General features: G+C 63.5%; 91 protein-coding genes, 1 tRNA gene and 3 pseudogenes. 47 read left to right on the top strand and 48 right to left on the bottom strand.

Annotation, left to right across the window (positions count from 1 at the left end):
* Nucleotides 1-146 precede the first annotated feature (146 nt).
* On the top strand, nucleotides 147-1,634 hold the full coding sequence (locus tag FE851_RS15835; protein ID WP_145203938.1) for a lipopolysaccharide biosynthesis protein: 1,488 nt from the start codon (nucleotides 147-149) through the stop codon (nucleotides 1,632-1,634).
* A gap of 118 nt (nucleotides 1,635-1,752) precedes the next feature.
* On the opposite strand, the gene FE851_RS15830 is transcribed toward FE851_RS15835, so the two are convergent.
* Nucleotides 1,753-2,181, bottom strand: a complete 429-nt coding sequence (locus tag FE851_RS15830; protein WP_145203934.1) for a CBS domain-containing protein — start codon at nucleotides 2,179-2,181, stop codon at nucleotides 1,753-1,755.
* Nucleotides 2,182-2,252: 71 nt separating this feature from the next.
* Here FE851_RS15830 and FE851_RS15825 point away from each other — a divergent pair, with 71 nt between their 5' ends.
* Entirely contained in the window at nucleotides 2,253-2,564 is a 312-nt protein-coding gene (locus FE851_RS15825) for a hypothetical protein (RefSeq protein WP_019053483.1), read from the top strand.
* Nucleotides 2,545-2,922 (top strand): acyl-CoA thioesterase, encoded by a 378-nt coding sequence (locus FE851_RS15820; protein WP_017182993.1) that lies wholly within the window; start codon nucleotides 2,545-2,547, stop codon nucleotides 2,920-2,922. Before FE851_RS15825 ends, FE851_RS15820 begins: the two co-directional genes overlap by 20 nt.
* A 4-nt stretch (nucleotides 2,923-2,926) precedes the next feature.
* Here the strand turns inward: FE851_RS15820 and FE851_RS15815 are convergent, their stop codons facing one another.
* From FE851_RS15815 to hisS, 6 genes are all read right to left on the bottom strand, one after another.
* Nucleotides 2,927-4,435, bottom strand: coding sequence for a DUF4139 domain-containing protein (locus tag FE851_RS15815; protein ID WP_145204512.1), 1,509 nt, complete (start codon nucleotides 4,433-4,435; stop codon nucleotides 2,927-2,929).
* A 95-nt stretch (nucleotides 4,436-4,530) separates the two neighbouring features.
* Nucleotides 4,531-5,931: a DUF4139 domain-containing protein gene (locus tag FE851_RS15810; RefSeq protein WP_145203931.1), complete on the bottom strand. Its 1,401-nt coding sequence runs from the start codon at nucleotides 5,929-5,931 to the stop codon at nucleotides 4,531-4,533.
* A gap of 129 nt (nucleotides 5,932-6,060) precedes the next feature.
* A complete protein-coding gene (locus tag FE851_RS15805) occupies nucleotides 6,061-6,999 on the bottom strand; it encodes a DUF4167 domain-containing protein (protein WP_145203928.1) in 939 nt (312 codons plus the stop codon).
* 291 nt (nucleotides 7,000-7,290) lie between these two features.
* Complete coding sequence (gene prmC / locus FE851_RS15800) at nucleotides 7,291-8,133, bottom strand: peptide chain release factor N(5)-glutamine methyltransferase (RefSeq protein WP_145203924.1); 843 nt, start codon at nucleotides 8,131-8,133, stop codon at nucleotides 7,291-7,293.
* A 23-nt stretch (nucleotides 8,134-8,156) separates the two neighbouring features.
* Nucleotides 8,157-9,248 carry a peptide chain release factor 1 gene (gene prfA / locus FE851_RS15795; protein WP_145203921.1) on the bottom strand — a complete coding sequence of 364 codons (1,092 nt, stop codon included), beginning with the start codon at nucleotides 9,246-9,248 and terminating at the stop codon, nucleotides 8,157-8,159.
* Between the two features lie 133 nt (nucleotides 9,249-9,381).
* Nucleotides 9,382-10,704, bottom strand: coding sequence for a histidine--tRNA ligase (gene hisS, locus FE851_RS15790; protein ID WP_261370963.1), 1,323 nt, complete (start codon nucleotides 10,702-10,704; stop codon nucleotides 9,382-9,384).
* A 138-nt stretch (nucleotides 10,705-10,842) separates the two neighbouring features.
* Here hisS and FE851_RS15785 point away from each other — a divergent pair, with 138 nt between their 5' ends.
* The 3 genes from FE851_RS15785 (at nucleotide 10,843) to ggt (ending at nucleotide 15,289) form a co-directional block, all read left to right on the top strand.
* Entirely contained in the window at nucleotides 10,843-12,774 is a 1,932-nt protein-coding gene (locus FE851_RS15785) for a M61 family metallopeptidase (RefSeq protein WP_145203918.1), read from the top strand.
* Nucleotides 12,775-12,809: 35 nt separating this feature from the next.
* Nucleotides 12,810-13,349, top strand: coding sequence for an inorganic diphosphatase (gene ppa, locus FE851_RS15780; protein ID WP_017182985.1), 540 nt, complete (start codon nucleotides 12,810-12,812; stop codon nucleotides 13,347-13,349).
* A gap of 239 nt (nucleotides 13,350-13,588) precedes the next feature.
* On the top strand, nucleotides 13,589-15,289 hold the full coding sequence (gene ggt / locus FE851_RS15775; protein WP_145203915.1) for a gamma-glutamyltransferase: 1,701 nt from the start codon (nucleotides 13,589-13,591) through the stop codon (nucleotides 15,287-15,289).
* An 86-nt stretch (nucleotides 15,290-15,375) separates the two neighbouring features.
* Here the strand turns inward: ggt and FE851_RS15770 are convergent, their stop codons facing one another.
* The 10 genes from FE851_RS15770 to FE851_RS26205 form a co-directional block, all read right to left on the bottom strand.
* Nucleotides 15,376-15,867 (bottom strand): hypothetical protein, encoded by a 492-nt coding sequence (locus tag FE851_RS15770; RefSeq protein WP_145203912.1) that lies wholly within the window; start codon nucleotides 15,865-15,867, stop codon nucleotides 15,376-15,378.
* 54 nt (nucleotides 15,868-15,921) lie between these two features.
* On the bottom strand, nucleotides 15,922-16,338 hold the full coding sequence (locus tag FE851_RS15765) for a SufE family protein (protein ID WP_145203909.1): 417 nt from the start codon (nucleotides 16,336-16,338) through the stop codon (nucleotides 15,922-15,924).
* Nucleotides 16,339-16,485: 147 nt separating this feature from the next.
* Nucleotides 16,486-16,719: a hypothetical protein gene (locus FE851_RS15760; RefSeq protein WP_017182981.1), complete on the bottom strand. Its 234-nt coding sequence runs from the start codon at nucleotides 16,717-16,719 to the stop codon at nucleotides 16,486-16,488.
* 28 nt (nucleotides 16,720-16,747) lie between these two features.
* Complete coding sequence (locus FE851_RS15755) at nucleotides 16,748-16,999, bottom strand: hypothetical protein (protein ID WP_017182980.1); 252 nt, start codon at nucleotides 16,997-16,999, stop codon at nucleotides 16,748-16,750.
* 26 nt (nucleotides 17,000-17,025) lie between these two features.
* On the bottom strand, nucleotides 17,026-17,337 hold the full coding sequence (locus tag FE851_RS15750; RefSeq protein WP_017182979.1) for a hypothetical protein: 312 nt from the start codon (nucleotides 17,335-17,337) through the stop codon (nucleotides 17,026-17,028).
* A 24-nt stretch (nucleotides 17,338-17,361) separates the two neighbouring features.
* Nucleotides 17,362-17,652 carry a hypothetical protein gene (locus tag FE851_RS15745; protein WP_017182978.1) on the bottom strand — a complete coding sequence of 97 codons (291 nt, stop codon included), beginning with the start codon at nucleotides 17,650-17,652 and terminating at the stop codon, nucleotides 17,362-17,364.
* A 35-nt stretch (nucleotides 17,653-17,687) separates the two neighbouring features.
* Nucleotides 17,688-18,068, bottom strand: a complete 381-nt coding sequence (pspC, locus tag FE851_RS15740; protein WP_006953513.1) for an envelope stress response membrane protein PspC — start codon at nucleotides 18,066-18,068, stop codon at nucleotides 17,688-17,690.
* 1 nt (nucleotide 18,069) lies between these two features.
* Nucleotides 18,070-18,351 carry an envelope stress response membrane protein PspB gene (gene pspB, locus FE851_RS15735; RefSeq protein WP_017182976.1) on the bottom strand — a complete coding sequence of 94 codons (282 nt, stop codon included), beginning with the start codon at nucleotides 18,349-18,351 and terminating at the stop codon, nucleotides 18,070-18,072.
* Between the two features lie 4 nt (nucleotides 18,352-18,355).
* Nucleotides 18,356-19,024, bottom strand: coding sequence for a phage shock protein PspA (pspA, locus tag FE851_RS15730; protein WP_017182975.1), 669 nt, complete (start codon nucleotides 19,022-19,024; stop codon nucleotides 18,356-18,358).
* Nucleotides 19,025-19,065: 41 nt separating this feature from the next.
* On the bottom strand, nucleotides 19,066-19,239 hold the full coding sequence (locus FE851_RS26205) for a hypothetical protein (RefSeq protein WP_017182974.1): 174 nt from the start codon (nucleotides 19,237-19,239) through the stop codon (nucleotides 19,066-19,068).
* Between the two features lie 185 nt (nucleotides 19,240-19,424).
* On the opposite strand from FE851_RS26205, the gene pspF reads away from it, so the two are divergent.
* On the top strand, nucleotides 19,425-20,444 hold the full coding sequence (gene pspF, locus FE851_RS15725) for a phage shock protein operon transcriptional activator (RefSeq protein WP_145203906.1): 1,020 nt from the start codon (nucleotides 19,425-19,427) through the stop codon (nucleotides 20,442-20,444).
* 180 nt (nucleotides 20,445-20,624) lie between these two features.
* Here pspF and FE851_RS15720 read toward each other — a convergent pair whose 3' ends face one another.
* Both FE851_RS15720 and FE851_RS15715 read right to left on the bottom strand, forming a co-directional pair.
* Nucleotides 20,625-21,440, bottom strand: coding sequence for a 3-hydroxyacyl-CoA dehydrogenase NAD-binding domain-containing protein (locus FE851_RS15720; RefSeq protein WP_145203903.1), 816 nt, complete (start codon nucleotides 21,438-21,440; stop codon nucleotides 20,625-20,627).
* Entirely contained in the window at nucleotides 21,441-21,767 is a 327-nt protein-coding gene (locus tag FE851_RS15715) for a 3-hydroxyacyl-CoA dehydrogenase NAD-binding domain-containing protein (protein ID WP_409994492.1), read from the bottom strand.
* A gap of 88 nt (nucleotides 21,768-21,855) precedes the next feature.
* Here FE851_RS15715 and FE851_RS15710 point away from each other — a divergent pair, with 88 nt between their 5' ends.
* The 6 genes from FE851_RS15710 (at nucleotide 21,856) to pal (ending at nucleotide 26,547) form a co-directional block, all read left to right on the top strand.
* Nucleotides 21,856-22,326, top strand: a complete 471-nt coding sequence (locus FE851_RS15710) for a YbgC/FadM family acyl-CoA thioesterase (RefSeq protein WP_130754623.1) — start codon at nucleotides 21,856-21,858, stop codon at nucleotides 22,324-22,326.
* Complete coding sequence (gene tolQ, locus FE851_RS15705) at nucleotides 22,323-23,030, top strand: protein TolQ (RefSeq protein ID WP_017182969.1); 708 nt, start codon at nucleotides 22,323-22,325, stop codon at nucleotides 23,028-23,030. Before FE851_RS15710 ends, tolQ begins: the two co-directional genes overlap by 4 nt.
* A 118-nt stretch (nucleotides 23,031-23,148) precedes the next feature.
* Nucleotides 23,149-23,607 carry a protein TolR gene (tolR, locus tag FE851_RS15700; RefSeq protein ID WP_145203900.1) on the top strand — a complete coding sequence of 153 codons (459 nt, stop codon included), beginning with the start codon at nucleotides 23,149-23,151 and terminating at the stop codon, nucleotides 23,605-23,607.
* A 6-nt stretch (nucleotides 23,608-23,613) separates the two neighbouring features.
* A complete protein-coding gene (locus FE851_RS15695) occupies nucleotides 23,614-24,588 on the top strand; it encodes a cell envelope biogenesis protein TolA (RefSeq protein WP_145203897.1) in 975 nt (324 codons plus the stop codon).
* Nucleotides 24,585-25,919, top strand: coding sequence for a Tol-Pal system beta propeller repeat protein TolB (gene tolB, locus FE851_RS15690; RefSeq protein WP_145203894.1), 1,335 nt, complete (start codon nucleotides 24,585-24,587; stop codon nucleotides 25,917-25,919). The genes FE851_RS15695 and tolB overlap by 4 nt, the downstream gene beginning before the upstream one ends.
* A gap of 118 nt (nucleotides 25,920-26,037) precedes the next feature.
* The gene (pal, locus tag FE851_RS15685; protein ID WP_026002361.1) at nucleotides 26,038-26,547 is read left to right on the top strand and encodes a peptidoglycan-associated lipoprotein Pal; all 510 of its coding nucleotides are present in this window, start codon (nucleotides 26,038-26,040) and stop codon (nucleotides 26,545-26,547) included.
* A gap of 111 nt (nucleotides 26,548-26,658) precedes the next feature.
* Here pal and FE851_RS15680 read toward each other — a convergent pair whose 3' ends face one another.
* The 3 genes from FE851_RS15680 to FE851_RS15670 form a co-directional block, all read right to left on the bottom strand.
* Nucleotides 26,659-27,153, bottom strand: a complete 495-nt coding sequence (locus FE851_RS15680; protein WP_145203891.1) for a MarR family winged helix-turn-helix transcriptional regulator — start codon at nucleotides 27,151-27,153, stop codon at nucleotides 26,659-26,661.
* Between the two features lie 100 nt (nucleotides 27,154-27,253).
* Entirely contained in the window at nucleotides 27,254-27,556 is a 303-nt protein-coding gene (locus tag FE851_RS15675; RefSeq protein ID WP_026002359.1) for a hypothetical protein, read from the bottom strand.
* 111 nt (nucleotides 27,557-27,667) lie between these two features.
* Entirely contained in the window at nucleotides 27,668-30,550 is a 2,883-nt protein-coding gene (locus tag FE851_RS15670) for a M16 family metallopeptidase (protein ID WP_145203888.1), read from the bottom strand.
* Nucleotides 30,551-30,881: 331 nt separating this feature from the next.
* Between FE851_RS15670 and clpB the strand changes: the two are divergent.
* Nucleotides 30,882-33,236 (top strand): annotated as a pseudogene (clpB, locus tag FE851_RS15665) (ATP-dependent chaperone ClpB); the annotation flags it as partial.
* Between the two features lie 105 nt (nucleotides 33,237-33,341).
* Nucleotides 33,342-33,638: pseudogene (locus FE851_RS15660) on the top strand (ATP-dependent chaperone ClpB); the annotation flags it as partial.
* Between the two features lie 38 nt (nucleotides 33,639-33,676).
* Here FE851_RS15660 and FE851_RS15655 read toward each other — a convergent pair.
* Together FE851_RS15655 and FE851_RS15650 are read right to left on the bottom strand one after the other, a co-directional pair.
* Entirely contained in the window at nucleotides 33,677-33,928 is a 252-nt protein-coding gene (locus FE851_RS15655; RefSeq protein WP_017182960.1) for a hypothetical protein, read from the bottom strand.
* Nucleotides 33,929-34,003: 75 nt separating this feature from the next.
* Nucleotides 34,004-35,311, bottom strand: a complete 1,308-nt coding sequence (locus FE851_RS15650) for an aspartyl/asparaginyl beta-hydroxylase domain-containing protein (protein ID WP_409994505.1) — start codon at nucleotides 35,309-35,311, stop codon at nucleotides 34,004-34,006.
* A gap of 84 nt (nucleotides 35,312-35,395) precedes the next feature.
* Between FE851_RS15650 and FE851_RS15645 the strand changes: the two genes are divergently transcribed.
* Nucleotides 35,396-36,430 carry a hypothetical protein gene (locus FE851_RS15645; RefSeq protein ID WP_145203885.1) on the top strand — a complete coding sequence of 345 codons (1,035 nt, stop codon included), beginning with the start codon at nucleotides 35,396-35,398 and terminating at the stop codon, nucleotides 36,428-36,430.
* An 81-nt stretch (nucleotides 36,431-36,511) separates the two neighbouring features.
* Here the strand turns inward: FE851_RS15645 and FE851_RS15640 are convergent, their stop codons facing one another.
* The gene (locus FE851_RS15640; protein ID WP_145203882.1) at nucleotides 36,512-39,607 is read right to left on the bottom strand and encodes a TonB-dependent receptor domain-containing protein; all 3,096 of its coding nucleotides are present in this window, start codon (nucleotides 39,605-39,607) and stop codon (nucleotides 36,512-36,514) included.
* A gap of 395 nt (nucleotides 39,608-40,002) precedes the next feature.
* Between FE851_RS15640 and FE851_RS15635 the strand changes: the two genes are divergently transcribed.
* Complete coding sequence (locus tag FE851_RS15635; protein WP_145203879.1) at nucleotides 40,003-40,545, top strand: hypothetical protein; 543 nt, start codon at nucleotides 40,003-40,005, stop codon at nucleotides 40,543-40,545.
* 5 nt (nucleotides 40,546-40,550) lie between these two features.
* Here FE851_RS15635 and FE851_RS15630 read toward each other — a convergent pair whose 3' ends face one another.
* Genes FE851_RS15630 through xseA form a run of 3 tightly spaced genes read right to left on the bottom strand, consistent with a single transcriptional unit; the run spans nucleotide 40,551 to nucleotide 43,113 of the window.
* Nucleotides 40,551-41,390 (bottom strand): M23 family metallopeptidase, encoded by an 840-nt coding sequence (locus tag FE851_RS15630; protein WP_145203876.1) that lies wholly within the window; start codon nucleotides 41,388-41,390, stop codon nucleotides 40,551-40,553.
* Nucleotides 41,387-41,599 (bottom strand): DUF2093 domain-containing protein, encoded by a 213-nt coding sequence (locus FE851_RS15625; RefSeq protein WP_145203873.1) that lies wholly within the window; start codon nucleotides 41,597-41,599, stop codon nucleotides 41,387-41,389. Before FE851_RS15625 ends, FE851_RS15630 begins: the two co-directional genes overlap by 4 nt.
* A 20-nt stretch (nucleotides 41,600-41,619) precedes the next feature.
* Nucleotides 41,620-43,113 carry an exodeoxyribonuclease VII large subunit gene (xseA, locus tag FE851_RS15620; RefSeq protein ID WP_145204506.1) on the bottom strand — a complete coding sequence of 498 codons (1,494 nt, stop codon included), beginning with the start codon at nucleotides 43,111-43,113 and terminating at the stop codon, nucleotides 41,620-41,622.
* 7 nt (nucleotides 43,114-43,120) lie between these two features.
* Here xseA and purD point away from each other — a divergent pair.
* A pseudogene (gene purD / locus FE851_RS27320) lies at nucleotides 43,121-44,510 on the top strand (phosphoribosylamine--glycine ligase).
* Between the two features lie 65 nt (nucleotides 44,511-44,575).
* Entirely contained in the window at nucleotides 44,576-45,115 is a 540-nt protein-coding gene (locus FE851_RS15605; protein WP_145203870.1) for a hypothetical protein, read from the top strand.
* A gap of 33 nt (nucleotides 45,116-45,148) precedes the next feature.
* Here FE851_RS15605 and FE851_RS15600 read toward each other — a convergent pair whose 3' ends face one another.
* From FE851_RS15600 to mutY, 5 genes are all read right to left on the bottom strand, one after another.
* A complete protein-coding gene (locus FE851_RS15600; protein WP_409994491.1) occupies nucleotides 45,149-46,060 on the bottom strand; it encodes an acyltransferase family protein in 912 nt (303 codons plus the stop codon).
* Nucleotides 46,061-46,388: 328 nt separating this feature from the next.
* Nucleotides 46,389-47,183 (bottom strand): 3'(2'),5'-bisphosphate nucleotidase CysQ, encoded by a 795-nt coding sequence (locus FE851_RS15595; protein WP_017182949.1) that lies wholly within the window; start codon nucleotides 47,181-47,183, stop codon nucleotides 46,389-46,391.
* On the bottom strand, nucleotides 47,170-48,516 hold the full coding sequence (locus FE851_RS15590) for a TldD/PmbA family protein (RefSeq protein ID WP_145203864.1): 1,347 nt from the start codon (nucleotides 48,514-48,516) through the stop codon (nucleotides 47,170-47,172). The genes FE851_RS15595 and FE851_RS15590 overlap by 14 nt, the downstream gene beginning before the upstream one ends.
* Before the next feature lie 42 nt (nucleotides 48,517-48,558).
* The gene (gene nudC / locus FE851_RS15585) at nucleotides 48,559-49,476 is read right to left on the bottom strand and encodes an NAD(+) diphosphatase (protein WP_186378839.1); all 918 of its coding nucleotides are present in this window, start codon (nucleotides 49,474-49,476) and stop codon (nucleotides 48,559-48,561) included.
* Nucleotides 49,463-50,545 carry an A/G-specific adenine glycosylase gene (mutY, locus tag FE851_RS15580; RefSeq protein ID WP_145203858.1) on the bottom strand — a complete coding sequence of 361 codons (1,083 nt, stop codon included), beginning with the start codon at nucleotides 50,543-50,545 and terminating at the stop codon, nucleotides 49,463-49,465. The genes nudC and mutY overlap by 14 nt, the downstream gene beginning before the upstream one ends.
* A 26-nt stretch (nucleotides 50,546-50,571) precedes the next feature.
* On the opposite strand from mutY, the gene FE851_RS15575 reads away from it, so the two are divergent.
* The 6 genes from FE851_RS15575 to FE851_RS15550 all read left to right on the top strand — a co-directional run bounded on the left by FE851_RS15575 (nucleotide 50,572) and on the right by FE851_RS15550 (nucleotide 56,785).
* A complete protein-coding gene (locus FE851_RS15575; RefSeq protein ID WP_026002354.1) occupies nucleotides 50,572-51,114 on the top strand; it encodes a DUF721 domain-containing protein in 543 nt (180 codons plus the stop codon).
* 45 nt (nucleotides 51,115-51,159) lie between these two features.
* On the top strand, nucleotides 51,160-51,825 hold the full coding sequence (locus tag FE851_RS15570; protein WP_017182944.1) for a thioredoxin domain-containing protein: 666 nt from the start codon (nucleotides 51,160-51,162) through the stop codon (nucleotides 51,823-51,825).
* A gap of 45 nt (nucleotides 51,826-51,870) precedes the next feature.
* The gene (locus FE851_RS15565; protein ID WP_186378838.1) at nucleotides 51,871-52,605 is read left to right on the top strand and encodes a thioredoxin domain-containing protein; all 735 of its coding nucleotides are present in this window, start codon (nucleotides 51,871-51,873) and stop codon (nucleotides 52,603-52,605) included.
* Between the two features lie 116 nt (nucleotides 52,606-52,721).
* Entirely contained in the window at nucleotides 52,722-56,165 is a 3,444-nt protein-coding gene (smc, locus tag FE851_RS15560) for a chromosome segregation protein SMC (protein ID WP_145203852.1), read from the top strand.
* A 109-nt stretch (nucleotides 56,166-56,274) separates the two neighbouring features.
* Nucleotides 56,275-56,547: a BrnT family toxin gene (locus FE851_RS15555; RefSeq protein ID WP_017182941.1), complete on the top strand. Its 273-nt coding sequence runs from the start codon at nucleotides 56,275-56,277 to the stop codon at nucleotides 56,545-56,547.
* The gene (locus tag FE851_RS15550; protein WP_017182940.1) at nucleotides 56,528-56,785 is read left to right on the top strand and encodes a BrnA antitoxin family protein; all 258 of its coding nucleotides are present in this window, start codon (nucleotides 56,528-56,530) and stop codon (nucleotides 56,783-56,785) included. Before FE851_RS15555 ends, FE851_RS15550 begins: the two co-directional genes overlap by 20 nt.
* Here FE851_RS15550 and FE851_RS15545 read toward each other — a convergent pair.
* Nucleotides 56,782-58,257, bottom strand: a complete 1,476-nt coding sequence (locus FE851_RS15545) for a phospholipase D-like domain-containing protein (RefSeq protein WP_107125910.1) — start codon at nucleotides 58,255-58,257, stop codon at nucleotides 56,782-56,784. The genes FE851_RS15550 and FE851_RS15545 overlap by 4 nt on opposite strands.
* Entirely contained in the window at nucleotides 58,254-59,156 is a 903-nt protein-coding gene (gene ubiA, locus FE851_RS15540) for a 4-hydroxybenzoate octaprenyltransferase (protein WP_145203849.1), read from the bottom strand. The genes FE851_RS15545 and ubiA overlap by 4 nt, the downstream gene beginning before the upstream one ends.
* 96 nt (nucleotides 59,157-59,252) lie before the next feature.
* Between ubiA and FE851_RS15535 the strand changes: the two genes are divergently transcribed.
* Together FE851_RS15535 and FE851_RS15530 are read left to right on the top strand one after the other, a co-directional pair.
* Nucleotides 59,253-59,999, top strand: a complete 747-nt coding sequence (locus tag FE851_RS15535) for a 16S rRNA (uracil(1498)-N(3))-methyltransferase (protein WP_107125912.1) — start codon at nucleotides 59,253-59,255, stop codon at nucleotides 59,997-59,999.
* Between the two features lie 100 nt (nucleotides 60,000-60,099).
* Entirely contained in the window at nucleotides 60,100-61,473 is a 1,374-nt protein-coding gene (locus FE851_RS15530) for a glutamate--cysteine ligase (protein ID WP_145203846.1), read from the top strand.
* An 18-nt stretch (nucleotides 61,474-61,491) separates the two neighbouring features.
* Here FE851_RS15530 and FE851_RS15525 read toward each other — a convergent pair whose 3' ends face one another.
* The gene (locus FE851_RS15525; RefSeq protein ID WP_145203843.1) at nucleotides 61,492-62,793 is read right to left on the bottom strand and encodes a methyltransferase family protein; all 1,302 of its coding nucleotides are present in this window, start codon (nucleotides 62,791-62,793) and stop codon (nucleotides 61,492-61,494) included.
* Between the two features lie 150 nt (nucleotides 62,794-62,943).
* Between FE851_RS15525 and FE851_RS15520 the strand changes: the two genes are divergently transcribed.
* Nucleotides 62,944-63,264, top strand: coding sequence for a hypothetical protein (locus FE851_RS15520; RefSeq protein WP_130754573.1), 321 nt, complete (start codon nucleotides 62,944-62,946; stop codon nucleotides 63,262-63,264).
* Nucleotides 63,265-63,285: 21 nt separating this feature from the next.
* On the opposite strand, the gene FE851_RS15515 is transcribed toward FE851_RS15520, so the two are convergent.
* Together FE851_RS15515 and FE851_RS15510 are read right to left on the bottom strand one after the other, a co-directional pair.
* Nucleotides 63,286-63,921, bottom strand: a complete 636-nt coding sequence (locus FE851_RS15515) for a DUF1345 domain-containing protein (RefSeq protein WP_145203840.1) — start codon at nucleotides 63,919-63,921, stop codon at nucleotides 63,286-63,288.
* A gap of 7 nt (nucleotides 63,922-63,928) precedes the next feature.
* Nucleotides 63,929-64,504, bottom strand: a complete 576-nt coding sequence (locus tag FE851_RS15510; RefSeq protein WP_026002350.1) for a peptidase S14 — start codon at nucleotides 64,502-64,504, stop codon at nucleotides 63,929-63,931.
* A gap of 127 nt (nucleotides 64,505-64,631) precedes the next feature.
* Between FE851_RS15510 and ruvA the strand changes: the two genes are divergently transcribed.
* The 4 genes from ruvA to bla all read left to right on the top strand — a co-directional run bounded on the left by ruvA (nucleotide 64,632) and on the right by bla (nucleotide 69,029).
* Nucleotides 64,632-65,240, top strand: a complete 609-nt coding sequence (ruvA, locus tag FE851_RS15505; protein ID WP_145203837.1) for a Holliday junction branch migration protein RuvA — start codon at nucleotides 64,632-64,634, stop codon at nucleotides 65,238-65,240.
* Complete coding sequence (ruvB, locus tag FE851_RS15500; RefSeq protein ID WP_019053438.1) at nucleotides 65,237-66,256, top strand: Holliday junction branch migration DNA helicase RuvB; 1,020 nt, start codon at nucleotides 65,237-65,239, stop codon at nucleotides 66,254-66,256. Before ruvA ends, ruvB begins: the two co-directional genes overlap by 4 nt.
* Before the next feature lie 126 nt (nucleotides 66,257-66,382).
* On the top strand, nucleotides 66,383-68,125 hold the full coding sequence (locus tag FE851_RS15495) for an AMP-dependent synthetase/ligase (RefSeq protein ID WP_145204503.1): 1,743 nt from the start codon (nucleotides 66,383-66,385) through the stop codon (nucleotides 68,123-68,125).
* Nucleotides 68,126-68,129: 4 nt separating this feature from the next.
* On the top strand, nucleotides 68,130-69,029 hold the full coding sequence (bla, locus tag FE851_RS15490) for a subclass B3 metallo-beta-lactamase (RefSeq protein ID WP_261370960.1): 900 nt from the start codon (nucleotides 68,130-68,132) through the stop codon (nucleotides 69,027-69,029).
* Between the two features lie 10 nt (nucleotides 69,030-69,039).
* On the opposite strand, the gene FE851_RS15485 is transcribed toward bla, so the two are convergent.
* From FE851_RS15485 to FE851_RS15475, 3 genes are read right to left on the bottom strand one after another with little or no spacing between them, the layout of a single operon-like run.
* On the bottom strand, nucleotides 69,040-69,441 hold the full coding sequence (locus FE851_RS15485; protein WP_026002348.1) for a hypothetical protein: 402 nt from the start codon (nucleotides 69,439-69,441) through the stop codon (nucleotides 69,040-69,042).
* A gap of 53 nt (nucleotides 69,442-69,494) precedes the next feature.
* Complete coding sequence (gene gloB / locus FE851_RS15480; RefSeq protein WP_145203834.1) at nucleotides 69,495-70,217, bottom strand: hydroxyacylglutathione hydrolase; 723 nt, start codon at nucleotides 70,215-70,217, stop codon at nucleotides 69,495-69,497.
* Nucleotides 70,218-70,222: 5 nt separating this feature from the next.
* Nucleotides 70,223-70,657, bottom strand: coding sequence for a VOC family protein (locus FE851_RS15475; RefSeq protein ID WP_019053434.1), 435 nt, complete (start codon nucleotides 70,655-70,657; stop codon nucleotides 70,223-70,225).
* Nucleotides 70,658-70,759: 102 nt separating this feature from the next.
* Here FE851_RS15475 and FE851_RS15470 point away from each other — a divergent pair, with 102 nt between their 5' ends.
* Nucleotides 70,760-71,467, top strand: coding sequence for an SIMPL domain-containing protein (locus tag FE851_RS15470; RefSeq protein WP_107125924.1), 708 nt, complete (start codon nucleotides 70,760-70,762; stop codon nucleotides 71,465-71,467).
* 41 nt (nucleotides 71,468-71,508) lie between these two features.
* Here FE851_RS15470 and FE851_RS15465 read toward each other — a convergent pair whose 3' ends face one another.
* A complete protein-coding gene (locus tag FE851_RS15465) occupies nucleotides 71,509-72,390 on the bottom strand; it encodes a tetratricopeptide repeat protein (RefSeq protein ID WP_145203831.1) in 882 nt (293 codons plus the stop codon).
* The gene (locus tag FE851_RS15460; RefSeq protein ID WP_145203828.1) at nucleotides 72,390-73,145 is read right to left on the bottom strand and encodes an alpha/beta fold hydrolase; all 756 of its coding nucleotides are present in this window, start codon (nucleotides 73,143-73,145) and stop codon (nucleotides 72,390-72,392) included. The genes FE851_RS15465 and FE851_RS15460 overlap by 1 nt, the downstream gene beginning before the upstream one ends.
* Before the next feature lie 130 nt (nucleotides 73,146-73,275).
* On the opposite strand from FE851_RS15460, the gene FE851_RS15455 reads away from it, so the two are divergent.
* From FE851_RS15455 to tnpC, 5 genes are all read left to right on the top strand, one after another.
* A tRNA-Leu gene (locus FE851_RS15455) sits at nucleotides 73,276-73,362 on the top strand.
* Nucleotides 73,363-73,523: 161 nt separating this feature from the next.
* The gene (locus tag FE851_RS15450) at nucleotides 73,524-74,711 is read left to right on the top strand and encodes a tyrosine-type recombinase/integrase (RefSeq protein WP_145203824.1); all 1,188 of its coding nucleotides are present in this window, start codon (nucleotides 73,524-73,526) and stop codon (nucleotides 74,709-74,711) included.
* A 234-nt stretch (nucleotides 74,712-74,945) separates the two neighbouring features.
* The gene (tnpA, locus tag FE851_RS15445; protein WP_145203821.1) at nucleotides 74,946-75,392 is read left to right on the top strand and encodes an IS66-like element accessory protein TnpA; all 447 of its coding nucleotides are present in this window, start codon (nucleotides 74,946-74,948) and stop codon (nucleotides 75,390-75,392) included.
* On the top strand, nucleotides 75,389-75,694 hold the full coding sequence (gene tnpB / locus FE851_RS15440) for an IS66 family insertion sequence element accessory protein TnpB (protein WP_145203818.1): 306 nt from the start codon (nucleotides 75,389-75,391) through the stop codon (nucleotides 75,692-75,694). The genes tnpA and tnpB overlap by 4 nt, the downstream gene beginning before the upstream one ends.
* Before the next feature lie 113 nt (nucleotides 75,695-75,807).
* Nucleotides 75,808-77,421: an IS66 family transposase gene (tnpC, locus tag FE851_RS15435; RefSeq protein WP_145203815.1), complete on the top strand. Its 1,614-nt coding sequence runs from the start codon at nucleotides 75,808-75,810 to the stop codon at nucleotides 77,419-77,421.
* Here the strand turns inward: tnpC and FE851_RS15430 are convergent.
* Nucleotides 77,410-78,156 carry a DUF3658 domain-containing protein gene (locus FE851_RS15430; RefSeq protein ID WP_145203812.1) on the bottom strand — a complete coding sequence of 249 codons (747 nt, stop codon included), beginning with the start codon at nucleotides 78,154-78,156 and terminating at the stop codon, nucleotides 77,410-77,412. The two genes, tnpC and FE851_RS15430, sit on opposite strands and share 12 nt — an antisense overlap.
* A gap of 106 nt (nucleotides 78,157-78,262) precedes the next feature.
* Nucleotides 78,263-79,462, bottom strand: a complete 1,200-nt coding sequence (locus FE851_RS15425; RefSeq protein ID WP_145203809.1) for an IS256 family transposase — start codon at nucleotides 79,460-79,462, stop codon at nucleotides 78,263-78,265.
* A gap of 443 nt (nucleotides 79,463-79,905) precedes the next feature.
* Here FE851_RS15425 and FE851_RS15420 point away from each other — a divergent pair, with 443 nt between their 5' ends.
* Nucleotides 79,906-80,742 (top strand): DNA-processing protein DprA, encoded by an 837-nt coding sequence (locus FE851_RS15420; RefSeq protein ID WP_261370959.1) that lies wholly within the window; start codon nucleotides 79,906-79,908, stop codon nucleotides 80,740-80,742.
* Nucleotides 80,711-81,385 carry a phosphoribosyltransferase gene (locus FE851_RS15415; protein WP_145203803.1) on the top strand — a complete coding sequence of 225 codons (675 nt, stop codon included), beginning with the start codon at nucleotides 80,711-80,713 and terminating at the stop codon, nucleotides 81,383-81,385. Before FE851_RS15420 ends, FE851_RS15415 begins: the two co-directional genes overlap by 32 nt.
* A gap of 145 nt (nucleotides 81,386-81,530) precedes the next feature.
* On the opposite strand, the gene FE851_RS15410 is transcribed toward FE851_RS15415, so the two are convergent.
* Together FE851_RS15410 and FE851_RS15405 are read right to left on the bottom strand one after the other, a co-directional pair.
* Nucleotides 81,531-81,731, bottom strand: coding sequence for a DUF5818 domain-containing protein (locus FE851_RS15410; protein ID WP_145203800.1), 201 nt, complete (start codon nucleotides 81,729-81,731; stop codon nucleotides 81,531-81,533).
* A gap of 59 nt (nucleotides 81,732-81,790) precedes the next feature.
* Complete coding sequence (locus FE851_RS15405; RefSeq protein WP_145203797.1) at nucleotides 81,791-82,687, bottom strand: HNH endonuclease; 897 nt, start codon at nucleotides 82,685-82,687, stop codon at nucleotides 81,791-81,793.
* Nucleotides 82,688-83,124: 437 nt separating this feature from the next.
* Between FE851_RS15405 and FE851_RS15400 the strand changes: the two genes are divergently transcribed.
* The 4 genes from FE851_RS15400 (at nucleotide 83,125) to FE851_RS15385 (ending at nucleotide 87,470) form a co-directional block, all read left to right on the top strand.
* Entirely contained in the window at nucleotides 83,125-84,927 is a 1,803-nt protein-coding gene (locus FE851_RS15400) for a ParB/RepB/Spo0J family partition protein (protein WP_145203794.1), read from the top strand.
* A 420-nt stretch (nucleotides 84,928-85,347) separates the two neighbouring features.
* Nucleotides 85,348-86,274 carry an ArdC family protein gene (locus FE851_RS15395; RefSeq protein WP_145203791.1) on the top strand — a complete coding sequence of 309 codons (927 nt, stop codon included), beginning with the start codon at nucleotides 85,348-85,350 and terminating at the stop codon, nucleotides 86,272-86,274.
* Nucleotides 86,258-86,461 (top strand): sigma factor-like helix-turn-helix DNA-binding protein, encoded by a 204-nt coding sequence (locus FE851_RS15390; protein WP_186378837.1) that lies wholly within the window; start codon nucleotides 86,258-86,260, stop codon nucleotides 86,459-86,461. The genes FE851_RS15395 and FE851_RS15390 overlap by 17 nt, the downstream gene beginning before the upstream one ends.
* Before the next feature lie 70 nt (nucleotides 86,462-86,531).
* Nucleotides 86,532-87,470: a HEPN domain-containing protein gene (locus FE851_RS15385; protein WP_145203786.1), complete on the top strand. Its 939-nt coding sequence runs from the start codon at nucleotides 86,532-86,534 to the stop codon at nucleotides 87,468-87,470.
* On the opposite strand, the gene FE851_RS15380 is transcribed toward FE851_RS15385, so the two are convergent.
* On the bottom strand, nucleotides 87,448-87,843 hold the full coding sequence (locus tag FE851_RS15380) for a polyketide cyclase (protein ID WP_145203783.1): 396 nt from the start codon (nucleotides 87,841-87,843) through the stop codon (nucleotides 87,448-87,450). The genes FE851_RS15385 and FE851_RS15380 overlap by 23 nt on opposite strands.
* 799 nt (nucleotides 87,844-88,642) lie before the next feature.
* On the opposite strand from FE851_RS15380, the gene FE851_RS15375 reads away from it, so the two are divergent.
* From FE851_RS15375 to FE851_RS15365, 3 genes are all read left to right on the top strand, one after another.
* Entirely contained in the window at nucleotides 88,643-88,840 is a 198-nt protein-coding gene (locus tag FE851_RS15375) for a hypothetical protein (RefSeq protein ID WP_145203780.1), read from the top strand.
* 120 nt (nucleotides 88,841-88,960) lie between these two features.
* Nucleotides 88,961-89,212, top strand: coding sequence for a helix-turn-helix domain-containing protein (locus FE851_RS15370; RefSeq protein ID WP_145203777.1), 252 nt, complete (start codon nucleotides 88,961-88,963; stop codon nucleotides 89,210-89,212).
* Nucleotides 89,213-89,479: 267 nt separating this feature from the next.
* Nucleotides 89,480-90,243, top strand: a 764-nt coding sequence (locus FE851_RS15365; RefSeq protein ID WP_261370958.1) for a tyrosine-type recombinase/integrase, incomplete at its 3' end; no start/stop codon positions are given.

The following is a 90,243-nucleotide window of genomic DNA, read 5'->3' as shown; positions in this document are numbered from 1 at the left end:
TGCTGGCAGCGCCCCGTCCGGTGAAAAGCCCTCTAGGCCCGACCTGCCGACCCGTCAAATGCTTTTTGCAATTTTATTTCAGAAATTTTTGGCGTTTGGAGGCTAGACGGGGCGGACGGCCATCATGGCCATGGGTGATCGAGACTATGAGTTTGCAGGATGCCGACGCGAACGATGCGGGGTTTGGCGCACGCATAAGAAGCGCGATTTTCTGGCGTTCGGGAAGCCAGATCGTGTCGCAGATGATGAGCTGGGTGGTGACGCTGGCGGTCATCCGCCTGCTCGATCCGAGCGATTACGGCCTGTTCGCGATGACCCAGGTGATCTTGAATTTCGCCACCTTCCTCAACGGCTATGGGCTGGTCAGCGCACTGGTGCAGTCGGACAAGCTGGATTCGCACCGCCTGCGGCAAGCCTTCACCATCATGCTGCTGCTCAATGGCAGCCTGGCCTTGCTCCAGCTGGGAATCGCCCCGATCGCGTCGGATTATTACGACCAGCCGATGGTCGCCGACCTGCTGCGGGTGCAGGCTTTGCTCTACCTCTCCACCCCCTTCATCTCGATTCCCGAAGCGATCATGGGACGGGCGCTCGATTTCAAGCGGCCTGCCCTGGTCAACCTGATCGCCGCCATCGCCTCCGCCGCCGTGGCGCTGGTCGGCGCGCTGTCGGGCTGGGGCGTATGGACATTGGTGTTCGCGCCGATCGCGGGCTTCTGGGTCAAGGGGCTGGGCTATGTGCTGGCGACCGGGTTCCGGCCGATTCCCACATTCGATTTTCGCGGCACTGGCGCGATGGTCGCCTATGGCGCTTCGCTGCTGGGCGGCCAGCTTTTCTGGATCATCCAGAGCCAGGCGGATATTTTCATCGGCGGGCGCGTGCTGGAGCCGCACCAGCTGGGCCTTTATGCCGAAGCGCTGTTCCTGACCCAGATTTTCGTCAGCAAATTCATCCCGCCGCTCAACGACGTCGCCTTTCCCGCCTATGCGCGGATGCAGAAAGACCCATCGCGTGTCGCCTGGTCCTTTTGCAAGGCGGTGCGGCTGCTGCTGCTCATATCCTGCCCGGTCTATCTGGGCATGGCCGTGACCGCAGAGCCTTTGGTCGAAACATTGTTCGGGGCGAAATGGCTGGAGATGGCCCCCTTCGTCGCGGTGCTGGCGCTGGCCATGCCGTTCATGACGTTGCAGGTGATGTTCGCGCCGGTCAGCAATGCGCTGGGCCGCCCCGGGACGACCGCGCGAATCGCGGGCGTCGGCGCGGTGCTGATGCCGGTCGCCTTCCTCATCGGCATCTCTTTCGGCGCGATCGGCCTTGCCTGGGCGTGGCTCGGCGCGTTTCCGATCCTGACGATCGTGACGGCGCGGCTGGCCGGGGCGCCGATGGGCCTGCGCCTGATCGATCTGGTGCGGGCCGCCGCGCCGGGGCTGGGCTGCGCGATCCTGATGGCGGGCGTCGTGCTGGCGGTCGATCGCATCCTGCCGCCGCTAGCTGCGCCGGTGCGGCTTGCCGTGCTGGTGCCGACGGGGGGCATAGCCTTCCTCGCCGCGTTGATGCTGTGCGCGCGGGGCACGTTGATGGAACTGGTCGCGCTGGTGATTCGCCGCGCGCCGCCGGTTCAGGCGCCCGCCTGAAAGACGGGCTCGACAGGCGCAAGAGCGCGTGTCGANTGATTCGCCGCGCGCCGCCGGTTCAGGCGCCCGCCTGAAAGACGGGCTCGACAGGCGCAAGAGCGCGTGTCGAGCCCGTCTTTCAAGCGGTCTGGATATAGTCGCGCAGCGCAGCCGCTTCCGCCTCGATCCGGTCGATGCGGAACTTGACGAGATCGCCGATCGAAATCAGCCCGATCAATTCGCCGCCGACGATGACCGGCAGGTGGCGGATGCGCCGCTTGGTCATCAGCGACAGCCCCGCCATGACCGGCGTGTCGTCGTCAATGGTGATGGCAGGGGCAGTCATCACTTCCGCAACGGGACGCTCCAGCGCCGCTGCGCCTTCGGTCGCGACGCGATAGACCAGGTCGCGCTCGGAAAATATCCCGACCACCTGCCCGTCATCCACCACCGGCACGCAACCGATCCGCTGTTCCGCCAGCAGCGTCACGACGGACAGCACGCTGTCGGTCGATCGCACCTGGATGACGTCACGCCCCTTGCCCTCCAATATCGCCGCGATGGTCATGACCGCTCTCCTTTCCTGGACATTATGTCTCAATGCTTGATGATCACATTTTCGTGAGCCAAAGAAAAGAGATGACACGCAAACAAGCCCTCGACGATCCACAAATTGCCGCAGCCGCATGGACGCGGTTTCGCCGCATCATGCTGTGGATGGCTGCGGGGGGCGCGGCCTGCGTGGCGGCTTCGCTCATCTTCCTGCGGCTATGGGCCGGGCCGATGCCGATCCACATGATCATCGCCACGATTTTGGGCGTATGGTTGACCTTCATGCTGGGAACCGGCCTGATGGCGCTGGTTTTCCTGTCCAGCGGCACCGGGCATGATGAACAGGTAATCGACCGGATCAAGGATGAGGTGCCAGAGCATGACCAAGACGCGCGGTGATGTCGTGTTGCGCGTGATGCCGCGGCTGGCGGACATCAACGCCAATGGCCATATTTTCGGCGGCTGGGTACTCAGCCAGATGGACATTGCGGGCGGCATCATCGCCCATCGGATCGCGCAGGGCGCGGTTGCGACCGTGGCGATCGAAAGCATGAAGTTCATCACCCCCATATTGCTGGGGGATGTCGTGTCGGTCTACGCCCATGAGGAGCGGCGGGGCCGCACGTCGGTCGCCATCCGCATCGACGTGGTGGCGGTTCGCGGACCGCAGGAGGAGCAAGTGGATCTGACCAGCGGGCTGTTCACCTTCGTCGCGCTGGACGAAAATCACCGGCCCCGGCCCCTGCCCGACGCCTGAAAGCTCAGCGCGGCAAACGCCGCGTATAGGTAAGGTCGACCTTGCCATTGGCGGGGACTGTGACTCGCCAGATCCATGCATTGCCGCGCCGCTCCATGTCCTTCGGGCGGGGCTCTATGTCGTGCGGGATGGTGACTTCGGCGGTCACGTCGAACGGCCGGGCGTTGCTGAGCGCGATCGTCCAGTCCGGGCGCTCGCGCGTCGACCCCGTCGGCCGCACCGCGATGCGGACGTCCGCACTTTCAGCGAGGTCATAGTCGATCCGTTCCCCTTCCGCCTTGTCGCCAATGTCCGCCTCTCCGGCCAGCAGGCGCATATCGTCCACCCGCTCGAAAACCGCGACGCGCCCTGACGGCATGGGCAGGCCAAGGCCATCATCCTTGCGATTGTGTAGCCGCAACCGCAGCGTCATCGGCCGGGATTCGCCCGCGCCCGATGCCCCGCTGACCGTCGCTGCGTAAAGACGCTCGACCTTGACGCCGGGCTGGCGCAGCAGCGCGACCTGCTTCTGGCTGCTGGCCGCGACCGTCACGGACACGGGCACGCGGTAGAATTTCAGATCGCCCAGATCCTCCTGTTCCGCCACGACAGGCGCGGGCGGCGGCGGAGCGGCAACAGCCATCGGCGAAAAGACCGCTCCGGTCGCGCGCTGCCCCGTCACCACGATCTCCTGCGCGCCGCCCGCCATCATTGCCGGGGGCATCTCGACCGGAAACAGGTTCCAGCGCGGATGGGTGCTGGTAATGTCCATCGGCCAGCAGGTCAGGCGCAGCGGGCCGCCGGTGGGCCGTGGCTGATCCCCGCGTGGCTGGCGATGGGGCTGTCCGGCAATGACGTTGAGCTGGGCGTCGGCAAAGCCGGTGACGCCGCCATTGGCGACCGTCAGCCACGCCATCAGGTCCAGCCTGCTGCCATCCCCCTGCATGTCGGCGACATAGGAAGCGGACCAGTCGAACCCTTCGGCCAGATAGGTGAGTTGCAACGTCGCGCGGGTCGCCCGGTCGCTGGTCGCAATCACCGACAGCGTCGGACGCGGCGACAGATCCTTGGGTGCCTGTGGGTAGAGCATCCTTTCGGGCAGGCCGCTGCACCCCAGCGCTTCATAGCCCTGCTCTGTGTGGACGATCACACCGCCGGTCGGCCCGGCGCTCAGTATCGCGTCCTGCTCGGTCACCTTGCCGGTGGCGCGGTCGGTGCGGCGCAGCGTGACGCGGCGCTTGAGATAGGCGTCGACCAACCCTGCGGGCGACAGCAGCCGCGCATCGCGATTCTTCTCCCGCACGCCGCGCGGCATGCCGGTCAGGATGGCGGTTTCGGGCATCAGCCCTTCGGCCACCCCTTCGAACCGGACCACCGATTCGCCCTGCGGCAGATCGACCGTGCGGGTTTCGGTGACCAGTGCATAGCCGCCCGGCCAGTTACGATCGATCGCGCCAGCCGCGCGGTCCGGCGCGCGATATACGGTGACCGATACCGCATCGATCCGGGTGGAAATGACGGTATCGGCCTGCACCGATGGAGCAATGACACAAAGAGACAGCGTCAAAAGCCAACCCGCGAAGGCGGGAACAGGCGCCCAATATCGCAAAAGCCGCACTACGACCCGCTTCAGTAGCGCGATTCGAACGTGACGGTCAGGTCGACCGACCCGTTGGCCGGGACCGGCACGCTCCATTCCATCCGGTCGGCCGACACGCGCCGCCCTTCGACGCTCTGCGCGGTGACGCGGGTGTCGCCCCACAGCCCGTCCTGCGCCAGATCGATCGTGATCGCTTCGGGCCGGGCGTTGGTCAGCGTATAGCGCATCCGTGTTTCCCAGCGCGATCCGCCCTTGTTCATGCGCTGTTCGACCGTTGGCCGGACCTTGCCGTCGAACGCCTCGCCCGTGCGCAGCGCCATCGACGATCCCATCGGCGTATGGTCGATGCTGTTTTCACCGATGAATTGCGGATCGCCGCGCGCGTCGCGCATATAGACGCGAATCGTGCCCGCGGGCAGTTGATCGCCAAGCCCGCCCTGTTTGGATGTCGAGAATTTCAGCACGCTCGACGCACTCAGCGGTTCGGCTGAACTGCCGAGCCAGGGGTTGAGATATTCATAGGTCGCCCGCGCGGGCGCGCCCTTTACGTCCAGAAAACTCACCTGTTTCTGCTGTGCGTTGGCAATCGTCGTGCGGCGCTCCAGCGGATAGAGATAATAGTCGCCCAGCCGTTCGCGCGGGCCGCTTTCTGTTCCCGCCTGGTCGATCGCGCCGCTGCCCGATTGCCACCAGTTGCGGCGACCGCCCCCATTGGCGGGATTGCCGGCGACCAGAATAGTCCGCGCATTGTTGAAGGTCGTGCCGGTATTGTTGGTCAGCGTGACCCAGCCCTGCATGTCCATCGCGCCCTTGGCGGCGTCGAACAGCGCGACATAATCGGCGGTCCAGCCCATATTGGGGGTCAGGTAGGACAAGCGGGTCGGTACCGTGCCGCCGCGCGCCGCATCGACCGTGACCGACAGGGTCGGCTTGGCGCGCAAATTGGGCGGCACCCGATCGAATATCACCCGCACCGGCAGGCCATCGTCGCGCAGAACCTCGATCCGCGCCCCGATCTGGAGCACGATGCCGCCATTGGCCGCGAGTATCTTGGCCCGCTCGCGCGTTTCCGCGCCGGTCGCGGGATTGGTCCGCACCAGCGTCACTTCCTGCCCGACGGCCTTGTCCATCAGCTTGTCGGGCGACAGCAGATCATAGTCGAAATTCTGTTCGACGATCGCGATGCCCGGCCCCGACAGGGTGACGGTTTCAGGCCGGATGCGCGCCGACACATCGGGAAATTCGATGCGATTGCGCCCCTGCGTCATCGCCAGTTGCCGGTCATCCTGCACCAGCGACTGGCCGCCATTATAGATGGTGACCGCAACATCGCCCTGGGCCGAAGCCCCGGTCGGATCGGCGGCGTCCTGCGCCAGCGCGGCAATGGGGAGGGCACATAAAAGCGGCACGAACAGGCGAAGGGCAGTCATGGGGCCAGGTCTCTCCCAACAATGTCGTCGCCTTGTGCCGCAAGCGGCCCGCCTTGGGAAGCGGGCATGAAAAAGGGGACGGCGCGCCTGGCGTCGTCCCCTTTTTCATGCCGGATGCGGCGAAGCGGCTTATTCGGCCGCCTGCGTCGTCGTGGCGCGGGGGCGGCGGGTGCGCTTCTTGGGCGCCTCCTCGCTGGCTTCGCTGTCATTGTCGGCCCGCGCGATCGAGGGCGGCAGGATCGCCATGTCCAGACCCTCGGTCGCTTCGGCGGCTGCCGGTTCGACGACCTTGCGCGGACGGCCACGGCGCGGACGGGGCGCCTCTTCGCTCTGCGGCGCGGGTGCCTGCTGGACGGGCGCAGCCTCTACGACCGGCGCTGCGACAGGCGCAGGCGCGGGCTGTTCGACCTGCGGCTGCGCTTCGGCAAAGACGGGACGGTCGCGACGCGGACGGTCACGGCGCGGGCCACGATCTTCACGTCCACGATCCTCGCGCCCACGATCCTCACGACTATCGCGTGATTCGTCCTGACGGCGATTCTGGTCGCGCTGCGGACGATCGCCCTGATCGCGCGTGGCACGGTCATTGTCGCGCGGGGCACGGTCCTGATCGCGCGGCGCGCGGTCATTATAGTCCCGTGGGGCGCGGTCGGGCTGTTCGCGCGGGGTGCGGTCATAGGAGGCAGAATCGGTGCGGAATTCGTCGACACCGTCGGCGACGCCGTCGAAATCGTCGCCATCCTCGTCGAAATTCTCGTCCGGGCGGCGGTGACGCTGCGGCTGATTGGCCTGCTGCTCTTCCTGCCGGGCGCGATTGTCGGCCAGGACGCGGAAATAATGGTCGGCAAATTGCAGATAATATTCCGCATTCACCCGGTCGCCCGCCATCTGGGCATCGCGCGCCATATTCTTGTATTTCTCAAGAAGCTGGGCCGCATTGCCCCGCGCGCGGTTGTCGATGCGGTTACCGCTATCGCCCCCGCCGCGATTGCCACCATTATTGGGACGTCCATTGTTATTATTGTTCCGGCCGCGATTGCGGCGACCGGCCTGCCGGTTGTTGATCAAGACATGATCCTTGCGTTCGCTGTCATCATATTGGCTGAAAACTCTGTTCCGTCGCCATCCCCAAGCACGGCCCGCACATCAGGCCGGATACGGCTCCGCAGGGCATGGCCGGTTCAAAGGGCCAGTGCCTCAAGATGCCAGCGGCGCCGGGCAGCAGCGCCGTCATGACTGTCAGGAGCGTAGAAAATGGCTTTTTCTATCAATGGCCTAAACTAACCATATCACGATATAGTGCCATCCCTGCTGTCGATGTAGAGACTTTCGCTGGAGAAACCAAGCAATTTCCGCTTGTCACGGCGTTAATTGCATTGCGCCTGTCCTTTTGGACATGGTTGCGACCAGACAACGATCATGCCCGGCAAGGTCTTGCAGCGCCCGGACGGTCAGCCCCGCATCGCCCAGCAGCGTAGAAACCGCATCCTTCTGATCATAGCCGATCTCGATCGCGGCCATGCCGTCCGGCGCGATCAGGCGGGGCAGGTCGGGCACGATCCGGCGATAGTCGTCCAGCCCCTCAACCCCCGCGAACAGCGCGCTGTCCGGCTCATGCAGCACATCGCCCGCCAGCGCGACGCTGCGCGCGATATAGGGCGGGTTGATCAGGATCAGGTCGAACCGCCCGTCAATGCCCTGCGCCCAGTCGCCGGGGCGGAAGGTCGCGCGGCCCGCCAGCCCCAGCCGTTCCGCATTGCCTTGCGCCACCGCCAGCGCGCCGGGCGAAGCGTCGACGCCCAGGCCATGGGCATCGGGCCATTCGCTCAGCGCCGCCAGCAGCAACGCGCCGGAGCCTGTGCCAAGGTCGAGGATGGATCGCGGCGCGCGCGCCGTGAAATGGGCGACCGCCGCCTCGATCAGCGTTTCGCTGTCCGGGCGCGGGATAAGGACGTCGGGGGTGACGGCCAGGCTGATCGTCCAGAAATCGCGAAAGCCCGTAATATAGGCAACCGGCTCCCCCGCGACGCGGCGATCCGTCAGCGCCGCAAAGCCGGGCGGGACGCGCAGGTCGCGCTGGCGCAGCAGCAATGCGTTGCGCGAAAGACCCAGCGCATGGGCCATCAGCAATTCCGCGTCCAGGCGCGGCGTGTCGCTAGCGGCGCTGATCCGGGCAGTGGCGGCGCGCAGGGCGTCGGCCATGCCCCCGTCCCCTGCGATGCCGCTCAACCGATCCCGTCCAGTTGCGCCAGCCGGGCGGCTTCATCCTCCGCAATCAGCGCGTCGATCACTTCGGCCAGCCCCGGCCCTTCCAATATTTCCGGCAGGCGATGCAGCGTCAGGTTGATGCGATGGTCGGTGACGCGCCCTTGCGGGAAATTATAGGTGCGGATGCGTTCGGAACGGTCGCCCGATCCCACCATCGCCTTGCGCGCGCCGGCCTGCTCGCTCTGGGTGCGTTCGCGTTCGGCTTCGTAGAGGCGCGCGCGCAGCACCTGCATCGCCTTGGCCTTGTTCTTGTGCTGGGACCGTTCGTCCTGCTGGATCACGACCAGACCGCTGGGCAAATGGGTGATGCGGACCGCCGAATCGGTGGTGTTGACATGCTGACCGCCAGCGCCCGACGCCCGATATATGTCGATCTTCAGGTCGCTGTCGGCGATCTGGACGTCGACTTCCTCCGGCTCCGGCAGCACCGCGACGGTCGCCGCCGATGTATGGATGCGCCCGCCGCTTTCGGTGACGGGCACGCGCTGGACGCGGTGGACGCCGCTTTCAAACTTCAGTTTCGCAAACACGCCGGTGCCGGTGACGGACGCGACGACTTCCTTATACCCGCCCGCTTCGGAGGGGTTGGCGGACATCAGCTCCATCTTCCAGCCGACCGAATCGGCATAGCGCTGATACATGCGGAACAGGTCGCCCGCGAACAACGCCGCCTCGTCCCCGCCAGTCCCGGCGCGGATTTCCAGCATGGCCGGGCGCGCATCGGCCGAATCGCGGGGCAGCAATTGCAGCGCCAGCGCCCGTTCGGCGGCAGGCAGCTGGCTTTTGAGGATCTGCATCTCCTCCTGCGCCATTTCGCGCATCAGCGGGTCCGCGTCCGCGTCCGCGCCCCCCGTCATATAATCGAGCGCGGCCAGTTCCTGCCGCAAACGGCGCACTTCATGCGCGGCGCGGGCCACCGGCTCGATCTCGGCATATTCCTTGGACAGGCGCACAAACGCATCGGCGGGCAGATCGGCCCGCGTCATCGACGCCTGCACCTCATCCCGGCGCGCCTCGCTCTGCGCAATGCGTTCGGCGGAGATGTGCATTAACGGGCTTCCCCCAATCCGTTCGGGCTGAGCCTGTCGAAGCCCTGCCCTGCCCTGCGCGCAGCAGAACGACGGCCCTTCGACAGGCTCAGGGCGAACGGGGGTGGGGTAGCGCGATGGGCGGAGGTTAGCATTAGTCGGCGATTGCCTTGGTGGGGTCGAAATTGCGCAGCAAAGTCTCCACGAAGCTGGGATTGGCAACTAAAGGATAGTCACCAAGCGCCTCGATTTTGCAGCGCTCCTGCGACCCGTCCATGAGATTGCGAACCGTCACTTCGCCCCCCGCCAGTTCATCGTCGCCTATAATGATGGCAGTTTGTGCGCCGGATGCATTAGCCCGCTGCATCCGCTTCTTCATGTTGCCACGAAAACCCATGTCGGCAACGATACCGGAACGGCGCAGACTGGCGATGATGCCGATCGCCGCCGTCTCGGCCGCCTCGCCCATCGGGATGATCGCAACGTCGATCTTATGACTTTCCGGCGCATCCACCAGCATCGCCAGCCGCTCGATCCCCGCTGCCCAACCGACCGCAGGCGTCGCCGGGCCGCCCAGATTCTCGATCAGCCCGTCATAGCGCCCGCCACCCAGCACCGTGCCTTGCGCGCCCAGCCGGTCGGTGACGAACTCGAACGCGGTGTGGCGGTAATAATCGAGGCCGCGGACCAGCCGGGCATTGCGTTCCCATGCGACGCCCGCCGCATCCAGGCCGCTCGTCACCTTCTCGAAAAAGCTGCGCGCTTCATCGGTCAGATAGGCGTCGATGTCGGGCGCGCTGTCGGCGACGGGGCGGTCGCGCGGGTCTTTGCTGTCGAGGATGCGCAAGGGGTTCTTCGCCAGCCGATCGACGCTGTCCTCCGACAAGTCCCCGCGATGCGCCTCGAAATGCGCGATCAGCGCGGCGCGCCAGGCTTCCCGGCTGGCCGCGTCGCCCAGCGTGTTGAGCGTCAGCGTCACGCCGTCGTCAATGCCCAGTTCCTTGAGCAACTGGTCCGCGAACACCAGCAATTCGACGTCCGCGCCCGGCTCGGCCGCGCCGATGATTTCGGCGTCGAGCTGGTGAAACTGGCGGAAGCGGCCCTTTTGCGGCCGTTCGTAGCGGAACAGCGGCCCATGCGTCGCCACCTTGAGCGGCGCATATTGCTGCCAGCCCTCGGTAATATAGGCGCGGCTGATCCCGGCGGTAAATTCCGGGCGCAGCGTGATGGAATCGCCGCCGCGATCCTCGAACGTGTACATTTCCTTCGACACGACGTCGGTGGATTCGCCCAGCGACCGGGCGAAAACGGCAGTGGATTCGAATACCGGCACCTCTACCCGCTGAAAGCCGTAAAGTTTGCGCACCCGGTCAAAGGTTGCGACCACATGCGCAAAGCGTTCTGCAAACGCTTCTGCTGTGCCGCCCAACATGTCTTGCGTGCCGCGAACCGGGCGCGGGGTTTCGATTTTCGCCATATGCCGGGCCTTTAGCTTCATTTCAGGCCGGTTGAAATGAATATTTGGGTCGGCGCAAGGGGTGGACGAGGCCAAGAGACAAGGCCATTGTGACGGCATGAGGGCCGTCCGGCCCAGCCTGTATTTTCGGAGACGTTCATGATCCGCAGCCTTGCTGCCGCCCTTTGCCTGACAACGGGCATTTCCCTGGCGATCGCCAGCCCGCTAGCCGCCCAGGAAGCGATCCGGTCCAAGCCCACCGCCCTGCCGGTCAACGACGCAACCCCCGCGCCAAAGGACATTCCCTATCCCGGCGGCACCATCAGGCTGGAGGTTGACGCCAGCGACACGACCCAGCGCATCTTCCGCGTGAAGGAGACGATCCCGGTCGCGACCAGCGGGCCGATGACGCTGCTGATGCCCGAATGGTTGCCGGGCAATCACGCCCCGCGCGGCCAGCTGGAAAAGCTGAACGGCCTGACCTTCACCGCCGATGGCAAGCCGCTGAGCTGGAAGCGCGATCCGCTGAACGTCTACGGCTTCGTCATCGACGTGCCGCAGGGGACGAAACAGGTCGTCGCCCAGTTCCAGTTCCTGTCCGCGACCGCGGGCAATCAGGGCCGCGTCGTCGTGACGCCCAAGATGCAGAATATCCAGTGGGAGGCGGTCTCGCTCTATCCGGCGGGCTATTATACCCGCCAGATTCCGGTGCAGGCGACCGTCACCTATCCCGCCGGCTGGCAGGCCGCGACCGCGCTGCGGGGCAAGCGGACCGGCGATACCGTCGCCTATGACGTGATCGACTATGAAGCGTTGCAGGATTCGCCAGTCTTTGCCGGCGAGCATTTCAAGGCGGTGGATCTGGGCAACAATGTCACGCTCAACATCGTGGCCGATGATGCCGACGAACTGGTCTATACCCCGGAGCAGATCGCCAAGCACAAACGCCTGGTGGACGAAGCGGGCGCGCTGTTCGGCAGCTATCATTTCGACCATTATGATTTCCTGCTGGCCATCACCGACGAAATGGGCGGCATTGGCCTGGAGCATCATCGCAGCTCGGAAAATCAGGTCGAACCGGGCTATTTCAAGAAATGGAGCGATGGCGAGGCGTTGCTGGACCGCAACCTGCTGCCCCATGAATTCACCCATAGCTGGGACGGCAAGTTCCGCCGCCCCGACCTGCTATGGACCCCCGATTTCCGCACGCCGATGCAGGACAATCTGCTGTGGGTCTATGAAGGGCAGACGCAATTCTGGGGCTATGTGCTGGGCGCGCGGTCGGGCCTGTTCACCAAGCAGGAAACGCTCGACGCCTATGCCCAGATCGCGGCCAAGCTGGACACCACGGTCGGTCGGCAATGGCGGCCGATGGAGGATACGACGCATGATCCCATCATTTCCGCCCGCCGGCCCAAGGGCTGGGTCAGCTGGCAGCGGTCGGAGGACTATTATAATGAAGGGCTGATGATCTGGCTGGAGGCGGACGCGATCATCCGCAAGCAGACCAGGGGCGCCAAGGGGCTGGACGATTTCGCCAAGGCCTTTTTCGGCGTGAAGCCGGGCGAGTGGGGCGAACTTGTCTATAATCGGCAGGACGTCATCAACACGCTGAACGGCATCGCGCCCTATGACTGGGCCGGCTTCTTCCAGACCTATGTCGACAGTCCGACGCGCGAAACGCCCAAGGGCGGCTTTACCATGGGCGGATACAAGCTGGTCTATGGCGACACCCCCAACGCCATTACCAAAGCGGCCGAAGGCGCGAACAAGATTGTCGACCAAAGCTATGGCATCGGCCTGATCGTCAAGAATGACGGCGAAATCAGCAGCGTCATCTGGGACAGCCCGGCATTCAAGGCGGGCCTGCTGGTCGGTGCCAAGATCGTGGCAGTCAATGGCGATGAATATTCGGGCGATGTGTTCAAGGCGGCGATCAAGGCCAAGGCGCCGTTCCAGATCATCCTAAAGAAGGACAAATATTACCGCACTTTGTCACTCGATTATTCGGGCGGGCTGCGCTATCCGCGCCTCGAAAAGACAGGAGAGGGTGAGGGCAGCCTCGACAAGCTGCTCAAACCGAAAACATAAACACCCCGAAGCCAAGTGCAACAAAAGGCGTATCCATGAATATCGAACTGATTCCGGTTGGCGATGATCCGCCCAACAGCCTGAATGTCATCATCGAAGTTCCGGTCGGCGGCGAACCGGTGAAATATGAGTTCGACAAGGCGTCGGGCGCGCTGTTCGTGGATCGCATCCTGCACACGCCGATGCGCTATCCGGCCAATTACGGCTTCGTGCCGCACACGCTGTCGCCCGATGGCGATCCGCTGGACGCACTCGTCATCGCGCGTTCGCCCTTCGTCCCCGGTTCGGTCGTCCGCGCACGCCCGATCGCGGTGCTGAACCTGGAAGATGAAGCGGGCGGCGACGAAAAGCTGGTCTGCGTGCCGGACAACAAGACCTTCCCTTATTATGCCGACGTGGGCGAAAAGGATGACCTGCCCGGCATCGTGATGGAACAGATCGAACATTTCTTCACCCATTACAAGGACTTGGAAAAGACCAAATGGGTGCGGATCGGCACCTGGGGCGGCGCTGAGGACGCCCGGCAGATCACGCTGGAAGCCATTGCCCGCTATCAGGCGACCAAGAAGGACTGAAACGTCCGCTTGTCCGACCGAATCGAAAAGGCCGCGCGGTGCAAACTGCGCGGCCCTTTTTGTGGCAATGCAGTCCCGCAACATCCTCCCCTGCAAGGGGGTGGGGACCGTTCGCGAAGCGAATGGTGGAGGGGTATCCCCTCTGCAAGGGCAGGATTGTCATGAAGCGCAGTCCGCCTGCCTGCTATTGGCATCGTCAAAGGGTTGCGGCAGGCAACGCAATGCGTAGGGTAGCGGGCATGAGATTCCGCCCGCTCGGCCTGCTGGCCCCCATCGCCCTTATCGCCACCCTGCCGCTGCCCGCCATGGCGCGCGAGCCAGTATCGACCAACGCCACCGTCTCCGCCGCCGATCCGCGCGCCGCTGCCGCCGGGCAGGAAATATTGCGCAAGGGCGGCAGCGCGACGGACGCGGCCATCGCGATGATGCTGACGCTCAATGTCGTCGAACCGCATAATAGCGGCATCGGCGGCGGCGGTTTCCTGATGCATCATGACGGGCAGAGCGGTGTGCTGGAATCGATCGACGGTCGCGAAACCGCGCCCGCCGCCGCCCGGCCCGATCGCTTCATGGGCGCCGATGGCAAGCCGTTGTCCTTCCGCAACGCCTGGCCCGGCGGCTATTCCGTCGGCGTGCCGGGCAATCTGCGTCTGGCGTGGGACGCCCACAGGAAATGGGGCAAGCTGCCCTGGGCCGACCTGTTCCAGCCCGCGATCCGCGCGGCGGAGGAGGGATTTGAGGTACGCCAGCGGCTCGACACGGCAATGAAGGCGGTGGCGGGGGTCTGGGCCGACTTCCCCGAAATCCAGAAATATTTCTGGATCGACGGCAAGCCCGCGCCGATGGGCACGATCCTCAAAAATCCGCCGCTCGCCGCGCTGTTCAAACGGATCGCGGCGGAGGGGCCGGACGCCTTCTACACCGGCGACAATGCCCGGCTGATGGCGCAGGCGGTCACCAACGCCCCCAAAAACCCGGTGCCGATGACCGAAGCGGACATCGCCGCCTATCAGGCCAAGCCACGCAAGCCGGTCTGCGGGACATATCGCGTCTATACCGTGTGCGGCATGGGCCCGGCATCGGGCGGCGGCATTACCGTGCTCCAGATATTGGGCATGGTGGAGCGCTTTCCGCTTAGCGCTTGGGGCAAGGATGATCCGCGCTCCTGGCACGTCATCGGCGAAGCGATGCAACTGGCCTATGCCGATCGCGGCACCTGGCTTGGCGATCCCGATTTCGTCGCCGTGCCGATCAGCGGCCTGATCGACCCGACCTATCTCAAGCAACGCTCCGCCCGCATCCGCCTCAACAAGGCGCTCAATGACTATCAGCCCGGCACCCCGCCCGGCGCGCAGCCGCGCACCGCGTCGCTGCCCCAGCCCGAAAGCGGCACCAGCCATTTCGTCGCGGTCGACCGCAATGGCGACATCGCCGCCTGGACATCCACCATCGAAAGCTTTTTCGGCAGCCAGCTGGTCGCCAACGGCGTCATCCTCAACAATGAACTGACCGATTTCAGCTTCACGCCGGAAAAGGATGGCGCGCCGGTCGCCAACGCCGTGGGGCCGGGCAAGCGGCCCCTCTCCTCCATGTCGCCCACCATCGTCTATGATGCCAAGGGGACGCCCATCTTCACCGTCGGCGCGGCGGGCGGCAAGACCATCATCATGCAGGTGGCCAAGGCGCTGATCGCCCATTTCGACTGGGGCATGTCGGCGCAGGATTCGATAGCGACGGGCCTCATCTTCTTCAACGGCGACGGGCTGGTGCTCGAACAGGGCACCGGGCTGGAAGCGATGCAGGCGCCGCTGGAGAAGCTGGGCCACCGCGTCACCGTCTCGCGCCTTGGCCTGAAAGCCAACGCCGCCGAACGCGCGCCCGATGGCCACTGGATCGGCGCCGCCGACCCGCGCAGCCCCGGCGTGTCGTTGCAGGAGTGAAACCTAACCGTCACCCCAGCGAACGCTGGGGTCTCTCTGCCTTCTTTGCCTGAGCGCCGAAGAAAGGGATGACGACTATTGTTGCATCACCCCTTCAAATCCAGCCCGGCGACGTTGAAGGCAAAGGGCGCGCTCTGATCCTTCGGCCCGGTCACCAGATTGACCGATACCGTCTGCGCCTTGGCGATCGCCTCATAGGCATTTTGCGACGGCAATATCTCGATCCCGTCCTTGGCGTCGGTCATCCGCCCCTTCCAGCGCAGCGGCCGACCGCCATCGGCCGTCGCGGTCACGGCGCAATCGGACAGGTCGCACTGGAACGGCGCGCCGACCAGCTTCACCGTCACCGACTTTTCGCCATTGTCCATCGGCTGGACCAGCATGACCGCGAACGTGTCCGCCGCCGTCATCGTCGGCACCGCATTGGCGCTGCCAATATAGGCCAGCTTGGGCTTGCCGCCCGACCCGGCCTCATATTTCCACGTCTGGCCGATCGTGTCGCGCTGGGTCGGCCCCTTGTCGCCCGACGAACAGGCCGCGAGCATCCCGATGGCTGCGATGGCGATGAAATGGCGCATGACTGAATCTCCTTGTCGGGACATTCAACGCCGCAACTTGATGCAGGTTTCCCTTTAAGCGCTGTACCGCGCCGCTGTGTCGCGGATCAGGGCGATCATGTTGGGGATGCCCTGGGTCCGGTTGGAACTCAGCTGATTTTTGAGGTCGAACGGGGCCAGCGCCCCCTCTATGTCCGCCGCGCCGATCATGGCGGGACTTTTGTCCTGCACGGTCAGCAGCACCAGCGCGATGATCCCCTTGGTAATCGCGGCGTTGCTGTCGGCCAGGAAATGCAGCCTCCCATCGTCCAGCACGGTGGGATAGACCCACACTGCCGCCGAACAGCCACGCACCAGCGTCGCATCGGTCTTGAGCGCGTCGGGCATGGGTTCGAGCGCCCGGCCCAGATCGATCAGCAGACGATAACGGTCGTCCGCGTCCAGAAATTCATATTCGTCGTAAATATCGGCCAGGGCGCTTGGATCGGTCATGGCCGCCCATATAGGGGGATTATCGCGGGGGGAAAGCCCTCAAACCGTTCGCCCTGAGCCTGTCGAAGGGCCGTACTTCTATTGAAAGCAAGCGCTAGGCTTCAACAACCCCGGATCACGTCCGGGGCCGAACGGGGAAAGAGCAGCTTACAAATCCACGCCCGCCGCGATCGCTTCCAGCTTGCGGATGCGTTCCTTAAGGTCGGCGACCTCGATCCGCGCGGCGGCAGACGGGGGCGCGCTCGCTTCGCCGCGATGCCCCAGTTCCGCGCGCTTCAATTCCAGCCAGCCGTTCCAGCCGCGCAAAGTGGCCATGGTCACGATGGAAAGGCCGGCCAGTCCGGCCAATGCAATCGTCAGATAGAGAGCGGGGTCCTGCATGATAGCCTCCCTGGGCTTTGGGCCGCGTTCAATCGCGGTCCCGCAATTTCTCGAATTCGCGTTCCAGTGCGCTGGTGCCATCGGTCGCCAGACGCTCCAGCACCGCGACGCGGTCCTTCAGCGCCTTCACCTCTGCACGCAGCCGTTCGGCTTCCGGGTCCGGCCCGCGGGCGATGAATTCTTCGCCCTTGTGCCGGCGCACGACGCCATATTTGGCGCGCAGGACGCTGGCGATAGCGGTGATCGCAATGATGGCGACGACCATTTCAAACGGGTTCATGATGATTTCTCCCTTTGACCGCGCGCTCAGTTGGCCGGGCTGCGCAGCCGTTCGATTTCGCGATTGAGTTGGTGGCTTTCGTCGGTGACGATCCGCTCGACCACGGCCAGCCGATCCTTCATCGATCCGATTTCGGCGCGCAGCTGGGCATTTTCCTGGCTGAGCAGCTTCACCCGCTCGACCATTTCCTCATTCTTCTGCGGATAGACCGCCTGCCCCCATGCGCCGTCGAGCGGATAGCCGTTCTTGACGCGCAGCCAGGTCGTGAACACCCAGCCAACGATCGCCAGCGATCCGACGGCAAAGACGACCGGCGCGAAATCTGCAAATGGAAACATGATCTCTACTCCCTTGCACCGCGCTCAGCGCAGCCCCTCGATTTCGCGCGCGGTGCGGATGGCCGGATCGGTGGCGATCCGTTCCAGCACGGCGATGCGTTCCTCCAGGCGGCTGATGCGGCCCATCAGCTTTTCGTTTTCACCCGACAACAGGGCGATTTTTCGACCAGCGTCGCCGTCCGTTCGATCAACGGTGCCGGTCCATTCATTTTCCACCGGATAACCGTGGCGGGCACGGACCCAGGTGGTGAACATCCAGCCCAGGGTCGACATGGCGATGATCGCCAGGACAAAGAAAGGTCCACCGAAATTCATGGGTTTAACTCCCTGTTATTCTGCCCGGGATCTGCTCAGCGCAGGCTGTCGATCTCGTCCGCCAGGCGCGTGTTGCGGCTGGTATAGTAGATTTCGATGTCAGCCAGGCGGCGGTCGATGTCGCGGAACTTGGACCGGACATCGCGGGTGGAGCGGGTCGGATTGGTCCGCACGCCCTGCCAGAATTTCTCGTCATCCCGGTCCGAATAGAGGCCCTTGGGCTTGTCATCGGCGAAATAGACAGCGGCGAAATAGGCGATCAGCGTCCAGGGGAAAGCCCCCATCAGGGTGATCAGCACCGCGCCGACACGAACCCAGACGACGTCGATCCCGCTATAGTCGGCGATGCCAGCGCACACGCCCGACCATTTGCCATTGGCCTTGTTGAGGTAGAATTTGGTGCGGCGGGCGGTCATCTCAGTTCCTCCGGTCGAAGCTGTAATCATCGTCGCCCAGGTCGGCATCGGGTGCCGGGCGGCGCGGACGGAAATCGGGGTTGTCGGCGGCGACGATCCGTTCGACCGTCATCAGCCTTTCTTCCAGGCGGCGGGCGAGAAGGTGGAGTTCATCCAGCAGCTTCTCATCCTCGTCGGTGATCTTGGGCGCCTGCTTCCATTTGGTGACATAGTGGAAGATAAGCCACGGCATGCCGATGAACAACATGCCGCAGATCATGATGGGCAGGAATATGTCCTCCATGATATCAGGCTCCCTTGTTCATGGACGCCTTGAGCGCTGCCAGATCGGCGTCCACCTTGTCGGCGGACTTCAGCTCTGCAATCTCTTCCTCCAGCGTCTTGGGCGTGCCGCCCAGCGCCATCGCATCGGCGCGGCCTTCGGCCAGATCGACCCGGCTTTCGAGCATGTCGAAGCGCGCAAAAGCCTCGTTCACCTTCTCACCGGCATAGGCTTCGCGCACCCGCAGGCGGTTTTCCGCGCTCTGCATCCGGGTGACCAGGCTGTTCTGGCGGGCGCGGGCTTCGCGCAGCTTGCCCTGCAGCTTGGAAATATCCTCTTCGGCGGCTTTGAGCGCTTCGTCGAGGGTTTCGATCTCATGGGCCAGATGCTCGGCCATGTCGGTCGCCTTCTGGCGTTCGACCAGGGCCGCCTTGGCCAGATCCTCGCGATCCTTGGACAAGGCCAGCTGCGCCTTCTCGGTCCAGCTGTCCTGCAGGGCCGTCAGCTTGGCGATGTGGCGGCGCATTTCCTTCTGGTCGGCGATCGTGCGGGCGGCGGACGCGCGCACCTCGACCAGGGTTTCCTCCATTTCGAGGATGATCATGCGGATCATCTTCGCCGGGTCTTCGGCCTTGTCGAGCAGGTCGGTGACGTTGGCGGCGATAATGTCGCGGGTGCGGGAAAAAATACCCATCTGAACTTCACTCCTTATCTTATGCTTTGGGGACGGCGACCTTAGGCCAGATAGCACAGGGCCATGGGGGCCGCCTGACTGGCGGACGCCGGCGCTTCGCTGGCGCGGGCCGGGCCGACCGCTGACAGGATCAGGGTCGATCCGAACAGCAGCGCAGCGACTGCGACCGACATCAGCTGGCCGATTTCGCGAATGCTGTTGTTGTTCTTTTCCATGATATAACTCCCTGAACCTTGGCCTTCGTGACGTTCCGCTTGTGTCTGTGCGGATTGCCTGTAGCTTTGCAGGGGCCGTGCCAATTTCGAAAAAGCGCGGATTTGCGCCATTTTTCCGCCCTTTTCCAGGCCCGTGCCAGAATATTCCTTGCCAAAAGGTGGGAAATTTCACCATAAGTTGGGACATGGAGAAAAATACCCAATTTGTCGGCCAGTCCTTCGCCTTTCTCGACGCGGTCGAACTGGCGGGCCGCGCGGCCGAACTCAACCGCCCGGTGCTGGTGATCGGCGAGCGCGGGACCGGCAAGGAACTGATTGCCGAGCGGCTCCATCACCTCTCCCCGCGCTGGGGCGAACCGCTGATCGTCATGAACTGCGCCGCCCTGCCCGAAACCCTCATAGAAGCCGAACTGTTCGGCCATGAACAGGGCGCGTTCACCGGCGCGAACCGCGCCCGGCCCGGCCGGTTCGAGGAAGCCGATGGCGGCACGCTGTTTCTGGACGAATTGGGTACGCTTTCGATGGCGGCGCAGGAAAGACTGCTGCGCGTGATCGAATATGGCGAAGTCACCCGGATCGGCGCGTCGAAACCGCTGCGGGTGGACGTGCGGATCGTGGCGGCGACCAATGATGATCTGCCCGCCGCCGCCGATGCCGGGCGCTTCCGCCCCGACCTGCTCGATCGGCTGAGTTTCGAAGTTATCACCCTGCCACCCCTGCGCGCGCGGGAAGGCGATATTCCGGTGCTGGCCGACCATTTCGGGCGGCGCATGGCCGCCGAACTCAACTGGCCGCAATGGCCCGGCTTCTCCCCCGTCTGCGCCGCGCAACTCGAAGCCTATGGCTGGCCCGGCAATGTCCGCGAACTGCGCAATGTGGTGGAACGGGCCGTCTATCGCTGGGACGAACCGGGCAAGCCGATCGACCGCCTGACCTTCGATCCCTTCGCCTCCCCCTGGAAGCCCAAACCATTGATGCCCGGCGCGCCCGCGCCATCGGGCGACAGCACCCCCGCGCCAGCGCCCGCCCCCGCCACTGAAACCATCAGCGACCTGAAAGCCGCCGTCGACGCCCACGAAGCCGCCATCATCCGCGCCGCGCTAGACCGCCACCGCTACAACCAGCGCGCCACCGCCAAGGGGCTGGGACTGACCTACGACCAGCTACGCCACTGCATGAAGAAACATGGACTGGGCGCGGGATAACCTCCCCGCCCCCTCCACCATCGTCATCCCGGCGAAAGCTGGGATCCATTCGACGCTAGGCCGGATCGTCACGCAGACGTAGCGCCGAATGGATCCTGACTTTCGCCAGGATGACGGAGAAATGGAAGATCATGCCCTGAGGAAGGCAGCCCGACTATAGCACTGCCTTCCTTACGCCCCTCACCGCGTCGGCACAGGCTCCGCGCCCGAATAGTCGTAAAATCCCCGCCCGGTCTTGCGGCCATACCAGCCCGCTTCGACATATTTGACCAGCAGCGGCGCCGGGCGATATTTGGGATCGCCCGTCGTGCTCAGGAACACGTTGAGGATTTCCAGCGCCGTATCCAGCCCGACGAAATCCAGCAGCGTCAGCGGACCCATGGGATGATTGAGGCCCAGCTTGCACCCCATGTCGATGTCGACCACGCTGCCCACGCCCTCGCCCAGCACGAACACCGCCTCGTTCAGCATCGGCAGCAATATGCGGTTGACGACGAAACCCGGCGCATCGAACGCCTGCACCACCGTCTTGCCGATCCGGCCCGCAAAGCCCTCGACCGCCGCGACCGTTTCGGGCGTGGTGGCCAGGCCGCGAATGACCTCTACCAGCACCATCACCGGCACGGGGTTGAAGAAATGCACGCCGACAAAGCGCCCCGCATCCGGCGCGGCCTGCGCCAGGCGGGTGATGGGAATGGACGATGTGTTGGTTGCCAGGATCGCGTCAGCGGCCAGCAGCGGCCCGACATTGGTGAAGATCGCGCGCTTGACCTCCTCACGCTCGGTCGCCGCCTCGATCACCAGCTGCGCGCCCGCCAGCGGCGCGACTTCGCCCACCGGGGTGATCCGCGCGATCGCCTCATCCGCATCGCTCTCAGCTATCTTGCCCTTCTCCACGCCCTTGGCGAGCAGGCGAATGATGCCGTCACGGCCCTTCTGCGCGCGCGGCAGGTCGACGGCCGACAGGATCACCTCATACCTGTCTCTTATACACATCTAGATGTGTATAAGAGACAGCACCGGGGTGATCCGCGCGATCGCCTCATCCGCATCGCTCGCAGCTATCTTGCCCTTCTCCACGCCCGTGGCGAGCAGGCGAATGATGCCGTCCCGGCCCTTCTGCGCGCGCGGCAGGGCGACGTCCGACAGGATCACCTCATACCCCGCCTGCGCCGCAACCTGCGCGATTCCCGCGCCCATCTGCCCTGCGCCGATCACACCTACCGTTTGAATATCCGTCATCCTGGCCTTCTCCCACATTCTGACTCGCGCCCACTCCCTAGCCTTCGTGCCGTCCGGGGACCAGAGGCGTGCGCGCGCCAAAAAGCACAGGCGACAAAATGCGCTACCAGCGCGAGAAACAGACGTTTCCGCCTTTGCCTGAACCGTGCGCCATGGTTAAAAGCCGCTCATGCCCGTTTCAGACCAGATGCCCATGCCGGCGACCGGACGCTTTGTCGCTGCCGTGCATCACTTCCCGCTGCGCATCTATTTTGAGGATACCGACCTGTCGGGCCTGGTCTATCACGCCAATTATCTGCGCTATATGGAGCGCGCCCGGTCCGACATGCTCCGCCTGGCCGGGATCGACCAGCGCGCCGCCCATGACAGCGGCACCGGCGTCTATGCCGTCACCGACCTCACGATCCGCTACCGCCGCCCCGCGCGCCTGGACGATGACCTGATGGTCGTCAGCCGGGTGGTGCAGGTGGGCGCGGCGACCTGCGCCATTCATCAATCAGTCATGCGCGCCGAAGAACAGTTGACCGACGCTACCATATCGGTCGCCTGGTTGACGCCGCAGGGTCGCCCGCAACGGCAACCCAAAGCCTGGACCGATATTTTCAGCCGCCTTTGCCAAGGGGAAGATTTCCACCCATGACCCTCAACCTGCCAGACGTCGCCGCGGTGGCCGACGCCGCGACCATTTCCCCGCTAGCCCTGTTTCTTCAGGCCGACATCGTCGTGAAGGGCGTGATGCTGGGCCTGTTGCTGGCCAGCATCTGGACCTGGGCGATCATCATCGGCTTTTCCGTGACGCTCCGCCGCGCCAGCAAGCATAGCAAGAGTTTCGAGCAGGATTTCTGGAAGGCGGAGGATATTGATCGCTTCTACGAAGCGCGCGGCAAGGCGGACTATCCCGCGGCGAAGGTGATGGCCGCCGGCGTCACCGAATGGCGTCGATCGACCGCGCAGAAGGTGATCGACCGCGACGGCACGCGCGACCGGCTGGCGACGACCATGTCCAGCACGATCGCGGCGGAGGTTGACCGGCTGTCCGACCGACTCAACATTTTGGCGACGGTCGGATCGGTCGCGCCGTTTGTCGGCCTGTTCGGCACCGTGTGGGGCATCATGCGCGCCTTCACCGCGATCGCGGCGGAACAGAATAGCTCGCTCGCCGTGGTCGCGCCGGGCATTGCCGAAGCGCTGTTCGCCACCGCGATCGGCCTGTTCGCGGCGATCCCGGCGGTCATCGCCTATAACCGCTTCAGCCATGGCATCAACCGCATGGAATCGCGCCTGACCCGCTTTGCCGACGGCTTCTACGCCACCCTCAGCCGCGAACTGGAGGCGCAACGGTGAAATATTTCTCTTCCGTCATGCCAGCGAACGCTGGCATCTCACTCCCTTGGCCGTCGCGTGAAGAAAGAATCGGGATCCCAGCTTCCGCTGGGATGACAAGCATGGGACGGAGAGACTAATGGCCATGTCCGGCCCTCCCTCCAGCCGCCGTGGCCGTGGCCGCGCGCCGATGGCGGACATCAACGTCACGCCGCTGGTCGACGTCATGCTGGTGCTGCTGATCATCTTCATGGTCACAGCGCCGCTGCTGGTGACCGGCGTGCCGGTCAACCTGCCCGAAACCCGTGCCAAGGGGCTGGATCAGGACGCCAAGCCCACCGTCGTGTCGATCGATCGCGACGGCGCGACCTATGTCGATGAAGATGCGGTAAGCGACGCCGACCTGCCCGATCGCCTGGCGGAGATCGTGGCGGCCAATGCGGGCAAGGCGGACGCGCCGCCAATCTTCCTGCGCGCCGACAAGGGGCTGGACTATGGCCGGGTCATGCGGGTGATGGCCGAACTCAACCGGGCTGGCCTGAACAAGGTGTCGCTGGTTTCCTCGCCCGATGACACGGCCAGCGACGGGACGGAATAGACAGCGATGGAGCGCACGGAGAAAATCGGCCTTGGCGTCGCGACAGCGGGGCATGTCCTGCTGTTCGGGCTGCTGTCGGCCGGCTTCCTGGCCACCCCCAACCCGTTGAAGCTCAAGACCCCGCCGATGGAAGTCTCCATGGTGGATGAGGTCGCGCTGCAATCGACCGCGCCCAAGCTTTCGGCCGAACCCCCGCCGCCCAGCGTCGCGCCCGAACGGGGGCCAACGCAGGACGCCGCCCCCGCGCCGGAACCGGAACCCGCGCCCGAACCGGTGCCGGTCCCGCCGAAACCCCAGCCAAAGCCCACACCTGCGCCCCCCAAGCCGCAGCCCAAAGCCGCACCAGCAAAGCCCAAGCCCGCCCCGCCCAAGAAGGAAGTGGCCAAGGCCGCGCCCAAACCCAAGCCCAAGCCAGCGCCGGAAAAGCCCGCGCCCCCAAAAAAACCAGCGCCCGAAAAGCCCAAGGCCGCAGCGCCATCCAAGCCCGCCGCCAAGGCATCGACCAAGCCTGCGGCCAAGACGCCCGCGCGCGCATCGGGCCAGGGCAAGGCGGACAAGCCCAAGGGATCGCTGCTGGGCGATGATTTCCTCAAGGGCATAGACACCAGCGCCGACGCGCCGCGCAAACCGCCCGCGCCAGCCCCCGCTACCGCGATGGGCCCGGCGCAGAAGGCCGCGCTCGACGCCGAACTGCGCCGTCAGCTGAAACCGCACTGGCGCCCGCCTTCGGGCGCGGACGCGGACCGGCTCGTCACCCTGCTTGAGGTGCGGCTCGACAAGAGCGGCGCGGTGATCGGCACGCCGGAGGTGATCGACCAGCTCGGCGTCACCGCCAGCAACCGGCCCCAGGCCAAACTCCATGCGGAACGGGCGATTCAGGCGGTCAAGCTTGCCTCCCCCTTCCGCAACATGCCGCCCGAATTTTACGACCAATGGAAATGGCTCCGGCCACTCCGCTTTGACGCGAGGCTGAACCGATGAAACCCTCCCTTTTGCGCCGCCTGAGCGTGGCGGCCGCCGCGTTGCTCGCCCTCACCGCCCTGCCTGCCATGGCCCAGCTCTCGGTCGACGTGACCGGCGAGATTGACAGCAATGTGAAGGTCGCCGTCCCCCCCATGCCCGCCCAGCAGGAGGTCGACACGCCAGCCGGGTCGGCCACCGAACTTGGCCGCAAGATCGCCGAAGTCATCGCCTCGGACCTGAAAGGCTCCGGCCTGTTCGATCCGTCCGGTCCCGCCGGCCTGCCGCAAATTCCCTTTGCCGAAGTCACCTTTCCGCAATTCGACAAATGGGGCGCCTATCAGGCGCTGGTACAGGGGTTCGTCCGCACCAGCGGCGGGGAAGCCGACATCACCGTCGGCTGCTACCTCTATGACGTGGCGCTGAAGCCGGAACTGACCCGCCAAGGCTATGTCGTCGCCCCGCGCGACTGGCGGCGCGCCGCGCATAAATGCGCCGACGCCATCTATGCGCGCCTGTCGGGCGAAAGCCCCTTCTTCGACAGCCGCATCGCCTATATCGCCGAAAGCGGGCCGAAGGGTGCGCGGGTCAAGCGGCTCGCCATCATGGACAGCGACGGCGCGAACCATCGCTTCATCACCAATGGCCAGTCGATGGCGCTCACCCCGCGCTTTTCGCCCGACTATAAATCCATCCTCTATGTCAGCTATCTGGGCAGCCGGGTGCGCCTCTATATCTACGACATTGGCGCTGGCCAGCAGCGGCTGGTGACCGAAAGCAACAACCCGACCTTCGCCCCGCGCTGGTCGCCGGACGGGCGCAATATCCTCTTTTCGATGGCGATTGCGGGCAATACCGACATTTATCGCGTGCCCGCCAGCGGTGGTACCCCCGTCCGCCTGACCACGTCGCCGGGCATCGACGTGGGCGGCAGCTATTCGCCAGACGGCAGCCAGATCGTGTTCGAAAGCGACCGGTCGGGCGGCCAGCAAATCTATGTCATGAACGCCGATGGCTCCAACCAGCGCCGGATCAGCCATGGCGGCGGCCGCTATGCGACGCCCGAATGGTCGCCGCGCGGCGACCTTATCGCCTTCACCAAGATGGCTGGCGATTTCAAGATCGCGGTGATGACGCCCACTGGCGATAATGAGCGGATCCTGACCAATGGCTGGCAGGACGAACAGCCGACCTGGTCGCCCAATGGCCGGGTGCTGCAATTCTTCCGCACATCGCCCGGCAAGCAGGGGACGAGCCAGGTGTGGCAGGTCGACCTGACCGGCGTGAACGAACGCCGCATCCCCACCCCTCTCAGTGGTTCCGACCCTGCCTGGGGACCATTGCTGCCCTGAAAATAGCGCGCTCCTGGCGGTCGGGATGGAACCCAATCGTCTTGACAGCGTAACGAACATCACGGACCCTGACACCGTCCCGGCGGGCGGTGCCCGGATCAACCAAAGGAGACCCCCGATGAAATTGTCTAGAACGCTGGTCATGGCTACCGCCATCATCGCGCTGGCCGCCTGCTCGAAAAAGCCGCCTGCCGAATTGCCGCCCGCGCCCGGCCCGGCCACGACCGAACCGGTCGGATCGACCGGACCCACCGGCCCGGTGAAGGGCAGCCAGGAAGATTTCGTCGCGTCGGTCTCGTCCGACCGGATTTTCTTCGGCCTCGATCAATATGATATCGATGCGGAGGATCAGGCGACGCTGCAAAGCCAGGCCGCCTGGCTGCAACAAAATCCTGCCGTGCGCGTCACGGTCGAAGGACATGCGGACGAACGCGGCACCCGCGACTATAATATCGCGCTGGGCGAACGCCGCGCCAATGCGGCGAAAAACTATCTCGCCTCGCTCGGCATCGATCCCAGCCGCATCACCACGGTCAGCTATGGCAAGGAACGCCCCGCCGCGCTCGGCTCGGACGAAGCCTCCTGGGCGCAGAACCGCCGTGCCGTGACGGTGACGATCCAATATTGATCGCCCGTCGCCCAATATGATCGAAAGGCCCGCCAGTCCCCGACCGGCGGGCCTTTTTTCTGTTGGGCCCGCGCCATCAGGACATGACAGGATAGTCGCGCCCTTCCAGCGTCACGGCCGGGCGTCGACGCCGGGATCGTCGCGGCCATCGGCCAATAGCTGCGCCAGCTTTTCTTCGGCGATGCGCAACCGCATCAACCCCAGCAGTTCGGCCCCGATCTCGATCGCCCCATCCGGCAGGCCGCTCAGCAATTCGCCGCCCAGCCTGTCCAGCCGCGCCTGTATCTCGCCTGCCAGAGCCTTGCCCGCCGGGGTCATCGCCACCCGGTTGGACCGTCCGTCATCGGCATCGGCCACGCGCTCGATCCAGCCTGCTTTCTGCAATTGATCCAGCGTCCGCACCAGCGACGGCGCGCTGACGTCCAGCCATTGCGCCAGTTCCGCCTGTCGCGGCGGCGTACCCTCCATGGCCAGATGCACCAGGCACCAGCCTGCGCTGCCGGACACGCCCAGCCCTGCCAGCGCCCCGTCGGCAGCCTGCCGCCACCCCCGCGCCACCGGCCCCAGCAAATGCAACAAGGCCCGTCCGGCATCCCGCTTCTTCATGTCCATTAGTTAGCTAACTAAACACAATCGGGCAAGGCCGTTATAGGTGTTCAGCTTAGTGTCGGCTTCATGGGGTCCGGTCAGGCCGGACCCCACAGGCTCAGGCCCGCCGCGTGCCGGTAAAGGCCGACGCCCCGAACGCGCCCAACTGCATCGTCCCGGTGATGGCGTCGCCGCTGACTTCCGCCTCGCACTCCAGCGTCATCGGCATCGGCATCGTCATTTCCATCTTCCAGGTCAGGCTGTTGCCCGCGACCTTGCCATCGACCACGTCGAGCGATCCCATCATGCCCGCAAAGGTGCCGTTAAACCGGTCACCGCTGCTGACCACGGTGAACACACCCTTCTGGTCGCCCATCGGCGTCTTGGCTACGCAGTCATAGGCGCCATCGACACTTGCCATCATCATCACTCCATCAAAGCATCATTCAACGATGCGTACCCTCAAATCCCGATTGATCGCCAATCAGTCCAGACGGAACGCTTTTGCAGGCCCGTCCGCACTGAATGCCGGTCAATCGGCCAATGTTCCCACCTCGACCGGCAGGCCCACCGCGTCAAGCTGCGGCCGAACCAGTTTCGCGTCGCCGACCACGACCCAGATCAGCCCGTCGGCATTGATCGCCTCCCGCGCCGCCTTGTCGAAATCGGCGGCGGTCATCGCGCGATAGATATTGGGCAGCGTTTCGTAGAAATCGTCGGCCCGCCCGATCAGGCTGTTGCGCATCATCGCGCCCAGCAGGTCGGACGATGTCTCGAAGCTGCCGGGCAACGACAATATCTGCCCGTTGATCGTCTGGTTGCGCTCCGCCTCGGTCGTGCCCTTGGTCGTCAGGAAATCCTTAATGTCCTGCCGCGCGGCAATGATCGATTCGCCCGTCTTGTCGGTCTGGACCGGGGCATAGACCAGCAGCGGAATCGTGTCCTTGACGCCGGGCAGCGACGTGCCCGCGCCATAGGCCCAACCCTTCGTCTCGCGCAGATCCATCGTCAGGCGCGACGTCGTGCTGCCGCCCAGCACTTCGTTGGCCGACTGGAGCGTGACCGGATTGTCGGTCCCCTTCTTGGCTGTCAGCACGCCCGCCAGGATCATCGACTGCGGGCTTTGCGGCTTGTCGATCAGGATGATCCGCGGCGGGCGCGCCATCCGGTCCATGCGGAACAGCTTGCTGCCCTTGGGCGTCGCGGGCGCCTTCCAGTCGCCAAAGCGCTTTTCAAGCAGCGGCAGCAATTCAGCCAGGCTCGTGTCGCCCGTGACGAAGATCGTCGCATTGTCCGGCCGCAGCCAGCGATCGTGGAAGGCGGTCAGGTCCGCCCGCGTCACCGCCTTGACCCCGCTTTCGGTGCCCGACCCGGTGAACGGGATGCCATAGGGATGCAGCTTGCCATAGAGCAGCGGCGGCAACATGCGCTGGGCGATCGCCGTCGGCTCGGTCTTTTCCGCCGCGATCCGGGTCAGCATCTGCCCGCGCAGCCGCTCCACCTCGCCCGGCGCAAACGCCGGATTGCGCACCACATCGGCCAGCAGCCCCAGCGATGCGTCCAGATTGGGCTTGAGCGCAAACAGGCCCACCGTCGTCCGGTCCATGCTGTTGCCCGCACTCACCGACGCGCCCAGCCGCTCCTGCTCTTCCGCGATCTCCAGGGCGCTGCGCGTCGTCGTGCCTTCGTCCAGCAGCGCCGTCGTCAGCGCCGCGGTCCCCAGCTTGGCCCGGTCATCCGCCGCATTGCCCGCGTCGAACGCCACGGACACGCGCACGACCGGCACCGTCGCCCGGCGCGCAAACTGCACCGCAATCCCGTTCTTCAACGTGGCATGTTCGACCGCGGGGAAATCCAGATCAGCGACCGGCTCGATCGGCGGTTCGGCAATCTTCGTGGGCGCAGGCGGCGTCGCCGCGGCTGGCGCGGGCGCGGCGGGATCACGGAAATGGGCTGGCTTGTGGGTCGCCCCTTCGGCCTGGACATTCCCCGCCAGCGCATTGTCGGCGGCCGATCGCTCGCCCGGCGCCACCGTCAGGCGGAACACTGGCCGCCCCAGCCATTTGCGCGCGGCCTCGCCCACCTGCGCTGGCGTCGCGGCGGCATAAGCGGCCAGATCCTTGCGATATTTGTCCGGATCGTTGGAATAGACCGCCCCTTCGGCCAGCGTCACCGCCTTGCCCGAAAAGCCGCCCACCTGTTCCAGCCCCGATATTGTCCCCGCCAGTTGCCGGGTCGCGGCCCGCTGTACCTCGTCGGCGGTCGGTCCCTTGGCCAGATAGTCCGCCAGCAGCGCATCGAGCCGCTTGCCCACCGCAACCGCATCCGTCCCCGGCTTCACATCGACCGTGATCTCGGCAATGCTCAGCTTCTCGAACGGCTGGACATTGGCCTTGACGCCCACCGCCACCTTCTCGTCGCGGACCAGCGTGTTGTAGAGGCGAGAGGATGCCAGCCCGCCAAAGACCGACAGCGCCAGATCGATCGCGGGCAGGTCCGCGCCATTGACGCCCGGCACCACCCAGTTGCGATAGAGACGGGTCGCCGCGACATTGTCATGCATCACCTTCTCGACATCCTTGTCGAGCGTCGGCACGGTCGCTTCCACATCCTGCGGCGGGGGACCGGCGACGATATTGCCGAACCAGCGTTCGACCTTCTTCTTCGCGGTCGCCACGTCAATATCCCCCGCCAGCACCAGCACGGCGTTGTTCGGGCCATAATGCGTCTTGAACCAGGTCTGCACATCGCCCAGGCTGGCGTTGTTAAGGTCCGCCATCGACCCGATGGTCGAATGGCGATAGGGATGCCCTTCGGGCAGCAGCGCGGCCAGTTGTGCATATTCGACTAGCCCATAGGGTTCATTTTCCCCCATGCGCTTTTCATTCTGGACGACCCCGCGCTGGGTATCCAGCTTCAGTTGCGTCACCGCGCCCAGCAGATGGCCCATCCGGTCGGACTCCAGGAACAGCGCCCGGTCGAGCGCTCCGGTCGGCACCGTCTCGAAATAATTGGTGCGATCGAACCAGGTCGTCCCGTTCCAGTCGGTCGCGCCAATATCTTCCAGCCGCCCGAAAAACGGCCCGTCGGCATTTTCGGAGCCATAGAACATCAGATGTTCGAACAGATGGGCAAAGCCGGTCTTGCCCGCCGGTTCGAACCGCGACCCGACATGATACCAGACGGAAACCGCGACGACCGGCGCCTTGCGGTCGGTATGGACGATGACCCGCAGCCCGTTCTTCAGCGTGAACTGTTCATAGGGAATATCGACCGCCGCCACCAGGCTGGACAGCGGCGCTGGCGCGGCGCTGGTCGCACTGGTCTGCGCCACCGCCTGCGTCATCGGGGTCAGCGCCATGGCCGACAGGCCGATCAGCAGGGACAGGCGACGCGACAGGGGGGAAAGGGTCATGGACAACCTCAGAGAAAATGCAGCAGGACGAAGCGCCCGCGAAGGGCGCTAGAATAGCGGGGCGTTTTAGCAGCGCAATACGCATGACGCTGGACAGCGCGGCTGGTCGCGATAGGTTCCCGACGATCAATCGACTATAAGGGCTGTACCGACTCCGCCGCCCGCCCCTGCTCGCTTCGGTGCCTGGCCCGCGCGTCCATTACGCCCTCGCCCGCGCGCCAGACTGATAAGGATTTGGGTGGAAATTGCGTAGTGCCTCTTGTGTGGCCTTTTGGCAACACCACATGAGCCGCAGTTTGATAAAGAGCCCAGGGCTTCAAGAAGGTAAGTCATGAACCTCGAAAAATTCACCGACCGCGCCAAAGGCTTCCTCCAGTCGGCGCAAACCGTCGCGATCCGCATGAGCCATCAGCGGATCAGTCCGGAACATCTGCTCAAGGCATTGCTGGAAGATGAGCAGGGCATGGCGTCCGGTCTGATCAAGGCCGCAGGCGGCGCGCCCGACATCGCGCTGCGTGATACCGATGCCGCCCTCGCCAAAGTGCCATCGGTCTCCGGCAGCGGCGCGCAGCAAACGCCGGGCCTCGACAATGATGCCGTTCGCGTGCTGGATTCGGCCGAACAGGTCGCGACGAAGGCCGGGGACAGCTTCGTCACTGTCGAGCGGCTGCTGCTGGCGCTGACACTGGCCAGCACGACGGCTGCGGGCAAGGCGCTCGCCGCCGCCGGGGTCAAGCCCGAAGCGCTCAACGCCGCGATCAACCAACTGCGTCAGGGCCGCAGCGCCGACACGGCCGGCGCTGAGGATCGCTATGATGCGCTCAAGAAATTCGCCCGCGACCTCACCGAAGCGGCGCGCAGCGGCAAGCTTGATCCGGTCATCGGCCGGGACGAGGAAATCCGCCGCACCATCCAGATCCTAGCCCGCCGCACCAAGAACAACCCGGTGCTGATCGGCGATCCCGGCGTCGGCAAGACCGCAATCGCCGAAGGCCTCGCGCTGCGCATCGCCAATGGCGACGTGCCCGATACGCTGAAAGATCGCACGCTGATGGCGCTCGACATGGGCAGCCTGATCGCGGGCGCCAAATATCGCGGTGAATTTGAGGAACGGTTGAAGGGCGTGCTGGACGAAGTCAAAGCCGCCGAAGGACAGATCGTCCTCTTCATCGACGAAATGCACACGCTGATCGGCGCGGGCAAATCCGAAGGCGCGATGGATGCGGGCAATCTGCTCAAGCCCGCTTTGGCACGCGGCGAACTGCATTGCATCGGCGCGACGACGCTCGACGAATATCGCAAGCATGTCGAAAAGGACCCTGCGCTCCAGCGTCGTTTCCAGCCCGTGTTCGTCGGCGAACCCACGGTAGAGGATACCATCTCGATCCTGCGCGGCCTGAAGGAAAAATATGAACTACACCATGGCGTGCGGATCACTGACAGCGCGCTGGTGTCTGCCGCGACGCTTTCCAACCGTTACATCACCGACCGCTTCCTGCCCGACAAGGCGATCGACCTGATGGACGAGGCCGCGTCGCGCCTGCGGATGGAAGTGGAATCCAAGCCCGAAGAGATTGAAAATCTCGACCGCCGCATCATCCAGCTCAAGATCGAGCGCGAGGCGCTCAAGAAGGAAACCGACAAGGCCTCGGCCGACCGGCTGGCGACGCTGGAAACCGATCTTGCCAATCTGGAGGAGCAATCCGCTGCACTCACCACCCGTTGGCAGGCGGAAAAGGACAAGATCGCCGGCGAAGCGAAGATCAAGGAACAGCTCGACGCCGCCCGGCTCGAACTGGAACAGGCACAGCGCGCCGGCGACCTCGCGAAGATGAGCGAACTGTCCTACGGCACGATCCCCAGCCTCGAAAAGCGCCTGGCGGAAGCGGCGACCGCGTCCGAAGGCGCGATGCTGCGCGAGGAAGTGACCGCAGAGGATATTGCCGGGGTCGTCGCCCGCTGGACCGGGATTCCGGTCGAGCGGATGATGACCGGCGAGCGCGAGAAGCTGCTGGCGATGGAAGAAACGCTGGGCAAGCGCGTCATTGGCCAGGCCCACGCGGTCAGGGCCGTGTCCACCGCCGTGCGCCGCGCCCGCGCAGGGCTACAGGACCCCAATCGCCCGCTTGGCTCCTTCCTCTTCCTTGGCCCCACGGGCGTCGGCAAGACGGAGCTGACCAAGGCGCTGGCCGGTTTCCTGTTCGACGATGAAAACGCCATGGTTCGCATCGACATGAGCGAATTCATGGAGAAACATTCGGTCGCCCGCCTGATCGGCGCGCCTCCGGGCTATGTCGGCTATGAGGAAGGCGGCGTGCTGACCGAAGCCGTCCGCCGCCGCCCCTATCAGGTCGTGCTGTTCGACGAGGTGGAAAAGGCCCATGGCGACGTGTTCAACATCCTGCTCCAGGTGCTGGACGATGGCCGGCTGACCGACGGGCAGGGTCGCACGGTCGATTTCACCAACACGATCATCGTGCTGACATCAAATCTGGGCAGCCAGTATATCGCGGCGCTGGGCGATGATGATCCGGTCGAAAAGGTCGAGGAGCAGGTGATGGAGGTCGTTCGCGGCCATTTCCGCCCCGAATTCCTCAACCGCCTGGACGAGATCATCCTGTTCCATCGCCTCGGCGTCGCGCATATGGCGCCGATCGTCGATATTCAGGTCGCCCGCGTGCAGAAGCTGCTCAAGGACTGTCTCTTATACACATCTAGATGTGTATAAGAGACAGGGCCAGCGGGTCTTGCAGCTGTCTCTTATACACATCTAGATGTGTATAAGAGACAGATCCTGTTCCATCGCCTCGGCGTCGCGCATATGGCGCCGATCGTCGATATTCCGGTCGCCCGCGTGCAGAAGCTGCTCAAGGATCGCCAGATCATGCTCGACCTGACCGACGGTGCGCGGGCATGGCTGGGACGGGTCGGCTATGACCCGGTCTATGGCGCGCGGCCATTGAAGCGCGCAGTCCAGCGTTACCTGCAAGACCCGCTGGCCGACCTGATCCTGCGCGGCGAGGTGCCGGATGGCTCGACCGTCCGGGTGGAAGATGGCGACGGCGCGCTGGTTTTGAGCGTCGCTTGAGGCTATCGTGCGGGAGGGGCAATGCCCCCTCCCGTGCTTCAACCGTTGGGGTTCATCCCGGCGCGGCTGCGGGTGATGATGTCATCGGCATCCCGGTTCTGCTGCTCGGAAATCGCCCGCCATTCGGCGTTGGTCTTGCAGATGCGTTCCTTCTTCACCAGCGAACCAGTGACCTGAAACCGCTTGCACCGCACTGCATTGGGATCATTCTTGTCCAGCGGAGCCTTGTCCTGCGCCACTGCGGGCATCGCCAGAACGATCAGGCTGGACGCAATCACTGCCTTCAACATATGCACTCTAATTCTCCCAGAATGACGACAGTGCGAATCCCCTCTCTCCGAATGGGCCAGCCTCCATGTCGTCGATCAGATGCGCGGCGGGACGTTATTCGTCTTGCTCGCATCAGCCGTGGCATAGAATTGCTTCAATAGTTGCTGCTCCGCAAGCGACAAATGCGGGTTCCATACGTCGAAAATCAGCACGACCCGCAAATGATCGCTGTCATTCCAGGCTTCATGATCGATCGTATCGTCAAAGCCGAAGGCGACCCCTTCTTGCCATGCCCGCGTTTCACCCCCAACGCGAAAGAAGCAGCCCGGCGGCACGATCAGCGGCAGATGAATGATCGCGCGCGTATTGGTGACGCCGGTATGCGCCGGAATCCGGCTGCGCGGCTTGAGCAGGGAAAAGAAGGCCGACGGCGCCCGCCCCGGAATGTCGGCCCGCGGCAAAGCCTCCAGCGCCGCGACGGTCTGCGGGCAGGCGGCGCACACCGCTTCGTTTCGTACGCCATATTCCCACAGGAACGCCGCCCCCCAGTCCAGCGACCCGTCAAGTGCGGTCCATTTATTCTGCGGTGTTCCTGCATCCTGTCGCACATAGGGGCGGATCGCGTCGCCACGCTTGTCCACCATGGCGAGAAATTCGGCGCGGATCACGTCCGTCTGCGCCTCCAGCGCGTCCATCCAGGGGAAATGCTGCCGGTCGAAATATTCGTCGGCGGGCAGGAACGGGTAATGCAAACCCGAACAGTGATTCTGGTAGATGGTCCGGCGGCCAAACTCCCGGTCCAGGCAAGCCTGAAAGCGCCGCTGCGTCACCCCGTCCGATGCCTTCAACTGGGCCGCGACCCCCGCCTCGACAAAAGCGGCGAATTGCGCCTGATGGGCTGTAACGAAGTCCCGTGCCTGCGCCAATATGTCTGCCAATGCAGGCGGCAGGTCGGTCAGTCCCGCTGACAGCGCCAGCGCCTTGCTCCAGCTGTCTGCTGCCGCTTGCCTTTCTTCCAGCCGTTGCTGGAGTTGCGCCATGCGGATTTGCGCCATCAAATTGCGCTGGTCGATGTCGATCGCCGCCTGTAGCGCCGCTCGCTCCGCTTCCGCCGCGCCAAGGCCGCGTTCTGCCGACGCCACGTTCATCCACAGCGCCGCCTCCCTGGGATCAGCCGCCGCGGCACCGCGAAAATGCACGCTGGCCGCTGCAAAATCGCGCCGGTCGAGCGCAATCATCCCCAGCAGGTTGAGCGCCTGCGGCTCCCCTGCCTGTCGCTTCAATGCGTCGCCCAGCAATTGCTCGGCCGCCGTGATGCGCCCCTGTCGCCGCGCCTCCGCCGCTTGCTGCACTAACCGACCAACAGCCCCGTCCATAAAGCCCCCCAGCTTCTTGTCCATCATCGCTACCACAAGTGCGCGCAGGGGCAAGTAAGGGAAAGTCCTGCGGCTTGAATGACCCGAAAAGCCATGCGAAGGCTGGTCGTCATGAGCTCCCCCGATCCTGCGATCCGCGACATCGTGCGCGACGCCCAATGGCTGGCCCATCGCTACGATCCGGGGCATGACGCAGTCCATATGCGCTTTGTGCCACGCGCACGGCATGGCGATATCCCCTTCCTGACCGACGAGTATCTGGGCGCGACCGACGCGCCTCTCGTGCTGCGGCTGGGCGACGCCATGATGCAGGGGCCGCCTCGCGCGCCGATCCATTTCCTGTTTCATTCGGCCTATTGCTGTTCGACCTTGCTGGCCGCCGCAATGGATATTCCGGGCGTCGCGATGGGCCTGAAGGAACCGGTGCTGCTCAATGACCTGATCGGCTGGCGACATCGCGGCGCAAAGGGGCCGGAGGTTGCCCGCGTGCTGGACGCAAGCCTGCACCTGCTGGCCCGCCCCTTCGGGCCAGGCGAGGCCGTGGTCGTCAAGCCCTCGAACGTCATCAATCCGCTGATCCCCGCGATCATGAGCTTGCGCCCCGGTGCGCGCGCCCTCCTGCTCCATGCCCCGCTCGAACCCTATCTCGCCTCGATCGCGCGCAAAGGGCTGTGGGGGCGGCTGTGGGTGCGCGATCTGTTCCAGAAGCTGGCGCGTGAAGGGATGATCACCCCTCTGGGCATCGCCCCGTCAGACTATCTGGGACTGACCGATATTCAGGTCGCCGCCGTCGGCTGGCTGGCGCAGCAGCATCAGTTCCACACGCTATGCGATCAACTGGGAGCGCGGGTCGCCACGCTGGACAGCGAAACGCTGGTCGCAAGGCCGACCGAGAGCCTCGCTGCATTGGCACGGCTGTTCGGGCTGCAACTGGACGATGCGAGGGTTCGCGCAATCGCCAATGGCCCGGTCTTTGCCCGCGACGCTAAAAATGGCGCGGCCTTCACGCCCGGCCAGCGCGCCGAGGCTGCCCAGCGCGGTGTGGAGGCGCATGCCGACGAGATTGCCAAGGTGACCCATTGGGCGACGGTGATGGCGGACAATGCGGGCATTGCGCTGCACCTGCCCCGATCATTGATCGACTAACTCGCCCGCCTTGCTTTCGCCCACGAAAAAGGGGGCCGGTGTCGCCACCGGCCCCCTCACTATAGTCCAATCTCTTGTGGATCAGAAGTTAAACTTCGCAGATACCGCGTAACGACGTCCCAGTGCATCATAGGTAGATGGATAGGTGTTGCCACTATCGTAGGAAGTTGACCCGACCGTATTACCAACGATCGGCGGCTTTTTGTTGAGCATATTTTGAACTGTCAACGTGAGTGTCACGTTATCAGAAGCCATGAAACGACCTGTCAGATCAAAATAATCGTAAGATTTGATTTTTCCAAAGTTATAAGTCTTGCCACCCAAAGCTGCAACCGGACCGGAGTAAGCCGGACCAGAAGCGAACGGATCGCTTGCGTCGGCGTCCAATGGTTCCTGCTTTACACCGTCGATATGCCTCCACAACAGCGACACATCAAAGTGCTTGAAACCCAACGTAGTCCTTTGCGACCATTGGAACTTGGGCTGGATCGAAGCGCAGTTGACGCTGTAATAGCCGACACATTCGCGGAACACTGCGCCTGGGATCGCCTGGAACTTCTGATCAAGCGTATAGTTGCCGACAAAGCTCAGTGCGAGCTTAGCAAAACCGACGTCCTTTGAATAGTTCAGGCTGAGGTCAAACCCTCGCGCACGCAGCTTGCCTTGGTTGGTTGTCGGCAGGAAAAGACCCGGCGTATCGCTTGGGTCGCCGCTCAACTGGCCGGTCAACGGGTTGCGGACAATGACCGTACAAGCATTGTTCGTGGTGCTTGGATTATCAAAGCAAGCATGGATCGCGTCACCCGGAGTCGGCGAGGTGATCGCATTCTTCACATCGATATTATAATAATCCAGTGTCGCGGAGAAACCACGCAACGAAGCCGGTTGCACGACGACGCCCAGCGTCCAGCTATTTGAAGTTTCCGGCTTCAGATCGAGACTACCGCCAAACGACGCATTCGCTTGCCCAGCAGTCGGGACACCGATCGTACCAAGCAAACCAGCAGCCTGAGCGGCCGATGCCCCACCATTAACAATCTGCGCGATGCAGACATCGCGAACTGCACCCGTTGGAGCCGGAGCAATAACAGCCCCCTCGTCATCAAGCGACGCACAAGGGTCAGTAGCAAGGTTGGTCAGGCCGGTCGTGAAGGGGTTAAACAACTCAAAGATATTGGGTGCGCGAACGGCATGAGCATAGTTGCCGCGCAACTTCAGGCCATCGACCGGTTCCCAACTCCCGCCAGCCTTCCAAGTCGTGGTCTTGAAACCCGGCTTCCCTGGCGCTTCAACTGTATAGCTGGAATAGCGCAACCCTCCTTCGAAGGTCAGGCTCTGGAAGAAAGGCTTGTCCTGCACAAGCGGCACAATGAGTTCGCCGTAGGCTTCATATACGTCGTAGCCGCCGTTAATATTCGGAGCAGCGCCGCCAGCACCACCCAAGTCACCCGACTGCGACAGCAGGTCGGAAACCTGCGATGCCTTGTACTTGCGATATTCGCCACCGATCGCGAATGCCACGGGTTCGGAAGCTGACGGAACGACAAATCCCAAGTCACCCGAAATAGTTCCACGAACCTGCGCCAACGACGTCACGGTCGAAACCGTCGAAGCAGTACGCCCGGCCGTAAGGAAGTTGGTCATGTCGCCGTTCAGCGACCCTTCAGGGCCGAAGAAGTTGGCAGGGACGCAACCATCAGCAGTTCCCGGCAAGCATGAAGTCGTGTTGGTCGCGTACAGCGAATCGATTACACGCGAATTGAAAGTATAACCGGTCTGCGACTGGACATTCTCGCTTTCGCCATATGAACCGGAAACATCCCAGTCGATGCTGTCGGTGATGCCGCCACGGAAGCCTGCGCTGTAATCGAAATAAGTCGTCTTGAACTCGCTGATGCGTGGTCCAACTTCGACCGCACGGCGGGAAAGCTGCGTTGTAACCTCACGATAGTTAGGATCGTTAGGATCGGTAGCCGTTGCTGCCGCAGCGCACTCGGCAGATGTGAAACGAGGCGTGTATCCGACACCTGGATTGGTATCGAATTGGCAGAAACCGTTACGTAACGCATCGGTGAGATAAGGGTTGCTAAGAGGAACCGTCACCGCAACGCCAAATGAACCCGACGGTGCAATAATCGTCTTGACGGTATTTTTCGAGAACACCCCACGAGTGTACACTTCTACGGCATCACTAACTTCATAGCGCGCCGAACCAAACATGTTGAAACGCTCAAACGGCGTTTGGAAGATGTTGTAAGGATTGAAGTTAAATGCGCTGAAAGCCGATGTCGGCCTAAAAGCATCGCCAGCAGCATTAACCTGCCGCGTTCCTTGGGTAACAACGCAATCTGGCTGCCCAGTTTCGCCACATCCATCAGTCACCGTATCAAGACCGAGTGCATTGACGCCCGAAAAACGTGAGGGCACCGACGTTCCCGAACCACCAGCATTGCCAGTGAAAGAATCGATCTGATTGACAGAGAAGCTGCGAGCACCTTGATATACTGGATCAGCCTGCTGATACCCAACGCTGAACACCGCGTTACCACGACCGTCATCAAAGTTGGCGCCCATAGTAATATCAGCGCGGAAATAGTTGCCGTCGCCATCTTCCGTCAACTGATTCGAAACTGTTCCCTCAAGGCCAGCAAAATCCGTCTTCGTTACAAAGTTGACGACGCCCGAAATCGCATCAGCACCATAGGTCGTTGACGCACCGCCCGTCAGCACATCAACACGTTCGATCAATGCCACAGGCACGTTGTTGAGATCGAAACGCCCCAGAAGATCAGCAGGGGTTAAGCGCAAACCGTCCAATAGAACGATGTTGCGATTATTACCCAAACCACGAAGGTCGACGAAGGACGAACCGCCATTGCCGTTGTTCACCGCCGAACCGATGCTGGGGACGATACCCGGAATTTCACGCAGAATTTCTTCGGCGGTGTTGTTCTGCTTCAGTTCGATCTGGTCGGCGGTGGTTGCCGTAACCGGGGTCGAACGCACCAGATTGGGGTTCTTGATCAGCGACCCGGTAACGATGATGGTGTCGCCCATTTCGGCATCGGCAGCCTGCGGCGCGTCCTGCGCGATGGCGGCGGTCGCGATCAGCGACGCGCCCAGAATCGCGGGTGCGACGCTGGCACGCAAAAGTGCCCTTTTGGAAAATGTCTTCACGGTCCAGTCCCTTGCTCTGGAGGTTGGCAGATGGCCTGCCACTCTAATGCACCTACAGGGGGACATGGTGCCCGACAGCGATCCCCCCATATGGATAGGGGGAAACTGCGCGGGGCGAACGGCGCTGTAAAGCCGGGGAAAAGGGCATTCACCGCTTTTGAACGCCCCTGTATCATAAATGCAACATCAACGTGGCATGACTGTTTTACAGGTGGTTAGCAATATAGTTGCACGGCGGTCCTACGCCATGCAGCAATCATGCCGCGCGACCAAACAAGGCAGCCCTATTGTGGCGTTGCGCATGCTTGGATGGCGTTCGCAGGCGCATATTGACCTTGCCTCTGGCGGGTGCATTGTAGAGGAACAATGTGTCCGACGCGATGGAGAGACGATTTATGGCGGGCTTGCGCGCACTGTTTTTGCTGGTCCCGCTCTGTATCGCGGCCCAATCTTCCGCTGCGCCGCAACGGCAACAGCCCCGACCCGAAATTTTCAATGACCTCCTGAAATGCCGGACGATCACAGTCGATTCGGAACGGCTTGCCTGTTTCGACCGGCAGGTCGGCGCAATGGATGCTGCGGCGCAACGCGATGAAGTGGTGGTGCTGGACAAGGGCGAACTGAACAAGACGCGCAAGACCCTGTTCGGCTTCTCCTTCCCCAAATTGCCCTTCCTTGGGGGTGGCGACGACAAGGAAGATGCGCCAGCCGAGGAAGGCGTCACCCATATCCAGGCGGTGATCGCATCGGTCCGCAGCCTAGGCTATGGCAAATGGCAGATCGGGCTGGACGACGGCGCGCTATGGATCACGACCGAAGCGATGACCGCGCGTGATCCCAAGGTCGGCCAGTCGATCGAACTGAAACGCGCCGCCATGGGCAGTTTCATGGGCAAGGTCGATGGCGGTCGCGCCGTAAGGATGAAGCGGATAAGCTGACGAGGTTATTGCCCGCTGGGCATCGGCCCGGCGAGCAAGAGCGGATCGATCCGCGCGTCATTCCATTTCATCCCCCAATGAAGGTGCGGGCCAGTAGCCCGCCCGGTCGCGCCGATCGCACCGATACGCTGTCCCTGCGATACATGATCGCCAAGCTTCACATCAATGCGCGACAGATGCAGGAACGCGCTGTTCAGGCCATGGCCGTGGTCTATCATCAGCAAATTGCCTTCCAGCGTGAAAGGCTTGTCGGCGGCCAGTATCACCACGCCGTCGGCCGGGGCTACGACCGGCGCACCGGTCGCCCCGGCCACGTCGACCCCGCCATGATAGGCACCAGCCGTCCCCTGATAGATGCGCTGCGCCCCGAACAGGCCCGATATACGCCCCACTCGCGGCCAGACGAACCGTTGCCGCCAACCCGTTGCGTCAGTCACCACCGCGCGCGCTGCGGCGATCTGTTCCAGTTCCGGCTTGCGCAGCGCCAGAAACGCCTCACTGCTTTTGGTGGGCCGCATCGGCGCATTGATCCGCTCGATCCGCCATGCACGCGGAGCAATGGCAATCGGGTGGTCAAGCGTGCGGCCATCGGCCAAGCGGGCGGTCAGTTGCCCGGTCGGCCCGGCGTCGCGATCAAACGCGATCAGAAAACGGCCATCGCCATCGACCGGGACCAGCTTGCCATCCAACGTCAACGCCACCGTGCCCGCAGGGGCAGTGCCCAGCAGCACGCCACCCTGCGTCGCCGCCCCCTTGATCGTGAAGTCGGCGCGGTCGGGCAAGGGTGCGGCAGGTGCGGAAACGCCCGCCAGCGCAATCAGCAGTACCGCCGCCCAGTGCCTCATCGGCCGCCATTCGCCCTGATTTCGGCCCGCGCAGAGGCTTCCGCATTGGCATAGGGTTCCTGCCGCGCGATGCTCCAATAGCGCAGATCCTCAAGCGCGATCTTCTGGCCGGTCACCGCGCACAGCACATGATCGCCCGCCTGCAGCACGCGGAAACTATAGGCCATATAATGGAGCCGGGCGACACGATCGCTGTTGGACATCAACATGGGTCAGACCTTCTGGCGCTTCACGAAAACAGATCCTTCTGCGGCTCTTCCGCCCCGCGCGGTTTGCGCGTCGGGCGTGGTGGAGCAGATATAGCGGCTGGGGCGGGCTTCTCAAGCGATGCCCCGCCATCCCCGACCGTCGCATCGACCGTCCCGTCCCGGAAATGCAGCGTCACCGCGCCTGCGGCCTGCGCCGCTGCGACCGACTGAACCAGCCGCCCGTCGGCCATCACCCGCGCATAGCCCCGCGCCAGCGGCAGGTCGGGATCAAGCGAGGCGAAATGGCGCGACACCCGATCAAGCGCCGTCGCCCGGTCGCGATAGACGCGCGCCAGATAGTCAGGGCGTGGCCGCAAACGGTCCAGCCGCTCGCTCGCCCGCTGGAGATATTGCTGAAGCAGCGCGGGTCGCAACGCCCCGCCTGCTTGCCCCAGTTGCGCGCGCGCATCCGCAATCCGGTGGCGCAAGCCGCTGCCCAGCGCATCGGACAGTTGATCCAGCCGTTGCCGCTGCGGCGCCAGCAACATATCGGGCGTCGGCATCAGCCGCGCCTGCATCTCAAGCCTTTCCCTGGCCTGCCCCGCCCCGCGCCGTACCGCGCGCCCGGCACGCAAGCCCATCTCGCCCAGCATCGCCAGCAGGTCCGCCCGTACCGGCACCGCCAGTTCCGCCGCCGCCGTCGGCGTGGGCGCGCGCATGTCGGCGGCATAGTCACACAGCGTGGTGTCAGTTTCATGCCCGACCGCGGATATGATCGGAATCGAACAGTCGGCGACTGCGCGCACGACGATTTCCTCGTTGAAGCTCCACAGATCCTCGATCGATCCGCCGCCGCGCGCCACGATCACCAGATCGGGCCGGGGCAGCCGCCCGCCCGCTTCCATCGCGCTGAATCCGCGCACCGCACGCGCAATCTGTTCGGCAGCCCCCTGCCCTTGCACCAGCACCGGCCAGACCAGCACATCGGTCGGGCAACGATCCGCCAGCCGGTGCAAAATATCGCGAATGACGGCGCCCGTGGGCGATGTCACGACGCCAATCGTGCGCGGCAGGAAGGGCAGCCGCCGCTTGCGCTCCGCCGCAAACAGCCCTTCGCCCGCCAGTTTCGCTTTCAGCTTCTCCAGCAGCGCCATCAGCGCGCCTTCGCCCGCCAACTCCATCCGATCGATCACGATCTGATATTTCGACCGGCCGGGATAGGTGGTCAGCTTGCCGGTGGCGATCACCTCCACCCCATCCTGGGGCGCAAAAGCCAGCCGCTGCGCCCCGCCCTTCCACATCACCCCGTCCAGCACCGCATTATCGTCTTTCAACGCCAGATAGAGATGCCCGGACGCCGCCCGCTTGAACCCGGAAATCTCGCCGCGCAGCCGCACATGGCCGAAACGATCCTCCACCGTGCGCTTGAGCATCCCCGACAATTCGCTGACCGATAGCGGCGGCGCGTTGTCGCCCGCCCGTTCCTCCGCTAACAGGCGGCCCGAACTGTCATAGGCATCATATTCCGGGGACATGGGCGACATGAACATCCTTTTGCTTGGCGGCGGCGGCCGCGAACATGCGCTGGCGTGGAAGCTGGCGCAATCGCCCCGGCTCGATACGCTCTATGCCGCGCCGGGCAACCCCGGCATAGCCCAGCACGCGACATTGGTCGACCTTGCCGCGACCGATCATCGCGCCGTGCTGGATTTCTGCACCCGCCATTCGATCGGGCTGGTGGTGATCGGCCCGGAAGCGCCGCTGGTCGATGGCCTCGCCGACAATCTGCGCACCATGGGCGTGCCGGTATTCGGCCCCGGCAAGAAGGCTGCGCAACTCGAAGGGTCCAAGGGCTTTACCAAGGATCTGTGCAAACGCGCGAACATTCCGACCGCCGCCTATGTCCGCGTCACGTCCAAGGATGGCGCGATTGCCGCGCTGGACGATTTCGCGCTGCCGGTGGTGATCAAGGCCGATGGCCTCGCCGCGGGCAAGGGCGTGATCATCGCCGAAACGCGCGATGAAGCGCTGGACGCACTCGACACTGTCTCTTATACACATCTAGATGTGTATAAGAGACAGGGCCGATGGCCTCGCCGCGGGCAAGGGCGTGATCATCGCCGCAACGCGCGATGAAGCGCTGGACGCACGCGACACCATGTTCTCCGGCGCGTTCGGCGCGGCGGGCGAGGAAGTGGTGCTGGAAGAGTTCATGACCGGCGAGGAAGCCAGCTTCTTCGCTCTGACCGACGGCACCGCCATCCTGCCCTTTGGCTCTGCGCAGGATCATAAGCGCGTCGGCGATGGCGACACCGGACCGAACACCGGCGGCATGGGCGCCTACAGCCCGGCGCGCGTCCTGACCCCGGAACTCGAAGCCCAGGTGATCGAAACGATCATCAGGCCGACCGTCGCCACCTTGGCCGCCGAGGGCATGCCCTACTCAGGCGTGCTCTACGCCGGGCTGATGCTGACCGATCAGGGGCCGAAACTGATCGAATATAATGCCCGCTTCGGCGATCCCGAATGTCAGGTGCTGATGATGCGCTTCGACGGCGATCTGGTCGACCTGCTGCTCAGCGTCGCCCAGGGCACGCTGGCCAGCCAGGGACCAGTCGCGCTGGCCGATCGCACCGCTCTCACCATCGTCATGGCTGCCAAGGGCTATCCCGGCACCCCGGAAAAGGGCGGCGCGATCAGCGGCATCGACGCGGCGCAGGCTGGCGGCGCACTGGTGTTCCACGCTGGAACCGCCGATCAGAACGGCACGCTGGTCGCCAATGGCGGCCGCGTCCTCAATGTGACCGCCACCGGCGATACGGTCGGCACGGCGCAGGCGGCAGCTTACGCCGCAGTCGACGCCATCGACTTTCCCACCGGCTTTTGCCGCCGCGACATCGGCTGGCGCGAAGTCGCCCGCGAACAGGCATGAAGCCTTGCCGTCCGGGGCGACACCTATTTACATAGGCACGGCATAATCACGAAAGGCAGCGCGCGATGCAGGAATTTTTCATGGACTATGGCCTGTGGCTGTTGATCGGGCTGCTGGTGATCATCGGCCTCGTCTTTCTGTTGTCCGGCAAGGACAAGGCGCAGGACGCCCCGCAAGACATCGCACCCACGCCGCCCGCCCAGACCCCGCCTGCCGCTCTGGTAGAGCCGACACCCGCGCCCCCCGTTGCCGCGCCGGTCGAGCCCGTGGCCGCGCCGATAGCCCCGATAGCCCCGATCGCGACTGCCCCCGAACCAGCGCCGGAACCCATGCCGGTCTCACCCGCCGCCACGGCTGCACCGGAAGCCGACGACGATCTGCTCCGCCTCAAGGGCGTGGGACCAAAGCTCAAGACATTGCTGATCGAACTCGGCGTCACCCGCTTCGCCCAGATCGCCGCCTGGACCGACACGGACCTCGCCGCGATCGACGCCAAACTCGGCAATTTCAAGGGCCGCCCGGTCCGCGACCAGTGGATCGACCAAGCCAAATATCTCGCCGCAGGCGACATCGCTGGCTTCGAAGCCAAATATGGCAAGCTGTAAGAATCTTTCTAGTAACGCGCGCCTGATCGCAGTCTAAGCAGCGCGGGCCGGAACAGTGTCCGGCCCGATTGGCGCTGACGCAGAACGCATCGCCGCTCTACTGCCGACGAACCGCTGGACCAGCGCATGGCGTGCCGTCGACTTGCTGGCAACCGCCAGCAGCACGAGCGACAGCACAAACATGGGGAGAGTATCTGCTCCCGCCATCATCAACACCGCCATCACAAGGGGATGCCACAGATAGAAGAACAAACTGTCCCGCCCGAGCGCATTGAGGGGCGCAAACGACAGTCGCAAGGCTGACAAGCGCGGCAACAGTGCGATCAACCCCAGGCACATCAGCAACCGCGCAGGCACGAAGGCCAAGTCGTTGTCGCTACCCTGGAGGGTGCTCCACCATATCATGCCCAGCGCACCGGTCAGCAATACCACCCCCAGATAACGGCTCGGCAACCCTCGCTCCGCCACCAGCATTCCGAAGAAGAAATAGACAGGAAAGCGCAGGAAGCGATTGTCGGGCGACAACAGACTGTCGCCGATCGCGCCATGCCCCAGTCCAAAACAATACATGATCGCCAGGCTGATCGGCGTCCCGACGGCAAGCAACTGGAGCGGCGAGAAAGGCACCAGTCGCGTCACCAGGATCAGGAAGAACAGGACCGGTATGTACCAAAGATGAAATGGCGGACGCAGCAGTAACTCGATCGGCAGGGTCCAACTCACTGTCCAGCCGCTAACCAGTATATATATGAGTAGCGCGACCATCCATGGCAGTAGAATGCGATTGGCATAGCGACCAAAAATTCGCTCTGCCGGATCATGTCGCGTGCGGACGAGATTGAGCAGATAGCCCGAAATGCCGATCATCAACGGCATGCGAAAACCCGCCCCGACCCACATTGCCAGATGCGCCTGATGGGTCAGTTCCATGGCATGCCCAGCCATGACGAATAGAATCAGCACCGCTTTAATCAGGTCCACAGACGGATTTTTCGTCACCTGATAGCCCTATGTCCCCGATAATCTGGATAGAAACTGGCTACCGCCCATGTCTTAAACATCCCGTTAAACGACACGCACAGACCAATTCTTCCGATGGCTTTCGCCCAACTGCAAATGGGTTCAAGACTGCCAGGATGGACCTGAAGCGTCCCCTGGATTGGCCGTTGGATGCGCGTCACACGCCCTCTGGTTCGTGGGGAGCAGTTCCGTCCACCGCGCGATCATCCTCTATGCGGGGGAAAATGACATCGCCAATGGTCAGCGCCTGCACTTAACCGCCCAATATCTCCCGCGCGCGCGGCGCAAGCCGTTCTGTTGCGGCGGCGTGGATGCCGGGCGCGGCGCATAGCAGGCCAAAGGCGGTTGGCCGGGGCCGGTTGAACAGCAACGGATCGCCCAGCGCATCGGTCACCATCGCGCCGGCCTCCTGACAGATGATCGCGGCGGCCGCTATGTCCCATTCATTGCCCCAGCGCACCGTGGCGACCAGATCAGCCTCATCGGCGGCAACCATCGCCATGCGCAGCGCGATGCTGTTGGGCTTTTCGACCATCACCAGATCATTGTCGTTACGCGGCAATTGTTCGGCTGGCACCCGCGCGCCGGTGAGAAGCGTGCGCGATCCCGCGCGCAACGTCCGCCCATTGCGGGTCGCCCCATGCCCGGCCTGCGCGATCCAATATTCGTTGCGGGCAGGCGCGGCCAATATCCCCAGCCGCACCGCGCCATCCTCGACCAGCGCGACCGACACCGCCCAGCCGCGTCGTCCGCGCAGATAGTCGCGCGTGCCGTCGATCGGATCGACCACCCACACCCGCGACACGCCCAGCCGATGCACGGTATCGGCGGTCTCCTCCGACAGCCATCCCGCCCCCGGATCGATCGCGCCGAGCGAGGCGCGCAGCAGGCCATCGACTTCCAGATCGGCATCGCATACCGGATGGCCCGGCACTTTTTCCCACTGGCGCACGCGCGTTTCGCCACCCGCCCATAGCGCCAGCGCATGATCGGCCGCATCCGACACGGCCCCCACGATCGCGCGCAGGTCGATATCAGCCCCCGGCAACGGTCATCCCGTGTACGCGTAGCGTCGGCACATTCATGGCATAGCGGAAATGCAGGTCATTGGCGGGTATCAGGGAACGGAACATCGCCTTCAAATTGCTGGCGATGGTGATTTCGGACACCGCGTTGGTCACCGCCCCATTTTCGATCAGGAAGCCAGCCGCCCCCCGGCTATAATCGCCCGTGACGCCGTTGACCCCCATGCCGATCAGTTCGGTGACATAGATGCCGCGCTTCACGTCCGCCATCAGGTCGCCGGGGGATATGCTGCCCGGCTCCATATGGACGTTGGTGATGCTGACCCCCGGCGCGCCGCTGCCGCCACGGCTGGCATGGCCGGTCGGTTCCTGTCCCAACTGGCGTGCCGACGCACTGTCCATCAGCCAGCCGGTCAGCACCCCCTTGTCGATCAGCGCGCGCCGTTCGACCGGCAGCCCTTCGCCATCGAACGGGCGCGATCGCAGCCCGCGCGCCAGCAACGGATCGTCGATGATGGTGACGTTCGCGTCAAACAGCGCCTCGCCCAGCGATTCGAGCAGGAAACTCGATCGCCGCGCAATCGCCGGGCCGACCATGCCGCCAATCAGATGCCCCACCAGGCTGGAACCAATGCGCGGATCGAAAATCACCGGCATCACGCCACTATCGACCTTGACCGGATTCAGCCGCGCCACCGCCCGCTGGCCCGCCCGCACGCCGACCGCCTCGGCCTGATCCAGATCTTCCAGATGACGCGCGCTGTGGCTGGCATAGTCGCGCTGCATGTCCGATCCGCTGCCCGCCAGGACGCTGGCCCAGGTCGAATGGCTGGTTGCGCCATAGGCGCCCGCAAAACCATGGCTGGTCGCCAGCGCAATCTGGCTACGCCCGCTCGACGCGCCCCCGCCCTCGCTATTGGTGATGCCCGGCACGGCGCGCGCCGCGTCCTCCGCTATCATCGCGCGTTCGCGCAGCGCAGCGGGTTCCGGCTCCTCGCTGTCGGTCAGGTCCAGCGCGGGCAGGCGCTTCTTCATCAGCCGGTCCTGCGGGGCAAGGCCTGCATAAGGATCTTCGGGTGCCTCGCGCGCCATCGCCACCGCCCGGTCGACCAGCGTGCCGAGCGTTGCGGGGTTCATGTCAGACGCGGAAATGCTGGCCGACCGGTTGCCGATGAACACGCGCAGGCCGATCTCCTCGCCCTCCGACCGCTCAATATCCTCCAGCGCGCCAAGCCGCACCGATATGTTGGTGGAGGCATTGCAGGCATAGATGGCGTCGGCTGCGTCCGCCCCCGCCTTGCGCGCGGCGCTCACCAGATCCTGCGCGCGCGACTGGGCTTCTTCTAGGCTGAGCATGGAGGCAAGCTATTCCCGAAACGAAAAAACAATGGGTCGGCCTTACGCGCTTGGCTCGCGCGGGGCAACGCCCGCCAGCCAATGGTCGAGCAAGTGCCACGCCCCCGCCATGCGCGGCGGCGCGATGAAGGGTGCGTCCGGCTGCCCGGCCATCGCTGCGCGCACGCCATCGGCATCGCACCAGAAAGCGTCCTCAATCTCGGTCGGGTCCAGCGTCAGCGCGTCGCCCGCTGCCTGCGCGACGCAGGCGATCATCAACGACGATGGGAAGGGCCAGGGCTGGCTCATCACATAGCGCACGCCATGGACGCGGATACCCGCTTCCTCGAACAATTCGCGCGCCACCGCTTCCTCGATCGTCTCGCCCGGCTCGATAAAGCCCGCGAGCGCCGAATAGCGTCCCGGTGGCCAGGCGTGCTGGCGGCCCAGCAGCACCTTGCCCTCATATTCCGCCAGCATGATCGACACCGGGTCCACGCGTGGAAAATGCTCCGCCTGACACGTCCCGCACTGGCGCGCCCAGCCTGCCTTGACCGGCGCAGTCCGCCCGCCGCAGACCGCGCAGAAGCGGTGGCGCACGTGCCAATGCAGCAAACTGCGCGCTGTCCCGTAAAGCGCCAGTTCCTGCGCTGACACTTGCCCCGCCAATGCCCGGCTACGGGGCGTCGCCCCCGAACCGCCCGTCAATTCGACCAGCAATTCAGCGAAGATCGGTCGTCCCTCCGGATCGACGCCCAACAGCACATGATCCTCGACCAGCGCGCCGCCATCGATCGGCTCCAGCACCAGCGCGCCATCGACCTCGACCGGCTCCAGCCCGTCCAGCACCAGCACGCGCGCTGCCGGATCGGCAAATGTCTCCGCCAGCAATGCAGGGTTCGAGCGGATATGGTCGACACGATCGAGCGTGCCGCCGACAAAGCCGGGCGGGTCATCAAGCCGGGGGTCAGTGCCGTGCATCCGCATCCTTCTCCTTCAACACCGCCTGCGCCGCGCGGGCGAATAAAGTGGGCAGCCCCGCATCGGCAATGCGTTCGACCGGCCACCATTCGCCCGCGCCGCACGGGGCATGATCCTGCTCCACATGGGTGGTATGGACGGTCAGCGCCAGCGAGAAATGGGTAAAGACATGGGCAACCGGATCGGCCAGCGTCCGCCAGTCCCCGGCAAAGGGTGGCGCGGCGGCGGGATCGGCGCTCCAGTCGGAACTGGGCAGCGCCCGCATCCCGCCCAGCAGCCCCTTGTCCGGACGGCGCACCAGCCAGACATGACCGTCCGCCCGCTCGATCCACCAGCCATGACCGTTACGATGGGGCCGCGTCTTCTTGGCCGCCTTGACCGGATAGGCGGCGGGGTCAGCCGTGCGCACTGCCGCACAATCATCCCGCAACGGGCAGATGCCGCACGCCGGATTGCGCGACGTGCAGATGGTCGCGCCTAGGTCCATCATCGCCTGCGCAAAATCCCCCGCCCGCGCATCGGGCGTGATCGCATCCGCTGCCGCGCGGATCGCCGGACGGGCCGCTGGCAAAGGCGTATCGATGGCAAACAGCCGCGCCACCACCCGCTCGACATTGGCGTCCACCACTACCGCGCGCCGCCCAAAGGCGATTGCCGCCACCGCAGCGGCGGTATAGGCGCCCACCCCCGGCAGGGCGCGCAACCCCTCCTCCGTATCGGGGAAATGCCCGCCATGATCGCGCACCACCGCGCGCGCGCAGGCCAGCAGGTTACGGGCGCGGGCATAGTAGCCAAGCCCCGCCCAGGCCGCCATCAGATCGGCATCGTCCGCCGCCGCCAGTGCCTCTACGCTGGGCCAGCGCGCCGTGAATTTCGCGAAATAGGGGCCGACCGCCGCCACCGTCGTCTGTTGCAGCATGACTTCGGACAGCCAGACCCGATAGGCGTCGGTCGCATTGGCGCCGGGCAGCGCGCGCCAGGGCAGGCGCCGGGCATGGACATCATAATGGGCCAGCAGGTCGGCCGCTATTTTTACCCCGTCTTTTACCATGTCACCCTCGACGCGCATGGCGGCGCTATGCCATGGTGCGGCCCATGACGGAACGCCCCCCGACACCCAAAGTGAAAAGTCGCGCCATTCCAGCGGCGGAGCGGCCGCGCGTCGGCGGATCGCGGCGAATCGCCGATCTGATGCCCGACATTGGCCGCGCCGCCTTCCGCAAGTTCGGCTTCGTCCAGTCGAGCATCGTCACCCGCTGGTCGGAAATCGTCGGCAGCCATTATGCCAGCATTTCCGCACCCGAATCGATCCGCTTCCCGGTCGGGCAAAAGGCTGGCGGCACGCTGCAACTCACGGTCATGAGCGGCCATGCGCCGATGGTCCAGCACATGGTGCCGGACATCATCGAACGAGTGAACCGCTTTTTCGGCTATGCCGCCGTGGCGAAAGTGGCGATGCGGCAGGGCGAAATCATGCCCAGCCCCGCCGAGCGCCGCCCGCCGCCCCGCAATCTCAAGCCCATTCCGGTCGAACTGGGCGATTCGCTGCGCGACATTGGCGACCCGGAATTGCGCACGGTGCTGGAATCGCTGGCGCAGGGACTTGCCAACAGCAGCGGCCTGCCCAAAATCGGATAATCGTTCGGCTGGCGTTCAGCACCAGTCATTAACTGGACTTGGCTCATGAAAAAGCTGCTTTCCCTCGCCCTTCTCGCCCTGCCCGTCGCCGTCCTGGCCGCACCCGCCGCCAACTGGGTCGACCGCGTCACCGTCTCGGCGATCGGCGGCCATGCCATGGGCAATCCCGCCGCGCCCACGAAGCTGGTCGAATATGTCAGCTACACCTGTAGCCATTGCGCCCATTTCGTCGGCGAAGCGAGCGCCCCGCTCAAGGCCGATTATGTCAAAAGCGGCAAGGTCAGCGTCGAAGTGCGCAACGCCGTGCGCGACAAATATGACCTGACCGCCGCGCTGCTTGCCCGCTGCGGCGGCCCGGCGCGCTTCATGGGCAATCATGAAGCGCTGTTCGCCAATCAGGATGCGTGGATGGAACAGCTGCTTGCCTATGATCGGGACGCGGTGAAGCCGACCGAACAGATTGCGGCGCTGCGCGACATCGGCCAGAAAACCGGCCTCTACACGCTGATGGCCAAGCGCGGCTACACGCCCGCCCAGTTGAATGCCTGCATCGCCAGCCCCATGGCGATGAAGCAGGTCATGGCGATGACCGACGAGGCATGGAACAAGGTGAAGATCAACGGCACGCCCGGCTTCACCATCAACGGCGCGCTGGTCGCCGGATCGGACTGGGGCAAGCTCCAGGCTGCATTGCCCCCCGTCGCCCGCTGATCTAATAAAGCCGTCAACCCGCCCATAATCGGAGCCTTGCCCGTCGTGAAAGCCTTGTCCGGTGTCGTCCTTATCGCCCTGTCCCTCACCCTTGCCGCCTGCGGCAAGAGCGAAGAAGGCGCCGTGCCCAAGGGCGAAGCCATTGCCGCCGTCGCGCCGCCAGCGGGCACCAGCTGGTCGGAAACCATCGCGGCGACGCCAGAGGGCTATTTCGTCATGGGCAATCCGGCGGCCAAGCTGAAGCTGGTCGAATATGGCTCCTACACTTGCAGCCATTGCCGTGACTTTTCCGTCGAAGCGTCGGAGGAGATCAAGAAGCTGGTCGATACCGGCAAGATGAGCTTTGAATTCCGCACCTATGTCCGCGACCCGATCGACATTTCGACCGCGCTGCTCGCCCGTTGCGGCGGCAAGGACATCTTCTATCCCCTGTCCGAACAGTTTTTCGCGAACCAGAACGCGATGTTCGAAAAGGCGCAGGCTCTGGGCGACCAGCCCTATCAGGCGTTGATGAGCGCCCCGCCGGCACAGCGTTTCGGCCGGCTGGCCGGTGCGCTGGGCCTTATCGATTTCGCCAAGCAGCGCGGCATTGCCGAAGATCAGGCGAAACAGTGTCTGGCCGATACCGGGGCAGCCGAAAAGCTGGCCAAGGGCGTCGAAACAGCCAACAGCCAGTATCAGATCACGGGCACGCCCAGCTTCCTGATCAACGGCGTGTTGGTCGACAATGTCGCCAACTGGGCGACGCTTCAGCCCAAGCTCAAGGAAGCAGGCATCTGATTGCGCGTCGGGGGGCGGACATCAGCGCCTGAGCGCTTGAAGGCAGGGGTGGCCGCACGCCTCCCCTGCGCGGCCTTGTTCTGCGCCGCATTGCGGCCTTGGCGCAGACAACAGCAATGCAGATAAAGCGGCTCAAGCTTTCCGGCTTCAAAAGCTTCGTCGATGCGACCGAATTGCGCATTGAACCCGGCCTGACTGGCATTGTCGGCCCCAATGGCTGCGGCAAGTCCAACCTGCTGGAAGCCATACGCTGGGTCATGGGCGAATCCAGCGCCAAATCCATGCGCGGCGGCGGCATGGAGGATGTGATCTTCGCAGGCACCGCCACCCGGCCCCAACGCGATTTTGCCGAAGTCTCGCTCCTGACGGTGCAGGAACAGGGCGAGCTTTTTTCCGCCGTCGATATAGGCCCGGACGGCGAACTGGAGGTCACCCGGCGGATCGAGCGCGGCGCAGGCAGCGCCTATCGCGCCAATGGCCGCGACGTGCGCGCCAAGGATGTGTCGCTGATCTTTGCCGACGCCGCCACCGGCCCGCACAGCCCGGCGCTGGTCAGCCAGGGCCGAATCGCCGCCGTCATCGCCGCCCGGCCCCAGGAGCGGCGCGCCATGCTGGAGGAAGCGGCCGGGATTGCGGGCCTGCATGTCCGACGCAAGGACGCCGAGCAGAAACTGCGCGCGGCCGAAACCAATCTTGCCCGGCTCGCCGAAATATTGCTCGACATGGACGCGCGCGCCAATGCCCTGCGTCGTCAGGCCCGCGCCGCCGAACGCTATATCCGCCTGTCCGATCAGATCAGGGTCGCCGAAGCGCGCGCCCTTTTCGCCCGCTGGCGTGAGGCCCATGCCAGCGCCGAAACCGCCCGCGCGCAGGCGAAAGAGGCGGAGGCCGCCGTCGCCGCCGCGCAGGACGCGCAACTCGCTGCCGCCGCGCATGCCCAAGCCGCGCTGGCCGCGCTGGCCGAGCGTCGCGCCGCCGCCCAACGCGCGCGCGATGACGCCAGTGAGGCTGGCCATCGCCTCGCCACGCTACGTACCGAGCGCGACGGCGTGGTCCGGCGGCTGCATGATCTGGCCCAGCAGGCCGCCCGGCTGGAGGAAGATCGCGCGCGCGAAGGCACCCTCGCCAATGACGCCGCCGACGCCATCGCGCGCCTCACCGCCGAAATCGCAACGTTGAAGGCGCGCATCGCCGAAACCGAAAAGCTGCGCCCCGATTTCGCCAGCCGCATAGCCAGCGCCGAGGACAGCGCCCGCGACGCCGAACTGGATCTGGCCAAGGCGATGGCGAAGCAGGCAGGCGAACAGGCCGAACTGCGCGTCGCCGAAGCGGCGCTGGTGGCCGCGCGCAACCGGTTGGAGCGCGCGGAACGCGACGTTCAGCGCTTGAGCGGCGAAGCCGCCGCCCTGCCCGACCCCGCACCGCTGGAAGCGCAGCGCGCCGCCGCCATCGCTGCGCAGCAACAGGCCAGCGCCGCCCGCGATGCCGCCGAAGCCGCGATCCATGCCGCCGAAGCCGCGCGTCAGTCGGCAAGTGAGCAACGTGCCTCTGCCGAAGGCGCACTCTCCGCCGCGCGCGCCGCCCTCGCAGCGCTCGACAGCGAAGCGGCTGCGCTCAAACGCGCGGTAGACAGCGGTCCCGGCGGTCGCACCCGTGCGCTCGATCAGCTCAAGGCCGCGCCGGGCTATGAACGCGCTTTGGCCGCCGCGCTGGGCGACGATCTGGAAGCGCCGATCGCCCCCGACGGCAAGCGCCGCTGGGCCGGCGCGCCGTCGCTGACAAGCGACCCCACACTGCCCGACGGCTGCGCGCCACTCGCCGCCCATGTCACCGCCCCGCCCGAACTCGCCCGCCGTCTGGCCCAGATTGCGGTCACCGACAGGGATGAGGGCCATCTCCTAGCCGTCGGCCAGCGCCTCGTCACCCGCGATGGCCAGTTGCGCCGCTGGGATGGCTATGTGGCGATGGAAGGCGGGGCTGCGGCGGCGGAACGACTGATCCGCCTCAACCGGCTGGAGGCGATCGCCGCGAACCGCCCCACCGTCCAGGCGCAGGTCGATGCCGCCAGCACCGACCAGCAGCAGGCCAAGGTCCGCGAACAGGCTGCCAGCGATTCGCTCGCCAGCGGCCGCACCCAGCTTGCCCAGGCCGATCAGAGCTTGCGGATCGCGCTGCGTAGCGCAGACGAGGCAACGACTGCGCTGGAACGACTGGCCGGGCGGCGCGAAGGGATTGAGGAGCGACTGGCGGAGGCGCGCCGCGATGCCGATGCCGCCCGCGCCGATCATGACAGCGCGCAATCGGCCCGCGCCACCATGCCCGACGGAGCGCACCCGCGCACCCAGGTCGCCACGCTGGCGCAGGCAAGCGAAAAGGCACGCGCCATCGTCAGCCAGCTACAGGCCGATCAGGCCCTGGCCGACCGTGCCCTGTCGAGCGCCCGCGAACGGCAAGCCGCTGCCGATGCGGAGATCAAGGGCTGGCGCGCCCGCGCGGGCGAAGCGGCCAAACGCATCGCCGCGATGGTCGCACGTGGCGACGAGATAGCCACCGAACGCGCCGCCATCGCGGGCCAGCCCGACGTGCTGGCGCAGGCCATCGCCGCGCTGGACGATCAGGGTGCGACGCTGACCGCTGCCGCCGATGCTGCCCGCCATGCCGAGCAGGACGCCGAAGCTGCCTTGCGCCAGGCCGAGCAGCGATCCGCACAGGCTGGCGAAATGTTCGCCGCTGCCCGCGAAGCGCGCGCCACCGCCACGGCCCGCGCCGAATCCGCGGATGAACGGCGGATCGAAACCAATCGGCTGTCGGGCGAACGTTTCGAATGCCCACCCCCGCTCCTGCCCGAAAAGCTGGGCTTTGCCAGCGCCGACATCCGCCTCGCCCAGACCGAACAGGCCGACCATGACCGCTTCACGGCCGATCGCGAGCGGATTGGCCCGGTCAATCTCGTCGCGGCGCAGGAACTGGAGGAACTGGAGCAGGTGCAGGCCAGCAGCCGCGCCGAAAGCGAGGAACTGACCCAGGCGATCCATCGCCTGCGCGGCTCGATCGGTAGCCTCAACCGCGAAGGCCGCCAGCGCCTGCTCGCCGCGTTCGAGGCGGTCGACGCCCATTTCCGCCGCCTCTTCACCACCCTGTTCAATGGCGGTCAGGCGCATCTGGAACTGATCGACAGTGACGATCCGCTGGAATCGGGGCTTGAGATCATGGCCCAGCCACCGGGCAAGAAGCTGGCTGCGCTCACCCTGCTGTCGGGCGGGGAACAGGCGTTGACCGCCGTGGCGCTGATCTTCGGCCTGTTCCTTACCAATCCCGCGCCGATCTGCGTGCTCGACGAAGTCGACGCACCGCTGGACGACGCCAATGTCGAGCGGTTCTGCGACCTGCTCGACGCCATGGTCGCCCAGACCCAGACCCGCTACCTCATCGTCACCCACAACGCCGTCAGCATGGCGCGGATGCACCGCCTGTTCGGCGTCACCATGGTCGAACGCGGCGTCAGCCGCCTCGTTTCGGTCAACCTCCAGAGCGCCGAAGCCTTGCTGGCGGCAGAATGATTATTGTAGTTACAAAAATTCTTGACGAATTTCTGTAGTTATGCAAAATGGCAAAGCGTTTTTGTCCACCCTGGAGCGCGTCGCGTAACTACGTTCTAGGGGCATGAAAATGGAATTGAGCTTCGATCCGGCAAAGCGATTGAAAACCCTACAGGAACGGGGATTGGATTTCGCTGATGCCGCGCAGGTTTTTGACGGTCCGTCCTACACGGTGGAGGACGATAGATATGACTATGTTGAGCCGCGTTTTCAGACTTATGGCCTGATGAACGACAGGCTCATTACGGTGGTCTGGACGCCGGTTGATGGTGGAATCCGGGTCATCTCCATGAGGAAATGCAATGACCGAGAGCAGAAAGCCTTTGCCCGCAGATTGGGATGATGATGACATTCCCGAATGGACGGAGGAGATATTTGATCGAGCGGAATTTCGCATCGGCGATAGGGTTATCCGCCCCGCCACTGGCACGCTGACCCGTCCCGGCCGCCCCAAATCGGACGCCCCCAAACAACAGGTAACCCTTCGCCTCGACGCTGCCGTACTGGACGGTTTCCGCGCCACCGGGCCGGGCTGGCAAAGCCGGATCAACGCCGAACTCCGCAAGGCGCTCGGCCTTTAATCCTTAACCCGCCCTAACCAGCCCTTCATCCGCCGGAACAGGCCACGTTCGCTGATCGGCTCGAACATTTCGTCCGGTCCTTCGGGGTCCAGCACCTCATGGTCGGCCAGCCAGGCCTGTACGTCGTTCAGGTCTGGTGTCTCATAGGGGCGCAGCGTCCGGCCGGGCTTCTGGCGCATTTCCTCTATCCCCGCGACCAGCCCGCGCTGCGCGACGACGCGCGCCACCCGCTCCACTGGCAGGTCGAGATGCTCGGCGATCAGATCGTCTCGGATCGCCCTGATCCTGTCCTGCCAGCCGGCATTGGCGGGCAGCGCGGTATCGATCGTCACGTCGCATTCGGTGTCCAGCCGCATCGAGCGGTTGTTCATGTTGGATGAACCGACCCGGATCAGCCGATCATCGACGATCAGGATCTTGGCGTGGACATAGATGGGAACGCCGCGCGTCGTGAAGGGATGATAGATGCGCAGCCGCCCATGGACGTCACGCGCCTTCAAAGCCTCGAACAGGCGCGCTCGCGCCGAATCCATCGCCTGCTGCTCCAGCCAGCCATCGGCCTGGGTCGGATTGATGATGACGATGTCCGGCCCGTCCGCTTCGTCGAGCCGATTGGCGATCGCTTCGGCAATGCGGCGCGATGCGAAATATTGGCTTTCGGCATAAATGCAACGCTGCGCCGCTGCGATCTGGTGACAATAGAGCCGCTCGATCTCGATCAGTTCTTCCTGATCGTCCATTTTGGGCGCGGAGCGGGAAATGGCGACATCGACATCGGTGAATTGCACCGGCAGATGGTCGGGCCAGCAATCTTCCACCCCCTCGACCGGTGCCAGCGCATCGCCGCCCGCCCCGACCCAGCGATTGCGGGCATGTTCCCCCAGCGCCGCGGCGACAGGTCCGGTCAGCGCCGTGGTCGCATCGTGCCAGGGGCCATAGGGCGACCCGTCCGGATGCAGCCGGCCCGGTTCTTCATCGCGATGATGGCGCGTGTCCCATCGGTCGCCAGTCATGTCGATGCCGCCGCAAAAGGCGAAGCAATCGTCAATCACCACGATCTTCTGATGATGGGAGGCAGCGGGCGGATGATGACTGTCCAGCTTCACCGTCACGCGCGGATGGGCCATCCATTTGAGCGTCGTGAACAGGTTGGTTGGCCGCACCATCGACTTCATCGCGCCGACGTCCCAGCGCAGCAGGAAGATTTCCAGATCCGGCGTGCGGTCCACCAGCCAGCTGATGAAATCGCCGATGACCACTGGCGCGCCATCATGGACCTCATCCTCCCGCACCAGGCTGATCGCGGCATCAAAATCCCAGCCGATCAGCATGATCCGCCGTTTCGCCTTGAGCATCGCCGTGCGGGCATGGCGGAAATAGGCGTCGGCGTCGATGATCGTGCTGGCGCGCGTTGCCCGTGCGATCTGCCAGCAATCCTCTCCGGCGACGGGGCCGGCAATTGGCGCGCTCATGCGCTGCCGACCACTAGGCATCCCAGAAACATCAGCAGTCCGGCAAAGCGGTTGGATCGGAATTTGACGAGTGGATCGAGACCATCCTCGCGCAGGGTGGCGACCTGCCACAGCAGATGCCCCGCCACCGGCAGCAATGCGGCCAGCGCCAGCATCTGGGGCCGCACCTGCCAGATCGCCCCGCTCCACAGGCCGAGCGCGCACAGATAGCAGAGCGCCACGCCCAGCCGGACGTGCCGCCCCATGGATAGGGCGCTGGAACCAATGCCGATCAGCGCGTCGTCCTCCCGGTCCTGCAGCGCGTAGATCGTGTCATAGCCCACAACCCAGAAAATGGTTCCGGCATAGAGTGAAATTCCCGGCAGCGTCAGCGCGCCCATCACCTCGCTCCACCCGACCAGCGCCGCCCATGAAAAGACGAGGCCAAGCCAGACTTGCGGCCAGCCGGTGATCCGTTTCATGAAGGGATAGGCCGCGACCAGCGCCAGCGACGCCAGCGCAACGACCTGCGCATAGAGGCGCAATTGCAGCAGCACGATCAGCCCGACCAGACATAGCGCAACCAGCCACAGCCAGGCCGTGCGCAGCGTCATCGTGCCGCTCGCCAGCGGGCGCGCGGCCGTGCGCGCCACTTTGCGGTCGAGATCGCGATCGACGATATCGTTGAATACGCAGCCAGCGCCGCGCATCGCGATGCTCCCCGCCAACAGCCAGAGTATCAGCGGCCAGCGCGCAAAGCCGCCCCCCGCCAGCGCTACCGCCCAGGCCCCCGGCCAGAAGAGCAGCCACCAGCCGATGGGCCGGTCGAACCGCGCCATCTGCACCAGCGCGCGCGGGGTGTCCGGCAGCCGCGCCAGCAGCCCACGCGCCTGGCTGTCGGGAACGATGATCTGGCTCAACTGACGCACTCCATTCGGGCCGACTTGTCGAAGCCCCGTTCTTCTCTAAAGACTCCCATAGCCTCCGGGCAAGTTTCGTCGAACGGAAAGCGCATCATGACCGCAACTCCCGCCTGGCCGCCGCAAAGCGCGCCGCGTCTGCATGTCGAAACCCAGTTGGGGGATGGCGTGTCGGTGCCTGTCGATGGCAATCCGGCCCATTATCTGATCAGCGTCATGCGGGTGAAGCCCGACGACATCGTCCTGCTGTTCGACGGCCGATCAGGCGAATGGGCCGCCCGCGCCCGCGACATCCGCAAGCGCGACCTGATATTGGAATGCATCCGCCAGACGCGACCGCCCGAATCCGTCCCGGATTTCTGGCTCTGCTGCGCCCCGATCAAGAAGGGCCGAATAGATTTGATCGCTGAAAAGGCGTGCGAACTGGGCGTGGCCAAGCTCCAGCCGGTCCTCACTCGCCGCGCCGTGGTGGACAAGCTCAACCTGGACCGTTTGCACGCCCATCTGGTCGAGGCCGCCGAACAATGCGGCCGCACCAGCCTGCCGGATCTTGCCGCGATGGTGAAGCTCGATGCGTTGCTGCGCGACTGGCCGCAGGACCGTCACCTGTTCTTTGCCGATGAAACCGGCGGCGCACCGCTCGCCGCGGCCTTTGCCGCCCACCCCGGTCCCGCCGCTTTCCTGATCGGGCCGGAGGGCGGATTCGACCCGGCCGAACGCGAAGCGATCCGCGCCCACCCGCGCGCCGTGGCGGTTTCGCTCGGTCCCCGGATCCTGCGCGCCGAAACCGCTGCCATCGCCGCAACGGCAGCGTGGATGACGCTGAACGGGGACTGGCACTAAGTTTCATTTCGCTATTGGATTGAACCGTTTATAGACAGGCCCTATCTGATCAACGCCAGTCGCTGTTTGACCGGCCGAGGGGAAGCATTAAGGGCGGGGCATGAGCACCAGAACCGACTCAGCGGGTGAAGATCCCGTCATCGAAAGCCGCGACCAGTTGATCGCGGCCTTTGCCAAGGGCGAAAAGCCCAAGGATCGCTGGCGCATCGGCACGGAGCACGAGAAATTCGTCTATAACCGCAAGGATCATCACGCCCCTTCCTATGAGGAAAAGGGCGGCATCCACACGCTGCTGATCGGCCTGACCCGATATGGCTGGAACCCGGTGTTCGAGGGTGAGAATATCATCGCCCTGTCCGGCGCCGACGGCACGATCAGCCTGGAACCGGCCGGGCAGCTCGAACTGTCCGGCGCGCCGCTCGACAATATTCACCAGACCTGCGCCGAAACCGGCCGCCATCTGGAACAGGTGAAATATGTCGGCGACATGCTGGGCCTGGGCTTTCTGGGCCTGGGCATGTGGCCAGACAAGACGCGCGTGGACCTGCCGATCATGCCCAAGGGCCGGTATGAAATCATGCTGCGGCACATGCCGCGCGTCGGCTCCATGGGGCTGGACATGATGCTGCGCACCTGCACCATCCAGACCAATCTGGACTATGGCAGCGAAGCGGACATGGCCAAGAAGTTCCGCGTCTCCCTCGCCCTGCAACCGCTCGGCACCGCGCTGTTCGCCAATTCGCCCTTTACCGAAGGCAAGCCCAACGGCTTCCTCTCCTACCGCAGCCATATCTGGTCGGACACCGACCCCAAGCGCACCGGCATGTTGCCCTTCGTGTTCGAAGACGGCTTTGGCTATGAACGCTATGCCGACTATGCGCTCGATGTGCCGATGTATTTCGTCTATCGCGACGGCAAATATATCGACGCTTCGGGCCTGTCGTTCCGCGATTTCCTGAACGGCGAACTGTCGGTCCTGCCGGGCGAAAAGCCCACGGAGAAGGATTGGGAGGATCATCTTTCCACCGCCTTTCCCGAAGTGCGGCTCAAAAGCTTCCTTGAAATGCGCGGCGCCGATGGCGGACCCTGGGGCCGCATCTGCGCCCTGCCCGCGCTCTGGGTCGGCCTGCTCTATGATCAGGGCGCGCTCGACGCCGCCTGGGATCTGGTCAAGGACTGGAGCATGGAAGATCGCCAGATATTGCGCGATTCCGTGCCGCGCCTCGGCCTCGATGCGCCGGTCGGCAAGGGCCGCACGCTGCGCGACATCGCCCGTCCCGCGCTCGACATTGCGCGTTCAGGCCTCGCCGCCCGCGCCCGTCTCAATACGGCAGGCGACAATGAAACCGGCTATCTGTCCGATCTGGAAGAGGTCGTGTCGTCCGGCAAGACCCACGCCGAACGGCTGCTGGATCGCTATCATGGCGAATGGGGCGGCGACGTCAGCAAAATCTATGCGGAAGAAAGCTTCTGATCGCGCGATGCGGGCGGCTTATTCGGCTGCCTGAATCACCGCGGCGGCGGGGCGCTTGCGTCCCGTCACCCACGCGAAGAAGCGCGGCACCGGCGCGTTGCGCTCCATCCAGTCGCTATAGGCGCGATAATCGGGGTCGGCGGACAGATGCTGTTCTTCCGTCCGGGCGCGCCAGTAATAGACCGCATTGGTGAGCGCCAGCATCGCGCAATTGCGCACTATGTCGGTCATGGACCCGGACACGCTCAGGAAAGGCAGCGCCGAAAACCACCAGAACAGATTTTTCGCCAGATAGGCCGGATGCCGGGTCCAGCGATAGGGACCGTGCGTCAGGATACCGCGATGGGTCAGGTTGGAAAAGCGCAGGCCGAACGCCACCGTCGCCCAGGCATAGATGCCGGTCAGCAGCACCAGCCATCCACCCAGCGCCCATTGCAGCACGCCCGACCCTTGCGTCCAATAGTCCCATTCCGCCCCGCCCGCATGATAATCAAGCGGTCCCCCGCCCCCCATCAGCACGAACGGCGGATAGCAGATCAACGCTGCGACCCAGCCCGCCAGATAGGGGTTGGCGGTGCGGATATGCGAATCCAGCGGCTTGAAGGTCAGAATATAACCCACCGTGGCAAGGCACACGTCGATCATGAACATGACCGCAATCAGGAAACCAGCCATCGCCACGGGATTGGCGAAGGCCTCCTCGATCCGCCAGTCCACGACATTGGCGAAATTGCCGGGCACGATGGAGACCATGAAAGCCAGGAAAAAGCCCTTCACCGTCCAGGCGCGGGCATGATGGGCGACCTGGCGCATGTCGGGCGCGCCCGCCGCGCCGCCGATCACCCATTGGCCAAAACTGTAACTGGCATCCTTGGGGTGCACCAGCCGCCGGTCGATCCAGATGATGTAGGGGATGGACAAAGCGAGCAGCCAGGGCGCTGCAGCGGTGAACAGGTCCATCGAAAATCGGTAGTTGCCGTTCCAGTACCAGCGCGCGATGCAATAGAAGATCGCAATGGCGAGCCAGGTCGCCCACAATCCCGCAATCTTGATGATGCTGATGTCCAGCACGTCGCGCACGGGACGCGCCGGGCCATGCCAGTCGATGCCGGTCGATGCGTTGCGATGCACCTTGTCCACCATCAGCGACCACAGCACCATTGGCAGGCCGCAGGCGACGACCGCGGCCAGCCCGGCATTGGGACCGTCCATGCCATAATGGCGCGCCACCAGCGTCCAGAGGCCAAGGCCGACTAGGCCAGCGATGCCCACGCCGTGGCTGACGGCGGATTTGGGGCAGGGATCGACGGAATCGCGCATGGTCGCTGCTCTAGCGCAAAAGGGTAAGCAAGCGGTGAAAGGCATGGCGCGTGTCGGCCGGCAGGAATCATCTTAACCTGTGGCAAGGCCATGAACCCTTTTTATCTCAGTGCGTTATCTCAACCTAAGCTTCGACAATGGAGACAGGAGATGACGATTGCGGTGCGATTTCCCGATGGCAGCGTGCGCAACGTCCCTGCCCAGTTGAAGGAAGTCCCGGCCCTTGGCAGCCCCAATGGCCAACCAGTGTTTGAGCGTGTGCCGCTCAACTGCGATCCGGTCTGGCGTTTCCAGCGTGTCGGCGACGATTGGTACGCCGCGCCCCGCAGCGGCAGCCTTTCGGTGCTCAAGCCGATATTGCCCGAATGGTGGAGGACGGTACGGCATATGGGACTGGACGATTCGGCGCCCCGCTCCGCCAAGCAAAGCCAGTCGCAGGGGCGACGCGGCCCGATCGACACCGCCGCCTGATGGGGCGGATTTGAATTTCGCTCAGCCGCCCAGCACGTTGATGGTAAAGGCCAATATGCCAAGGTTGAACAGGAAGGCGGCAAGGCACTGAAACAATACGGTGCGCCGCACGCCGCTGTCAGTGATGGATATGTCGGACGTCTGGAATGTCATGCCCAGCGTGAAAGCGAAATACAGAAAATCCCAATAGCCCGGCTCCTTCGTGTCCGGAAAATCCAGCCCGGCGCAGTCGCCGCCACCCTTGTCCGCCCGATAGAAGATATGCGCGTAATGCATCGCGTAAATGAGGTTGGAAAATAGCCAGGCGACCAGCAACGTCGCCAGCAGCAACGCGATCACCCAGGCCTTGGGCCCGCCATGCTGGCTCACAGCCACGCCGACCGCGACCAATATGACCAGGCTGACGATCCCGGTCAGCAACAGCATCAACTCGCGATTGGCGTCATTCGCCTGCGCCTTGCGCCGGATGGCGGCGGGATCGGCACGGATCAGCGGCACGACCGACACCATGAAAGCCAGCGCGGCGATGTCGAAACCCGCCATCACCGCTTCATGCCAGCGCAGCCAAAGGCCAAGCGGCGCTGCCGTCACCAGCAGCGCCAGGAACATGCCATAACGCCACGGGAAGATGGGCTGGCGGGAAATCGTGCGGCTCATGCGCCCTTCATAGCACGGCGGCGATCAATCCGCGCGCCTGCGCTTCATTGGCCTCCAGATACCAGTTTTCAGGCGCTTTCTGGAGCAACTCCTCCATGCTGATGTCCGATCCTAGGATCAGATTCTGGAACCCTTCATTCTGGATCGCGATCGACGATTCAATCTCGTTCAGCGTCGCCTTCAATGTCGCGATGCAGGTGGAAAGCGGCCCTGACAGCTGGATATTCTTCGTGATCAGCCGCTCATGGATCATGATCCGGGTGCCGCGGGTCACATAGCGATTTTCGGTGGCGAAAAAGCTCATGAAGGTCGCCCCCGCCGAATAGACTGCGGTTCGCCCCAGAAATACCAGCCGTCGTTCAGGATAAAGGTCGGAATGGAAACGAATATCTTCGCCCATCAGCCGGGCAATTTCCGGGTCGCCGCCCAGGGTGGAAATTTCCACCACCACCAAACCCTGCTGCGGCGCGTTCGACAAGCAGTTCTTGAAATGCAGATACATGCCATGGTCGACCACCCCCGACAGCATGATCGATGGATATTCAAAATCCTTTGGGCCTAGCATCGGTGCGGTCATAAGCATTGTCGCGTCCTTGGAAGATCGGTGTCGCGCTGCACTACGCATGGGCGCGCAAAAGGTGCCGCGCTTTTACGCTGGCGCCGCGCGCGGGAGGCTGTAAAGAACAGATCATGACCATGGGGCGGCGGACATGATCGCGAAATTGAAAGGACGGCTCGACAGCACCGGGCTGGACCATGCCATCATCGATGTGGGCGGCGTGGGCTATCTGGTCGGCGCCTCATCGCGCACGCTCGCGGCGCTGGGCAGCATCGGCGAAGCGGTGACGATCCACACCGAAATGCTGGTCGCGGCGGATTCGATCCGCCTCGTCGGCTTTGCGCGCGCAGAAGAGCGCGACTGGTATCGGCTGCTCACCCATGTGCAGGGCGTGGGATCGCGGGTGGCGCTGGCGATCCTGTCCGCGCTCGAACCGCTCGAACTGCACCGCGCCGTCGCGATGGGGGACAAGGCGATGATCGCGCGCGCGAACGGCGTCGGCCCCAAACTCGCCCAGCGCATCGTCAATGAATTGAAGGACAAGATCGGCGCGCCCCCGGCTGGTGGCCCAATCGACGCGGGTGGCGTCGCCATGCTGCCCACCGGCAGCTTCGCCGCCGACGCGCTCTCTGCGCTCCAGAATCTCGGCTTCAAACCCCATGAAGCCAGCACCGCCGTCGCGTCTGCCGAAGCCGAACTGGGCGATGACGCCAGCCTCGATGCGCTCGTGCGGCTCGCGCTGCGGAAGGCCGCGAAGTGACCGAAGACCGCCTGCTCGCCCCCACTCGTCGCGTCGAGGATGTCGACGCCGCGCTGCGTCCCAAATCGCTCGACGAATTTATCGGGCAGGAAGCCGCGCGCGGCAATCTGCGTGTCTTTATCGAGGCTGCGAAGTCGCGGGGCGAGGCGCTGGACCATGTGCTCTTCTTCGGCCCGCCCGGCCTTGGCAAGACCACGCTGGCGCAGATCGTCGCCAAGGAAATGGGCGTGGGCTTTCGCGCCACATCCGGCCCGGTCATCGCCAAGTCCGGCGATCTGGCTGCCCTGCTCACCAACCTCGACGAAGGCGACGTCCTGTTCGTGGACGAAATCCATCGTCTCAACCCGGCGGTGGAGGAAGTCCTCTACCCCGCGATGGAGGACCGCGCGCTCGACCTGATGATCGGCGAAGGCCCGTCCGCCCGATCGGTCCGCATCGACCTGCCGCCCTTCACCCTGGTCGGTGCGACCACGCGGCAGGGGTTGCTCACCACCCCCCTGCGCGATCGCTTCGGCATCCCGGTGCGCCTGCAATTCTACACCGTGCCCGAACTGGAACTGGTGGTGCGCCGCGCCGCCCGCTTGCTCGACCTTGCCATCACCCCCGACGGCGCTGTGGAGATTGCCCGCCGGTCGCGCGGCACCCCGCGCATCGCCGGGCGGTTGCTGCGCCGGGTGCGCGATTTCGCCAATGTCGCCGGCGTCCCCGCCGTCGATGCCAAGGTCGCCGACGCCTCGCTTCGGCGGCTGGATGTCGATGATCTGGGCCTTGACCTGATGGATCGCCGCTATCTGATGATGATCGCCGACATTTATCGGGGTGGTCCGGTGGGCGTCGAAACCCTTGCCGCCGGCCTGTCCGAAGCGCGCGACACGATCGAGGAAGTGATCGAGCCTTATCTCATCCAGCTTGGCCTCATCGCCCGTACCGCGCGTGGCCGCTGCCTCAACGGTCCGGGCTGGAAGCATCTGGGCCTCAACCCGCCGCAGGACGTCCAAAACGGGCTGTTCGACTGAGAAAAGCATGGCCGCTACGGCATGGCGGGGCTATAGCCATGGCCAAGATCAGGCGCGCGCCAGATGCGTCGGAACCGCAGGAGTCGAGCCTTGAGGGCCATCGAGACATTTCCCAACCTTGTCACCATGTTCTTCACGCGCGCCGCAGAGCGCGGCGACACCCCCTTTCTGTGGCGCAAGAGCGGCGGGACATGGCATCCGCTCAGCTGGAATGAGGTCGCCCGCCGGGTCGCCGCCCTGTCCACCGCGCTCAAATCCCTGGGCCTCAAGCCCGGCGACCCGGTCATGCTGGTCAGCGAGAATCGGCCCGAATTCTGCATCGCCGACCTGGCGATCATGGCGGCGGGCTGCATCACCGTGCCGACCTACACCACCAACACCACGCGCGATCACCAGCATATCCTGACCGACAGCGGCGCCCGCGCCGTCATCGTCTCGACCGCCAAGCTGGCACAGGCGCTGATGCCCGCCGTCGTCCGCTCGCAGGCCAGCTTCGTCATCGGCATGGAGCCGTTGCGCGGCGCACAGGGGCAGGCGACCTGCCATCTGTGGGACGATCTGATCGTCGCCCACCCCACCGACGTTGCCGCCTGCGCCGCCGCCCAGACCGCAACCCGTCAGGATCAGGCCTGCATCATCTATACCAGCGGCACCGGCGGCGCGCCGCGCGGGGTGATGCAGCATCATGGCGCGATCCTGCTCAATGCCGAAGGCGCAGGCACCATCGTTGCGGAGGATTTCGGCTGGGGCGAGGAGACATTCCTCTCCTTCCTCCCCCTCTCCCACGCCTATGAACATAGCGGCGGGCAGTTCCTGCCCATGCTGCTGGGCGGGCAAATCTACTATGCGGAAGGGTTGGAAAAACTCGCCAGCAATATCGAGGAAACCCGGCCCACCATCATGGTCGTCGTCCCCCGCCTGTTCGAAGTGCTGCGCGCCCGCATCATCAAATCGATCGAGAAGCAGGGCAAATTCCCGACCTGGCTGATGGCGCAGGCGCTGCGCATCGGCGCAAAGGAACAGCAGGGCAAGGCGTCCGTCCTCGACCTGCCGTTAAAAGCCCTGCTTGCCCGCACGCTTCTTCCCAAGATCCGCGCCCGCTTCGGCGGCAGGCTCAAGGCGCTCGTGTCGGGCGGCGCGCCGCTCAACCCCGATGTCGGCCTGTTCTTCGATGCGATGGGCCTCACCCTGCTCCAGGGCTATGGCCAGACCGAAGCCGGTCCCGTGGTCAGTTGTAACCGCCCTAGCGCGGGCATCGCCATGGACACGGTCGGGCCACCACTCAAAGGGGTGGAGGTCAAGATCGCGGACGATGGCGAAATCCTCGTGCGCGGCGAACTGGTCATGCACGGCTATTGGCGCAACCCGGCCGAAACCGAAAAAGTGCTGAAGGATGGCTGGCTCCACACCGGGGATATTGGCGAATTCGATGCCAAGGGACGCATCCGCATCACCGACCGCAAAAAAGACCTGATCGTCAATGACAAGGGCGACAATGTCTCCCCGCAAAAGATTGAAGGGATGCTGACGCTCCAGAATGAGATCGGTCAGGCGATGGTGCATGGCGACCGTCGCCCCTATCTGGTCGGCCTGATCGTGCCGGACGCTGAATGGACCCGCGAATGGGCGCAGGCCAATGGCGTCGTGCCTGCCGACGCGCCTGCCAATCCGGCCTATATGGCGGCGCTGCGCGCGGCAGTGGACCGGGTCAATGCCGACCTGTCTGTGATCGAACGGGTCCGCCGCTTCATCCTGGCCGACGAACCCTTCACCATCGACAATGAGGAAATGACCCCGTCGATGAAGATCCGCCGCCATGTCATCCGCAAACGCTATGCCGATCGGATGGACGCGCTGTACAAGGGATGAAGGATTGAAAGCTCTGCCTGTGCCAATCTTGGCCGCGATGGTCGCCAGCGCGCCATTGCACGCTGCAACGCCATCCGGCCCGGCCAGCATGGCCGAGCATCAGCGCCAGTGCGCGGGCAAGGATGGCTGGAGCGATCCCGCCCCGCCCGTCCGCATCTTCGCCAATGTCTATGACGTGGGCAGTTGCGGCATCACGGTGCTGCTTATCACCGGGGCGAAAGGCCATATATTGATCGACGGGGCCACCGCGCAGGCTGTCCCTACCATCATCGCCAATATCGAGCGGCTGGGCGTTCGCCCCAGGGACGTTAAATATCTGCTCTCCACCCATGAGCATGTCGATCATGCCGGCGGGCTGCACGCCCTTCAGCAGCGCACCGGCGCCACCCTGATCGCGTCGACGGCCGCCCGGCCGATGCTGGAAAGCGGCACCCCGGCCCGCGACGATCCGCAACGCGGCGGCCTCGATGCCTTTACCGGCGCGCGCGTCGGGCGCATCGTCAGGGATGGGGAAGCCGTCACGCTGGGATCGCTCCGCCTGACCGCCCATCTGACGCCGGGCCATTCGCCGGGCGGCACCAGCTGGTCATGGACCGCCTGCGCCGGAAAAAATTGCCGCAGTATCGTATATGCCGACAGTCTGAGCGCAGTATCGGCGGACGGGTATCGCTTTGCCGATCACCCCGCCTATGTCGCCCGCCTGCGCGCGACCATTGCCAAAGTCGCGGCGCTCCGCTGCGACCTGCTCATCACGCCGCATCCGTCCGCCAGCGCTCTTTACGATCGCCTCGCGGGAACTGCCCCTTTGATCGATAGCAAGGCTTGCACCCGCTACGCCGCTGCTGCGCGTTCGAATCTGGACAAAAGGCTCGCCCGCGAAGCGGCTGCCGTCAAAGGACGATAAGGGCAGCCGCTCACTTGCCAGGTGTGCGATAGGGTATGAAATCCCCCAGTGCGCAACTGCCCGTGGTCATCCCCGACATCAAATTGGCGCTGGCGGCCAGATCGCCCCGGCACAATTGCGTCCCGAAAACGCGCACGATCAGCGTGTCACCAAAGGTCAGGCCGTTGCAACTGCCCATCAGCTCATTCTTGTAGATGAGCCGCTTGTTCACGCGATAGAGCAGCACATTGTTGCTGATCACCGTCAGGTTGGTCTGCGGCTGTTGGTCGATGCAGCTGACCTTTTCGCCTGCAACCTTGCCAGCCAGCTCCTCTTCCAGCTTTGTCGCCTGCTTCTGGGTCAGGGGGGTGGGTTCGTAGCTACCGGTGCAGGCGGCCAGTAGCATGGGCGTCAGGCATATCCATGCACGCATCATGGCTCTCCTCTTTCTCTGCCCCCAAAGACGGCAACATAGCGCAGAATCCGTCAGGCCGCATCCTTAGCCGCGCGCCGCTGCGCCAGTTCATCAACGTTCCGCGCCCGCATGAAGATGTTGGTCGCCCGCTCCAGTCCGATCGTCGTCGGCACGGTCGCCTCGCCACGCGCCCGCGCAGCCTCCACTTCTACCATCCGTGCAGCCAGCGCCGCATTGTCCGGCTCCACCTCCAAAGAGAAACGACCGTTGGAGAGTGTATATTCATGCGCGCAATAGACCGCCGTATCCTCCGGCAGAGCGCCCAGCCTCGCCATATTGGCGAACATCTGCGCCGCGGTCCCCTCGAACAACCGCCCGCAACCCATCGCAAGCAGCGTGTCGCCGACAAAAACGATATGCTCGTCGGCCAAATGATAGGCGATATGCCCGGCGGTGTGAGCCGGGATTTCCATCACGGTCGCGACATGTGCGCCGATCCGCACCTCATCGCCTTCTCCCACCATCCGGTCGAGCGTGCCGATCTTGTCCGCTTCCGCCGCCGGGCCGGTAATCGTGCAACCCGTGGCCGCCTTGATCGCCGCATTGCCGCCGACATGATCCCCATGCCAGTGGGTGTTCCACACCTGCCCAATGGTCCAGCCGCGCGCCTGCGCCGCTGCCAGAACCGGATCGGCGACGGCAGGGTCGATCACCACCGTCTCGCCACTTGCTGCGTCATGCATCAGCCAGACATAATTGTCGCTCAGCACCGGGATGCGGGTCACTTCCAGCATAGCGCTCACCATGTACCAACATTGGGCATCGACGCCCAGGGTTCGGCCGGGTCCAGCCGCCCGTCCTGCAACAGTTCGATCGAAATGCCGTCCGGCGATCGCACGAAAGCCATATGCCCGTCGCGCGGCGGCCGGTTGATCGTCACGCCCGCGTCCAGGAAACGCTGGCAGGTCTCGTATATATTCTCGACCCGATAGGCGAGATGGCCGAAATTGCGCCCGCCATCATAGCTTTCCGGCTGGCTGCCGTCGGTCGGGGGCCAGTTATAGGTCAATTCAACCTGCGCCTCCTCATCGCCCGGCGCGGCGAGAAAGACCAATGTGAAGCGCCCCTGTTCGCTATCGAACCGCTTGACCTCTTTCAGCCCCAGCAGGTCGAAAAAGGCGATGCTTTTGTCGATGTCGGTCACGCGGATCATGCTATGCAGATATTTGGGCAAGGGTCACTCCATTCGTCGCCATAAAGCAACGGTTCATCTCAGTTCTGGCACGACAACCCTATAGATAAGGTCGCGCATCCCCCGAAGGAAGAGGAAAGCATTATGGCATTGGAATTGCGGGACAAGGTTTTGCTGGGCAGTGCCGCGTTGCTGGCGCTGGGCGTCATGAGCGGCGGCTATCTGCTGGGCGACGGGCTGAAACGGGCCAGGGCAGCGGACCGCTCTGTCACCGTGCGCGGCCTTGCCGAAAAGGATGTGACGGCGGACCTTGCCACCTGGTCGATCAGCTATTCGGCGACCGGCTTCGACCTGCCTACGGTGCGCGCCGAAATCGACAACAACACGCGCGAACTCAAAGCCTATTTTGCCAGTCTGGGCTTCAAGCCTGACGCCCTCACCCCGGTCGGCGCTGGCGTGAACCAATATCTCAACAATGGCGTCAACAATATCACCATTACCCAGCGGATGCTGCTGCGCACCACCGACATCGCCCGCGCCCAGCGCGCCGTCGCGCAACAATTCGACCTGGTCCGCCGCGGCGTGACGCTGCAGGAAGGGTCCGGCATGCGCTACAGCTTCACCAAATTGAACGACCTCAAACCCCCGATGGTCGCCGCCGCCACCAAGGATGCGCGCAACGCTGCCGAACAATTCGCGAAAGACAGCGGCACCAGCGTCGGCGGCATCAAAAGCGCGACCCAGGGCTATTTTTCGATCGACGCACGCGACGGCGAAGGCGGCGACGGATCGAGCGATACGCCCTACAAAAAGGTCCGTGTCGTCACAACGGTTGATTTTTACCTTAAATAACAACAGCTTAGATATATATCGGTAAAAATCATTGCATATGTCTAGTTCAGTGTCGGTTTAAGCGCACCCGCGGCGGGCAATCGCGACAGATTGTCCGCCGCTGCCTTCCCCGCCGCTGTCGTCGGCGCCAGCCTGACCGCGCGCTGCCAGGCCGAGCGCGCGACATCGTCATGCTGTGTCAGCACCGCGATATTGCCTTCCTCCAGCGCCACCGACGCATCGTCAGGCGACAGTTGCACGGCACGGGCAATATGCGCCTGTGCCAAGGCCATCTCGCCCGACCGCCGCGCCAGCGTCGCCGACAGCAGCCAGCCGAGCGGGTCTCCTGGGGCCTGCGCGAGCGCCACATCCAGTGATTCGCGTGCCGCGGCGCTATCGCCCAGCGCCACCAGCGCCCGCGCCCGATCGAGATGCACTTCGCCTTTCTCAAGTCCATCCGGCAGCCCACGCGCCAGCGCCGCATCGAAATCCTGCCGCGCCTTGGCCGGATCACCACTGGCCAGTGCCGCATTGCCCGCCTGCGCCCACAGCCGCGCGCTCTGCGCCATTTCGGCGCTGCGCTCCGCTTCCTCGGCTGCCTGCTCGAACGCGACGATCGCAGGGCCCCAGCGCTCGGCGCGGGCATAGGCAAAGCCCATGCAATGCCGCGCATAGAAACTGCCGCCGTCGATCCGCCACTTCTGGGCAAAGGCGACGCCTGCATCGGGCGCTTCGATCGCCTGATCCAGGCAGGCCTGAAAAGGTGCGGCATATTTGGCCGGAACCGGAATCCGTCCATCCTCCCGCGCCGCTGCTGGCTTGGGGGCCGCAGCCGTCGCAGCCGCCGCTGCTTCCTGCTTCTCCTTCCGGCTGCGGTTCATCACCGCCTCGATTTCCGGGTCATAGCCTTGCGCAAGGAACAGGAGCGGCAGGAAAAAGGGCATCAGAGACTATCCAGCAGGCTGGCGACGGTGCGGATCAGCAGGGCGATGTCGCTGTCGCGGGAAAGGCGGTGGTCGCCGTCCTTAACCAGCAGCGTCTGCACATCGGATGAACGCGCCTGCGCCGCGATCCGCAGCGCCGTTTCCCAGGGCACAGCATCGTCGCACTGCCCGTGCAGCAACCGCACCGGACAGTCGATGGCGATCGGTCCACCCAGCAGCCGCGACGCCTGCCCCGATTCCCAGAAGCCCCGCGTCGTCACATAGGGCTGGTCACTATAGGGCGTTGGCTCCTCGATCCGCCCCTCGGTCATCAGCAACGCCTTGTCCGCCTCGGTAAAGCCCCAGTCCGTAAAATCCGGCGCTGCGGCGATGCCCACCAGTCCCGCCATCCGCTCTGGCCGCGCCAGCGCCACCAGCAATGCCAGCCAGCCGCCCATGGACGATCCCACCAGCACCATCGGCCCTTCGACCAGCGCATCGACCAGCAACAGCACATCGTCCCGCCAACTGGCCAGCGTGCCATCCTCGAACCGCCCGTCGCTGGCCCCGCACCCGGCATAGTCTAGCCGCAACATCGCGCGCCCGCTGCGCGCCGCCCAAGCGTCCAGCGCGATCGCCTTGCCCCCTTCCATGTCGGACATATAGCCCGGCAAAAAGACGATCGTCGGCCCCGCGCCACCCCGCTGACGATAGGCAAGGCGCACCCCGTCAGGCCGGGTAAACAGGGCGGGCGGTACGAAATCGGCATGGGTCATGGCGGGGCATCCTGTCAGGCAAAGGGCTTGATCGCCCATAACCCGGCTTTTTGCCCAAGCCACAAAAATTATCCGCTTTCCTGCGTTGACAGCCCCAAGGCCAGCGGCTAGTTGCGCGCTCCTACCCCGTGCCCAGATGGCGGAATTGGTAGACGCACCAGCTTCAGGTGCTGGCGATCGCAAGGTCGTGGAGGTTCGAGTCCTCTTCTGGGCACCATTTGTTCTTCCGGAGCAGTCCGCATAGATTGAAAAAACCGCTGAATTCAGCGGTTTTTTTGTGTCTGACGTCCATCGGTTTCCACTGGTGGATTTGGGAATTTAGGGTAGCTGAGGGTATCTTTGCGGGTATCGGCCAACAGGGCCGCAGGAGATACCCTCATGGCACTTTCATTCCTCGCATTGTCCAAGGCAAAGCCGAGAGACAAGCCCTACAAGCTCGCGGACGGGCATGGTCTTTATCTGTTGGTGACGCCACAAGGCGGTCGCTACTGGCGCATGAATTATCGCTTCGATGGCAGAGCCAAGACGATGGCGATGGGCGTCTTCCCGTTGATCACCTTGGCGGAGGCGCGAGAGAAAAGAGAGGAGGCCCGCAGGCTCCTAGCGGCCGGATCGGATCCCACCGCAACGCGAAAGGAAATTGAAGCTCAGGAAGCCTTCGAGGCGACTACTGGTTTTCGCACCGTTGCCGAGGAGTGGCTCGCCAAGCGAGAACGGGAAGGACTTGGGGATGTCACCATCGGCAAGATCAAATGGCTTCTCGAATTTGCCTACCCCAGCCTCGGCGATCGCAAGATGAGCGAGATCACGAGCATGGAACTTCTTGCTGTTTTGCGGGAGGTCGAAGGGCGAGGCCGACATGAAACTGCCAGACGACTGAGGAGTGTCTGCGGCAGAGTATTTCGTTACGCAATCGCAACAGGAAGGGCGGAGCATGATCTCTCCGCCAATCTTCGCGACGCCCTGACTACACCAAGGGTGAAGCATCTGGCTGCCATCACCAACAGTCAACAGGTCGGGCCGCTGATGCGTGCGATTGACGGTTTTGATGGTCATGCGGTGACAAGAGCCGCCTTGCGGCTGGCTCCGCATGTTTTTGTCCGTCCTGGCGAATTGCGCCATGCCGAATGGTTGGAGATCGATTTCGACAAGGCGTTATGGTCGATTCCGGCGGAAAAAATGAAGATGCGGCGCCCACATCGCGTCCCGCTTTCGCGGCAATCCCTTGCCATCCTGTCTTCCATCAGGGAGGTCACCGGAACGGGTAAATATGTGTTTCCCGGCTTTCAGTCCATAAAGCGGCCCATGTCCGAAAATGCGTTGAACGGCGCCCTTCGACGGTTGGGCTATTCAGGCGATGAAATGACGAGTCACGGCTTTCGAGCCATGGCGAGCACATTGCTCAACGAGATGGGTAAGTGGCATCCTGATGCAATTGAACGGCAGTTGGCGCACGCTGAGGCAGACGCGGTTCGGCGAGCTTATGCGCGCGGAGAATATTGGGACGAGCGAATAGCGATGATGCAGGCCTGGTCGGACTATCTGGATGGTGCGGCCATCAAGTAGGGTAAAGGACGCCTTTCGAACCGGCGCGCGGCGGTGTCTTATGCGGCACTGCGCTAAACCGCTGGTTTCGAAGGCGTTCGCAACGACGACAAAGTTATTATCGCGTCGCCCCTGTCGCAGCAGCGGTTAAGAACACAGTAAGCGTCCGGCCTTGGGCGTGTTGCGCGGTCCGCCCCTGTTGGCGAGGGAGGGTCGATAGGAGTCTCCTTCTGGACTCCATAAGGAGATCAGGAGATGGGCCGGATCGAGGTCATCACCCGCACGGAACGCCGCCGTAAATATTCTCCCGCTGAGCGGGATGCCATCATGCGGGAGGCTGATGCGCCGGATGTCACAGTGCGCGAGGTGGCGAAGCGGCATGATATAGCCGAGAGCCTGATCTATAGCTGGCGGACAGCACGACGGCAGGCGGAGAAGATCGCCAGCGAGCCGCTGACTTTCATCTCATATGGGGCCGTGCCCGAGGGTGCTGTCGCCACTGTTCCCGCTGCACGGCCGCCGGCACGTCCTGAGCCGGTTCCGACGATGCCGGTGATGGAAGAGTTGACCCGTCCACATCCCGGCGCACGCCCTGGCGAGATCGGGATAGACCTGCCCAGCGGCGTTCGTCTGTCGGTGGATAGCTATGTGAACGAGAAGGCGCTCGCCCGCGTGTTGCGGACCTTGCGGGATATTTCATGATCTCATTGGCACCGGGCACGAAGGTCTATCTCGCGAGCAAGCCCGTCAGCATGCGCCTGGGGTTCGACGGTCTGGCGGCGCTGGTGCGACCGCTGTTCGCGGTCGAGCCTTACTGCGGTCACGTCTTCCTGTTCCGCAGCAGGAGCGGCAACTATCTCAAGGCGCTGCACTGGGACGGCTCGGGCATATGCCTGTTCGCCAAGCGTCTGGAGCGGCATCGTTTCGTATGGCCGCCGCTTGTCGAGGGCGGCGTAGTGCTGACCCCGGCGCAGTTTGCACTGCTGATCGAGGCGATGGATTAGCGGCGAACCATCGCCCCGGAAGCGCCGCGTCTGCCGGTACAGATGTAGGCATAAAGTGACGTAAAACCGGGCATTTTCCTTGGTCTGCATGGGCCATTTTGCTATGGGGAACCGTGTCCGCCGACGAGATAAACCTTCCTGCCGATCCCGATGCATTGCGCGCGCTTTTCGCCGATATGCAGGCGCGTATCGCTGCCTCGGAACAGGCGCTGGAAGCCGAGCGGACAGCCCATGAGGCGACCCGTAACGCGGTCAAGCTGACCACGCTCCAGATCGAGAAGCTCAAGGTTCAGCTATCCCGCCTACGGCGGATGAAGTTCGGCCAGTCGTCCGAGCGGATCACCGAGATGGCGGATCAACTGGAACTGACGCTGGAGGATCTCGAAGCAGAACATGCCCATGCCGCATGTGCCGTCGGGGATATGTTTCCAACAGAGGAACGTCCATCGACGGCTCGCAAGCCGAAGCGCCTGCCATTGCCCGACCATCTGCCGCGCGACGAGACGGTGCATGCCGCACCCGACGTCGATGGCTGCTCCGCCTGCGGCGCCACCATGGGCAAGCTGGGCGAGGACGTGACCGAGGTGCTGGAGTATGTGCCCGGTCGTTTCCGCGTCGTGCGCCATGTTCGCCCCAAGCTGGCCTGCGGGCGCTGCGATGCGATCAGCCAGGCACCGGCTCCAGCCTTGCCGATCCCGCGTGGCAGGGCTGGTCCGAACCTGCTGGCGCATGTGGTCATATCGAAGTTTGCTGACCATCTGCCGCTTTACCGGCAGTCACGCATCTATGCCCGTGAGGGTGTCGACCTCAGCCGTTCAACCCTGGCCGACTGGCTGGGACAGGTCAGTTGGCTGTTGCAGCCGCTGGTCGACCGCATCGCCGATCATTTCATGGCCAGCCCCAAGCTCCATGCCGACGATACGCCCGTGCCGGTATTGGCGCCGGGCACCGGCAAGACTGCAACAGGACGATTATGGGTCTATCTGCGCGACAATCGACGATGGCGACCGAGCGATAAGCCCGCAGCGCTGTTTCGCTACAGCCCGGATCGCAAGGGCGAGCGTCCGCGCGAACATCTCAAGACATTCGTGGGATTCCTGCAAGCCGACGCCTATGCTGGGTTCGAGCGCCTCTATGCGCCCGACCGTCAGCCGGGGCTAATAACGCCTGTCGCCTGCTGGGCACATGCGCGGCGGAAGCTGCACGATGTCTACAAGGCCGATCCGCATTCCGTCGCGGCAGAGGGGCTGAAGCTCATCCGCGAGCTTTACGATGTCGAGCGTGGGATCGACTGCGATCCTGCCGATGACCGCCGGAAGACACGCAAGCTGTCTCGGCTGCGGGCGCTGGATTTCTTCGCATGGGCCGACGGCGTGCTGGGGCAGATTTCAGCACGGTCTCCGTTGGCCGAAGCGCTGCGCTATGCCGTGAAGCTTAAGCTGCAACTGCTGGCCTACACCGAGGACGGGCGGTTGGAGATCGACAACAACCTCGCGGAGAACGCCCTACGCGGCATAGCCGTGGGCCGGAAGAACTGGCTTTTCGCGGGTGCCGGCTGCGGCGGGGAGCGCGCCGCTGCGATCTACTCACTGCTGGAGACGGCCAAGCTCAACAATGTGAACCCGCAGGCTTGGCTGGCCGATGTGCTCGACCGGATCGGCAAGGGCCATCCCATCAATAAGGTCGATGAGTTGCTGCCTTGGAACTGGCCGCCCTTATGCGGGTAGCCGCATTTCGCAGCTCGCCATATGTCCTAGATCTCCTCGCCATTCCAATATTCCAGCTTCAGCGAGGTCGGCCAACCGAGATCCCAAGACAAGATCGCTTGTTTGATAAATGCCCTCTAAAAAGAAGTCACCGAGCACTCCAGCCACAATTCTCGCCATCTTTTGCCATTCCGGTGTCGCATGCTCCAATAGGGCTGCATCGAAATGCTCAAGCGGCGCAGACATCAACCCGGCGTCGCCCAGGATACGCAGAGGGGCATTCTCCGCTTGAAGTTGTAGCCACAAGCCCAAGCTACGCGCCCGTCGCCCCGCCGATAGAGGTTCTGCCTTATCGAGATATTCAGTCATGCTTTCGGGATCGAGTAGGCTGAGGCGCGGCACATCAAGGATCTGACACTCCTTGTCCGCCATATGCGACAGCCACCACAAAAAGCCGGCAGCACTATGCGCGCTGTCTGGAGAAATCCACGCAATGGGGGGCTTACTTGCCTCCATCGAGGCACTCAGGACGGGCAAGCTATCCTCGAAAATCTTCTGCCAGTCAGAATAGCCCAATTCATTCTCGACCCATTGAGCGCGTGCATTAGCATCGTCCCTGTCTATGGGGCCAAAACTGAAATCATCATATGGCGCAACGACAATTCCTTCTCGGCCGGCAACCTCCAGCGCTTGTTGCAAAGTTCCTGCTGCGGAACGCCCAAAGACAACGTGAAGCTGAGAGTTTTCTGAAGTCATCCGGTCAGCCTAATGGATGAAGCACCAAACCGCTATGATCGTGCCCCAAGGCGTGGTGTAGGTTCGCTGGCGGTAGTCACAGCGACCTCCGGCTAAGCCGGGATGATCAAGCTGCCATGGCAGGCAACGTGATGATGGGATTATCGCTTAAACCTAAGACGCTCTCAAGTGTCATATAGCGGCAGCGTTGGACGGCCCATTCATCATTTTGTTCCAATAGGATAGCCCCGACAAGTCGTGTGATTGCCTCTTCGTTGGGGAAGATGCCGACGACATCGGTGCGCCGCTTGATCTCGCCATTGAGCCGCTCGATCGGATTGTTGCTGTGGAGCTTTGTGCGATGCTGGGCCGGGAACGTCATATAGGCCAGCACATCTTCTTGAGCACTATCCATGAGAGCAGCCAGCTTTGGCACGGTTGGCCTGAGCTGATCAGCTACACTGCGCCATTGGGCCTTTGCAGCCTCCGGAGTTTCCTGAGCGAAGGCGGTGGCGATAAAAGCTGATACGACCCGGCGTCCGCTCTTGCCGGCATGGGCCAGCGCATTGCGCATAAAATGAACCCGGCATCGCTGGCAGGTGGCGCTGAACACTTTGGCGACGGAAGCCTTTATGCCTTCGTGGGAATCGGAGATCACCAGCTTCACGCCGCGCAGACCGCGACGAGCAAGGCTGCGTAGAAAGTCGGTCCAGAAGACCTCCGCTTCGGAATGACCGATCGCCATGCCGAGCACTTCGCGCCGGCCATCGCTGTTGACGCCAACGGCGATGATGACGGCGACCGAGACAATGCGACCGGCCCGCCGCACTTTGATGTAGGTCGCGTCCATCCACAGGTAGGGCCAGTCGCCTTCAATCGGACGATCGAGAAAAGCCTTCACGCGTTCATCGATCTCCACGCACAGACGGCTAACCTGGCTCTTTGAGATACCGCTCATCCCCATGGCCTTCACCAAATCGTCGACCGAGCGGGTTGAAATGCCTTGGATATAGGCTTCCTGAATGACGGCCGTCAGCGCTTTCTCCGCCAAGCGACGGGGCTCCAGGAACCCGGGAAAATATGTTCCCTTGCGCAGCTTGGGGATCCGCAGCTCGACCGTGCCTGCTCGCGTCTCCCAGTCCCGATCCCGATAGCCGTTCCGCTGTGCCAGGCGCTCACGATCTTTCTCACCATAGGCAGCGCCGGTCACACTGCCCACTTCCAGTTCCATCAGCCGCTGCGCGGCAAAGCCGATCATGTCGCGTAGAAAATCGCCATCGGCTGTCTTCCCAACCAAGGCGTGCAGGTCCATCTTGTCATTGGTCATCGGTGGTCTCCGTAAGTTGAGCTTCGCAACTCCAACTTATCCGAAGTTCACCGATGACCACCCGCGAAACTGACCGGCCGCTACAGCGCTTTATCGATGAGCGCGCGTCCGGTCAGCTTCGCTAACCCTCAAAACCTACACCACCACCAGGGACACGACCACCGCTATCACGCAAACGGTCCACAGCGGACGCTTACAGAACACAATTGAAATGGTCGGGGTGTGAGCTAATTCGCCTCCTACCCGAGCGGTTCCGATTTTGTTGACAATGTTCCTGTTTTGTTCAATATCGGATCATCGATTTTATCCTCTTTGCGAGGGTCACGTATTGACCTTCGAAAGGGCTTAGGCTTTGATGGCGAGCTAGAGGGACACTGGTGCAACCCACATTTTGGAATATGAGTGATCGCGCTGATCCTATATCGGCGCCTTTGGACGCGGTCTTGGAGCTTGGTGCTTACGAGGCTCTTTGGTCGGCCCATAATGCTAGCTTCAAGAGCCTAGCAGAGACGTTCCGAAAAGCGCCAGGTGCCCGTCCCTCTGACTTGGTACCGGAGGCTGAAGCTCGGGCGTTGGGTGCGCGTGTTATCGAGAAGCTCCGTGCGAGGACAAGCAACCGTTTCGATGTTCGCGTTTACGGTGAGTGGGAGTATCCGGAGCGCCTACGCGACGCCACCGATCCGATCGAGCTGTTCTATTTCCAAGGCAATTGGGCGCTGGCTGCTCAACCGGGCGTCGCAGTTGTCGGAACTCGCAAGCCAACGGAAGAGGGGAGGGCGCGAGCCACCTTTCTCGCCAAGCGGCTGACACAAGATGGGATCACGGTCGTTTCAGGCTTGGCCGAAGGTATCGATACTGCAGCACATCAGGGCGCTATCGATAATGGCGGGCAGACGATTGCCGTGATCGGCACGCCCTTGGGACAAGCCTATCCGAAAGCCAATGCCGCGCTCCAAGATCAGATTGCCAGGGAATATCTTCTGATCAGCCCGATCCCAGTCGAGCGGTATGATGCTCAGAATTTCCGGACTAACCGCTTCTTCTTCCCTGAACGGAACAAGGTGATGTCAGCACTCACGAACGCTACCATCATAGTTGAAGCCGGAGAGACATCAGGGACCCTCGTCCAGGCTCGCGAAGCGCTTCGGCAGGGCCGAAAACTCCTTATCATGAAGAGCTGCTTCGAGCGCGATGACATAACATGGCCTGCTCGGTTCGAAAAAGACGGGGCAATCCGGGTAGACAGTTATGACGACGTCCGACGGCAGTTGGTTAGGTAAGCTCCGGAAGATTACCGACCTCGAGAGAGGCGACCATCATCACCTCACGGCGGATGATGACTGCTATTTTGTTGGTGAATATACGTCCGGTGCAGGATTTTCTCACAGTTCTACAAATCAGCTAGTGCTCAATCTCAAAAAGAAGCCCAGCACTCGTGGAACTTATCAGTGGAAGTATAAGGGACAGGCCATTCTCAAGGCTGCTGCCGCTCTCGCCAATGGCATCAACATGAATGCCCTAAACGCTGTCGCGTTCGTACCGATTCCACCGTCAAAGCTGCCGAACGATCCGGAGTATGATGATCGCATGTCGCAAGTGGTGCGCGCAATCCATCGTGACGTCGATCTTCGAGAATTGATATATCTGGCCGCTCCACGCGCAGCCGCACATCAAAACGATACCGCGCGAGACCCGGTGGCCCTGCAGGCCCAACTCAGCTTACGCACGGAGCACTTTGCAAACCTTCCACAGATCGTTTTCCTAGTTGACGACATGTTAACGACCGGCTGCAGCTTCAGAGCCTGCAAAGATATGATCCTATCTAAGTTGCCCAACACCAAGGTGATCGGCCTTTTCGTTGCGAGGCGAATTATCGATCATTCGTGGGCCTTCGGTGATTTGACCGACCTAGAAGACCTGTAAAGTGCTTGCAACACGCCTCAAATGAGGATGCATGCGACCGCTGTGATCTCAAGTAAGGTTTCGGTCAAACCTCCAGCCTATTCGATATCTCGCTGAATGAGCCGTTTGTACGCCGCGCCTCAGGCTATCTGCTCCTGTGTCAGCGTCATCGCGGAACGATCCTGTCGACGGCAACAATATCATGGCCTTCCCGCACGCCCTCGATACGCACATGGCGGCCCAGAAGATGCTCTTGCCTGCCCAGGGCCAGAAGCCGCCATTGCCCACCGTCGGCCATTTGCAGGATAAGCTGGCGGCCTTCCTGCATCAGCAGGCCTTCCAATATGACGGGGCGGTATCTGGCCATGGGCTGATGATCCTTGGCTATGCCGGGGGCGGGTCAGGCTGCTTTGGCAGGTTCGGCATTCAGAGCTTGAAGACATTATCCCGGTGCCAGGCCAGGAAATGGGGGTGTGGCCGGTCCGCTGCGCGAATTGGAAGAGTGGCGCGGCGGCTCTTGTTGATGAGGCCGGTTATGCTGTCCGTGTCATTGGCCTGACGAGAGATCATGATGTCGAGATCGTCCGAGAGGCTGATCAGCCCCCGGTCGAACATCCAGTGGACGGTGCCGGACAGGGCAATACCGTTCTGGACGCTATCAGGGCCATTGGCTTCGACCGGGCGGATATGCGCGGCTTCGGCTTCCGCGCGGCCGCCACCATTGATGAGTTTGAGGCCGGTAATGGCGCAGCGCTCGTCATAGGCGCGCAGCACGACCCGGCGGAAAACACGGTCGCGCTCGATCCTGGAAACGAGTGTTGTCGTGCGGCGGCGTTCCTGTTCGGCGAGGAAGGGCATGGCCCCGTCCTGGAAGAGGGGCGGCATCAGGTCATCGACGCGTGGCAGGAGGGGGGCACGCTCGTCCAGGCCGAGATCGAGAATATGGTTGAAGTCGGCGGCCGAAATGGGGCGCACCGCTGCCTGGGCGCGGCCGGAAATCTTTCCGGCGTCGTTAAGGAGGCCGCGCTCCGCCAGGCCGTCGGGACCGTTGAAGGGCACGGCGTTGGCAAATTCAAGATAGCTGCCCGGTTCGATCATGGCGATATACATGCCGGGCGCCTGGGGATCGGGAATGACCTGGCCGACTTTGGCGACAGCAAAATAGCCGCGGGTGCCGCTGACCTTGACCGGCTCGTAATAGACGATCCAGTCGTCGAGGCAGGCAGAGACGCGGCCAAGATATTGGGACGGGAACTGATAGCGCTCGGCCGGGCTGTCGTCGTAGATCGAATCCGACCGATGAATGAAAACGCCAAAGGCCATGGCCTTGTTATCCCCCCGATGCGGTATCAGCCGCAATATCGACCATGGCCCGGTTAGTGGGGACCAAGCAAGGGATAGCTGTTTTGCTTGGGGGTTTTCCGGGCGTCCCCTCTGGGCCGCGCTCTATTCCGCTTCCGCTCCACCGAGCCAGCTTGGCCTGTCTCGGCCCTTGCGGGTTCTGATCGCTGACGCGCGACCCTGAAGGATCGCTGGCGGACATCGCTTGTCGGCGATGGCGTGGTCCGGACCCGGACGAGCGGTGTGGGCGTGGCTTCCCTCTAGGCCCGTCGCGGCGGGCGGCAAGCCGGCCGGTGGCACGGCTCCTTCACTAATGTTGCGGTCCTGCGGCTGCAGCCCGCCGCTTATCCGGGCCTGCCGGTGCGCTCTTGCCGCCCACCCCGATTTCCGGGGCCGGTGTTTGGCAAGGAGTACGGACCATGGAACTCAAGCATATCGATATCGCCTGCCTCTCGATCTCGCCTGCGAACATGCGCGGCGTTAAGAAGGTGCCGGACCTGACCAACATCCTTTCGTCCGTTCGGGCGCGGGGCGTCTTGGTCCCGTTGATCGTTCGGCAGAATGGCAGCCCTACCACCTATGAAATTGTCGCGGGCAAGCGGCGTTATCATGCCGCGCTGATCGTCGCGCAGGAGGAGGGGAGCGTTGAACCGCTGCCCTGCGCGATCATGGAGGCGGGCGACGACGCGGCGGCGCTGGAAGCATCGCTGATCGAGAATATCGCCCGGCTCGATCCCGACGAGGTGACGCGGTGGGAGACGTTCACGCGGCTGGTCAAGGAGGGCCGGTCGCCTGAGGATATTTCGCTGACCTTTGGATTGACCGCCTTGCAGGTGAAGCGGACGCTGGCACTGGGCAACCTGCTGCCCCGCATCCGCAATCTTTATCGCAGCGACAATATCGACGCCGTGACCGTGCGGCATCTGACCTTGGCGTCAAAGGCCCGGCAGCGTGAATGGCTGGCGTTGCTGGACAACGAGGATGCGCGTCCGCCTATGGGCCATTATGTGAAAGCTTGGCTGCTGGGCGGCAGCGCCATTGCGACCGATAAGGCACTGTTCGATCCGGCCGATTATAAGGGCGGGATCGTGGCCGACCTGTTCGGCGATCATAGCTATTTCGCCGATGCCGATCTGTTCTGGCAGATGCAGGAGGCGGCGGTTGCCGAGCGCGTCGAGGGCTATCGTGATGCCGGGTGGCTGGACGTTGCCGTCATGGCGCGGGGCGAGGCTTTTCATGCGTGGGAGCATGAGCGTTGCCCCAAGGCCAAGGGCGGGCGGGTCTATATCAGCATGGGTCATGGCGGCGATGTCAGTTTCCATGAAGGCTATGTGACCCTCAAGGAGGCGCGGAAGCTGGAACAGGGCGGCAGCGTTGAGAAGGCGGTTCGGCCCGAACTGTCCGCGCCACTGGCCAGCTATGTCGATCTCCATCGCCATGCCGCCGTGCGCGCGAAGGTCGGGACGGCCCCTGCCATCGCTTTGCGGTTAATGGTTGCCCATGTCATTGCCGGATCGTCGCTATGGCGGGTCGATGTGACCTCGCAGCGGGGGCCAAGCGATGCGATCACGCAGAGCGTCGAGAATTGCACGTCGGAAGCGGATTTCGACAGGGAGCGACGGATCGCCCTCGACTTGCTTGGTCTTGATCCCGACACGCCGACCGTGACCGGCCATGCTTATGATCGGGAGCTGATCCCGCTCTATTTGCGGCTGCTCGAACTCGACGACGCCATGGTGCTGGGCATTCTCGCCATTGTCATGGGCGAAACGCTGGAAGCCGGGTCGGCGCTGGTCGAATTGCTGGGCGTCCAGATGGCCGTGGAAATGACGTCCTGCTGGCAGGCCGATGACGCTTTGCTTGATCTTATCCGCGACCGGGAGGTGATGGGGCATGTCCTTGCCGATGTCGCAGGCAAAGAAGCCGCAACCGGCAATGGTGGTGCAACGGCCAAGGTGCAGCGGCAGATCGTGCGGGACTGTCTTGCCGGGACCAGTGGGCGGGAGAAGCGGGACGGCTGGGTGCCGCGCTGGATGGCCTTTCCGCCGTCCACCTATACCCAGCGGGGCGGGGTTGGCAGCGTCGAGCGGTGGGAGGCGGTTGCGCCGTTTATCGAGCCACAGGACGAGGGGGAGCCGGAGGAGGGTGCCGCCGACGCGACAGACACCAGCGATGAAGAGGTGATCTCCAGCGAGGACGAACCGGTCCAGCAAGCAGCCTGATCCAAAACCTTGCAGGCGGCGGTAGTACGCCGCCTGCTTTCCCACTTGTGGGAGCGGCGGACGAGCCGGTGGAAATTTGGCGCCGGTCGGCTTCGCCGCCCGGCGTCATTGTTTGCGGGACAATTCGGGGGATGCGGAGCGCTGCGAAAGGCAGCGCGAAGGGTTCGGCAGCGGTCATCGCGCAATCGGCACGATGGCGTTGGATCATTGTCTGATCGGCCTGTCGGCGCGGCGGGGGTGGGCGTCGCTACCCTCTAGTCCCCCCGCGGCGGGTCGCAAGTCGGGCTTCGCGCCAACTCCTCCACATCCGTTGCGGCCCTTGCGGGTGCGGCCCGCCTCTGTCGGGGCGCCTGCCGGTTCGCTCCTGCCGCCCACCCCCGCCACTCCGGCGGCCGGTGCGATGCGGGAAGGAGAAAGGTCATGGGACATCACGACAAGTCCACGCGCGCCGGCGCGACCCTCTATAGCGAAGTGACAGACCGGATCATCGCGCAACTGGAGGAAGGCACGCTGCCATGGGTGCGGCCATGGGATAATGGCAAGGCCGCGCTGGGCCTGCCGCGCAACGGCGGGACCGGCAGGCGCTATTCGGGGATCAATGTGCTAATCCTGTGGCACCGCCTGTTCGAGCAGGGCTATGGTTCGCAGCGCTGGCTGACCTACCGGCAGGCGCAGGCATTGGGCGGCAATGTGCGCAAGGGGGAGCAGGGCACGACCGTCTGCTATGCCGACAGGTTTACGCCCAAAGATCAGGACCATGTGCCCACCGGGCCGGATGGCGAACCGCGACAGATTGCTTTCCTCAAACGCTTTACCGTGTTCAATCTCGACCAGTGCGAGGGGCTGGACGTGGCAGCATCGGCTGACACCATTGCGACATGGAATCCGGCCGTTGCCATCCCGCGCGCGGAGACGCTGATCGAGGCGACCGGCGCGGATATCCGTATCGGCGGCGGGGAAGCCTATTATGCCCCGCAAGACGACTATATCCGTGTGCCCCGGCCCGAACATTTTCATGAACCCATCAACTGGTATCGCACCGCGCTGCATGAGCTGGGGCACTGGACCGGCCATCGTTCGCGGCTCGACCGACTGCCCGATACCGGTTTTGGCAGTCCCGCCTATGCGCGCGAGGAACTGATCGCCGAAATGGCCAGCGCCTTCCTGTGCGCCGAACTCGGCATTGTGCCGACCGTGCGCCATGCCGATTATCTGGGCGCATGGCTGTCTGTCCTGCGCGAAGACAGCAAGGCGATCTTCCGCGCCGCCAGTCAGGCCAGCAAGGCCGCCGACTATCTACTGAACTTCATCAGGGACGCAGGAGGCGATGATGACGACGCCCGATGATGACCAACAGGCCAAGGCGCTGGCTGCAATCGAGAAACTGCCACCCAAGGCATATATGGTCTTTTTCGCCAGTCAGGTGGAGGGGCTCACCTATGTCGAGATTGCGCAGAGGGAGGGCATGTCGCTTGAAGAGGTGCAAGATCACATGCTCGAGGCCATCCGGATCATCGTCCGCGAAATGCAATAACATGCTAAATCGCCTTGCCGACTTTCAGGGCTTGGCAAGGCGATGATTTGCCGCGATTCTGCGCGGCATCATGAAGAGGCTCGACGACCCGGAAATAAAATTGCCCGACGGCAAGCGTCGGGAGCTTGGTCATGTCGTCGACATCATCAGGGAGGGCTTTGCCAAGGCCATCCGCCACCGCACCCAGCCGCGCTTTCGCAATGGGCAGATTCTCAAGATCATCCTGTTTGGCAGCTATGCGCGCGGCGACTGGGTCGAGGATCCGGTGGGGCGTTACTTCTCCGACTACGACATTCTCGTCATCGTCGATCATGAAGACCTGACCGACATTGCGGAATTCTGGACAAAGACCGAGGAGCGGCTGCTGGAGGAACTGGCCGAGGGTATGCGGCTGCGTACCCCGGTCGGGCTGGTCTATCACAGCCTTGACGATGTGAACGAAAAGCTGCGCCTTGGCCGCTACTTCTTCATGGATATTTTGCGCGACGGCATCCTGCTGCATGAAGAGCCCGGCCATCCTTTCGTGGAGCCCAAGCGGCTATCGGCAGGGGAAGCGCTCAAGGAGACGCGGGACTATTTCGAGGAATGGTTCGATAGCGCAGGAAAAGCACTCAAGGGTGCGCGCTTTTATAGCGGTGAGGGCGATTTAAAGGACGCCGCATTCCTTTTCCATCAAGCGACCGAGCGCCTCTACCACTGCATCTTTCTTGTGCGGACCCTGTACAGCCCCAAGACCCATAATCTGAACCGGCTGCGCGCCCAGACAGAACAGCTCGAACCCCAGCTGCGCGCCATCTGGCCGACCGACAGCAAGTTCGAAAAGCGCGCCTATAATCTGTTGCGCGAGGCCTATATCAAGGCGCGCTATTCCCGCGAATATGTCATCACCGCCGAGGAACTGGACTGGCTGGCCAGTCGCGTCGCGATGCTGCAGGCGATGGTTGGGGCGCTGTGCAGCGCCCGGATCGCGGAACTGGAAGCATCGCTCAGCCCATCACATAGGTCTTGAGCGCCCGCAGGTCGCGGGTGATCCATTTGGCGTCCCGCGCGAAATCCTCGTCGGTCATGCCGGGCTGCCGAAACAGCGTCAGCATGACCTCCGCCCCATCGCCATTGGCGATAACGCGCAGGGGAATATGGACCTCCTGTCCATCCCCTGTCTCGACCACATGGTCCATCACCCCATAGTCATTATAGGGCGTGAAGCGGATCGTGACCGGACCCTCCGGGCCATCGGCGATCCACCCGGTTCCACCCCGGCGAAGATCGGATTCGGTGAGGCCAGACGCCCATTTGGGGAATATCTCGGGCCGCCAGATCGCCTCATACAGGACCTGCCAGTTGCGATCGATCGATATGCTGTAGGTACGCGCGGCCAGCATGATGCTCTCTCCTGATTGGAGCGGGCGCTGTATCGGCATGATCGCCCTATGTCATGCCGGCAGAAGAATCGCGATGGCCAATGGATCGAAATCGGGACTGGCCCGTTTCTCATCATACCCCCCGGCGCCGATCCTTCCCCCCTGGATCGGCGCCATTTTCATGTCCGCCAGCAATCGCCGACTCTTGCCGGGCGGCAATAGTCGATGGCGAGGACCGATCCCCAGGACATGCGGGGATACATGATCCTCGCAAAACGGCAGGCGTTTCAAAGCGTGGCAGATGTGCAGTCACCGATTCGCGGCGTTGGGTAGGATCGCCTGATTCGACCGGCCTTTTGGGGCCGCCCAGGCTATTTTGATGCGGGCGCATTCGCAGGCTCATGCGAAGTCGGGACGCATGCCCTGTGGGCAAAATGTAATGCACCGTACGCACGGGTGCTGCGAGAAAATTACACAACAAAATCAGTACATTGAACGGATTTTGGCAGACATCTCCGTTGGCACTGTTTGGTGCCGTTGACGCCGATTGGCAGCCAAAAAAATTCAAGTCATTGATTTTCCTTGGCAACATTTGACGCCCCCACCAATTTTTTGACTTCCTTGGCTGCCGCGGCATCCCACCCTTTACCAACGGCAGACAGCGGCATACATTTCCTCTGCTTCATCACGCAGGCCAGGCATCCAAATGATAGGATAGCTTATGGCTAGAATTACGATACGGCTTGAAGATGATCTCCATGATCAGCTCCTTTACCGGGCTGCGCGTGCAGGAATGCCCTGTGCTTCCATGATTCGGCTCATGCTCAGGAAGCTCGCACTGCCGGAAACCACGTTCAGGATGTTGCGCACGCCGGGCGAGGAGTTGCTTGTCGCCGTCCTCCAGATGCGGGAACTCATCCACGTTGATCTAGCCCGGCGATCGCCGGAGACGCTCGAGCTGGGCATGGACTGCGCGAAAGCGGTCCTGCGGGATCATGGTCTGCTCGAAGAGGGGTGAGCTGAAAGGCGCCTTCCTTTCGCAGGGAAGGGCCGAGCGACATTCTTTTCCTCGAAATGACACCTTCGCCTATTCGCCGGATCGATCCGGCTACCCCTTATTTAGCAGGATGACCATCACATGGTTCACATCATCAAGACACGCCGAAAGTCGCAAATTCCTCCTGTTGAGGCTGATGAGGCTCTGCGGATCGACAAAACTGAAACTCTTACGGTTCGTATCCCGGAAGCGGTGCGCATGACAGGGATCGGCCGGTCCAAGCTGTATGAACTGATACAGTCCGGCGACATCGGCATCGTGAAGATCGGCGCTTCGACACTCATACCGGTAGACAGCTTGCGGGATCTGATCGCTCGAAACAGGCGGCAGTAAGATATCCGGTGCGGTGAGCAACTGCTGGCCCACCAGTTCGCCAGTCTGGGTCGCCGGCGCACGATTTGTGACCGGCAACCTTTGGGACTTGTACGAACCCGCTGCGCGGGATTGGCGCCGGGATCTAATGTCATGCTGATCATGCTGGCGATGCGACTGGCTTGAGCGGGGGCGAGCACAGGCAGACCCTATCGACTCCTTCAACTGAGGAGTCGAACGATAAACACCTCCACCATGATGATGCCCGTCCGGACATTGCGTGAGCGCATGGCCGAAGACATGGACCTGCGCCGTTTGTCACGCGCCACGCAGCGCAACTACCTGCGGGATGTGGCGCGCTTTGCCATGTGGCTTGGCCGTCCGCCCGATACTGCGAGCGGTGAAGAGCTGCGGCAGTTCCAGCTCGACCAACGGGAAGCAGGGCTAGGCGGGCCGACGCTGAACAGCATCGTGTCTGCGCTGCGGTTCTTCTACACGCATACGATCGACCGCCCCGACCTGACCCGCAAGCTCTACCGGGTGAAGCATCCACGATCATTGCCGACCGTGCTCAGCCGCGAGGAAGTGACGCGGATGCTGGGAGCGACCACCAGCCTCAAGCATCAGGCCATCCTGTCCGTCGCCTATGGGGCCGGTCTGCGCGCCTCGGAGGTTGCCAAACTCAGGGTCAGCGATGTCGATGGCGAACGCATCTTGCTCCGGGTGGAATGCGGCAAAGGTGGTGGCCATCGCAATGCCATGCTCCCGAAATATCTGCTGACTCTCTTGCGTGCGTGGTGGAAGGAGGGCCGGGATCAGAGCGTCATGCACCGCGATGGCTGGCTGTTCCCGGGGCAGCACTATCTCAAGCCTATCTGTTACCGACAGGTGCATCGTATCGCGGCCGAGGCGGCACGCGCCGCCGGCATCACGAAGCGTGTCGGGCCACATACGTTGCGACACAGCTTCGCCACTCATCTGCTTGAAGACGGGATCGATACCATGCCAAAGCAGATATATCTCGCCGATTTGCCAGGCAACGCCGCCCACGC

The sequence above is a fragment of the Sphingobium sp. B2 genome, assembly GCF_007693735.1.
In the GTDB taxonomy this organism is placed as follows: Bacteria; Pseudomonadota; Alphaproteobacteria; order Sphingomonadales; family Sphingomonadaceae; genus Sphingobium; species Sphingobium xenophagum.
This window is presented reverse-complemented; position numbering and strand designations above follow the sequence as displayed.

What these genes read in the sequence shown, in the direction of transcription:
- FE851_RS15835 (WP_145203938.1), top strand. Translation starts at nt 147, where the DNA reads ATGAGTTTGCAGGATGCCGACGCGAACGATGCGGGGTTTGGCGCACGC.
- FE851_RS15830 (WP_145203934.1), bottom strand. Translation starts at nt 2,181, where the DNA reads ATGACCATCGCGGCGATATTGGAGGGCAAGGGGCGTGACGTCATCCAG.
- FE851_RS15825 (WP_019053483.1), top strand. Translation starts at nt 2,253, where the DNA reads ATGACACGCAAACAAGCCCTCGACGATCCACAAATTGCCGCAGCCGCA.
- FE851_RS15820 (WP_017182993.1), top strand. Translation starts at nt 2,545, where the DNA reads ATGACCAAGACGCGCGGTGATGTCGTGTTGCGCGTGATGCCGCGGCTG.
- FE851_RS15810 (WP_145203931.1), bottom strand. Translation starts at nt 5,931, where the DNA reads ATGACTGCCCTTCGCCTGTTCGTGCCGCTTTTATGTGCCCTCCCCATT.
- prmC (WP_145203924.1), bottom strand. Translation starts at nt 8,133, where the DNA reads ATGGCCGACGCCCTGCGCGCCGCCACTGCCCGGATCAGCGCCGCTAGC.
- prfA (WP_145203921.1), bottom strand. Translation starts at nt 9,248, where the DNA reads ATGCACATCTCCGCCGAACGCATTGCGCAGAGCGAGGCGCGCCGGGAT.
- hisS (WP_261370963.1), bottom strand. Translation starts at nt 10,704, where the DNA reads ATGGCGAAAATCGAAACCCCGCGCCCGGTTCGCGGCACGCAAGACATG.
- FE851_RS15785 (WP_145203918.1), top strand. Translation starts at nt 10,843, where the DNA reads ATGATCCGCAGCCTTGCTGCCGCCCTTTGCCTGACAACGGGCATTTCC.
- ppa (WP_017182985.1), top strand. Translation starts at nt 12,810, where the DNA reads ATGAATATCGAACTGATTCCGGTTGGCGATGATCCGCCCAACAGCCTG.
- ggt (WP_145203915.1), top strand. Translation starts at nt 13,589, where the DNA reads ATGAGATTCCGCCCGCTCGGCCTGCTGGCCCCCATCGCCCTTATCGCC.
- FE851_RS15770 (WP_145203912.1), bottom strand. Translation starts at nt 15,867, where the DNA reads ATGCGCCATTTCATCGCCATCGCAGCCATCGGGATGCTCGCGGCCTGT.
- FE851_RS15765 (WP_145203909.1), bottom strand. Translation starts at nt 16,338, where the DNA reads ATGACCGATCCAAGCGCCCTGGCCGATATTTACGACGAATATGAATTT.
- FE851_RS15760 (WP_017182981.1), bottom strand. Translation starts at nt 16,719, where the DNA reads ATGCAGGACCCCGCTCTCTATCTGACGATTGCATTGGCCGGACTGGCC.
- FE851_RS15755 (WP_017182980.1), bottom strand. Translation starts at nt 16,999, where the DNA reads ATGAACCCGTTTGAAATGGTCGTCGCCATCATTGCGATCACCGCTATC.
- FE851_RS15750 (WP_017182979.1), bottom strand. Translation starts at nt 17,337, where the DNA reads ATGTTTCCATTTGCAGATTTCGCGCCGGTCGTCTTTGCCGTCGGATCG.
- FE851_RS15745 (WP_017182978.1), bottom strand. Translation starts at nt 17,652, where the DNA reads ATGAATTTCGGTGGACCTTTCTTTGTCCTGGCGATCATCGCCATGTCG.
- pspC (WP_006953513.1), bottom strand. Translation starts at nt 18,068, where the DNA reads ATGACCGCCCGCCGCACCAAATTCTACCTCAACAAGGCCAATGGCAAA.
- pspB (WP_017182976.1), bottom strand. Translation starts at nt 18,351, where the DNA reads ATGGAGGACATATTCCTGCCCATCATGATCTGCGGCATGTTGTTCATC.
- pspA (WP_017182975.1), bottom strand. Translation starts at nt 19,024, where the DNA reads ATGGGTATTTTTTCCCGCACCCGCGACATTATCGCCGCCAACGTCACC.
- FE851_RS26205 (WP_017182974.1), bottom strand. Translation starts at nt 19,239, where the DNA reads ATGGAAAAGAACAACAACAGCATTCGCGAAATCGGCCAGCTGATGTCG.
- pspF (WP_145203906.1), top strand. Translation starts at nt 19,425, where the DNA reads ATGGAGAAAAATACCCAATTTGTCGGCCAGTCCTTCGCCTTTCTCGAC.
- FE851_RS15720 (WP_145203903.1), bottom strand. Translation starts at nt 21,440, where the DNA reads ATGTGTATAAGAGACAGGTATGAGGTGATCCTGTCGGCCGTCGACCTG.
- FE851_RS15710 (WP_130754623.1), top strand. Translation starts at nt 21,856, where the DNA reads ATGCCCGTTTCAGACCAGATGCCCATGCCGGCGACCGGACGCTTTGTC.
- tolQ (WP_017182969.1), top strand. Translation starts at nt 22,323, where the DNA reads ATGACCCTCAACCTGCCAGACGTCGCCGCGGTGGCCGACGCCGCGACC.
- tolR (WP_145203900.1), top strand. Translation starts at nt 23,149, where the DNA reads ATGGCCATGTCCGGCCCTCCCTCCAGCCGCCGTGGCCGTGGCCGCGCG.
- FE851_RS15695 (WP_145203897.1), top strand. Translation starts at nt 23,614, where the DNA reads ATGGAGCGCACGGAGAAAATCGGCCTTGGCGTCGCGACAGCGGGGCAT.
- tolB (WP_145203894.1), top strand. Translation starts at nt 24,585, where the DNA reads ATGAAACCCTCCCTTTTGCGCCGCCTGAGCGTGGCGGCCGCCGCGTTG.
- pal (WP_026002361.1), top strand. Translation starts at nt 26,038, where the DNA reads ATGAAATTGTCTAGAACGCTGGTCATGGCTACCGCCATCATCGCGCTG.
- FE851_RS15680 (WP_145203891.1), bottom strand. Translation starts at nt 27,153, where the DNA reads ATGAAGAAGCGGGATGCCGGACGGGCCTTGTTGCATTTGCTGGGGCCG.
- FE851_RS15675 (WP_026002359.1), bottom strand. Translation starts at nt 27,556, where the DNA reads ATGGCAAGTGTCGATGGCGCCTATGACTGCGTAGCCAAGACGCCGATG.
- FE851_RS15670 (WP_145203888.1), bottom strand. Translation starts at nt 30,550, where the DNA reads ATGACCCTTTCCCCCCTGTCGCGTCGCCTGTCCCTGCTGATCGGCCTG.
- FE851_RS15655 (WP_017182960.1), bottom strand. Translation starts at nt 33,928, where the DNA reads ATGTTGAAGGCAGTGATTGCGTCCAGCCTGATCGTTCTGGCGATGCCC.
- FE851_RS15650 (WP_409994505.1), bottom strand. Translation starts at nt 35,311, where the DNA reads ATGATGGACAAGAAGCTGGGGGGCTTTATGGACGGGGCTGTTGGTCGG.
- FE851_RS15645 (WP_145203885.1), top strand. Translation starts at nt 35,396, where the DNA reads ATGAGCTCCCCCGATCCTGCGATCCGCGACATCGTGCGCGACGCCCAA.
- FE851_RS15635 (WP_145203879.1), top strand. Translation starts at nt 40,003, where the DNA reads ATGGCGGGCTTGCGCGCACTGTTTTTGCTGGTCCCGCTCTGTATCGCG.
- FE851_RS15630 (WP_145203876.1), bottom strand. Translation starts at nt 41,390, where the DNA reads ATGAGGCACTGGGCGGCGGTACTGCTGATTGCGCTGGCGGGCGTTTCC.
- FE851_RS15625 (WP_145203873.1), bottom strand. Translation starts at nt 41,599, where the DNA reads ATGTTGATGTCCAACAGCGATCGTGTCGCCCGGCTCCATTATATGGCC.
- xseA (WP_145204506.1), bottom strand. Translation starts at nt 43,113, where the DNA reads ATGTCCCCGGAATATGATGCCTATGACAGTTCGGGCCGCCTGTTAGCG.
- FE851_RS15605 (WP_145203870.1), top strand. Translation starts at nt 44,576, where the DNA reads ATGCAGGAATTTTTCATGGACTATGGCCTGTGGCTGTTGATCGGGCTG.
- FE851_RS15600 (WP_409994491.1), bottom strand. Translation starts at nt 46,060, where the DNA reads ATGGCTGGGCATGCCATGGAACTGACCCATCAGGCGCATCTGGCAATG.
- FE851_RS15590 (WP_145203864.1), bottom strand. Translation starts at nt 48,516, where the DNA reads ATGCTCAGCCTAGAAGAAGCCCAGTCGCGCGCGCAGGATCTGGTGAGC.
- nudC (WP_186378839.1), bottom strand. Translation starts at nt 49,476, where the DNA reads ATGCACGGCACTGACCCCCGGCTTGATGACCCGCCCGGCTTTGTCGGC.
- mutY (WP_145203858.1), bottom strand. Translation starts at nt 50,545, where the DNA reads ATGCGCGTCGAGGGTGACATGGTAAAAGACGGGGTAAAAATAGCGGCC.
- FE851_RS15575 (WP_026002354.1), top strand. Translation starts at nt 50,572, where the DNA reads ATGACGGAACGCCCCCCGACACCCAAAGTGAAAAGTCGCGCCATTCCA.
- FE851_RS15570 (WP_017182944.1), top strand. Translation starts at nt 51,160, where the DNA reads ATGAAAAAGCTGCTTTCCCTCGCCCTTCTCGCCCTGCCCGTCGCCGTC.
- smc (WP_145203852.1), top strand. Translation starts at nt 52,722, where the DNA reads ATGCAGATAAAGCGGCTCAAGCTTTCCGGCTTCAAAAGCTTCGTCGAT.
- FE851_RS15555 (WP_017182941.1), top strand. Translation starts at nt 56,275, where the DNA reads ATGGAATTGAGCTTCGATCCGGCAAAGCGATTGAAAACCCTACAGGAA.
- FE851_RS15545 (WP_107125910.1), bottom strand. Translation starts at nt 58,257, where the DNA reads ATGAGCGCGCCAATTGCCGGCCCCGTCGCCGGAGAGGATTGCTGGCAG.
- FE851_RS15535 (WP_107125912.1), top strand. Translation starts at nt 59,253, where the DNA reads ATGACCGCAACTCCCGCCTGGCCGCCGCAAAGCGCGCCGCGTCTGCAT.
- FE851_RS15530 (WP_145203846.1), top strand. Translation starts at nt 60,100, where the DNA reads ATGAGCACCAGAACCGACTCAGCGGGTGAAGATCCCGTCATCGAAAGC.
- FE851_RS15525 (WP_145203843.1), bottom strand. Translation starts at nt 62,793, where the DNA reads ATGCGCGATTCCGTCGATCCCTGCCCCAAATCCGCCGTCAGCCACGGC.
- FE851_RS15520 (WP_130754573.1), top strand. Translation starts at nt 62,944, where the DNA reads ATGACGATTGCGGTGCGATTTCCCGATGGCAGCGTGCGCAACGTCCCT.
- FE851_RS15515 (WP_145203840.1), bottom strand. Translation starts at nt 63,921, where the DNA reads ATGAGCCGCACGATTTCCCGCCAGCCCATCTTCCCGTGGCGTTATGGC.
- FE851_RS15510 (WP_026002350.1), bottom strand. Translation starts at nt 64,504, where the DNA reads ATGCTTATGACCGCACCGATGCTAGGCCCAAAGGATTTTGAATATCCA.
- ruvA (WP_145203837.1), top strand. Translation starts at nt 64,632, where the DNA reads ATGATCGCGAAATTGAAAGGACGGCTCGACAGCACCGGGCTGGACCAT.
- FE851_RS15495 (WP_145204503.1), top strand. Translation starts at nt 66,383, where the DNA reads ATGTTCTTCACGCGCGCCGCAGAGCGCGGCGACACCCCCTTTCTGTGG.
- FE851_RS15485 (WP_026002348.1), bottom strand. Translation starts at nt 69,441, where the DNA reads ATGCGTGCATGGATATGCCTGACGCCCATGCTACTGGCCGCCTGCACC.
- gloB (WP_145203834.1), bottom strand. Translation starts at nt 70,217, where the DNA reads ATGCTGGAAGTGACCCGCATCCCGGTGCTGAGCGACAATTATGTCTGG.
- FE851_RS15470 (WP_107125924.1), top strand. Translation starts at nt 70,760, where the DNA reads ATGGCATTGGAATTGCGGGACAAGGTTTTGCTGGGCAGTGCCGCGTTG.
- FE851_RS15465 (WP_145203831.1), bottom strand. Translation starts at nt 72,390, where the DNA reads ATGCCCTTTTTCCTGCCGCTCCTGTTCCTTGCGCAAGGCTATGACCCG.
- FE851_RS15460 (WP_145203828.1), bottom strand. Translation starts at nt 73,145, where the DNA reads ATGACCCATGCCGATTTCGTACCGCCCGCCCTGTTTACCCGGCCTGAC.
- FE851_RS15450 (WP_145203824.1), top strand. Translation starts at nt 73,524, where the DNA reads ATGGCACTTTCATTCCTCGCATTGTCCAAGGCAAAGCCGAGAGACAAG.
- tnpA (WP_145203821.1), top strand. Translation starts at nt 74,946, where the DNA reads ATGGGCCGGATCGAGGTCATCACCCGCACGGAACGCCGCCGTAAATAT.
- tnpB (WP_145203818.1), top strand. Translation starts at nt 75,389, where the DNA reads ATGATCTCATTGGCACCGGGCACGAAGGTCTATCTCGCGAGCAAGCCC.
- FE851_RS15430 (WP_145203812.1), bottom strand. Translation starts at nt 78,156, where the DNA reads ATGACTTCAGAAAACTCTCAGCTTCACGTTGTCTTTGGGCGTTCCGCA.
- FE851_RS15425 (WP_145203809.1), bottom strand. Translation starts at nt 79,462, where the DNA reads ATGACCAATGACAAGATGGACCTGCACGCCTTGGTTGGGAAGACAGCC.
- FE851_RS15415 (WP_145203803.1), top strand. Translation starts at nt 80,711, where the DNA reads ATGACGACGTCCGACGGCAGTTGGTTAGGTAAGCTCCGGAAGATTACC.
- FE851_RS15410 (WP_145203800.1), bottom strand. Translation starts at nt 81,731, where the DNA reads ATGGCCAGATACCGCCCCGTCATATTGGAAGGCCTGCTGATGCAGGAA.
- FE851_RS15405 (WP_145203797.1), bottom strand. Translation starts at nt 82,687, where the DNA reads ATGGCCTTTGGCGTTTTCATTCATCGGTCGGATTCGATCTACGACGAC.
- FE851_RS15400 (WP_145203794.1), top strand. Translation starts at nt 83,125, where the DNA reads ATGGAACTCAAGCATATCGATATCGCCTGCCTCTCGATCTCGCCTGCG.
- FE851_RS15395 (WP_145203791.1), top strand. Translation starts at nt 85,348, where the DNA reads ATGGGACATCACGACAAGTCCACGCGCGCCGGCGCGACCCTCTATAGC.
- FE851_RS15390 (WP_186378837.1), top strand. Translation starts at nt 86,258, where the DNA reads ATGACGACGCCCGATGATGACCAACAGGCCAAGGCGCTGGCTGCAATC.
- FE851_RS15385 (WP_145203786.1), top strand. Translation starts at nt 86,532, where the DNA reads ATGAAGAGGCTCGACGACCCGGAAATAAAATTGCCCGACGGCAAGCGT.
- FE851_RS15380 (WP_145203783.1), bottom strand. Translation starts at nt 87,843, where the DNA reads ATGCTGGCCGCGCGTACCTACAGCATATCGATCGATCGCAACTGGCAG.
- FE851_RS15375 (WP_145203780.1), top strand. Translation starts at nt 88,643, where the DNA reads ATGCTCAGGAAGCTCGCACTGCCGGAAACCACGTTCAGGATGTTGCGC.
- FE851_RS15370 (WP_145203777.1), top strand. Translation starts at nt 88,961, where the DNA reads ATGGTTCACATCATCAAGACACGCCGAAAGTCGCAAATTCCTCCTGTT.